The sequence below is a fragment of the Zoogloea sp. genome (assembly GCF_041911615.1).
Lineage (GTDB): Bacteria > Pseudomonadota > Gammaproteobacteria > Burkholderiales > Rhodocyclaceae > Zoogloea.
The window spans coordinates 1-113692 of sequence record NZ_JAYROR010000002.1 but is presented as its reverse complement, the minus strand read 5'-3'; the positions used below and the strand labels follow the sequence as shown (position 1 = coordinate 113692).

97 protein-coding genes, 1 pseudogene and 1 riboswitch (1 of these 99 cut by a window edge) are annotated in these 113692 nt (G+C 66.4%); of the genes and pseudogenes, 72 read left to right on the top strand and 26 right to left on the bottom strand.

Annotated features, from left to right (window positions below):
* The 3 genes from ACE3P2_RS00850 to mtnA all read right to left on the bottom strand — a co-directional run.
* On the bottom strand, positions 1–3744 hold part of the coding region annotated (locus ACE3P2_RS00850) for a response regulator (protein WP_374259791.1) (this coding region is incomplete at its 3' end). The annotated region extends 462 nt beyond the left edge of the window; 3744 of 4206 annotated nt are visible.
* Positions 3745–3757: 13 nt separating this feature from the next.
* Complete coding sequence (locus tag ACE3P2_RS00845) at positions 3758–4441, bottom strand: class II aldolase/adducin family protein (protein WP_374259788.1); 684 nt, start codon at positions 4439–4441, stop codon at positions 3758–3760.
* 20 nt (positions 4442–4461) lie between these two features.
* Positions 4462–5517: an S-methyl-5-thioribose-1-phosphate isomerase gene (gene mtnA / locus ACE3P2_RS00840; protein WP_374259785.1), complete on the bottom strand. Its 1056-nt coding sequence runs from the start codon at positions 5515–5517 to the stop codon at positions 4462–4464.
* Positions 5518–5662: 145 nt separating this feature from the next.
* On the opposite strand from mtnA, the gene ACE3P2_RS00835 reads away from it, so the two are divergent.
* The 6 genes from ACE3P2_RS00835 to ACE3P2_RS00810 are packed head-to-tail and all read left to right on the top strand — an operon-like array spanning position 5663 to position 14446.
* A complete protein-coding gene (locus tag ACE3P2_RS00835; protein ID WP_374259783.1) occupies positions 5663–6823 on the top strand; it encodes a pyridoxal phosphate-dependent aminotransferase in 1161 nt (386 codons plus the stop codon).
* A gap of 31 nt (positions 6824–6854) precedes the next feature.
* The gene (locus tag ACE3P2_RS00830) at positions 6855–7130 is read left to right on the top strand and encodes a PP0621 family protein (protein WP_374259780.1); all 276 of its coding nucleotides are present in this window, start codon (positions 6855–6857) and stop codon (positions 7128–7130) included.
* 24 nt (positions 7131–7154) lie between these two features.
* Positions 7155–8753, top strand: a complete 1599-nt coding sequence (locus ACE3P2_RS00825) for a PAS domain-containing sensor histidine kinase (RefSeq protein ID WP_374259777.1) — start codon at positions 7155–7157, stop codon at positions 8751–8753.
* Entirely contained in the window at positions 8750–10123 is a 1374-nt protein-coding gene (locus tag ACE3P2_RS00820; protein ID WP_374259775.1) for a sigma-54-dependent transcriptional regulator, read from the top strand. Before ACE3P2_RS00825 ends, ACE3P2_RS00820 begins: the two co-directional genes overlap by 4 nt.
* Positions 10123–13518, top strand: coding sequence for an ATP-binding protein (locus ACE3P2_RS00815; RefSeq protein ID WP_374259773.1), 3396 nt, complete (start codon positions 10123–10125; stop codon positions 13516–13518). Before ACE3P2_RS00820 ends, ACE3P2_RS00815 begins: the two co-directional genes overlap by 1 nt.
* Positions 13511–14446, top strand: a complete 936-nt coding sequence (locus tag ACE3P2_RS00810) for a response regulator (protein WP_374259770.1) — start codon at positions 13511–13513, stop codon at positions 14444–14446. The genes ACE3P2_RS00815 and ACE3P2_RS00810 overlap by 8 nt, the downstream gene beginning before the upstream one ends.
* Here ACE3P2_RS00810 and ACE3P2_RS00805 read toward each other — a convergent pair.
* On the bottom strand, positions 14443–17724 hold the full coding sequence (locus ACE3P2_RS00805) for an EAL domain-containing protein (protein WP_374259767.1): 3282 nt from the start codon (positions 17722–17724) through the stop codon (positions 14443–14445). The genes ACE3P2_RS00810 and ACE3P2_RS00805 overlap by 4 nt on opposite strands.
* Before the next feature lie 783 nt (positions 17725–18507).
* On the opposite strand from ACE3P2_RS00805, the gene ACE3P2_RS00800 reads away from it, so the two are divergent.
* From ACE3P2_RS00800 to ACE3P2_RS00770, 7 genes are all read left to right on the top strand, one after another.
* Positions 18508–19893 (top strand): TIGR03013 family XrtA/PEP-CTERM system glycosyltransferase, encoded by a 1386-nt coding sequence (locus tag ACE3P2_RS00800; protein ID WP_374259765.1) that lies wholly within the window; start codon positions 18508–18510, stop codon positions 19891–19893.
* Positions 19894–19985: 92 nt separating this feature from the next.
* Positions 19986–22082, top strand: coding sequence for an XrtA/PEP-CTERM system histidine kinase PrsK (gene prsK / locus ACE3P2_RS00795; protein WP_374259762.1), 2097 nt, complete (start codon positions 19986–19988; stop codon positions 22080–22082).
* Between the two features lie 4 nt (positions 22083–22086).
* The gene (gene prsR / locus ACE3P2_RS00790; protein WP_374259759.1) at positions 22087–23454 is read left to right on the top strand and encodes a PEP-CTERM-box response regulator transcription factor; all 1368 of its coding nucleotides are present in this window, start codon (positions 22087–22089) and stop codon (positions 23452–23454) included.
* A gap of 11 nt (positions 23455–23465) precedes the next feature.
* Positions 23466–26255 carry an XrtA/PEP-CTERM system TPR-repeat protein PrsT gene (gene prsT, locus ACE3P2_RS00785; RefSeq protein WP_374259756.1) on the top strand — a complete coding sequence of 930 codons (2790 nt, stop codon included), beginning with the start codon at positions 23466–23468 and terminating at the stop codon, positions 26253–26255.
* A gap of 39 nt (positions 26256–26294) precedes the next feature.
* Positions 26295–27575, top strand: a complete 1281-nt coding sequence (locus tag ACE3P2_RS00780) for a nucleotide sugar dehydrogenase (RefSeq protein WP_374259754.1) — start codon at positions 26295–26297, stop codon at positions 27573–27575.
* 35 nt (positions 27576–27610) lie between these two features.
* Entirely contained in the window at positions 27611–28507 is an 897-nt protein-coding gene (locus tag ACE3P2_RS00775; protein WP_374259752.1) for a transglycosylase SLT domain-containing protein, read from the top strand.
* 2 nt (positions 28508–28509) lie between these two features.
* A complete protein-coding gene (locus tag ACE3P2_RS00770; protein ID WP_374259749.1) occupies positions 28510–29292 on the top strand; it encodes a S1C family serine protease in 783 nt (260 codons plus the stop codon).
* Positions 29293–29379: 87 nt separating this feature from the next.
* On the opposite strand, the gene gcvP is transcribed toward ACE3P2_RS00770, so the two are convergent.
* The 3 genes from gcvP to gcvT all read right to left on the bottom strand — a co-directional run bounded on the left by gcvP (position 29380) and on the right by gcvT (position 33897).
* Positions 29380–32271 (bottom strand): aminomethyl-transferring glycine dehydrogenase, encoded by a 2892-nt coding sequence (gene gcvP / locus ACE3P2_RS00765; protein ID WP_374259746.1) that lies wholly within the window; start codon positions 32269–32271, stop codon positions 29380–29382.
* Between the two features lie 107 nt (positions 32272–32378).
* A complete protein-coding gene (gcvH, locus tag ACE3P2_RS00760) occupies positions 32379–32759 on the bottom strand; it encodes a glycine cleavage system protein GcvH (RefSeq protein ID WP_374259744.1) in 381 nt (126 codons plus the stop codon).
* A gap of 55 nt (positions 32760–32814) precedes the next feature.
* Positions 32815–33897 (bottom strand): glycine cleavage system aminomethyltransferase GcvT, encoded by a 1083-nt coding sequence (gene gcvT, locus ACE3P2_RS00755; protein ID WP_374259741.1) that lies wholly within the window; start codon positions 33895–33897, stop codon positions 32815–32817.
* 197 nt (positions 33898–34094) lie between these two features.
* A riboswitch (glycine riboswitch) is annotated at positions 34095–34186 on the bottom strand.
* Between the two features lie 54 nt (positions 34187–34240).
* Here gcvT and ACE3P2_RS00750 point away from each other — a divergent pair.
* From ACE3P2_RS00750 to ACE3P2_RS00675, 16 genes are all read left to right on the top strand, one after another.
* Positions 34241–35131 carry an alpha/beta fold hydrolase gene (locus tag ACE3P2_RS00750; RefSeq protein WP_374259738.1) on the top strand — a complete coding sequence of 297 codons (891 nt, stop codon included), beginning with the start codon at positions 34241–34243 and terminating at the stop codon, positions 35129–35131.
* Positions 35128–35967, top strand: a complete 840-nt coding sequence (locus ACE3P2_RS00745) for a 3',5'-nucleoside bisphosphate phosphatase (RefSeq protein WP_374259736.1) — start codon at positions 35128–35130, stop codon at positions 35965–35967. The genes ACE3P2_RS00750 and ACE3P2_RS00745 overlap by 4 nt, the downstream gene beginning before the upstream one ends.
* A 22-nt stretch (positions 35968–35989) precedes the next feature.
* Positions 35990–36613, top strand: coding sequence for an L-threonylcarbamoyladenylate synthase (locus tag ACE3P2_RS00740; protein ID WP_374259733.1), 624 nt, complete (start codon positions 35990–35992; stop codon positions 36611–36613).
* A gap of 74 nt (positions 36614–36687) precedes the next feature.
* Positions 36688–37347 carry a site-2 protease family protein gene (locus ACE3P2_RS00735; protein WP_374259730.1) on the top strand — a complete coding sequence of 220 codons (660 nt, stop codon included), beginning with the start codon at positions 36688–36690 and terminating at the stop codon, positions 37345–37347.
* Positions 37348–37353: 6 nt separating this feature from the next.
* Positions 37354–38556, top strand: a complete 1203-nt coding sequence (locus ACE3P2_RS00730) for a tryptophan--tRNA ligase (protein ID WP_374259728.1) — start codon at positions 37354–37356, stop codon at positions 38554–38556.
* A gap of 82 nt (positions 38557–38638) precedes the next feature.
* Positions 38639–39469, top strand: coding sequence for a ScpA family protein (locus ACE3P2_RS00725; protein WP_374259724.1), 831 nt, complete (start codon positions 38639–38641; stop codon positions 39467–39469).
* Entirely contained in the window at positions 39447–40028 is a 582-nt protein-coding gene (gene scpB / locus ACE3P2_RS00720; RefSeq protein ID WP_374259722.1) for an SMC-Scp complex subunit ScpB, read from the top strand. The genes ACE3P2_RS00725 and scpB overlap by 23 nt, the downstream gene beginning before the upstream one ends.
* Complete coding sequence (gene rluB, locus ACE3P2_RS00715) at positions 39985–41139, top strand: 23S rRNA pseudouridine(2605) synthase RluB (protein WP_374259720.1); 1155 nt, start codon at positions 39985–39987, stop codon at positions 41137–41139. The genes scpB and rluB overlap by 44 nt, the downstream gene beginning before the upstream one ends.
* A 160-nt stretch (positions 41140–41299) precedes the next feature.
* Positions 41300–41728, top strand: a complete 429-nt coding sequence (gene rimP, locus ACE3P2_RS00710) for a ribosome maturation factor RimP (RefSeq protein WP_374259717.1) — start codon at positions 41300–41302, stop codon at positions 41726–41728.
* 21 nt (positions 41729–41749) lie between these two features.
* Positions 41750–43222, top strand: a complete 1473-nt coding sequence (gene nusA, locus ACE3P2_RS00705) for a transcription termination factor NusA (RefSeq protein ID WP_374259715.1) — start codon at positions 41750–41752, stop codon at positions 43220–43222.
* A gap of 16 nt (positions 43223–43238) precedes the next feature.
* Positions 43239–46082, top strand: a complete 2844-nt coding sequence (gene infB, locus ACE3P2_RS00700; protein ID WP_374259713.1) for a translation initiation factor IF-2 — start codon at positions 43239–43241, stop codon at positions 46080–46082.
* A gap of 3 nt (positions 46083–46085) precedes the next feature.
* Positions 46086–46511 carry a 30S ribosome-binding factor RbfA gene (gene rbfA / locus ACE3P2_RS00695; protein WP_374259710.1) on the top strand — a complete coding sequence of 142 codons (426 nt, stop codon included), beginning with the start codon at positions 46086–46088 and terminating at the stop codon, positions 46509–46511.
* Positions 46512–46556: 45 nt separating this feature from the next.
* A complete protein-coding gene (gene truB, locus ACE3P2_RS00690; RefSeq protein WP_374259708.1) occupies positions 46557–47477 on the top strand; it encodes a tRNA pseudouridine(55) synthase TruB in 921 nt (306 codons plus the stop codon).
* A 74-nt stretch (positions 47478–47551) separates the two neighbouring features.
* On the top strand, positions 47552–47821 hold the full coding sequence (gene rpsO / locus ACE3P2_RS00685; RefSeq protein WP_153160264.1) for a 30S ribosomal protein S15: 270 nt from the start codon (positions 47552–47554) through the stop codon (positions 47819–47821).
* A 246-nt stretch (positions 47822–48067) separates the two neighbouring features.
* A complete protein-coding gene (gene pnp, locus ACE3P2_RS00680) occupies positions 48068–50113 on the top strand; it encodes a polyribonucleotide nucleotidyltransferase (protein ID WP_374259809.1) in 2046 nt (681 codons plus the stop codon).
* A 151-nt stretch (positions 50114–50264) separates the two neighbouring features.
* Positions 50265–50822 carry a class I SAM-dependent methyltransferase gene (locus tag ACE3P2_RS00675; protein WP_374259706.1) on the top strand — a complete coding sequence of 186 codons (558 nt, stop codon included), beginning with the start codon at positions 50265–50267 and terminating at the stop codon, positions 50820–50822.
* A 20-nt stretch (positions 50823–50842) separates the two neighbouring features.
* Here ACE3P2_RS00675 and ACE3P2_RS00670 read toward each other — a convergent pair whose 3' ends face one another.
* On the bottom strand, positions 50843–51457 hold the full coding sequence (locus ACE3P2_RS00670; RefSeq protein WP_374259704.1) for an arylesterase: 615 nt from the start codon (positions 51455–51457) through the stop codon (positions 50843–50845).
* 5 nt (positions 51458–51462) lie between these two features.
* Positions 51463–52269: an inositol monophosphatase family protein gene (locus tag ACE3P2_RS00665; protein WP_374259702.1), complete on the bottom strand. Its 807-nt coding sequence runs from the start codon at positions 52267–52269 to the stop codon at positions 51463–51465.
* 78 nt (positions 52270–52347) lie between these two features.
* Between ACE3P2_RS00665 and ACE3P2_RS00660 the strand changes: the two genes are divergently transcribed.
* The 12 genes from ACE3P2_RS00660 (at position 52348) to ACE3P2_RS00605 (ending at position 61127) form a co-directional block, all read left to right on the top strand.
* Positions 52348–53070, top strand: coding sequence for an RNA methyltransferase (locus tag ACE3P2_RS00660; RefSeq protein WP_374259700.1), 723 nt, complete (start codon positions 52348–52350; stop codon positions 53068–53070).
* A 94-nt stretch (positions 53071–53164) separates the two neighbouring features.
* On the top strand, positions 53165–53929 hold the full coding sequence (cysE, locus tag ACE3P2_RS00655) for a serine O-acetyltransferase (RefSeq protein WP_374259698.1): 765 nt from the start codon (positions 53165–53167) through the stop codon (positions 53927–53929).
* Between the two features lie 105 nt (positions 53930–54034).
* Positions 54035–54526 carry a Fe-S cluster assembly transcriptional regulator IscR gene (iscR, locus tag ACE3P2_RS00650; RefSeq protein WP_374259696.1) on the top strand — a complete coding sequence of 164 codons (492 nt, stop codon included), beginning with the start codon at positions 54035–54037 and terminating at the stop codon, positions 54524–54526.
* 17 nt (positions 54527–54543) lie between these two features.
* A complete protein-coding gene (locus ACE3P2_RS00645; RefSeq protein ID WP_374259694.1) occupies positions 54544–55692 on the top strand; it encodes a cysteine desulfurase family protein in 1149 nt (382 codons plus the stop codon).
* 46 nt (positions 55693–55738) lie between these two features.
* Entirely contained in the window at positions 55739–56947 is a 1209-nt protein-coding gene (locus ACE3P2_RS00640) for an IscS subfamily cysteine desulfurase (protein ID WP_374259807.1), read from the top strand.
* Between the two features lie 12 nt (positions 56948–56959).
* Complete coding sequence (gene iscU / locus ACE3P2_RS00635; RefSeq protein ID WP_374259692.1) at positions 56960–57343, top strand: Fe-S cluster assembly scaffold IscU; 384 nt, start codon at positions 56960–56962, stop codon at positions 57341–57343.
* Between the two features lie 13 nt (positions 57344–57356).
* Positions 57357–57680: an iron-sulfur cluster assembly protein IscA gene (gene iscA / locus ACE3P2_RS00630; RefSeq protein WP_374259690.1), complete on the top strand. Its 324-nt coding sequence runs from the start codon at positions 57357–57359 to the stop codon at positions 57678–57680.
* 13 nt (positions 57681–57693) lie between these two features.
* Positions 57694–58224, top strand: a complete 531-nt coding sequence (gene hscB / locus ACE3P2_RS00625; protein WP_374259688.1) for a Fe-S protein assembly co-chaperone HscB — start codon at positions 57694–57696, stop codon at positions 58222–58224.
* Positions 58224–60092, top strand: coding sequence for a Fe-S protein assembly chaperone HscA (hscA, locus tag ACE3P2_RS00620; RefSeq protein ID WP_374259686.1), 1869 nt, complete (start codon positions 58224–58226; stop codon positions 60090–60092). Before hscB ends, hscA begins: the two co-directional genes overlap by 1 nt.
* Positions 60093–60100: 8 nt before the next feature.
* A complete protein-coding gene (fdx, locus tag ACE3P2_RS00615) occupies positions 60101–60442 on the top strand; it encodes an ISC system 2Fe-2S type ferredoxin (protein ID WP_374259684.1) in 342 nt (113 codons plus the stop codon).
* A complete protein-coding gene (gene iscX / locus ACE3P2_RS00610) occupies positions 60442–60636 on the top strand; it encodes a Fe-S cluster assembly protein IscX (RefSeq protein ID WP_374259682.1) in 195 nt (64 codons plus the stop codon). Before fdx ends, iscX begins: the two co-directional genes overlap by 1 nt.
* A 2-nt stretch (positions 60637–60638) precedes the next feature.
* Positions 60639–61127 (top strand): glutathione peroxidase, encoded by a 489-nt coding sequence (locus tag ACE3P2_RS00605; RefSeq protein ID WP_374259805.1) that lies wholly within the window; start codon positions 60639–60641, stop codon positions 61125–61127.
* Between the two features lie 13 nt (positions 61128–61140).
* Here the strand turns inward: ACE3P2_RS00605 and ACE3P2_RS00600 are convergent, their stop codons facing one another.
* The 6 genes from ACE3P2_RS00600 to dapC form a co-directional block, all read right to left on the bottom strand.
* On the bottom strand, positions 61141–61590 hold the full coding sequence (locus ACE3P2_RS00600) for a response regulator (RefSeq protein ID WP_374259680.1): 450 nt from the start codon (positions 61588–61590) through the stop codon (positions 61141–61143).
* Between the two features lie 138 nt (positions 61591–61728).
* Positions 61729–62670: a 50S ribosomal protein L3 N(5)-glutamine methyltransferase gene (prmB, locus tag ACE3P2_RS00595; protein ID WP_374259677.1), complete on the bottom strand. Its 942-nt coding sequence runs from the start codon at positions 62668–62670 to the stop codon at positions 61729–61731.
* On the bottom strand, positions 62667–63809 hold the full coding sequence (gene dapE, locus ACE3P2_RS00590) for a succinyl-diaminopimelate desuccinylase (RefSeq protein WP_374259674.1): 1143 nt from the start codon (positions 63807–63809) through the stop codon (positions 62667–62669). The genes prmB and dapE overlap by 4 nt, the downstream gene beginning before the upstream one ends.
* Positions 63810–63897: 88 nt before the next feature.
* A complete protein-coding gene (locus ACE3P2_RS00585; RefSeq protein WP_374259671.1) occupies positions 63898–65070 on the bottom strand; it encodes a PilT/PilU family type 4a pilus ATPase in 1173 nt (390 codons plus the stop codon).
* A gap of 74 nt (positions 65071–65144) precedes the next feature.
* Complete coding sequence (dapD, locus tag ACE3P2_RS00580; RefSeq protein ID WP_374259803.1) at positions 65145–65975, bottom strand: 2,3,4,5-tetrahydropyridine-2,6-dicarboxylate N-succinyltransferase; 831 nt, start codon at positions 65973–65975, stop codon at positions 65145–65147.
* Positions 65976–66007: 32 nt separating this feature from the next.
* Positions 66008–67222, bottom strand: coding sequence for a succinyldiaminopimelate transaminase (gene dapC / locus ACE3P2_RS00575; RefSeq protein ID WP_374259669.1), 1215 nt, complete (start codon positions 67220–67222; stop codon positions 66008–66010).
* A 272-nt stretch (positions 67223–67494) separates the two neighbouring features.
* Here dapC and smc point away from each other — a divergent pair, with 272 nt between their 5' ends.
* From smc to galU, 4 genes are read left to right on the top strand one after another with little or no spacing between them, the layout of a single operon-like run.
* Positions 67495–71028, top strand: a complete 3534-nt coding sequence (gene smc, locus ACE3P2_RS00570) for a chromosome segregation protein SMC (RefSeq protein WP_374259667.1) — start codon at positions 67495–67497, stop codon at positions 71026–71028.
* 22 nt (positions 71029–71050) lie between these two features.
* Positions 71051–72139, top strand: a complete 1089-nt coding sequence (locus ACE3P2_RS00565; protein ID WP_374259665.1) for a cell division protein ZipA C-terminal FtsZ-binding domain-containing protein — start codon at positions 71051–71053, stop codon at positions 72137–72139.
* 12 nt (positions 72140–72151) lie between these two features.
* The gene (ligA, locus tag ACE3P2_RS00560; protein WP_374259663.1) at positions 72152–74251 is read left to right on the top strand and encodes an NAD-dependent DNA ligase LigA; all 2100 of its coding nucleotides are present in this window, start codon (positions 72152–72154) and stop codon (positions 74249–74251) included.
* Positions 74251–75138, top strand: a complete 888-nt coding sequence (gene galU, locus ACE3P2_RS00555; protein ID WP_374259661.1) for a UTP--glucose-1-phosphate uridylyltransferase GalU — start codon at positions 74251–74253, stop codon at positions 75136–75138. Before ligA ends, galU begins: the two co-directional genes overlap by 1 nt.
* Positions 75139–75226: 88 nt before the next feature.
* Here the strand turns inward: galU and typA are convergent, their stop codons facing one another.
* Positions 75227–77041: a translational GTPase TypA gene (typA, locus tag ACE3P2_RS00550; RefSeq protein ID WP_374259659.1), complete on the bottom strand. Its 1815-nt coding sequence runs from the start codon at positions 77039–77041 to the stop codon at positions 75227–75229.
* Between the two features lie 139 nt (positions 77042–77180).
* Between typA and ACE3P2_RS00545 the strand changes: the two genes are divergently transcribed.
* Together ACE3P2_RS00545 and def are read left to right on the top strand one after the other, a co-directional pair.
* Positions 77181–77918: an S-methyl-5'-thioinosine phosphorylase gene (locus tag ACE3P2_RS00545; RefSeq protein ID WP_374259656.1), complete on the top strand. Its 738-nt coding sequence runs from the start codon at positions 77181–77183 to the stop codon at positions 77916–77918.
* Positions 77919–77924: 6 nt separating this feature from the next.
* Positions 77925–78458: a peptide deformylase gene (gene def, locus ACE3P2_RS00540; RefSeq protein ID WP_374259654.1), complete on the top strand. Its 534-nt coding sequence runs from the start codon at positions 77925–77927 to the stop codon at positions 78456–78458.
* Positions 78459–78472: 14 nt separating this feature from the next.
* Here the strand turns inward: def and ACE3P2_RS00535 are convergent, their stop codons facing one another.
* Positions 78473–81070 carry a [protein-PII] uridylyltransferase gene (locus tag ACE3P2_RS00535; protein WP_374259652.1) on the bottom strand — a complete coding sequence of 866 codons (2598 nt, stop codon included), beginning with the start codon at positions 81068–81070 and terminating at the stop codon, positions 78473–78475.
* Between the two features lie 13 nt (positions 81071–81083).
* Positions 81084–81911, bottom strand: coding sequence for a type I methionyl aminopeptidase (map, locus tag ACE3P2_RS00530; protein WP_374259650.1), 828 nt, complete (start codon positions 81909–81911; stop codon positions 81084–81086).
* Between the two features lie 316 nt (positions 81912–82227).
* Here map and rpsB point away from each other — a divergent pair, with 316 nt between their 5' ends.
* The 17 genes from rpsB to ACE3P2_RS00445 all read left to right on the top strand — a co-directional run bounded on the left by rpsB (position 82228) and on the right by ACE3P2_RS00445 (position 97596).
* Positions 82228–82980, top strand: coding sequence for a 30S ribosomal protein S2 (gene rpsB / locus ACE3P2_RS00525; protein WP_374259647.1), 753 nt, complete (start codon positions 82228–82230; stop codon positions 82978–82980).
* Positions 82981–83055: 75 nt separating this feature from the next.
* Positions 83056–83952, top strand: a complete 897-nt coding sequence (gene tsf, locus ACE3P2_RS00520) for a translation elongation factor Ts (protein WP_374259644.1) — start codon at positions 83056–83058, stop codon at positions 83950–83952.
* A gap of 16 nt (positions 83953–83968) precedes the next feature.
* Positions 83969–84685 carry a UMP kinase gene (pyrH, locus tag ACE3P2_RS00515; RefSeq protein WP_374259641.1) on the top strand — a complete coding sequence of 239 codons (717 nt, stop codon included), beginning with the start codon at positions 83969–83971 and terminating at the stop codon, positions 84683–84685.
* Between the two features lie 10 nt (positions 84686–84695).
* Positions 84696–85253 (top strand): ribosome recycling factor, encoded by a 558-nt coding sequence (gene frr, locus ACE3P2_RS00510; RefSeq protein WP_374259638.1) that lies wholly within the window; start codon positions 84696–84698, stop codon positions 85251–85253.
* 49 nt (positions 85254–85302) lie between these two features.
* Positions 85303–86091, top strand: coding sequence for a polyprenyl diphosphate synthase (gene uppS, locus ACE3P2_RS00505; protein ID WP_374259636.1), 789 nt, complete (start codon positions 85303–85305; stop codon positions 86089–86091).
* Entirely contained in the window at positions 86084–86911 is an 828-nt protein-coding gene (locus ACE3P2_RS00500; RefSeq protein ID WP_374259800.1) for a phosphatidate cytidylyltransferase, read from the top strand. Before uppS ends, ACE3P2_RS00500 begins: the two co-directional genes overlap by 8 nt.
* A gap of 3 nt (positions 86912–86914) precedes the next feature.
* Positions 86915–88108: a 1-deoxy-D-xylulose-5-phosphate reductoisomerase gene (ispC, locus tag ACE3P2_RS00495; protein WP_374259634.1), complete on the top strand. Its 1194-nt coding sequence runs from the start codon at positions 86915–86917 to the stop codon at positions 88106–88108.
* 42 nt (positions 88109–88150) lie between these two features.
* A complete protein-coding gene (gene rseP, locus ACE3P2_RS00490; protein WP_374259631.1) occupies positions 88151–89515 on the top strand; it encodes an RIP metalloprotease RseP in 1365 nt (454 codons plus the stop codon).
* Positions 89516–89521: 6 nt separating this feature from the next.
* A complete protein-coding gene (bamA, locus tag ACE3P2_RS00485) occupies positions 89522–91810 on the top strand; it encodes an outer membrane protein assembly factor BamA (RefSeq protein WP_374259628.1) in 2289 nt (762 codons plus the stop codon).
* 34 nt (positions 91811–91844) lie between these two features.
* A complete protein-coding gene (locus ACE3P2_RS00480) occupies positions 91845–92348 on the top strand; it encodes an OmpH family outer membrane protein (RefSeq protein WP_374259625.1) in 504 nt (167 codons plus the stop codon).
* A gap of 12 nt (positions 92349–92360) precedes the next feature.
* The gene (gene lpxD, locus ACE3P2_RS00475; RefSeq protein ID WP_374259623.1) at positions 92361–93398 is read left to right on the top strand and encodes a UDP-3-O-(3-hydroxymyristoyl)glucosamine N-acyltransferase; all 1038 of its coding nucleotides are present in this window, start codon (positions 92361–92363) and stop codon (positions 93396–93398) included.
* 2 nt (positions 93399–93400) lie between these two features.
* The gene (fabZ, locus tag ACE3P2_RS00470; protein WP_374259798.1) at positions 93401–93835 is read left to right on the top strand and encodes a 3-hydroxyacyl-ACP dehydratase FabZ; all 435 of its coding nucleotides are present in this window, start codon (positions 93401–93403) and stop codon (positions 93833–93835) included.
* Positions 93832–94605, top strand: coding sequence for an acyl-ACP--UDP-N-acetylglucosamine O-acyltransferase (gene lpxA, locus ACE3P2_RS00465; RefSeq protein WP_374259620.1), 774 nt, complete (start codon positions 93832–93834; stop codon positions 94603–94605). Before fabZ ends, lpxA begins: the two co-directional genes overlap by 4 nt.
* A 3-nt stretch (positions 94606–94608) precedes the next feature.
* The gene (gene lpxB, locus ACE3P2_RS00460) at positions 94609–95757 is read left to right on the top strand and encodes a lipid-A-disaccharide synthase (RefSeq protein ID WP_374259618.1); all 1149 of its coding nucleotides are present in this window, start codon (positions 94609–94611) and stop codon (positions 95755–95757) included.
* Positions 95757–96353: a ribonuclease HII gene (gene rnhB, locus ACE3P2_RS00455; RefSeq protein ID WP_374259616.1), complete on the top strand. Its 597-nt coding sequence runs from the start codon at positions 95757–95759 to the stop codon at positions 96351–96353. Before lpxB ends, rnhB begins: the two co-directional genes overlap by 1 nt.
* Positions 96350–96805, top strand: a complete 456-nt coding sequence (locus ACE3P2_RS00450) for a CopD family protein (protein ID WP_374259613.1) — start codon at positions 96350–96352, stop codon at positions 96803–96805. Before rnhB ends, ACE3P2_RS00450 begins: the two co-directional genes overlap by 4 nt.
* A gap of 2 nt (positions 96806–96807) precedes the next feature.
* Positions 96808–97596 carry a TrmH family RNA methyltransferase gene (locus ACE3P2_RS00445; protein WP_374259611.1) on the top strand — a complete coding sequence of 263 codons (789 nt, stop codon included), beginning with the start codon at positions 96808–96810 and terminating at the stop codon, positions 97594–97596.
* Here ACE3P2_RS00445 and bioD read toward each other — a convergent pair.
* The 7 genes from bioD to ppk1 form a co-directional block, all read right to left on the bottom strand.
* Complete coding sequence (gene bioD / locus ACE3P2_RS00440; RefSeq protein WP_374259609.1) at positions 97585–98253, bottom strand: dethiobiotin synthase; 669 nt, start codon at positions 98251–98253, stop codon at positions 97585–97587. The two genes, ACE3P2_RS00445 and bioD, sit on opposite strands and share 12 nt — an antisense overlap.
* A gap of 8 nt (positions 98254–98261) precedes the next feature.
* Positions 98262–99038 carry a malonyl-ACP O-methyltransferase BioC gene (gene bioC / locus ACE3P2_RS00435; RefSeq protein ID WP_374259607.1) on the bottom strand — a complete coding sequence of 259 codons (777 nt, stop codon included), beginning with the start codon at positions 99036–99038 and terminating at the stop codon, positions 98262–98264.
* Positions 99031–99765 carry an alpha/beta fold hydrolase gene (locus ACE3P2_RS00430; protein WP_374259604.1) on the bottom strand — a complete coding sequence of 245 codons (735 nt, stop codon included), beginning with the start codon at positions 99763–99765 and terminating at the stop codon, positions 99031–99033. Before ACE3P2_RS00430 ends, bioC begins: the two co-directional genes overlap by 8 nt.
* Positions 99762–100946: an 8-amino-7-oxononanoate synthase gene (gene bioF, locus ACE3P2_RS00425; protein WP_374259601.1), complete on the bottom strand. Its 1185-nt coding sequence runs from the start codon at positions 100944–100946 to the stop codon at positions 99762–99764. The genes ACE3P2_RS00430 and bioF overlap by 4 nt, the downstream gene beginning before the upstream one ends.
* Positions 100939–102273, bottom strand: coding sequence for an adenosylmethionine--8-amino-7-oxononanoate transaminase (locus tag ACE3P2_RS00420; RefSeq protein WP_374259598.1), 1335 nt, complete (start codon positions 102271–102273; stop codon positions 100939–100941). The genes bioF and ACE3P2_RS00420 overlap by 8 nt, the downstream gene beginning before the upstream one ends.
* Before the next feature lie 85 nt (positions 102274–102358).
* Complete coding sequence (locus ACE3P2_RS00415) at positions 102359–103678, bottom strand: hypothetical protein (protein ID WP_374259595.1); 1320 nt, start codon at positions 103676–103678, stop codon at positions 102359–102361.
* A 113-nt stretch (positions 103679–103791) separates the two neighbouring features.
* Positions 103792–105879, bottom strand: coding sequence for a polyphosphate kinase 1 (gene ppk1 / locus ACE3P2_RS00410; protein ID WP_374259594.1), 2088 nt, complete (start codon positions 105877–105879; stop codon positions 103792–103794).
* 171 nt (positions 105880–106050) lie between these two features.
* On the opposite strand from ppk1, the gene ppx reads away from it, so the two are divergent.
* From ppx to ACE3P2_RS00375, 7 genes are read left to right on the top strand one after another with little or no spacing between them, the layout of a single operon-like run.
* Positions 106051–107562, top strand: a complete 1512-nt coding sequence (ppx, locus tag ACE3P2_RS00405; protein WP_374259592.1) for an exopolyphosphatase — start codon at positions 106051–106053, stop codon at positions 107560–107562.
* A gap of 10 nt (positions 107563–107572) precedes the next feature.
* Positions 107573–108694, top strand: a complete 1122-nt coding sequence (locus ACE3P2_RS00400) for an ABC transporter permease (protein ID WP_374259590.1) — start codon at positions 107573–107575, stop codon at positions 108692–108694.
* Between the two features lie 5 nt (positions 108695–108699).
* On the top strand, positions 108700–109473 hold the full coding sequence (locus tag ACE3P2_RS00395; RefSeq protein WP_374259588.1) for an ABC transporter ATP-binding protein: 774 nt from the start codon (positions 108700–108702) through the stop codon (positions 109471–109473).
* Positions 109473–110426, top strand: coding sequence for an MlaD family protein (locus ACE3P2_RS00390; RefSeq protein ID WP_374259585.1), 954 nt, complete (start codon positions 109473–109475; stop codon positions 110424–110426). Before ACE3P2_RS00395 ends, ACE3P2_RS00390 begins: the two co-directional genes overlap by 1 nt.
* 23 nt (positions 110427–110449) lie before the next feature.
* Entirely contained in the window at positions 110450–111079 is a 630-nt protein-coding gene (locus ACE3P2_RS00385) for an ABC-type transport auxiliary lipoprotein family protein (RefSeq protein ID WP_374259583.1), read from the top strand.
* A 58-nt stretch (positions 111080–111137) separates the two neighbouring features.
* Positions 111138–111938, top strand: a complete 801-nt coding sequence (locus tag ACE3P2_RS00380) for an enoyl-CoA hydratase (protein WP_374259580.1) — start codon at positions 111138–111140, stop codon at positions 111936–111938.
* Positions 111939–111970: 32 nt separating this feature from the next.
* Positions 111971–112768: a TatD family hydrolase gene (locus tag ACE3P2_RS00375; RefSeq protein ID WP_374259794.1), complete on the top strand. Its 798-nt coding sequence runs from the start codon at positions 111971–111973 to the stop codon at positions 112766–112768.
* Here ACE3P2_RS00375 and ACE3P2_RS00370 read toward each other — a convergent pair.
* Entirely contained in the window at positions 112737–113318 is a 582-nt protein-coding gene (locus ACE3P2_RS00370) for a TetR/AcrR family transcriptional regulator (protein ID WP_374259578.1), read from the bottom strand. The genes ACE3P2_RS00375 and ACE3P2_RS00370 overlap by 32 nt on opposite strands.
* A gap of 224 nt (positions 113319–113542) precedes the next feature.
* Between ACE3P2_RS00370 and ACE3P2_RS00365 the strand changes: the two are divergent.
* Positions 113543–113692: pseudogene (locus ACE3P2_RS00365) on the top strand (electron transfer flavoprotein subunit beta/FixA family protein); the annotation flags it as partial.

Below are 113692 nucleotides of genomic sequence, written 5' to 3'. Positions count from 1 at the left end.
CACCTGGGCGCCGCGCTTTTCGAGCAGGGCGCGGGCGATCTGCTGGTTGATGTCGTTGTCTTCGACGACGAGCAGGCGCAGGCCTTCAAGCTGGTGGGCGTGGTCGGGGGTAGGGGGTGGCAGTGGCGGCGCGGCGCGCATCCCGAAGGCGCCGACGATGGCGTCGAGCAGGCTCGAGGCGGTGGCGGGCTTGTGCAGGCAGCCGTCGATGCCGGCGTCCACGGCGCGGGCGACGCTCTGGTCGTCGCCATAGGCGGTGAGCAGGATGACTGCCGGCGGTGCGCTGAGGTGGCGGTTCTGCTTGATGCGGCGGGTGGCCTCGATGCCGTCCTGGAGCGGCATGCGCAGGTCCATCAGGACGAGGCCGAAGCGGTCGCCGCCGTCGGCGCGATGCACCGCGGTGATGGCTTCGGCGGCCGAGGAGACGGCTTCGGAGCGGAACGGGAAGTTGCTGAGCAGGTGCAGTAAAACCCGACGGGCCACCGGGTGGTCGTCGACGACCAGCACGCGCAGGCCGTCGAGGATGCCGGGCAGGACGCGCGGTGCGCCGTCGGCGGCGAGTTCGAAGCGGGCATCGAAGCGGAAGGCGCTGCCTTCGCCGGGTGTGCTGTCCACGTCGATGCCGCCGCCGCCCATGAGCTCGACCAGATGCCGGGCGATGGAGAGGCCGAGCCCGGTGCCGCCGAAGCGGCGCGACATGGAGGTGTCGGCCTGGGAAAAGGCTTCGAAGAGGCGGTCGCGCTGGTTGGCGCTCATGCCGATACCGGTGTCGCGGACTTCGAAGCGCAGGGTGGCGTGCTGGGCGTCGCGGGCGGCGACGCCGACCTGCAGGCGGATGTCGCCCCGGTCGGTGAACTTGGCCGCGTTGCCGAGCAGGTTGGTGAGCACCTGACCGAGCCGCAGAGGGTCGCCGACGAGGTGCTGGGGGACGTCGGGGGCGATGTCGAGGAGCAGTTCGAGGCCTTTTTCCTGGGCCCGCTGGGCGGTGAAGGTGACGACATGGTCGAGCACCTGGTCGAGCTTGAAGACGATGTGCTCGAGCTGCAGCTTGCCGGCTTCGATCTTGGAGAAGTCGAGGATGTCGTTCACCACGCCGAGCAGGGTGGTGCCGGAGGCCTGGATCTTGTCGAGGTAGTCGCGCTGGCGCTCGTCGAGCCCGCTGCCCAGGCACAGCCCGGCCAGGCCGATGATGGCGTTGAGCGGAGTGCGGATCTCGTGGCTGATGTTGGCCAGGAAGCGGGTCTTGGATTCGGCTGCTTCTTCGGCGAGGCGCTTGGCCTCGCGCAGGGTGGCGAGCGCCTGACGGTGCATCGAGAGGTCTTCGAGCACCCAGATGCAGTGGGTGATCTCGCCGCTGTGCTCGCCCTGGTTTTCGGCCAGGCCGCTGACCGAGATGCCGACCCACAGGGGGTCGCCGTCACGGCGGCGGAGCTGGCATTCGCGACGCCACACGCCGGCGGCCTTGAGGGCGTGCCATTGGTCGGCGTGGAAGTCGATGGGCTGGCCGGCGGCGTCCACGAGATCGGGCCGGGTGCCGGCCAGTTCGCCGGCGGTGTGGCCCGATTCGCGGCAGTAGCGCGGGTTGGCGTACTGGATGGCGCCGCTCGGATTGGTGATGACGAGCATGCTGGGGCTTTGCTCGACGGCCAGCGAGAGCTTGCGCAGTTCCTGCTCGGCGGCCTTGCGGCGGGTGATGTCGTAGATCCAGGCGATCAGCGCGGGGCCACCCCGGAAATCGAGCTGTTCGATGTTGACGAGGGTCCAGATGATGCTGCCGTCGGCCACCCGGAACTCGACTTCGTGGTCGCGCACGGGGTGGCCGTCGCGCAGTTGCACGAGCACCGCGTCGGCCACCGTCTGGCTGCGGAACCAGGCGTTGGCCGGGCGCCGCATGAAGTCGGCCATGTCGGTGCAGGCGAGTTCGGCGGCCCGGGTGTTGGCGAGCAGGGGCGGGTTGCCCGGGCGGTTGATGACCACCGCGATGGGGCTCGATTCCAGGATGTGGCGGCTCGCCTCGTGGGCGCGCCGGGCCTCGCGCTCGGCTTCCTTCTGGGCACTGATGTCCACCAGCACGCCGAGCAGGCCGCCGGCTTCGCCGCTGACGAGGCGAAAGGCGCTGACCCAGTACAGCGTGTCGTGCTCGGTGCCGTCGGCGAAGGGCAGGCGGAGTTCCTTGTGCAGGGTGCCGTTGGTGGCGATGGTGTGCAGGTCGGCTTCGTGGTGGGCGAGGCGCAGATCGGCGGGCAGGTAGGGAAGATCGAGGACGGTCTTGCCGACGAGGAAGCCGCGGGTCGTGCCGAAGGCTTCCTCGTAGGCGCGGTTGCAGCCCAGGTAGCGGGCATCCGGGCCCTTGTAGAAGACCGGATTGGGCAGCACGTCGAGGAGCACCTGGATGAACAGGAGCTGATCGGCCAGGGCGTTGCGGTTTTCGGCCAGCTCGCGGGTGCGGGCGACAACCTTGGCTTCGAGATCGGACTGGCTGCGGGCGAGGGCGTCGGCGGCGTCGCGCAGGTGGCGGCGCATGGTTTCCTGGGAGGCGGCGAGTTCGGCCAGCTCGCGCCACGGAGTGACGACCGGTGGGGCGGCGTCGAGGTCGAGCCGGCCGATGCGCTCGCTGTGGGCGATGAGGGCGGCGAAGCCGCTGTCGAGGCAGCGTCCGAGGCGGCGGGCGATGAAGGCCGAGACGCCGAGGCTGAGGCCGATCAGCAGGAGCAGCACCGGGGCGACTTCCTGCAGGCGGGCGGGGATGAAGTCGTTTTCGCGGGCGAAGCCGCCGATCCACCACTGCTGGTTGCCCAGTTGCAGGGGGGCGAACTGGGCCAGCCAGGCTTCGCCTTCGTTCTCGTAGGCCAGGGTTTCGCTGCCGCCGTGGCCGGCGACGAGCCAGCGCGCGTAGCCGCGGGTGAGGTAATTGACGTCGATCTGGCCGGCGGGGCGCAGCAGGGCCTCGCGGCGGTCGGCGAGGTTGGCGAAGCGGGGGAAGCGCGGCAGGGCGACGACCTCGCCGCTGTCGGTCAGCACCACGCTGCCCCCCCGCTCGCCGACCGGGGTTTCGAGGGTGAGGCGCGACAGTTCGGCGAGCTGAACGTCGCAGGCGACGAGCCAGTTGCCCCCGTTGGCGGTGGCGTGGTGACTGAAGGCGGTGATGCCGGCGTCGCCGCTGGGCAGCCGTTCGGGCGGGCGCCAGCCGACGCTGGCGTCGTTGGCGGGTAGGGCGCGGGCGGCGTCGAGCCAGGTGGCGGTGGGTGGGGCGGGGCGGGTGTCGGCCTTGTCGGCGATGGGCTTGCCGTCGAGGCTCCAGCGCTGCCAGCCGCTGGCCGGCGCGGCGCGGCGCGGGTCGGTGAGGCGGGTGCGCCAGCCGTCGGTTTCGCGCTGCACGGTGAGCAGGCGACCGTCCGGGGCGACCAGGTGGATGGCGACGATCGGGCTGTCGCCGGCGAGCAGCGGCACCAGCATGGCGCTCGCGCCGGGCACGTCATCGAGGCGCAGGCGTCCCCCTGCGGCCCAGCCGCCGATCGTACGCAGGCGGGTTTCGACGCGCCGGATGCTGCGTTCGGCCTCGAAATGAACCTGGCTGACGGCGAGGTCGAGACGGCCGCGGGCGAGGGCCTGGGTGGCGGGGGTGACGATCAGGAACTGGATGGCCGCGCCGATCAGCAGCAGGCTGACCAGGAACACCGCGAGCATCCGCCACAGCAGGCTGCGGACGACGCGGGGGCGAGCGGGAGGCGGCGGGGCGGACATCGGTGGCAGGGGCTCAGGCGGGCTCGGCGTCGGCGGGCGGCGGCGGGGGCGCACTGGGCTGGGGTTGGCCGTAGGTTTCGAACAGGGCAAGCACTTCGTCCATCTCGGCGGCCGAGAGGATGCTCGGGCTGCCGATCTGGCAGGCGCGCCAGTAGTGTTCGCAGAGGGTTTCGAACTCGAGGGCGAGGGCCAGGGTCTGGCGCAGGTCGCGCCCGAGGGCGAGCATCCCGTGGTTGGCGAGCAGGCAGGCGCGGCGTTCGTCGAGGGCGGCGATGGCGCCGTCGGACAGCGCCTGGGTGCCGAACAGGGCGTAGGGCGCGCAGCGGATGTCGGTGCCGCCGAAGCGCGCGATCATGTAGTGGAACGCGGGAATTGCGCGGCGATGGCAGGCGATGGCGGTGGCGAAGGGCGAATGGGCGTGGAGCACCGCGCCGGCTTCGGGGCGCGCGGCGTAGATGTCGCGGTGGATGCGCCATTCGGACGAGGGGGCGAAGGCCCCCTGCCAGCTGCCGTCCATCGCCACCAGCGTCATGTCGTCGGCGGCGAGCTCGTCGTAGGCGCGGCCGGTGGGGGTGATCAGGAAGCCGCGGGCGCAGCGCACGCTGGCATTGCCGGCGGTGCCGGCGTTGAGCCCGCTGGCGACCATCTCGCGGGCGGTGGCGAGGAGGCCGGCGCGCAGCACGTTCTCGTTCATCATCGGGAGGCTCCTGGAGCGGTTCAGCGGTGGGCGACGGCGGCGAGGCTGTCGGCGGGATACACGCCGAACTCGCAGATTATGCCATTCAGGAGTTTTGCGGGGGTCACGTCGAAAGCGGGGTTGCAGGCGGGGGTTGCGTCGGCGGCGATGCGCAGGCGGGCCGCCCTGCCGTCGTCGGCGAGGCCGTGGAGGAGGCGCACTTCGTCGCCGCTGCGCGCTTCGATGGGGATGGCGCGCCCGTCGGGGCAGCCGAAGTCGATCGTCGAGCGGGGCGCGGCGATGTAGAAGGGGACGCCGTGGGCGTGGGCGGCGAGGGCCTTGAGATAGGTGCCGACCTTGTTGGCGGTGTCGCCGTTGGCGGCGATGCGGTCGGCGCCGGTGATGACGGCGTCGACGCGGCCTTCGGCGAGCAGCCAGCCGGCAGCGTTGTCGGCGATCAGGGTATGGGGAATGCCGGCGCGGGCGAGTTCCCATTCGGTGAGCAGGCCCTGGTTGCGCGGGCGCGTTTCGCTGACGAAGACGTGCAGGTCGATGCCGGCGGCGTGGGCGGCGTAGATCGGGGCGAGGGCGGTGCCGTGGCCGCAGGTGGCGAGCCAGCCGGCGTTGCAGTGGGTCATGAGCTGCAGGGCCCCGCGCCTGGCGTCGGCCAGCGCGGCGAGCAATGGCAGGCCGTGCCGGCCGATGGCGGCGTTGGCGGCGGCGTCACCGGCACGGATCGCTTCGGCGGCGGCCCACGCGGCGGCTGGCCGCAGGGCGGCGGGCAGGGGGCGCAGGGCGTCCTGCATGCGGTCGAGCGCCCAGTGCAGGTTGACCGCGGTGGGGCGGGTGGCGCGCAGCACGGCGTCGGCATGGGTCAGGGCGTCGTCGCGGGCGTCGGCCTGCATGGCGAGGGCGATGCCGAAGGCGGCGGTGGCGCCGATCAGGGGCGCACCGCGGACCTGCATGTCGCGGATCGCCACGGCGGCGTCGTCAAGGCCGCTGAGGCTGACGAAGGTTTCCTGCCAGGGCAGGCGGGTCTGGTCGAGAATGACGACGCGATCGCCGTCCCGGCGTAGGGTAGGGCAGGTGTCGGACACGGTGGAGAGCGCGGGGTGAGCGCGCGCAAAAGGGCGAAGCTGCGATTGTAACGAGATGCAACCGCCGTGGCGGGCCGCAACTGGCCGCCGCCGGCCGCATCTGCCAGAATCGCCCGGCCCAAGCCCGTTCCGGAGTGATGCTTCCATGCCGCGTTTTCCTGCTGCCGTCGTTTCCCGCCTGCCCGACGTGGGCACCACGATCTTCACCGTCATGTCGCGCCTGGCCCAGGCGTGCGGGGCGATCAACCTGTCGCAGGGTTTCCCGGATTTCAACGCCGAGGACGTGCTGTTCGAGCGGGTCGCCCACTGGATGCGCGCCGGCCACAACCAGTACGCGCCGATGGCCGGCGAGCCGGCGCTGCGGGTGGCGATCGCGGCCAAGGTGTGGCAGCTGTATGGTTGCGACTACGATCCGGAGCACGAGATCACCGTGACCGCCGGCGCGACCCAGGCCTTGTTCACCGCGGTGGCGGCGCTGGTGCATCCGGGCGACGAGGTGATCGTCTTCGAGCCGGTCTACGATTCCTACGTGCCGGCCATCGAACTGGCCGGCGGGGTGGTGCGGCGGGCGCGGCTGTCGGCGCCGGATTACCGGCCCGACTGGCAGGCGGTGCGCGCGCTGGTGACGCCGAAGACGCGCATGATCATGATCAACACGCCGCACAACCCGAGCGGCACGGTGTGGACCGCCGCCGACCTGCAGGCGCTGGCCGAGATCACCCGCGGCACCGACATCGTGGTCGTGGCCGACGAGGTGTATGAGCACATCGTCTTCGACGGTGCCCGCCACGAGAGTGTCGCCCGCTACCCGGCGCTGGCCGAGCGCAGCGTGGTGGTGTCGAGTTTCGGCAAGACCTACCACGTGACGGGCTGGAAGGTGGGCTACGTGCTGGCGCCGCGCGAGCTGATGGCCGAATTCCGCAAGGTTCATCAGTTCAACGTGTTCACCGTCAATTCCCCGGTGCAGCTGGCGCTGGCCGACTACATGGTGGAGGCATCGCGGCATCTCGGGCTGGCGGCTTTCTACCAAGCCAAGCGCGACGCGTTCCGGGCCGGCCTCGGGGGCACCCGCTTCGAGCTGCTGCCGTGCACCGGCACGTATTTCCAGACCGTGCGCTACGGCGCCATCTCGGATGCGCCGGACACCGAGTTCGTGCAGTGGCTGACCCGCGAGGTGGGCGTCGCGGCGATTCCCCTCTCGGCTTTCTTCGGCGACGGGCGCGACGAGAAGGTGATCCGTTTCTGCTTCGCGAAGCGCGACGACACGCTGGCCGCGGCGTTCGAGCGGCTGCAGCGCTTCTGCTAAACTGGCCCGCTAAACGCTGGAGTCTGCCGTCGTGCGAAACCTCATCCTGTTCGTCCTGTTCCTCATCGGCCTTTACTACGTCCGGCGCGCGCTGCGGCGGCCGGGTGGCGACGCGGGCCCCGCGGCGGGCGACGACATCGGCGGCGCCGGACGCGCATCGCGGACGCCTCCGCCGCCGCGCGTCGAGGTCGAGCAGATGGTGGCCTGCGCGCACTGCGGCCTGCACGTGCCCGAGAGCGAAGGTGTGCGGGGCGACGGCGCGTTCTTCTGTTCCGACGCCCATCGTCGTCTCGGCGTGCGCCGCTGACCGCCGCGCAGTGGAGCCGGCCGCGTGACTTCCGATTTTCCGCTGCTCCGCGCGCCAGGCTTGCCCGACGAATTCAGTCGGGCCCGGCCACTGCGCTACCTCAATGTCTTCCGGCTGATCCTCGCCAGCCTGTTCCTGGTTGCCGGGCGCGAGCTCAACCTGGGCAGCGATTCGCCGTCGATCTTCACCGCGGTGTCCTTCGCCTACGTGGCGGCCGTGCTGATCCTCGGCTTTCCCGACGCCGCCAAGGTCGTCGGCGAGGCCCGTCTGGTCACCTTGCAGGTGATGGTGGACATCACCCTGCTCACGCTCATCATGTGGGCCAGCGGCGGCTATCGCAGCGGCATCCCGATGCTGATCCTGATCGCCCTGGCCGGCGCCGGCCTGATCGGGCAGGGCCGGATGGTGCTGTTTTATGCCGCCTACGCGACCCTGGCGGTGTTGCTCGAGAACATGTTCCGTCTGCTGTCGGGGCGCGTCACCGTCGATTTCTTCACCGTCGGGGTGACCTGCATCGGCTTCTTCGCGGTGGCCCAGGTGGCGCGTCTGCTGGCGCTGCGGGCCATCGCCAACGAGAACCTGGCGCGTCAGCGCGGGGTCGATCTGGCGAGTCAGCTGCGTCTGAATCGCCAGATCATCCAGGACATGCAGGACGGCGTGCTGGTGGTGGGCGAGGGCGGCGTGCTGCGTCAGTTCAACCCCCAGGCGGTGAGCCTGCTCGGCACCGAACTGCGCGAAGGCGGCACCCTGCGCGAACTGGCGCCGGCCCTCGAGCGCGAGCTGCGCCGCCGTGCCGAGCAGGGCGATTCGGCCCACAGCCTGCGCGCCGACGCCAGCGGCAAGATGCTGCTGGCGCGCTTCCTGCCCGCCGGGGAAGCCAACGAGACGTTGGTCTACCTGGAAGACTTCGACCGCATCCACCGCCAGATCCAGCAGGTCAAGCTGGCCGCGCTGGGGCGGCTCACCGCCAGCATCGCCCACGAGATCCGCAACCCGCTGGCCTCGGTTTACCAGGCCGCCGAGCTGCTGCGCGAGGAAAAGCGCGGCGAGATGCAGGCGCGGCTGATCCGCATCATCGGCAACAACGCCCAGCGCATCGACCGCCTGGTGGCCGACGTGCTGGCCCTGGGCCGGCGCGACGAGGCCTTGCCCGAGGCCTTGCCGCTGGCCGAGTTCGTCGACGAGTTCCTCGACGAGCTTGGCGTGGCCGAAGGCGGTGCGCGGGGCGTGGTCGTGAGTCACGTGCCGGCGGGGCTCGAGATGGCGATGGACCGCGCCCATCTGCGGCAGATCCTGTGGAATCTGGTGGCGAACGCGCGGCGCCATTGCAGCGGTGCGCCGGGTGCGGTACAAATCGGCGCCGCGCTGCAGGATGACGGACGCGTCGCGCTCGAAGTCGCCGACGACGGCCCGGGCATTCCGGAAAACCTGCGGGCACAGGTCTTCGAACCTTTCTTCACCACCCATTCCAAGGGGACCGGTCTCGGGCTGTACATCTCCCGCGAACTGGCCGAGGCCAACGGCGCCGTGCTCGAACTGTGCGCCCCGGCCGTGGCCGACCCGACGGGCGCCCCCGCCCTCACCGGCGCCCGTTTCCGCATCACCGGACGCGTCAAACCATGAACCACACCGAAAGACGAGCCCGCTCCAGCGGTCCCGATGTGCTCATCGTCGATGACGAGGACGACATCCGCGAGCTGCTCGAACTGAGCCTGCTGCGTCTCGGCCTCGCCAGCGATGGCGCCGCCACCCTCGCCGAGGCCCGCGCGCTGCTCGCCGAGCGGCGCTATCGCCTGTGCCTCACCGACATGCGCCTGCCCGACGGCGACGGCCTCGAACTGGTCAAATACATCGCCGAGAACGTGCGCGACCTGCCGGTGGCGGTGATCACCGCGTTCGGCAGCATGGACAACGCCGTCACCGCGCTCAAGGCCGGCGCTTTCGACTATCTCTCCAAACCGGTGTCGATCGACCAGCTGCGGGCCCTCGTCAAATCGGTCTTTTCGGTGCAGGCCAAGGACGACGAGGCGCGCAAGAAGGACACCTCGAGCCTCACCGGCAGTTCGGCGGCGATCCTGCAGGTGCGCTCGCTGATCGAGAAGCTCGCCAAGAGCCAGGCGCCGGTGTTCATCTCGGGGGAGTCGGGCAGCGGCAAGGAGCGCGCGGCGCGGATGATCCACCAGCTCGGCCCGCGCGCCGGCGCGCCCTTCGTGGCGGTCAACTGCGGCGCGATTCCCGAGAACCTGATGGAGAGCGAATTCTTCGGCGCCAAAAAGGGGGCTTTTACCGGCGCGGACGTGGATCGGGAGGGCTTCTTCCAGGCCGCCCACGGCGGCACGCTGTTCCTCGACGAGGTGGGCGATCTGCCGTTGCCGATGCAGGTCAAGCTGCTGCGGGCGATCCAGGAGAAGAAATTCCGCCGCCTCGGCGACACCGTCGAGACCGCGGTGGACGTGCGCATTCTCAGCGCCACCCACCAGAACCTCAAGGCGATGGTGGAGGCGGCGCGTTTCCGCCAGGACTTGTTCTACCGCCTCAACGTCATCGAGCTGCGCATGCCTTCGCTGCGCGAACGGGCCGAGGACATCCCCCAGCTGGCCGAGATCCTGCTCGCCCGCCTCGCCGAGGCGTCGGGGCTGCCGCTGGCACGGCTCAGCGATGCGGCGGTGGCGGCGCTCAAGGCCTACGCCTTCCCCGGCAACGTGCGCGAGCTGGAGAACATCCTCGAACGTGCCCTGGCCCTGTCGTCGGGTAGCGTCATCGAAGCCGAGGACCTGCTCATCGACCCCGCCGACATGGGCGAGGTGACGCCCGCCGCGCCGGCGACCCCGGGTGGGGCCGACCTGCAGGAATACCTCGATCAGGTGGAGCGCCACGTGATCGAGGAAGCCCTCGAAAAATCCGGCGGCAACCGCACCGCCGCCGCGCGGGCGCTGGGCGTGACCTTCCGTTCGCTGCGCTATCGCCTCGAACGTCTGGGCATCAAGGAGTGATGGAAGGCGAGCCAGAGGCCGTCCAGCGGGTCGTCAAGATCCGCCGCGACTACAACACCTGGGTCGCGCGGGAGACGATCGAGGACTACGCGCTGCGCTTCACCCCGCGCAGCTTCCGGCGCTGGTCCGAGCTGCAGGTGGCCAACACCGCGTTCGGGGTGGCCTCCTTTCTGGTGCTCGAAGCCGTCGGCGCCACGCTGCTGGTCGATTACGGCTTTCTCAACGCGCTCCTGGCGATCCTCGCGGCGGGGCTCATCATCTTTCTCGCCGGACTGCCGATCAGCGTCTATGCCGCGCGCCACGGCGTGGACATGGATCTGCTCACCCGTGGCGCGGGTTTCGGCTACATCGGCTCGACGCTCACGTCGCTGATCTACGCCTCGTTCACCTTCATCTTCTTCGCCCTCGAGGCGGCGATCATGGCCTACGCGCTGGAACTGGCCTTCGACATTCCGCCGGCCTGGGGTTACCTGCTGTGCGCCCTGGTGGTGATCCCGCTGGTCACCCACGGCGTCACCGCGATCACCCGCCTGCAGGCGCTGACGCTCCCCCTGTGGCTGGTGATGCTGGTGGTGCCCTACCTGTTCGTGTTCGGCGAGCGGCCGGACATCCTTGGCGGTCTGGCGGACTATGGTGGCGAGCGGGGCGTCGGTGCCGGTTTCAATCTGCATGCCTTCGGTGCGGCGCTCACCGTCGGCATCGCCCTCATCACCCAGATGGGCGAGCAGGCCGACTACCTTCGCTTCATGCCCGAGAAGACCGCCACCACCGCCCGACGCTGGTGGGTTGCGGTGCTGGTGGGCGGTCCGGGGTGGGTGCTGCTGGGCGTGGTCAAGATGCTCGGTGGGGCGCTGCTGGCTTACCTGGCGATCAGCAACGCGGTGCCGGCGGCGCGGGCGGTGGACCCCAACCAGATGTACCTGGCGGCCTACGAGTACGTCTTTCCGCATCTGCGCTGGGCGGTGGCGGCGACGGCGCTGTTCGTGGTCGTCTCGCAGCTCAAGATCAACGTGACCAACGCCTACGCGGGCTCGCTGGCGTGGTCGAACTTTTTCGCGCGGCTCACCCACAGCCATCCGGGGCGGGTTGTGTGGGTGGTGTTCAATACCGTGATCGCGCTGATGCTGATGGAGCTGGACGTGTTTCAGGCCATCGGCAAGGTGCTGGGCTTGTATGCCAACGTGGCCATCGCCTGGATGATGGCGGTGGTGGCCGATCTGGTCGTCAACAAGCCGCTGGGCCTGTCGCCACCGGGCATCGAGTTCAAGCGGGCGCATCTGTACGACATCAACCCGGTCGGCGTGGGGGCGATGGGCATCGCGTCCGGGGTGTCGGTGGCGGCTTGGGCGGGGGCGTTCGGGGCGGGGCCGCAGGCGTTCTCGGCGTTGATCGCGCTGGTGACGGCGTTTGTGGCCGCTCCGCTGATCGCCTGGGCGACTGGCGGGCGCTACTACCTGGCGCGTCAGCCCGAGGCCGCGCCCGGCAACAGCCATACCTGCGTGATCTGCGAGCGCACGTACGAAGCCGACGATCTGGCGCGCTGCCCGGCCTACCAGGGCGCGATCTGCTCCCTGTGCTGCTCCCTCGACGCCCGCTGCAACGATCTCTGCAAACCCCAGGCGCGGCTGTCGTCCCAGTGGGCGGCGGCGATGCGCCGGGTGTTGCCGCGGGCGGCCTGGCCGTACCTCGAAACCGGCCTGGGGCACTACCTGCTGCTGATGGCGGTGGTGGCGCCCGCGCTCGGGCTGCTGATGTGGCTGCTCCATCAGCAGGGCGTCACGCTGCTGGGCGAGCGGGCGGCCGATCTCGCGCCGGCGCTCCGGCTGGCCTTCATCAAGGGTTACTTTGCGTTGTTGCTGGCCAGCGGCCTCGCGCTGTGGTGGCTGGTGCTGACCCACAAGAGCCGCCAGGTGGCACAGGAGGAGTCGAACCGCCAGACCAGCCTGCTGATGCGCGAGATCGAATCCCACCGCCGCACCGACGAGCAGCTGCAGCGCGCCAAGCAGGCTGCGGAGCTGGCCAACCAGGCCAAGAGCCGCTACATCACGGCGATCAGCCACGAACTGCGCACGCCGCTCAACAGCATCCTCGGCTACGCCCAGATCCTCGACGGCGACGATGCGATCCCGCCCAACCGGCGTCAGGCCGTGAACATCATCCGCCGCAGCGGCGACCATCTGCTGTCGGTGATCGAAGGCACCCTCGACATCGCCCGCATCGAGGGTGGCAAGCTGGCGCTCGACGTGAAACCGCTGGATTTTCGCGATTTCATGCAGCAGATCGTCGCCATGTTCGAGGTGCAGGCCCGCAACAAGGGGCTGAGTTTCCGCTACGAGCCGAAGGGCGAGATGCCCGCGGTGATCCGCGCCGACGCCAAGCGGGTGCGCCAGATCCTCATCAACCTGCTGGGCAACGCGGTGAAGTTCACCGCCCGGGGCAGCATCTGCCTGCGCGTCGCCTACCGGATGGAAATGGCCACCTTCGAAGTGGCGGACAGCGGCCCAGGCATCGGCCAGGCGGAGCTCGAGCGCATCTTCGACCCGTTCTCCCGCGGCAGCGCCGCCCAGGGCGCCAGCGGCGCCGGGCTGGGCCTGACGATCAGCCGGATGTTCGCCGACGTGATGGGCGGCGAACTCACTGCCACCAGTGCGCCGGGGGTCGGCAGCACCTTCCGGGTGCGGCTGTTCCTGCCCCAGGTGCATGGCGAGCGGGCGGGCGCCGACCTGCCGCGCAAGAACCGTGTCGGCTATGCCGGCGACCGCCGTCGCATCCTGGTGGTGGACAACGAGCGGGTGGACCGGGAGTTCCTCATCAACCTGCTCGAACCGCTCGGCTTCTCGCTGGCCCAGGCGGCGTCGGGGCTGGAATGCCTGCGCGTGCTGCCGCGCTTCAAGCCCGATCTGGTCTTCATGGACCTGGCGATGCCGGGGATCGACGGTTGGGAGACCATCCGCCGCATCCGTGCCGGTGCCGCTTCGGCCGACATGGCCGGGGTGCCGGTGGCGATCATCTCGGCCAACGCCTACGAGCGCGGCCTGCACGGAGACGACAACGCGCTGGGCGTCGCGCAACGGGATTTCATCCTCAAGCCGGTGCAGGTGACCGAGCTGCTCGACTGGATCGGCCAGCGCCTCGGCCTCGAATGGCTGGAGCGTCCGCTCCCGCCGCCGGCGCCGACGCTGCCCGCCGGCGTCGTCTATCCGCCCGCCGCGCTGCTGGCGCCGCTGGCCGAGCAGCTTGAACTGGGCTACGTGAAGGGTATCCTGCGCCGGCTCGACGAGATCGAGGCGGCGGACCCGGCCTACGCCCCCTTCGTCGCCGAACTGCGCGGCCACGCCCGCAATTTCCGCCTCGACGCCATTGCGCCCCTGTTGGACAAAGCTCGCCATGCCTGATTTCGACCGGCTCAACGCCGATCTCGTGCTGATCGTGGATGACATCCCCGAGAACCTGTCGCTGCTCCACGACGCCCTCGACGAGGCCGGCTACACCGTGCTCGTCGCCACCAACGGCGAGACGGCCCTGCAGCGTGCCCAGCACAGCGTGCCCGACGTGATCCTGCTCGATGCGGTGATGCCGGGCATGGACGGCTTCGAAGTGGCGCGGCGGCTGAAGGCGGACTTCGCGACCCGGCACATCCCGATCGTCTTCATGACCGGCCTCACCGAGACCGAGCACGTGGTGGCTGCGTTCGATGCCGGCGGCGCCGACTACGTCACCAAGCCGATCCGCCCGCAGGAAGTGCTGGCACGCATCGCCGCCCACATGCAGAGCGCCCGCCTGATGCGCCAGGCGCGCAGCGCGCTCGACGCCTTCGGCCAGGCGACGCTGGCGGTGCACCCGGAAACCGGCCGGCTGGTGTGGCAGACGCCGCTGGCGCGCAAGCTGCTGGCGGATTACTTCGGCAGCGCGTCGGACGATGCGCCGCCGGCCGTGATGGCGTGGATCGCCGAGTCGAGCCGGGCACGTCGCGAGGGGCGCGCGTTTCCGCCGCTCACCCGGAGCCAGGGGGCGCGCCGGCTGGTATTCACGCTGCACGAGCGGGCCGGCGAGGACGAATGGCTGCTGGCCCTGCGGGAGGAGTCGGACGCGGCGGCGATCGATGCCCTGCAGGCCGCTTTCCGCCTGACCACCCGCGAGGCGGAGGTGCTCTACTGGGTCATCAAGGGCAAGACCAGCCCCGACATCGGCGAGATTCTCGGTTCCAGCCCGCGCACCGTGAACAAGCACCTGGAGCACGTCTTCGCCAAGCTGGGCGTCGAAAACCGTACTGCCGCCGCGTCGCTGGCGATGGCGCGGATTCGCATGGCGGGCGAGGCCTAGCGGGCGGCCCCGTCCTGCAGCAGACGGGTGAGCGCGGCGGCCGGCAGCGGACGGGCGAACAGGAAGCCCTGCATCACGTGGCACTGGCGCGCGAGCAGGAAGTCGCGCTGGGCCTCGGTCTCGACCCCTTCGGCGATCACCGCCAGGCCCAGATCGCGGGCGATGGAGAGGGTGGCGGCGGCAATGGCGGCGTCCTCGGCATCGCCGGGCAGGTCGCGTACGAAGGAGCGGTCGATCTTGAGATGGGTGAGTGGCAGGCGCTTGAGGTAGGCGAGGCTGGAATAGCCGGTGCCGAAATCGTCCAGCGCGAGGCCGATGCCCATCGCGCGCAGGGTCGCGAGCTGGGCCTCGATCTCGGGCGTGGGCTGCATCAGGGCGCTCTCGGTGAGTTCGAGTTCGAGGCGGTCGGGCAGGGCGCCACTGTCGGCGATGACCTGCCGGACGCGTTCGAGGAAGCCGGCCTTGCGGAACTGCAGTGCCGAGATATTTACCGCGACCACGGGCACCGGCAGGCCGGCGGTGTGCCAGGCGACCTGCTGGCGGCAGGCTTCCTGCAGGACCCAGTCGCCGATGGCGTGGATGATGCCGGTCTCCTCGGCGAGGGGAATGAACTCGTTGGGGGGCACGCGTCCGCTCTCCGGATGGTTCCAGCGCACCAGCGCCTCGACCCCCACCAGACGCTCGCCCGGCATCTCCCACTGAGGCTGATATTCGAGCACCAGTTCGTTGCGTTCCAGTGCCCGGCGCAGGGCGTTTTCGAGCTTCAGCCGGGCGTAGGCGCGGCTGTTCATGTCAGGCGTGAAGTAGCGGAAATCGTTGCGCCCCTCGCTCTTGGCCTCGTACATGGCGGTGTCGGCGTGCTTGAGTAGGGTGTCGATGTCGGCGCCGTTGCCGGGGTAGAGGGCGATGCCGATGCTGGTGGAGGTGACGAGATCCTGGCCGTCGATGGAGAACGGTGCGGTGAGGCTGGCGATCAGCTTGCGGGCGACGGTCGCGGCGTCGTCGGGGCGGGTGAGCTGGGGCAGCAGCACCACGAACTCGTCGCCGCCGAGGCGGGCGAGCACGTCCTCGTCGCGCAGGGTGGCGCTCAGGCGCTTGGCGACGGCCGATAGCAGGCGATCGCCCACCGGGTGGCCGAGGGTGTCGTTGATCGTCTTGAAGTTGTCCAGATCGAGGAACAGCACGCCCAGCCGCAGCTGGTTGCGCCGCGCGAAGGCGAGGGCCTGCTCGGCGCGGTTGGCCCACAGGCTGCGGTTGGGCAGCCCGGTGAGCACGTCGTAGTGGGCGAGGTACTGGATGTGGGCTTCGGCGGCGCGACTGGCGCTGACGTCCTGGACGGTGCCGCGCAGCAGGGGCGCGCGACGGGCGCCGCGGGTGGCCTCGATGGTGAAGTGGAGGATGCGCTCCTGACCGTCGGTAGAGGCGAGGCGCACGTCCAGTTCGGCACCGGACTGGCCGTTGGAGACGCGTCGCAGGGCGTCGTCGAGGGTGGCGCGATCGTCCGGGTGGGTGGCGGCGATCAGCGCGTCGAGACTGCTGTCCTGCATCGGCGGGGTGCCGAGGATGCGATACAGCTCCGCCGACCAGTGGCAGCGCCCGGTATCGGTTTCCGCCTCCCAGCAGCCGAGGCGGGCGATGCGTTCGGCGTGCGTGAGGATGGCCTGCTGGGCACTGAGGCGCTGGCTCGCTTCGGCGAGTTCGGCGGTGCGTCGATCGACGAGCTCTTCGACACGCCGCGCGCGGCCGGTGGTGGCGAGCAGGAAGGCCCCAAGCAGGCCAGTGCACACCAGGCCGACGGCGATCAGGGTAAAGGCTTCCCAGCCCCGGTGCAGGGGCGCGTAGCCCGGGTCGGCCACGAAGCTGAGGCGCCACGTCTGGCCGGCGAAGTCGAAAGTCTCCTGGAAGGGCTGCAGGCCGCCTTCGCGCCGGCTGCCGGCCCTCGGGCAGGCGTCGAGTCCGGCCAACCGCTTGCCGGCGGCGTCTTGGGGGGTGATTTCCTCGAGACAGTAGCCGATGCCGGCGATGGCGTTGGGTTGAAGGATGCCGAGAATGGCGTCCTCGATGCGCATCGCGATGAACACCAGCCCGGCGGGATGGCCTGCGCTGTTCTGGATGCGCTGGTAGATCACCACCCCGAGCTTGTGCTCGGTTTCCTGGGTGAGCTCGAAGGCGCGCGTGGCGGCGGCCTTGCCGTCGGCCAGCGTCCGCGGGATGACCTCGGCGGAGTGGCTGATCGACAGCACGTTCACCCCCAGCGCCCGGCGATTGCGCTCGGTCGGCGAGACGTAGCGGATCACGTAATACTCGGGCCGTGGCGCGAGCGGAACCAGACGGTTGTCGGCGTCGCGGTCGACCACCCGGAAATTGCGGCTGGCCGGATCGGCGCGGACGTGCTGCTCGAAACTCGCCAGCTGGGATGCGCCGACTCGCGGAATCCAGCCGATGCCCTGGACGCCGCTGAAGCGCGATTGCCAGGTGGCGGAGAAGGCTTCGAAGCCGGCGTGGTCTAGCTGCGGCGCGGCGATCATGACCCGTTCGGTGGCCTGGAGCACGTCGAGATAATCCGCGAAACGGGTCCGCACGAGGCTGGCAAGGTGGCCGGAATCGCGCTCGAAACGCGATTGCAGGCGCTGCTGTTCCCACTTGGCGACCTGGGTCTCGAGCCCGGCAAGGAGGATCAGCGCGAGGCACAGCGGCAGCGCGATGGTGAGTCGGCGGGGTGCCCAGTCGCTGCGCGGCGTACCGATGAAGACGAACGTGAGCGGCGTCGCAATGAGAATCCCGAGGGCGTCGCCAGCCCACCAGTTCCACCAGCTGAACGCGACCTCGCCCGGAGGAAGCTTGGCGAACAGGACAAGCAGCGCGACACCGTTGGTGGCGCCGATCAGGCAACTCAGCGGGGCGGCGGCGAACAGCAGGCGCACGATGGCGTCGGCGGAATCGAGGCTGCTCGGAAAGCGGATCCAGCGGCGCGCCATCAGGGCGCCGGCCATCGCCTGCACAAGCACGCCAATGCTGACGCCGATCGGCAGGAACCACGGCCAGTCGGGCAGCACCGAGTGGGTCGCCGCGTAGAAATTGGTGGCCAGCGATCCGACCAAAACCGCCGGCCAGATGCGGGCGCCGTAGATGAGCGTCGCCGCGAGGGCGATCCCGGCGGCTGGAAACAGTGGCGCGACGTAGCCCGGCGGGATCGCGATGTGCAGCGACAGAATGCCGCACAGCGCATAGGCGATGGCGATTCCAAACTGGGGGCGCAGGCTGTGCAGGGAGCGCATCGGGCGGTGGTCGGAAGCGGTGGCAGGAGGCGAAAGAGCGTGAATCATTGTAACCGGCCCGCAGGAGCCCGGAAGGGCCTTTCCGTGAGGAGGTCGCTCGGCGAAAAAGCGGCTGGGATCACCGTATTCATGCTGCAATGCGGTAGTATCGCGATGCCATGCAAACGGCGTCGTCGCGGAGCGCTCGCAGGGCCGTGAGCGGCCAGTCTGGCAGGCGTCCGGGGGCGCCGTGATGCGGGGTGGCTGGATCGGAGGAGCGGAGCCGTGAAAGTGCTTGCCTTCGTCTGTCCGTGAAGGGCGTGGTGCGAGCTCCCGGATCGAATTTGAACAATTGTGGCGGTGATGTTTTTGCCCGATTTGGGCTTCTACGCCGTTATAATATTGAGTGCTAACACGCTGCAACGACGGGTTTGTGCGGGTGTTGAATCACGCTCCAGGCGTGGCGCGCCGCGCGAACGGTTTTGGTGCATTCCATCGGCGTTTGTTTTTGTGATTTTCTGCAAAAAAACGGCCGCATGGTTTTTAGGAATTCGTGTCGGGGCTTCCGATGTAAATTCCCTTGTGACGAGCATCACGGGCGTCGAAGTGCATTGGCGCTATCGTTCGTTTGCGCGGGTTTTCACGCATTTTGCAAGTTTGCGTGCACTGTCGGCAGGGTGCCGCCCGACCTGAGTTCGGGGTGTTGCGCGCGGTTTTCTGTGGGTTGCGCTGTAGTTTGGCGCGCTTGTTGGATTGATCACATTTGCATGGGCGACCGTTTTTCAAGGGCGGTCGAGGCTCAGAATGCTCAAACTATTCAATCACTACGTACCGTCGAGCACGATCATGCGGCTGGTCTTCGACGCCATGCTGCTGTTCGTGGCGGTCGTCGTCGCATTCGTGCTGCAGGCGCGCGTCAATGGCGCCCTGATCATGTCGGTGATTCCGTCGGCGTTCGCCTTCGCCGTGGCCATGATGATCATGAACGGTGCGCTCGGTCTCTACCGCGCGGGCTTCGGTTCCGGCTTTCGCGAGGTCCTGATGCGCGTCGGCATGTCCATCGCGCTGAGCGTTCCCGTGGCTTACGGTATATTTCGGGTCCTTCCTTGGGGCGAGTTCGCTCATGAGGCTCTCGAACTGAACGTTATCGCCCTCCTTGGCTTCGTGGTCGCCGTGCGCGGTTTCACGGCCCGCCGGACGGGGGCAGGGGTTTTCGTGAAACGCATCATGGTCATCGGGACGGGGTCCGACGCCGCGGCAGTCGAGCACGCGCTGACCCATCCCGCCAACTCCAGTCTGCAGGTGGTGGGTTTCTATCCGGCAGCGTCGAGCGACGAGGTTCGCGTCGACCCGAAGCAGATCATCCACTTCGACGGCAGCCTGCTGGCAGCGGCCAATCACCTGCGCGTCAATGAAATCATCGTCGCGGTCAAGGAGCGCCGGGGCGGGGCGATCCCGCTGCGCGAGTTGCTCGACTGCAAGATGGCCGGGATCAAGGTGCTCGATCTGTCGAGCTTTTTCGAGCGTGTCCGCGGTCAGGTCCGGATCGATTCCCTGCGGGCCAGCTGGCTGATCTACGGCGAAGGTTTCCGTCAGGGCTGGGGGCGTACCCTGGTCAAGCGCGTGTTCGATATCGTCGCCTCGCTGCTGCTGCTGGTGCTGGCAGCGCCGGTGATGGTGCTGGCGGCACTGCTGATCGTGCTCGAAGACGGCGCGCCGGTGTTTTACCGCCAGGAGCGGGTCGGTCTGGGTGGCCGGCTTTTCAAGGTGACCAAGTTCCGCAGCATGCGCCGCGACGCCGAGCGTGACGGCAAGCCCCGCTGGGCCACCGCCAACGACGACCGCGTGACGCGCATCGGGCGCTTCATCCGCAAGGTGCGGATCGACGAGCTGCCGCAGCTATTCAACGTGCTCAAGGGCGACATGAGCCTCGTCGGGCCGCGCCCCGAGCGTCCCTTCTTCGTCGATCAGCTGACCCGCGACATTCCGTTTTATGCGGTCCGCCACTGCGTCAAGCCGGGCGTCACCGGCTGGGCCCAGGTTCGCTACCAGTACGGTTCGTCGGTGGACGATGCGATCAACAAACTGCAGTACGATCTGTACTACGTCAAGAATCACACGCTTTTCCTCGATACCGTGGTGCTCTTCGAGACCGTTCGCGTGGTGCTGACGGGTGATGGCGCGCACTGATCGGGCACGTTAAGCGCGCTCCCGGCTTGAGGGAGGCGGTCCGCATGTCAGACGCTCCCTCTGCGGGAGCGTCTGTTTTTTGTTGAGGCTCGATGGAATCCATCCTCTCCCAGGTTTCGGCGTGGAGTTACGCCTTTGCGGCGTTGCTGCACGGTTTGTTCGGGCTGTATCTCGGCGTGGCCTGGCGCAAGGGCCGGCAAGGGGTGTTTCTGATTGCCGCGGTGGTGTCGAGCGCCCTGTGGGCGGCGGCCAACTGGGTTTTCTCCACCTCGGGTTGGGTCTGGATGTTCCAGCTCGGCAATCTGCTCGACGTGCTGCGCATGGCGGCATGGTTCGGGTTCCTGGTCACGATGCTGTCGCGATCGGCGAACGGCGATCCGGACAGTGGCTTGCCGGCCTGGCCCAAACCGGGCGTGTGGGCGGTGATGACCCTCGGTGCGCTCGGGGTGGTGTGCTTCACGCTAGGCATTCCGCTTTACGGTACGCCGCTGCGGACCTGGGCCGCGGCCTCGCTGATGACCTCGGTGTTTGGCCTGGTGCTCCTCGAGCTGTTCTACCGGGCGGTGACCGAGCGCTCCCGCTGGGGCGTCAAGCCACTGGCGTTGGCGCTGGGCGGGCTGTTTGCGTTCGACGTCTATCTGTATTCCGAGATGTTGCTGTTCAGCCGAATCCACCCGGTGATCTGGGGGGTGCGGGGCTTCGCCCATACGCTGGCGCTGCCTCTGGTTGCGGTGTCCGCCTCGCGCAATCCGGAATGGACGTTCCGGATCTCGGTTTCGCGGCATGTGGTCTTTCACTCCACGGCGCTGGCGGGTTCGGGGCTCTATCTCTTGATCATCGCCGCCGCCGGCTATTACATGCGCTATTTCGGCGGCGAGTGGGGCGAAGCGTTGCAGCTTGCGCTGCTCTTCGGGGGCGTGTTGTTCCTCGGCGTGATCTTCTTTTCCGGAGCTTTCAGGGCGCGCCTGAAGGTTTTTCTGGCCAAGCACTTCTTTGCCTACCGCTACGACTATCGCACCGAGTGGCTGGGGGTGACGCAGGCGCTGTCGGTGGCGGGTGACGGCCTGAGCCTCGGGGAGTCGGTGGTCAAGGCGCTCGCCGATCTGGTCGAAAGCCCTGGCGGCGGCGTCTGGCTGCGGGATGCCAATGGCGGGTTCAGTCAGCAGGCGCGACTCAATATGCCCCATTACGGGTTGCAGGAATCCGACGACTCCGCGTTTGCCCGCTTCATGCTCGAGAAGGAATGGGTCTTCAATCTTCAGGAGCTACGCAGCAGCGTCTCAGACGGCACCAAGCCGCCGCTGCCCGAGTGGGCGGCGGAACTGGCCGACATGTGGTTGATCGTGCCGCTGATCTCGTCGGGCGTGCTGGTGGGTTTCGTGGTGTTGCTGACGCCGCGCACGCCGGTCGATGTGAATTGGGAGGTGCTCGATCTGCTCAAGATGGCGGGGCGTCAGGCGGCGAGCTACTTCGCGCGGATGCAGGCCACCGAAGCCCTGCTGGAGGCGCGCAAGTTCGATGCGTTCAACCGGATGTCGGCTTTCGTCGTGCACGACCTGAAAAATCTCGTCGCACAGATGTCGCTGATGCTGCGAAATGCCGAGCGCCACAAGGATAATCCCGAGTTCCAGGCCGACATGCTCGATACCGTCCGGCACGTCGAGGAGCGGATGCGCGGGCTGATGACCCAGCTGATGGAAAAGACGCCGATCAACCAGCGCAAGCCGGTCATGCTGAAGGCGCTGCTCGAGCACATCGTCCAGTCGAAACGGATGTTCCACCCCGCTCCGAAGTTGGTCGAGGGGGCGCCGGAAGTGGCGGTTTTCGCGCATTCCGAACGACTTGAACGTATCCTTGGGCATATCGTGCAAAATGCCCTAGACGCTACTTTGGAGCATGGTAGTGTGTCAGTGGAGCTATCCCAGGAGCGTAATCAGGCCTGCGTCACGGTCCGGGATACCGGGTCGGGCATGTCGCCTGCATTCATTCGGGACCAGCTTTTCAAGCCGTTCCAGACAACCAAGGCGAGCGGGATGGGGATTGGCGCCTATGAGGCGCATCAATATGTTCAGGAACTCGGCGGCAGCCTGACGGTGCACAGCGAAGTGGGCGTAGGCACCCGCTTCGAGATCAGGCTCCCCATCGCCCCGAACGCCCAGAATGCCGGTAACACAGCGGTAGCAGAATAGGGATATGAGTGATAAACGCAGGACCTTGCTGATCGTCGAGGACGATCCGGCGCTGCAGAAGCAGATGCGCTGGGCCTTCGATCAGTACGAGACGGTAGTGGCCAACAATCGCGAGGAGGCGATCGCGCAATTGCGGCGCCACGAGCCCGCGGTGGTGACGATGGACCTCGGTTTGCCGCCGGCCCCCGACGATGTGACCGAAGGTTTCAGGCTGCTCGGCGAGATCCTCGCGCTGGCGCCCGATACCAAGGTGGTGGTGCTCACCGGTCAGCACGACCGGGAGAACGCCGTGCGTGCCGTCGGCATGGGGGCCTACGATTTCTTCGCCAAGCCTTTCGAGCCCGAGCTGCTGGCGCTCACCCTCGACCGGGCACTGCGCCTGTACGATCTGCAGCAGGACAACCGCCGGCTGAAGATCCAGCAGGGCAGCGCGTTGTCCGGTCTCATCACGCGGGACGCCGGAATGCTCAAGGTGTGCCGCCTGATCGAACGGGTGGCGTCGGCCAACGTCACGGCGATGCTGCTCGGCGAGAGCGGCACCGGCAAGGAAGTGCTGGCCCGCGGCCTCCACGAGTTGTCGCCCCGCCGCAACGAGCGTTTCGTGGCGATCAACTGTGCGGCGATCCCCGAAAATCTCCTCGAGTCCGAACTGTTCGGTTACGAGAAGGGGGCCTTCACCGGCGCCGTCAAGCAAACCTTGGGCAAGATCGAGGTGGCCAACAAGGGCACCCTGTTCCTCGACGAAATCGGCGATCTGCCGATGCCGCTGCAGGCCAAGCTGCTGCGTTTCCTGCAGGAGCGGGTGATCGAGCGCATCGGCGGCCGGGAGGAAATCCCGGTGGACGTCCGCATCGTCTGCGCCACCCACCAGGACGTGAAGGGCCTGATCCAGGCCGGACGCTTCCGTGAGGATCTGTACTACCGGCTGGCCGAGATCGTGGTGGATATCCCCGCGCTGCGCGACCGCGACGGTGACGCGGTGCTGCTGGCGCACGCCTTCGTCCAGCGCTTCGCCAGCGAGCACGGGCGGGGTGCGATGAGCCTCACCGACGATGCGGTCCAGAGTATCGAATCCCATCGCTGGCCGGGTAACATCCGCGAACTCGAGAACGCCATCAAACGCGCGGTCATCATGGCCGACGGCAACTGCATCACCGCCGAAGACGTCGGCCTCGACGTCAATCCCGACGAGGAGCTCGAAGCGCTCAACCTGCGCGTCGTCCGCGAGGAGGCCGAGCGCCGCGCCGTGGTGCGGGTGATGGCACGGGTCAACGGCAACGTCGCCCGCGCGGCCGAGGTGCTCGGCATCAGCCGCCCCACGCTTTACGATTTGATGAACCGCTTCGGAATCAAGAAAGAAACTTCAACGTGATCGAAGGAACCATGCAGATGCGTGTCCAAAAACAACGTCGCACGATGCGGAATGCGGCTGTCAGCACTCTTTGTGCCTTGCTCCTGGCGGCCTGTGGTGCCAGCCCGGAATCCATGGTCACGTCCGCCAAGGAATACATCCAGAAGAACGATCGCAGTGCGGCGTCGATCCAGCTCAAGAATGCCCTGCAGAAGAACGCCAACCTGGGCGAAGCCCGCTACCTTCTGGGCAAGATCTACTTCGATCAAGGCGATTATGCGAGCGCCGAGAAGGAACTGAGCCGCGCCCTGGAGGCCGGCTTCGCCCCCGACGACGTGGTGCCCTTGCTGGCCAAGGCCCTCCTGGCGACCGGTCAGGGCGACAAGATCGCCTCCGATCTCGCCAGTCGCCGCCTGGAAAAGCCGGAAAGCCGCGCCGAACTGCTGAGCCTGCAAGGCGCCAATCTGGTGAGCAAGGGCAAGCTCGACGAGGCCCGCGACGCCTTCAACGCCGCCCTGCGCGAATCGCCCGGATATGCCCCGGCTCGCGTCGGGCAGGCCCGCATGCGTGCCATCGGTCGCGACTTCGACGGTGCGCTGGCGGATGTCGATGCCGTGCTGAAGGACGCGCCGACGCTGCCGGAAGCGAACTCCCTGCGCGGCGATCTGCTGCTGGCGATGGGCAAGCTGCCGGAAGCCGCCGCCGCCTACGAGGCCGTCATCGCGGCCCGGCCGACCGACGTCGCCGCCCACCAGAACCTGATCTCGCTGTTGCTGCGCGAGAACAAGCTCGATGCGGCACAGGCGAAGGTGACCGAGATGCGCAAGGCCCTCGGCGGTCACCCGCTGGCGGTCTACCTCCAGGCCTACGTGAACGTGCGCAACGGCAAGAACAACGAAGCCTATGACGGCATTCAGCAGGTGCTGCGCGTGGCGCCGGACTACATTCCGGCGCTGATGCTGGCCTCGGCCCTGCAGATGCAGCGCCAGGATTACGTCCAGGCCCAGGAAAACATCAAGAAGGTGCTCGAGCGCGCGCCCAATCTGCCGGCAGCCCGCCGCCTGCTGGTGACCAGCTACATCGGTACCCGCGAGCCGGCCCGCGCCCTGGAGGCCCTGCAGCCGTTGCTGAAGGAGCGCGTCGAGGACGTGGCGGTGCTCAACCTCGCGGGCCAGGTGTACGCGATGAACGGCGATTTCACCCGTTCCGAGCAATATTTCGAACGCGCGACTGCAGCCGATCCGAAGAACGCCCAGCTGCGCACCCGCCTCGGCGTGTCGCGTCTGGTGGGCGGCGAGGCCGAGCAGGCCTTCCACGATCTCGAAGCTGCGTCGGCCCTCGATGCCGACAACGTTCAGGCCGACATCACCCTGATCATGGCGCACCTGCGCCGTAACGAGATTGCCAAGGCCATCGCGGCGGTTCAGACGCTCGAGAAGAAGAAGCCGAACGACCCCGTCACCTACAACATGAAGGGTGGCGTCCTGCTTGCCAGCAAGGACAACGCCGGTGCCCGCAAGGCCTTCGAGAAGGCGCTGGAAGTGCGTCCGGACTTCATGCCCGCGGTGAGCAACCTCGCGCGCCTCGACATCGCCGACAAGAAGATCGACGATGCCCGCAAGCGCTTCGAGACCTTCATCAAGGCCAACCCGAAGGTGGCCCAGGGCTACATGCAGTACGCCGAATTCATGGCGATGACCGGCGGTCAGAACAAGGACATCCAGGCCCTGCTCGAAAAAGGTCTCGCCGCGGTGCCGACCTCGATGCCGCTGCGTTCCGGTCTGGTAGGCATGCTCATCCAGGGCGGCGATCCGAAGCGTGCCCTGCTGCTTGCCCAGGAAGCCCAGGCCGCCTCCCCGGACGATCCCACCTCGCTCGAGCTGCTCGCCCGCGCGCAGGTTGCCGCCGGCGAAACCCAGCAGGCGCTCACCACCTTCGGCAAGCTCAGCTCCCGTCTGCCCAATTCGCCCGCGCCGCTGGTGGCGATGGCCGACCTGCAGGTGGCCGCCAAGGATCTGGCGAGCGCCGAGCAGACCCTGCGCAAGGCGCTGGCGGTCAAGCCGGATGCCGTCGAGGCCCAGCAGCGGCTGATCTCCATCCTGCTCAACAACAAGCGCGGCGATGCCGCGATCAGCATCGCCAAGGAAGTCCAGAAGCAGCGCAAGGATGCGGCGGTCGGCTACGTGCTCGAAGGCGAAGTGCTGTCCGCGACGGGCAAGCCCGCCGATGCCGTCGGCCCGTACACCGAAGCCTTCCGCCTCGACAAGAGCGCCCAGTCGCTCATCCGTCTGCACTCCGCGCGACTCGCCGCCGGGCAGTCGGCCGAGGCGGCCAAGCTCGTGGCCGATTGGGTGAAGGACGATCCGAAGGATCTCGTCGTCCGCACCTACCTGGCCGAGCGCAGCCTCGCCGATCATAAGTACGATTCGGCGATCCAGCAGTATCGCCAGATGCTGGAAATGGCGCCCAAGAACCCGATGCTGCTCAACAACCTGGCCTGGGCGCTCGGCAAGGTCAATGACAAGAGTGCGATCAGCGTTGCCGAACAGGCCGTCTCCCTGGCGCCGAACAGCCCGGTGGTGCTCGATACGCTCGGCATGCTGTATGTCGATAACGGGAACATGCCGAAGGCCATCGAGAACCTCAAGAAAGCGGTCAGCCTCGGGCCTAAGCTGCCGCAGCTCCGCCTCAATCTCGCCACCGTCCTGATCAAGAGCGGCGACAAGGACGGTGCCCGCAAGGAACTCGACGAAGCCTTGAAGATCGTCCCGGAAAAGACGCCCCTGCGCGCCGAGATCGACAAGCTTCGCGCAACGCTCTGAGCCAGAATTTTTTTAGTATTGCAATCAGGAACGAGTGAAATGACCACCATCGCAGTAATCGGCCTCGGCTACGTAGGCCTGCCCCTCGCCGTTGAATTCGGCAAGAAGGTGAAGACCGTCGGTTTCGACCTCCATCAGGAGAAGGTCGACGCCTACGCCCGCCACGTGGACCCCACCGGCGAAGTTGCCACCGAAGACCTCAAGGCCGCCGTGCACCTCACCTGCAGCACCGACCCGAAGGTCATCGCCGAAGCCGACTTCATCATCGTCGCCGTGCCCACTCCGGTCGATGAGGCGCACCAGCCGGACTTCACTCCGCTGGTCAAGTCCAGCGAGAGCGTCGGCAAATACATGAAGAAGGGTGCGATCGTCGTCTACGAATCCACCGTGTATCCCGGCGCCACCGAAGAAGTGTGCATCCCCATCCTCGAGAAATTCTCGGGCATGAAGTGGAAGCAGGACTTCAACGTCGGCTACTCCCCCGAGCGGATCAACCCGGGCGACAAGGAACGCACCGTCACCAAGATCATGAAGGTCGTCTCCGGTGACACGCCGGAAACCCTCAAGATCGTCGCCGACACCTACGCCTCGGTGATCACCGCCGGCGTCTACCCGGCCAGCTCGATCAAGGTGGCCGAAGCCGCCAAGGTCATCGAGAACACCCAGCGCGACCTCAACATCGCCCTGATGAACGAGCTGTCGGTCATCTTCCACAAGATCGGCATCGACACCCTCGAAGTGCTCAAGGCCGCCGGCACCAAGTGGAACTTCCTGCCCTTCCGTCCGGGCCTGGTGGGTGGCCACTGCATCGGCGTCGATCCGTACTACCTCACCCACAAGGCCGACATGCTGGGCTACCACCCGCAGGTCATCCTGGCGGGCCGTCGCATCAACGACAGCATGGGCAAGTACGTGGCCGAAGAGACCGTCAAGGCGATGATCCAGAACGGCCACAACATCAAGGGCGCGGACGTGATCGTGCTGGGCCTGACCTTCAAGGAAAACTGCCCGGACCTGCGCAACAGCAAGGTGATCGACGTGATCCGCGAGCTGCAGAGCTACGGCGTGAATGTTCACGTGCACGACCCGGTGGCCGAATCGGCCGAAGCCGAGCACGAATACGGCGTCAGCCTGACCGCGTGGGACGCGCTGCCGAAGGCCGCGGCGATGGTGGCGGCGGTGGCCCACAAGGAATACGCCGATCTGGGCATCGGCGCGCTGTGCGAGAAGCTGGTGACCGGCGGCGTGTTCGCCGACGTGAAGAGCTTCTACGACCCGGCCGCCCTGGCGGCGGCGGGGGCGAAGGTCTGGCGGCTGTAAGCCGGGGGCGGTATATCATGGCGCGCATGAGAAGAATGCTCTCCGTGGCCCTGCTGGGCGTGTGCCTGGCAGGGGGCGCGCGTGCCGTGAGCGCCGCCGAGCCCACATCCGCCGTCACCAACGATGCCCGACAGATCGTCGAGCAGGCGGTGGCGTTCGAGCATGGCGAAGGGGTGCCCCGCGATCCCGAGCGGGCTGCCGAGCTTTACTGCGAGGCGGTTCGCGCCGGCAATGCCGAGGCGATGTACAGCCTCGGCTGGATGTATGCCAACGGCCGTGGCGTGCCGCGTGACGACGGGGTGGCTGCCACCTTGTTCGAGATGGCGCTGTTCAAGGGGCACAGCGGCGCCGAGAAGGCGCGGCGCATGGCCGGCGACTACACGGGCGTGGTGCCGGAATGCCTCAAGGCCCATTCGGTGGAATGGGCGTTCTCGATCCGCGACAACTGGGATTCGCAGAAGTACCTCGCCTCGCTGCCCGAGCGCAAGAAGAAGGTCGTCGAGCTGATCACCACGCTCGCGCCGCGCTTCTCGATCGAGCCGCGTCTGGCCCTGGCGATCGCCACGACCGAATCCAATTTCGATGCCAGCGCGACCTCGCCCAAGAACGCGATGGGCGTGATGCAGCTGATCCCCGAAACGGCCAGCCGTTTCAACGTGAAGGACAGCTTCGATCCCGTCGAAAACATCAAGGGCGGGCTGGCTTATCTGCGCTGGTTGCTGGCCTACTATCGCGGCAACGTGGCACTGGCGGTGGCCGGCTACAATGCCGGCGAGGGGGCGGTGGATCGCTACAAGGGCGTGCCGCCGTACAAGGAAACCCAGAACTACGTGCGACGCATCCTCGAGTTCTTTCCGCGCACCGAGCATCCGTTCGACGCGCGGCTCGTGAACGCATCGCCTGCACTGCAGGCGCTGAAGAGCGTCAACTGACGATGACGACTTCGTTGCGGACCCGGCTTGTTCAGTGTGTCGTGGCCGGCGGGCTGGCGCTCGTCGCGGTCTTCGCGATGCCGGCACATGCCGATTTCCAGGATAACGTGGCGGTGGTCAAGCGTTCGGTGGTGGCTGTGGGAACGCTGTCGCCGACGCGCAATCCACGTTTCCGTTTTCTGGGCACGGGTTTCGTGGCGGGTAACGGCAATCAGGTGGTCACCAACGCCCATGTGGCGGCGGCGGTGCCGGAGGGCGCTGGCAACGACGAGAAGCTGGTGATCGTGACGCCGGGCACGGGGCGCGTTCTGGCTCGACCGGTGACCAAGGAGGCGGTCGATCTCGACCACGATCTGGTGGTGCTCCGCTTCGAGGGGCCGCCGATGCCCGCCTTGCCCCTTGGCGATTCCAGTGCCGTGCGGGACGGGCAGGATGTTGCGCTGACCGGGTTTCCGCTCGGTGGCAGCATTGGTCTCACGCCGGTGACGCACAAGGGCATCGTGTCGGCGATCACGCCGGTGGGACAACCGCTGGAGTCGGCACGGCAGCTCGACAGTGGTGTGGTCCGGCGCCTGTCGGCCGGTGGTTACTCGGTGCTTCAGCTCGACATCGTGTCCTATCCCGGCAACAGCGGTAGCCCGTTGTTCGACGCCAATACCGGTCAGGTGCTGGGCGTGCTTAACATGGTGTTCATCAAGAGCACTAAGGAAAGCGCGATCACGTCGCCGTCGGGCATCTCGTACGCGATTCCCGTCTCGTTCGTGAAATCCTTGTTGTCGCCCTGACATCCCGATTCGCGTTATGTAATGCCATGAAAAAAGCCCGGGGTCGTCGCCGACCGCCGGGCTTTATCACGTCAGCGCGGAGCGCGATCAGGCCAGCTCGTCCGTTGGCACACAGGCGCAGAACAGGTTGCGGTCGCCATAGACGTCGTCGATGCGGTTCACACTCGGCCAGAACTTGTTGTCGGCCACCCACGGCAGCGGGAAGACGGCATCGCTGCGGGAGTAGGGGCGATCCCAGTCGCCGAGGAAGTCGGCCTGGGTGTGTGGTGCGTTCTTCAGCGGGTTGTTATCGGCGGGCAGGCGGCCTTCCTCAATGGCGCGGATTTCACCGCGGATCGCCACCATCGCGTCGATGAAGCGGTCGAGTTCGCCTTTGTCTTCGGATTCGGTGGGCTCGACCATGATCGTGCCGGCCACCGGGAATGACATGGTCGGGGCGTGGAAGCCGTAGTCCATCAGGCGCTTGGCGATGTCCACCTCGGAGATGCCGGTGGCGGCCTTGATCGGGCGGATGTCGAGGATGCACTCGTGGGCGACGCGACCCTGGCTTCCGGTGTAGAGCACCGGGTAGTGGGCGGCGAGCTGGCTGGCCACGTAGTTGGCGTTGAGGATTGCGACTTCGGTGGCGGCCTTCATGCCACGGCTGCCCATCATGGTGATGTACATCCAGGAGATCGGCAGGATGCTGGCCGAACCAAACTGGGCGGCCGACACCGCGCCCTGGCCGGCGTTGGGGCGATCTTCGCTGCCGGTGGCGGCAACCACGTGGTCGGCCATGAACGGGGCGAGGTGGGCCTTTAGGCCGATCGGGCCCATGCCCGGGCCGCCGCCGCCGTGGGGGATGCAGAAGGTCTTGTGGAGGTTCATGTGGCTCACGTCGGCGCCGATGGTGGCGGGCGAGGTGAGGCCGACCTGGGCGTTCATGTTGGCACCGTCCATGTAAACCTGGCCGCCGTGTTGGTGAACGATGGCGCAAATCTCGCGGATCGCTTCCTCGAACACGCCGTGGGTGGACGGGTAGGTGATCATCAGCGCGGCGAGCTTGTCGGCGTGCTGCTCGGCCTTGGCCTTGAGGTCGGCGACGTCCACGTTGCCGTTGTCATCGCAATTGACCACCACCACGTCCATGCCGCACATCTGGGCGGTGGCCGGGTTGGTGCCGTGGGCCGACTTGGGGATCAGGCAGACGTTGCGGTGATGGTCGCCGCGGGCGGCGTGGTAGCGGCGGATCGCCACCAGGCCGGCGTATTCGCCCTGGGCGCCGGAGTTGGGCTGCATGCAGATGGCGTCGAAGCCGGTGATCTCGCGCAGCTGGGCGGCGAGGCCGTCGATCATCTCGCGGTAGCCGGTGGTTTGATCCAGCGGGGCGAACGGGTGGATGTCGGCGAACTCGGGCCAGGTGACGGGGATCATCTCGCTGGTGGCGTTGAGCTTCATGGTGCACGAGCCCAGGGAGATCATCGAGTGGTCCAGCGCCAGGTCGCGGTTCTGCAGGCGCTTGAGGTAGCGCAGCATCTCGTGCTCGGTGTGGTGGGTGTTGAACACCGGGTGGGCGAGGATGGCGTCGTCGCGCAGCAGCTCGGCCGGCAGGTTGCCGCCGCGGGCGGCAACGGTCGCGTCGAGGGCGGCGACATCGGCCTTGGCGCCGAAGGCGGCGAGCAGCGCGGCGACGTCGTCGCGGGTGGTCTTTTCGTCGAGGGCGACGCCCAGGGCGTGGCCGTCGATGGGGCGCAGGTTGAAGCCGGCAGCCTGGGCGGCGGTGTAGATCTCGGCGGAGCGGGCGCCGGTTTCCACCTGGATGGTGTCGAAGAAGCTGGTGGCGGCGAGCTTGAAGCCGGCCTGGACCAGGCCCTCGGCCAGCGTCGCGGCGAGGCGGTGGATGCGCGCGGCAATGGTACGCAGGCCTTCGGGACCGTGCCACACGGCGTACATGCCGGCCATGTTGGCCAGCAGCACCTGGGACGTACAGATGTTGGAGTTGGCTTTCTCGCGGCGGATGTGCTGCTCACGGGTCTGCAGGGTCATGCGCAGCGCGGTCTTGCCGCGGGCGTCCTTGGAGACGCCGATGATGCGGCCCGGCATCGAGCGGACGTGGCTTTCGCGCGTGGCGAAGAAGGCCGCGTGTGGGCCGCCGAAACCGAGCGGCACGCCGAAGCGCTGGGCCGAGCCCAGGGCGATGTCGGCGCCCAGCGCGCCCGGCGACTTGAGGAGCACCAGCGCCAGCAGATCGGAAGCGACGGCGACCACGGCGCCCTTGGCCTTGAGGTCGGCGATCGGGCCGGCGATGTCGGCGACGGCGCCGTTTTCGGCCGGGTACTGGAGCAGCGCGCCGAATACGTCGTGGTGGGCGGCATCAAAGGCGGGGCCGACGATCAGCTCGAAGCCGAAGTAGTCGGCGCGGGTGCGCACCACGTCGAGGGTCTGCGGGAACACGCCTTCATCGACGAAGAAGGCCTGGCTCTTGACCTTGGCGACGCGACGGGCCATGGCCATGGCTTCGGCGGCGGCGGTGGCTTCGTCGAGCAGCGAGGCGTTGGCGAGCTCGAGCCCGGTGAGGTCGATGACCATCTGCTGGAAGTTCAGCAGGGCTTCGAGGCGGCCCTGGGCGATCTCGGCCTGGTAGGGGGTGTAGGCGGTGTACCAGCCCGGGTTTTCCATCACGTTGCGCAGGATGACCTTGGGCGTGATGGTGTCGTAGTAGCCCATGCCGATGAGGGACTTCTTCAGCACGTTCTTGCCGGCGATGGCCTTCAGGCGAGCCAGGGCCACGTGCTCGGGCGTCGGTTCGCCCAGGGCGAGCGGGGCGGGCAGGCGGATGCCGGCCGGCACGGTCTGGTCGATCAGGGTGTCGAGGGTGTCGACACCGACGGCGGCGAGCATCGCCGGCAGCTCGTTGGCGCAGGGGCCCAGGTGGCGGCGGATGAAGTCGTCGCCCTGTTCGAGCGTGGCGAGCGGGGCGGAGAGAAGCGTCTTCGACATGGGTAGAACTCGGGTTGGGTTACGGCAAGGACGAGCGGGCAAGGGCGAGCGGTGGCGGCTCACTGGGGGCGCGCCGCAGTGGCACGCCCCGGTCGGGCGACGGGAGGTCAGCCGATGGCGGCTTCGTAGCCGGCGGCGTCGAGGAGGGCGTCCACGTCGGCGGCGTTGGCCGGTTTGATCTTGAACAGCCAGGCGGCGTAGGCGTCGGCATTGACGGATTCGGGCGCGTCCACGGCGTCCTGGTTGTTGGCGATGATCTCGCCGGCCACCGGGGCGTAGATGTCGGAGGCGGCCTTGACCGACTCGATCACGGCGATGGCTTCTTCCTTGGCGACGACGCGGCCGGTGTCCGGCAGTTCGAGGAAGACCACGTCGCCGAGGGCTTCCTGGGCGTGGTCGGTGATGCCGACGGTGAGGGTGCCGTCGGCTTCAACGCGAACCCATTCGTGGGAGGCGGTGTAACGCAGATCGGCCGGGAGCGTGCTCATGGAAATGTCCTTTTTGGAATCAGAATGGTTGAAAAGCGCAGGAATGCGGGAGGGGTCAGATTAGGGGTTTGCCGTTACGGACGAAAGAGGCTTTAACCACCCGCGCCTTGAGGCGCTTGCCGCGGATATCCACTTCCACGCTGTCGCCCGGCGCCACGCCCAGGGGCAGGCGAGCCATGGCGATGGCCTTTTCGAGGCTCGGCGAGAAGGTGCCGCTGGTGGTCTCGCCTTCGCCCTGGGCGGTGAAGACGGTCTGGTGGGCGCGCAGCACGCCCTTGTCCTCGAGCACCAGGCCGAGCACCTGCTTGCTGGCGGGCTTGGCCTGCAAGGCGGCCTTGCCGATGAAGTCGCGGTCGGCGTCCTTGAAATCGACGGTCCAGGCGAGGCCGGCGTTGAGCGGCGAGACGCTCTCGTCCATGTCGTTGCCGTAGAGGGCCATGCCAGCTTCGAGACGCAGGGTGTCGCGGGCGCCGAGGCCGCAGGGCTTGACGCCCGCGGCGATGAGGGCGTCCCAGGTGGCGGCGGCCTGATCGGCCGGCAGGGTGAGCTCGAAGCCGTCTTCGCCGGTGTAGCCGGTGCGGGCGATGAAGAAATCGCCGAAGGCGGCGGCCTGGAAGAGTTTGAGGCCGGCGGAGGCGGCTTCGGCGCCGGGGATGGCGGCCCACGTTTTGGCGCGGGCGTTCGGGCCCTGGACGGCGATCATCGCCAGATCACGGCGCGGGGTGAGTGTGGCGGCGAAGGCGCCAGCTACGAGCTGTTGCTGCATCCATGCCACGTCCTTGTCGGCGGTGCCGGCATTGACGACGATGCGGTATTCGGTGTCGCAGAGGTAATAGACGATCAGGTCGTCGATCACGCCGCCTTCCGGGTTCAGCATGCAGCTATAGAGCGCCTTGCCCGGCTCGCTGAGCTTGGCCACGTCGTTGGCGATCAGGCGGCGCAGGAAGGCCTTGGCGCCGGCGCCAGCGAGATCCAGCGCGAGCATGTGGGAGACGTCGAACATGCCGGCATCGCGGCGGACGGCATGGTGCTCCTCGATCTGCGAGCCGTAGTTCACCGGCATGTCCCAGCCGGCGAAATCCACCATGCGGGCGCCGGCGGCGACGTGGGTGGCGTGAAGAGGGGTGCGCTGGGTCATCGTGATCTCCGGAGGGGCAATCGTTACAGTGTAGAAAAGCAAAGGGGCCGACGCGATTCGGAAATCGCATCGGCCCCATCTGTCCTTTGTACCTGAGAGATTGCAGCGGCGATCGGCGCCGGCTGCGTGCCCCTTCGGTGGATGCGACCGGCCGTGGCAGGGCACGGAAACGGGCGGCATCGCTCTCCAGATTGTTGATTCGTCGGCGGTCCTTTTGCCTGAGCGGTTCCGGGGGTTGCGCCTTCGGCGGCTCGCCAGCAACGGGCGAACGCTCTCCCACACGACGGCGCGCACCTTACCACCGGGGCGTGGCGTAGGGCAAGGGTCTGCTAAACTTCGATAAATGACCCTCGTCCGACGTCCGTCCCGCAGCCGCTTTCTCGATGTTCGCGGTCTGCGTTATCACCTCCGCGAATGGGGTGATGCCCGCGCGCCCACGCTGTTCCTGCTCCATGGCTGGATGGACGTGTCGGCCTCGTTCCAGTTTCTGGTCGATGAGCTGCAGGCTGACTGGCATGTGATCGCCCCCGATTGGCGGGGGTTCGGTCGGACCGACTGGGCGGGCACCGACGCTTACTGGTTTCCCGACTACCTGGCCGACCTCGACGCGATCCTGCGCGCTTGCGCGCCCGACGGTGCGGTGACGCTGATCGGCCACAGCATGGGCGGCAACGTGGCCTGCCATTACGCCGGCGTGCGTCCCGCGCGGGTTGCCCGGTTGATTGCGCTCGACGCCTTCGGGCTGGCCGACAGCGAACCGGCCCAGTCGCCGACGCGGCTCGAAAAGTGGCTCGACGAGCTGGCGCGGCCGGTGAGCTTTCGCGCCTATCCGGACGCCGCGGCGCTGGCGGCCCGGCTGCGCGAGCAGAATCCCCGTTTGTCGGTCGAGAAGGCCAGCTATCTCGCTGCGCACCTGGGCGAGCCGGACGGGCAGGGCGGCATCCGGCTGGCGGGCGATCCGGCCCATCGGCGCGTCAATGCCGTGCTGTATCGCCGTGCCGAGGCGTTGGCGGCGTGGAGGCGGGTCACGGCGCCGACCCTGTGGATCGAGCCCGCCGAACCCGAGCTGCGCCGCCGTCTGGGCGTGAGCGACGCCGACCATGCCGAGGCGCGTGCCGCATTCGGTAATTTCCGCGAGGTCGGGGTCGTCGACAGCGGACACAACCTGCACCACGACCAGCCGCGCATCGTTGCCGGGATCATCGAGGAATTCTTGCTGTCCACACGATCATGAACGCTGCCAACCCCGATCTGCACTGCCACTCCACCGCGTCCGACGGCACCCTCGCGCCCGCCGAAGTGGTGCGTCGTGCCCACGCCAACGGCGTCGATCTGCTGGCGCTCACCGATCACGACGAACTCCTCGGCCTGCCCGAGGCGGCGCGCACGGCCGACGAACTCGGATTGCGTTTCGTTCCGGGGGTCGAGGTGTCGGTCTCGTGGCTCGACCAGACCCTGCACATCGTCGGGCTCGACATCGATCCCGCCAATCCCGCCTTGATTGACGGGCTGCGCCGGGTGCGCGAGGGGCGCGACGGACGCGCGGCGCGGATTGCCGCCGAGCTCGACCGCATCGGCATTCACGGTGCCCTCGAAGGTGCGCTGCGCTACGCGGGCAACCCGGCGTTGATCAGCCGTGCGCATTTCGCACGCTTTCTCGTCGAGGTGGGCGTGGCGAAGAACGTCCACGACGTCTTCCTCAACTATCTCGCGCGGGGCAAGCCGGGCTACGTCGAACACGTCTGGGCGACGCTGGAGGACGCGATCCGCTGGATCAAGGGCGCCGGCGGGCTGGCGGTGATCGCTCATCCGGGGCGCTATCGTCTGTCCCACGTCGAAATGGACATCCTGTTTGACAAGTTCCGCGAACTCGGTGGCGACGCCGTCGAGGTATCCTGCGGGGCCCACGACGGCGGGCAGGTGCTGGCGTTTGCGCGCATGGCCCGCAAGTTTGACCTGCTCGCCTCGCGGGCGTCGGATTTCCATGGCCCCGAGGACAGCCCGATCGACCTCGGCCGCGCGCCGCCGCTGCCGCCCGACCTCACGCCGGTGTGGTCGCGCCTTACCTGAATCGCTTCACCACTTCTGAATCATGGCCCAGTTCTTTTCGCTCCACCCAGAACAACCGCAGGTGCGCCTGGTCAAGCAGGCCGCCGAGATCATGCGTGGCGGCGGCCTCGTCGCCTTTCCCACCGATTCCGCTTACGCCCTGGGCGGTCACACCGGCGATAACCCGCTGCTGGCCCGCATCCGGCGCATTCGCGGCGTGGACGAGCGCCACTTGTTCACGCTGATCTGCCGCGACCTGTCCGACATCGCCACCTTCGCCCGCGTGGATAACGCCCAGTACCGCTTGCTGAAGGCCACCACGCCGGGGCCCTACACCTTTATCCTCGAAGGCACCAAGGAGCTCCCGCGGCGCGTGCTGCACCCCAAGCGCAAGACCATCGGCCTGCGCATCCCCGATCATCCGGTGGTGTCGGCGCTGCTGGCCGAACTCGGTGAGCCGATCCTCAGTTCGACGCTGCTGCTGCCCGACGAGGCGCATCCGCTCACCGACGCCGACGAAATTCGCGCCCGCCTCGAAAAGGAGGTGGATCTGATCATCGAAGCCGGGCCGTGCCGCGGTGAAGCAACCACCGTCATCGACCTCACCAGCGGATCGCCGGAACTCGTACGGGAAGGGCGGGGCAGCCTCGCCCCCTTCGGCCTGTGAACCGCGCGCAGTCTGCACGCCCCGGGCCTGCCGGCGAGGTCTGCTAGAATCGCGGCCCCGCACGGACCTTTCCCATGCAAGAATTCATCGTCACCCTGACCATCTGGGCGCTGCCCGTGCTGTTCGCCATCACCTTGCACGAGGCAGCCCACGGCTATGCCGCGCGGCATTTCGGCGATCACACGGCGGAACTCGCCGGTCGCATCAGTCTCAACCCATTGCGCCACATCGACCCGGTCGGCACGATCCTCGTTCCCGGGCTGATCCTCCTCACCAGCTCGCTGGCCGGCGTCGGGGCGATGCTCTTCGGCTGGGCCAAGCCGGTACCGGTCAACTTCGGGCGCCTGCGCCATCCCAAGGCCGACATGCTGTGGGTGGCCGCCGCCGGACCTTTCGCCAACTTCGTGATGGCCATCGGCTGGGCGTTGCTGTTCAGCCTCGCCGCGTCGATGCCCGACAACGCCTACGCCTTGCCGCTCGCGAAGATGGCGGACGCCGGCATCCAGATCAACGCGGTGCTGCTGTTCCTCAACCTCGTGCCGCTGCCGCCGCTCGACGGTGGGCGCATCGCGGTGAGCCTGCTGCCCGCCGGGCTGGCCTACAAGTTCGCCCAGATCGAGCCGTATGGCTTTCCAATCCTGCTGTTCCTGCTCGTTACCGGTATCCTTGGCGACATTCTCGGGCCGCTGGTGGCCCTTTTCCGTTTTGCTCTTGCAACCGTTTTTGGACTTTGACATCCCATGTTCGCTGAACGCGTCCTCTCCGGCATGCGCCCCACCGGGCGGCTCCACCTCGGCCACTACCACGGCGTCCTGAAAAACTGGGTCAAGCTCCAGGCCGAGTACCCCTGCCTGTTCTTCGCCGCCGACTGGCACGCGCTGACCACCGACTACGACAACCCCAAGGGCATCGAAGGCAGCGTGTGGGAGATGATCGTCGACTGGCTGGCCGCTGGCGTCGATCCGTCGCAGGCCACCATCTTCATCCAGTCCCGCGTGCCCGAGCATGCCGAGCTGCACCTGCTGATGTCGATGATGACGCCCCAGGGCTGGCTCGAGCGCGTGCCCACCTACAAGGATCAGCAGGAAAAGCTCTCCCACAAGGATCTGACCACCTACGGCTTCCTGGGCTATCCGCTGCTGATGAGCGCTGACATCCTGATCTATCGGGCCGACAAGGTGCCGGTGGGCGAGGATCAGCTGCCCCACGTGGAGTTCACTCGCGAGCTGGCCCGCCGCTTCAATCATATGTACGGCCGCGAGCCGGGCTTCGAGGAAAAGGCCAAGGAAGCCATCAAGAAGCTCGGCAGCAAGCGCGCCAAGCTCTACGAGGAGTTCCGCACCCGCTTCCAGCAGAACGGTGACGAAGAGGGCCTCGCCCTCGGCAAGGCGCTGCTCGAAGAAGCCCAGAGCCTGTCGCTGGGCGATCGCGAGCGCCTCTACGGCTACCTCGAAGGCAGTGGCAAGATGATTCTGGTCGAGCCCGGTGCGCTGCTCACCGATGCTTCCCGGATGCCGGGCCTGGACGGCCAGAAGATGTCCAAGTCCTACGGCAACACCATCTTCCTGCGCGAGGAAGCCGATTCGGTGGGCAAGAAGATCCGCACCATGCAGACCGATCCGGCCCGCGTGCGGCGCACCGATCCGGGCAATCCCGAGAAGTGCCCGGTGTGGCAGTTCCATGTCATCTACTCCGACGATAAAACCCGCGACTGGGTGAAGCAGGGCTGCACCAGCGCCGGCATCGGCTGCATCGAGTGCAAGCAACCGGTCATCGACGCCGTGCTCAAGGAGCAGGACGTCATGCGCGAGCGCGCCCAGCCTTATCTCGACGATCCGAGCCTGGTCCGCAGCATCGTCGCCGACGGTTGCGACAAGGCGCGCAAGCTCGCCCAGGAAACCATGCGCGAAGTCCGCGACGCGATGGGGCTGAGCTACAGCTGATGAAGCGTCCGGCGCCCGCGGGCGGATTCTTGCCTTGGTGGCGCGGGATGTGCGTGATAGCCTGCGCGGCGGGTGACCGGCGATGAGTGCCGTCCTCGACCTCGCTCCGCCGGCTGAGCCGCTGGAGGCGATCGTCGGCCGGATGTACGGCCAGCCGATCTTCGATCTGCCGAAGGATCTGTACATCCCGCCCGATGCGCTGGAAGTGATCCTCGACGCCTTCGAGGGGCCGCTCGACCTGTTGCTCTACCTGATCCGCAAGGCGAACATCAACGTCCTCGACATTCCGATGGTGCCGCTCACCGCGCAGTACCTCGAATACGTGGAGGCGATGCGCCGGCACAACCTGGAGCTGGCGGCCGATTACCTGCTGATGGCGGCGACGCTGCTGGAGATCAAGTCGCGCATGTTGCTGCCGCGTCCGCCCCGTGCCGACGAGACCGAGGAGCTGGACCCGCGCGCTGAACTGGTGCGCCGCCTGCTGGAGTACGAACAGGTGAAGATGGCCGCGGCGCGGCTCGATGCGCTGCCACGGGTCGAGCGGGATTTCGAGTGGGTCGGGGTCTTCGTCGCCGAGAAGGTGGTCGAGCGGCTTCCCGCCGTGAGCCTGCATGATCTGCAACTGGCGTGGCTGAAGATCGCCCGCCAGAGTCGCCTGAAGCGGCATCACACGATCCAGCGGGAGGAGCTGTCGGTGCGTGAGCACATGACGCTGATCCTGCGAAAACTCAGGGACGACGCCTTCGTGGTGTTCGAGTCGCTGTTCGATCCCGATCTGGGCGTGCCCAGCCTGGTGGTGAGCTTTCTCGCCACCCTCGAGCTGGTCAAGGAGCGTCTGGTGGTCGTGACCCAGAACGAGGCCTTTGCGCCGATTTACGTGAAGCGTGCCGATGGTGCAGCCGGAAACGACTGAAGAATTCAAGCGGGTGCTGGAAACCGCATTGCTGGCGGCGCCGTCGCCGCTGGCGGTGGGGGCGCTGCGTCGGCTTTTCGAGATCGATCCGGGGCCCGATCTGGTGCGCCGGCTGCTCGCCGAGCTCGCCGAAGACTGGCAGGGCAGGGGTGTCGAGCTGGTTCAGACGGCCGGCGGCTGGCGCTTCCAGACGCGGCTCGAATATCAGGTTTATCTCGATCGCCTGAAGGAGGAGCGGCCGCCGAAGTATTCCCGCGCGGTGCTCGAAACCCTCGCGATCATCGCCTATCGGCAGCCGGTGACCCGCGGTGACATCGAGGACATCCGTGGCGTGGTGGTCTCCACTAACGTCCTTAAGACGCTTGAATCCCGAGGCTGGGTGGACGTGGTCGGCTACCGGGATACGCCCGGTCGGCCGGGACTCTACGCCACGACCCGAAAATTCCTGGAGGACCTCGGCCTGCGCAGTCTGACCGAGTTGCCTCCGCTTACTGAAATCGAAAGGATCATGGATCTTGTCGACCTCCCAAAAACCGAAGAACAAGCCGTTCAGGGCTAAGACCGGCAAGCCGGCTGGCAGCACCGGCACGCCCCACGGCCAGGGGGCGGCCCCGGGCGGCCGACGTGGTCGTGGCCGCACTGAGAACGAAGGCACCCGCGCATCGCGCCCCGAGCGTCAGCTGGAAGGTCAGCGCCAACCCAAGAGCAATGCCTCGGCGATCGGTTTGTCCGATCTCGGTGGCGGACGCGGTAACTGGCGCGCGCGCCGGCAGGGCCCTGCGGGCTTTGGCGGGGGCGACGACGGCTATCCGCTGGTGAGCACCGAATTGCCGCCGGCTGCCGAGGGCGAGCGGCGCCGCAAGCCCCAGGATGCCACCTACACCGAACCCCAGCGTCTCCACAAAGTGCTGGCTGCCGCTGGCATCGGCTCGCGCCGGGAGATCGAGGAATGGATCGTCGCGGGGCGCATCTCGGTCAATGGCGAGCCGGCGGATGTCGGGCAGAAGGTGGGGCCGGGGGATCGGGTGCGGGTCAATGGCAAGCTCATGCCGCTGCGCTTCGCGCCGCGCATCCCGCGCGTCATCCTCTATCACAAGCCGGAAGGCGAAATCGTCTCCCGGGACGATCCGGAGGGGCGTCCGACGGTGTTCGACCGCCTGCCGAACCTGCGCAAGGGGCGTTGGATCGCCGTCGGGCGGCTCGACTTCAATACCTCGGGCCTGCTTCTTTTCGTCAATGATGGCGACCTGGCCAACAAGCTGATGCATCCGCGCTACGAACTCGATCGAGAATACGCGGTGCGCATTCTCGGTGAACTCGACGAAGCCCAGCGGGGCGCGTTGCTGGCGGGTATCGAGCTGGAAGACGGACCCGCCAAGTTCAACACCCTGCTCGACGCGGGTGGGGAGGGGGTCAACCGCTGGTATCGGGTGACGCTGTCGGAAGGCCGCAATCGAGAGGTGCGCCGGATGTTCGAGGCGCTTGGCCTCACCGTGAGCCGTCTGATGCGCGTGCGCTACGGGCCGGTGGTGCTGCCGTCACGCCTCAAGCGCGGCATGTGGGAGGACATGGCGGTCGAGGAGGTCTGCAAGCTCGCGGGTCTGCCTAAGCCTGTCGATGTGCCCGGAAAGGGGCGCCGTCCGGTACGCCAGCCCCGTCGGCAGGGCTAGGTTCCCGCATTGTCTGCAGGGTGAAAATTGCGCCCGCCTCGGCGGGCTGTTATACTTGATCTGTTTTATCGGTTCGAAAGGACCGACATCCGGTCGAATTCAACAGGGATGGGCGTTTCGCCCATTTTTTATTTGTGGTTTGGGAAGTGTGGGCAAGGGCATGGATTTGCTGAAATTGATCGAGCAGACCGCGGAAGGCCTCGGCTACGAGCTGGTCGACTTCGAGACGTCGCCTCGTGGGCGGCTGATGCGGGTGTTCATCGATTCGCCGAATGGCATCACGGTTGACGATTGCGCCACCGTGAGTAATCAGCTGACGCGGATTTTCGAAGTCGAGAACGTCGATTACGACCGACTCGAAGTCTCGTCGCCCGGCCTGGATCGCGCGCTCAAGAAGCCGTCGGATTTCGAGCGTTTTGCGGGTCAGGACGTCCAGGTCCGTCTGACCATGCCGATCGCCAATCAACGCAATTTTGCCGGAGTGCTGCAGGGCCTGAAGGAAGGCGTGGTCACTCTGGAAACGGAAAAGGGGTCGATGGAGATCCCGTTTGACGATATCGAAAAGGCCCGCCTGGTGCCCAGGTTTTAAGGAATTTGGAGGTTTGCAGGTATGAGCCGCGAAATTTTGCTGTTGGTCGATGCGTTGGCCCGCGAGAAGAACGTGTCCAAGGAGATCGTCTTTTCGGCGCTTGAGTCCGCGCTGGCCCAGGCCACCAAGAAGCGCATCAACGACGACGCCGATGTGCGCGTCGCCATCGACCGGGAAACCGGCGATTACGAATCCTTCCGTCGCTGGCAGGTGCTACCCGATCAGGACGTCGAGAACGACGAGGCCCAGATGGGGCTGATCGATGCCCGCGAGGAATATCCCGACATCCAGGTCGGCGACTACGTTGAAGAAGGGCTCGAACCGATCGATTTCGGTCGGATCGGTGCCCAGGCCGCCAAGCAGGTGATCCTGCAGAAAGTCCGTGACGCCGAGCGCGAGCAGATCCTCAATGACTTCCTGGAGCGCAAGGAATACATCATCTCCGGCAGCATCAAGCGCATGGAGCGGGGCAATGCGATCATCGAGGTCGGTCGTCTCGAGGCGGTGCTGCCGCGCGATCAGATGATTCCGAAGGAAAACCTGCGCGTCGGCGACCGGGTCAAGGCTTACCTGCTGCGCATCGATCGCGGTGCCCGCGGTCCGCAGCTGATCCTGTCGCGCACTGCGCCGGAATTCGTCATGCGCCTGTTTGAACTCGAAGTGCCGGAGATCGACGACGGCCTGCTCGAGATCAAGGCCTGTGCCCGCGATCCCGGTCTGCGCGCCAAGATCGGTGTGAAGTCCAATGACCCACGCATCGATCCGATCGGCACCTGCGTCGGTCTGCGCGGCTCTCGCGTCACCGCGGTGCGCAACGAGATCGGTGGCGAGAACATCGACATCGTGCTGTGGTCGCCCGAGCCGGCCCAGTTCGTCATCGGCGCCCTGCAGCCGGCCGAGGTGTCGTCGATCGTAGTCGACGAGGAAGCCCACGCGATGGACGTGGTGGTGGACGAGAACAACCTGGCGATCGCCATCGGCCGTAACGGCCAGAACGTCAAGCTGGCCTCCGAGCTCACCGGCTGGACCATCAACCTGATGACCGAAGCGGAGTCGGAGCGCAAGTCCGAAGCCGAACACAGCACGGTGCGTCAGCTGTTCATCTCCAGGCTGGATGTGGACGAGGAAGTGGCCGACATCCTGATCGACGAGGGTTTCTCGTCGCTCGAGGAAATCGCCTACGTGCCGCTGGCGGAAATGTTGGAAATCGAATCCTTCGACGAAGAAACGGTAAACGAGCTGCGCAACCGCGCCCGCAACGTGCTCCTTACCGAAGCCATCGTGACCGAAGAACAACTGGAAAACGTCACCGAGGACCTCTTGGGCCTCGAAGGCATGGACAAGCCCCTGGCCGCCAAACTGGCTCAGGGCGGCGTGCATACCCGCGACGAACTGGCTGATCTCGCGGTTGATGAACTGATGGAAATGTCGGGGCTGGACGAAGAGCGGGCCAAGAATTTGATCACCAAGGCGCGCGCGCACTGGTTCGAGTAATACCCGGAGGTTCAAGATGGGACAGATGACCGTTACACAATTTGCCGGCGAGCTGAAGATGCCGGCCTCCGTGTTGCTCGAGCAGTTGCAGAAGGCCGGCGTTGACAAGGTGCGTGAGTCCGACCTGCTTTCCGAGCAGGACAAGACCCGCCTCCTCGATTTCCTGCGCCGCGCCCATGGCGATACGGCCGCTAAGTCGAAGATCACGCTGACGCGTAAGCAGACTAGCGAGATTCGCGCCACGGACGCCACTGGCCGTGCCCGCACGGTGCAGGTCGAGGTGCGCAAGAAGCGCACCTTCGTCAAACGCGACGACTCCGCGACGCCCGAGCTGGTGCCCGCAGCCGCGTCCGAAGTGCTGGACGTGCCCGTCGAGGCCCCGGTCGAAGTGGCCGCCGCACCCGAAGTGCAGGTCGAAGCGGTTGTCGAGGCGCCCGTCGTTGCACCCGAACCGGTGGTCGTGCCGGAACCGGTCGTCGAGGCGACTCCGGCCCCGGCACCCGAACCCGAACCGGAGCCTGTTCCCGAACCCGAGCCAGCACCCGCGGCCGTCGAGGTCAAGCCGGAACCCAAGCCCGAGCCGGCACCTGAGCCCGCTCCGGTGGCGTCCGCGCCCAAGGCCGAAGCGCGTCCTGCTGCGCCGGTACGTCGTGTCGTGGCGGGTTCGATCCTGAGCGCCGAAGAAAAGGCTACGCGAGAGCGCGAGGCGCAGCGTCATGCCGAGCTGCTTGCCCGCCAGGCGGCCGACCTGAAGGAAAAGCAGGAGCGCGAAGCCCGTGCCCGTGCTGCCATGTTGCAGCGTGCCGAAGAGGAAAAGCAGCGTCTCGCCGCAGCCGAGAAGGTCAAGACCGAGGCTGAGGCCGCACCCAAGACGGGGACGCTGCACAAGCCCGCCAAGACCGAAGACAAGGGTGGCCGCAAGGATGTCAAGAAAGTCGTCGGCAAGGATACCGCGGCCGACAACGCCAAGCGTCGCGGCGGCATCAAGACTCGCGGCGACACCACCGGCGGTGCTGGTGGCTGGCGTGGAGGCGGTCGCGGCGGTGGTCGCAACGGCGGTCGTCAGCAGGATACTCCGGCCTTCATCGCCCCGACCGAGCCGATCGTGCGTGAAGTGCACGTGCCGGAAACCATCTCCGTCGCCGATCTGGCCCACAAGATGTCCGTCAAGGCCATTGAGGTCATCAAGACGCTGATGAAGATGGGCTCCATGGTGACGATCAACCAGGTGCTCGATCAGGACACCGCGATGATCGTCGTCGAGGAAATGGGCCACAAGGCGCTCGCCGCCAAGCTGGACGATCCGGATGCCTTCCTCGAGGAAAACGTCGAGCACAAGGATGTGCCGCTGGAGCCGCGTGCGCCGGTCGTCACGGTCATGGGTCACGTCGACCACGGCAAGACTTCGCTGTTGGACTATATCCGTCGCGCCAAGGTTGCTGCCGGCGAAGCGGGTGGCATCACCCAGCACATCGGCGCGTACCACGTGGAAACGGAGCGTGGCATGGTGACCTTCCTGGACACCCCGGGTCACGAGGCATTTACCGCCATGCGTGCCCGCGGCGCCAAGGCGACCGACTTGGTCGTGCTGGTGGTTGCAGCCGACGACGGCGTCATGCCTCAGACCAAGGAAGCCATCCACCACGCCAAGGCGGCCGAAGTGCCCCTGATCGTGGCGGTGAACAAGATCGACAAGCCGGGCGCCAACCCCGAGCGTGTTCGCCAGGAACTGATCGCCGAGGGTGTCGTGCCTGAAGCCTACGGTGGCGACACGATGTTCATCGAAGTGTCCGCCAAGACCGGCCAGGGCATCGATGACCTGCTCGAAGGCATCCTGCTGCAGGCAGAAGTGCTCGAGCTGACCGCGCCCCGTGAAAGCATGGCAAAGGGGCTGATCATCGAAGCGCGTCTCGACAAGGGGCGTGGTCCGGTTGCGACCCTGCTGGTGCAGTCCGGCACGCTCAAGCGTGGCGACGTGGTGCTGGCCGGTGCGACCTTCGGTCGCGTCCGGGCGATGCTCGACGAGAACGGCAAGCCCATCGAGGAGGCGGGTCCGTCGATTCCGGTCGAGATCCTCGGTCTGGCCGACGTGCCGGGCGCCGGCGACGAGGTCGTGGCCCTGGCCGACGAGCGCAAGGCGCGTGAAATTGCCCTGTTCCGTCAGGGCAAGTTCCGCGACGTGAAGCTCGCCAAGCAGCAGGCCGCCAAGCTGGAAAGCATGTTCGAGCAGATGGGCGAGGGCGAGGTGAAGACCCTGCCGTTGATCATCAAGGCGGACGTGCAGGGTTCGCAAGAAGCGCTGGCGCATTCGCTCGTCAAGCTCTCCAACGACGAGGTGCGCGTGCAGGTCATTCACGGTGGCGTCGGCGCGATCAGCGAATCGGACGTCAACCTGGCGCAAGCGTCCGGCGCGGTCATCATTGGCTTTAACATCCGTGCCGATGCCAATGCCCGCAAGCTGGCCGAGACCTTCGGCGTGGATATCCGTTACTACAACATCATCTACGACGCCGTCGATGAGGTGAAGAGCGCGCTGTCCGGCATGCTCGCGCCCGAGAAGCGCGAACAGGTGCTCGGCATGGTGGAGGTCCGTCAGGTGTTCACCATTTCCAAGGTGGGGACGATTGCCGGCTGCTACGTGCTCGAAGGTCTGGTCAAGCGCAATGCGCTGGTCCGCGTCCTGCGCAATCACGTGGTCATTCACTCGGGCGAACTCGAATCGCTCAAGCGCTTCAAGGACGACGTCAAGGAAGTCAAGTTCGGCTACGAGTGCGGCCTGCAGGTCAAGAACTTCAACGATCTGGTCGAAGGCGACCAGCTCGAAGTGTTCGAGATCCAGGAAGTCGCGCGGACGTTGTAAATCATGCCGAAGGAGTTTTCCCGTGGCCAGCGCGTGGCGGAGCAAATCCGCCGCGAACTGGCCGAACTGATCCGGCTCGAGTTGAAGGACCCGCGCGTCGGTTTCGTCACGTTGACCGATGTCGAGCTCACTCCCGACTACGCCCATGCGAAGGTGTTCTTCACCTCAATGAAGGGTCAGGAGGGGCTCGAGGAAATCCAACGGGGTCTGCGTCGTGCCAGCAGCTTCTTGCGTCGTGAATTGGGGCGTCGGGTGCGCATCCATACGCTGCCCGAGTTGCATTTCGTCTACGACCCGTCGGTGGAAACCGGCAATCGGATCTCGGCCCTGATCGACAAGGCGGTCGAGTCCGACCGGCACTATGCCGAAGAGGCGGGTGACGACGATGCGTCCGAAGCGCGTACCTCGTCCCCGGGCGAATCCCGTTGATCCCTCGGACGCCGCGTTTGCGGCGTCCTTCCAGGAAATTCCCGTTTGGCCAAGCCTCCCCAGCGTCGCAACCCCCCGCGCCGCGCCGTCAGTGGCGTGCTGTTTCTCGACAAGCCGGTGGGTATCAGCTCCAATAATGCGCTGCAGAAGGCGCGCTGGCTGCTGAACGCCGCCAAGGGCGGCCACACCGGTACCCTTGATCCTATGGCGAGTGGTCTGCTGCCGCTGACCTTCGGCGAGGCGACCAAGTTTTCCCAGACGCTGCTCGATGCCGACAAGGCCTACGATGCGACCGTCCTGCTCGGTGTCACCACCACGACCGCGGATGCCGAAGGCGAGGTGCTTGCGCGCTGCCCTGTTGACGCGAGTGACGAAGCCATCGAGGCGGCCGTTGCTCGCTTGAGGGGCGACATCGAACAGGTGCCACCGATGTATTCGGCGCTCAAGCATCACGGCAAGGCTTTGTACGAGTATGCCCGCGAGGGCGTAGAGATTCCCCGCGAGCCGCGTCGCGTCACGATCCACAGCCTTGAATGCCTGGGCCGGGAGGGCGACAGCCTTCAGATCCGCGTGGCGTGCAGCAAAGGAACCTACGTTCGGACGCTGGCGTCCGATCTGGGCGCCATGCTCGGGTGCGGTGCGCATCTGACGGCTTTGCGCCGCACCCGCATCGGACCCTTCGATCTCGCGGGTACGGTGACGCTCGGGGATTTCGAGGCGATGGAGGCTGAAGCGCGCGATGCCTGTCTGGCGCCGGTCGAGGCCTTGCTGGCCCATCTGCCCACATGCGGTCTGGATGCCGAGCAGGCGCGTGCTTTTACTCATGGGCAGTCTGCCCAGGGGGTTGGCGGGGACGCGGGCTCGCTGTTCCGGGTGTACGAAGGCGAGCGTTTTCTTGGCGTCGGCAGTGCCGACGGGCAGGCGAAACTGGTGCCGATTCGCCTGATGGCGACCGGCAATCAATGAAATGTCTTGAGCAATCCCGCGCGGGATTGATATAATCGCGCGCTTCGCAAGGCTATAACTAACCGAGTTAAACAATGGCAATCTCCACTGAACAAAAAGCGCAAATCGTTGGTGACTACCAGCGCGCCAAGGGCGACACCGGTTCTCCGGAAGTGCAAGTCGCTCTGCTTACCGCCCGCATCAACGATCTGACCGGCCACTTTAAGGCTAACGTCAAGGACCACCACTCCCGCCGCGGCCTCCTGATGATGGTCAGCCAGCGTCGCAAGCTCCTCGACTACCTGAAGCGCAAGAATGTCGACAGCTACCGTGAGCTGATCAGCCGCCTTGGCCTGCGCAAGTAAGCGGATAGAAGTAGCTGCATTACCGAACGTGACGACCCTGCGATTCGCGCAGGTTTGATCATGGGCACAGCCGGTGTAAGTCCGCGTGGCTTCGCCGGCTTTGTCGCATCTGTGCGCCAGAGAAAAAGGCGCTTTTACCTCGGCTACGCGTGCGGTTGTGGTTTGCCGCCTGCCGATTGAATGAAAGGACATCCCTTGCCTACCGCAATCAAGAAGAGTTTTACCTACGGCTCCCACACCGTCACCATGGAAACCGGCGAGATCGCCCGTCAGGCCCATGGCGCCGTGCTCGTCTCGATGGACGACACCGTGGTGCTAGCGACCGTGGTGGCCGCCAAGAATGCCAAGCCGGGCCAGGATTTCTTCCCGCTCACCGTCGATTACGTCGAGAAGTTCTACGCCGCGGGCCGCATCCCGGGCGGCTTCTTCAAGCGTGAGGGTCGTCCGACTGAAAAGGAAACCCTCACTTCCCGCCTGATCGACCGCCCGATCCGCCCGCTCTTCCCGGACGGTTTCTACAACGAAGTCCAGGTCATCGTCCAGGCCGTCTCCCTGAACCCGGAAGTCGACGCCGACATTCCGGCGATGATCGGCGCTTCCGCCGCGCTGGCGATTGCCGGCATTCCGTTCGCGGGCCCGATCGGTGCCTGTCGCGTCGGCTACGACAACGGCGCGTACATCCTCAACCCGACGGCCACCCAGCTGCAGACCAGCAAGATGAATCTGGTCGTCGCCGGCACCGAAACCGCGGTGCTGATGGTCGAGTCGGAAGCCCTCGAGCTGCCGGAAGACGTGATGCTGGGCGGCGTGGTGTTCGGCCACACCCAGATGCAGGCCGCGATCACCGCGATCAACGAACTGGTCGACCTGGCCGGCAAGCCCGAATGGGAATGGCAGGCACCCGCCAAGGACGAGGCCCTGATCGCCCGCGTGACCGAACTGGCCGCGGCCAAGATCGAGGAAGCCTTCCGCATCACCGCCAAGCAGGCGCGCTCGCAGCAGTTGTCGGCCATTGGCGACGAAGTGCATGCGGCCCTGGTGGCCGAAGGTCGCGAGTACGACAACAACACCGTGAACAACATCATCTTCGATCTGGAATCGAAGGTCGTGCGTGGTCGCATCCTTTCCGGCGAGCCGCGCATCGACGGCCGTGATACCCGCACCGTCCGCCCGATCGACATCCGTGTCGGCGTGCTGCCGCGCACCCACGGTTCTGCGCTGTTCACCCGTGGCGAGACCCAGGCCCTGGTGGTGACCACCCTCGGCACCGGCCGCGACGAGCAGATCATCGACGCGGTTGCCGGCGAATACCGCGAGCGCTTCATGCTGCACTACAACTTCCCGCCGTTCTCGACCGGCGAGTGCGGTCGTTTCGGCTCGCCGAAGCGCCGCGAGATTGGTCATGGTCGTCTTGCCAAGCGTGCGCTGGCTGGCGTGCTGCCGAGCAAGGAAGATTTCAGCTACACCGTCCGTGTGGTGTCCGAGATCACCGAGTCCAACGGTTCCAGCTCGATGGCATCGGTCTGTGGCGGCTCCCTGGCTATGATGGACGCGGGTGTTCCGCTGTCCGCGCCGGTAGCGGGCATTGCGATGGGCCTGATCAAGGACGGCGGCCGTTTTGCGGTGCTGACCGACATTCTGGGCGACGAAGATCACCTGGGCGACATGGACTTCAAGGTGGCGGGCACCGAGACGGGTGTGACCGCGCTGCAGATGGACATTAAGATCCTCGGTATCACCAAGGAGATCATGCAGGTTGCCCTGGCTCAGGCCAAGGAAGGTCGCATGCACATCCTGGGCCTGATGAAGGAGGCCCTTGGCGGCGCCCGTGGTGAAGTGTCCAACTTCGCGCCGCGCATGATCACCCTGAAGATCAACCCCGAGAAGATTCGCGACGTGATCGGCAAGGGCGGTGCGGTGATCCGTGGCCTGCAGGAGGAAACCGGCACCATCATCGAGATCACCGACGACGGCAACGTGACGATCTCGTCCGTCAGCGCCGAGGGTGCTCAGGTTGCCAAGAAGCGCATCGAGGAGATTACCGCTGAGGTGGAAGTGGGCAAGGTCTACGAAGGCCCGGTCGTTCGCATTCTCGATTTCGGCGCGATCATCAACATCCTGCCGGGTCGCGATGGCCTGCTGCACGTTTCCCAGATCGCCAACGAGCGCGTCAATGCCGTGTCCGACTACCTCAAGGAAGGTCAGGTCGTGCGCGTCAAGGTGCTCGAGACCGACGAGAAGGGTCGTGTGCGTCTGTCGATGAAGGCGCTGCTGAACGAAAAGGCCGAGTAATCTCGACTCGATCGTTTGCAAAATCGGGCGCTGCGGCGCCCGATTTTGTTTTGGGCGACGGTTTGTGAAGAGATGAGCGGGAACTGCCGCGACGGCCGTTCATCTGACAGAATGGTGACAAACGAATTTCGATCCGGGAGGTCGATTGCCCATGCTGCGCCACACTGGTTCCTTGACCCCCTCGCCGTGGGTGACCCGTTTTGCTCCGCTGATCGCTGCTGGCGGCGAAGTGCTGGATTTTGCGTGCGGAAGTGGCCGTCATGCCCGCTGGCTGGCAAGCCGTGGCTTCCGTGTCGAGGCGGTGGATCGGGATGCGGTCGCGCTCGAGCTGCTGGTCGGCGTGCCGCATCTGTCCACTCGTGAAGCCGATCTGGAGGAGGGGGCGTGGCCTTATGCGGGGCGCCACTTCGATGCGATCGTCGTGACCAATTATCTCTTTCGACCCCGCCTGCCCCTGTTACTGACCGCGCTCAATCACGGGGGTGTGTTGATCTACGAGACCTTCATGGTCGGAAATGAACGTTTCGGCAAGCCGAGTAATCCGGATTTTCTGCTGCGTTCGCACGAGCTGTTCGAGCGGGTGGCCGATGCGTGCACCGTGCTGGCCTACGAGCAGGGCGAGGTGTCCGATCCGAAGCCGGCCGTGATCCAGCGCATCTGCGCAGTCAAGGGGCATAACCCGTCCTTGCGGCTTCCGCTCGCGAACTGACGTCGCGCGTGAGCGGCGGGTCAGCGCAGCAGCGGTTTGAGTTCGCGCCAGATCGAGTCGAGGATCAGCGGCTGGGCATCCGCGATAGGATGGATGCCGTCGGCCTGGAAGTAGCTGCGCTTGTCGGCGAAGCCTTCCATCATGAAAGGCACGAGGCGTAGCTTGTTGGCACGTGCGAGATCGCGGTAAGTCTTCTCGAAGCGCCGGGTGTAGTCGGGGCCATAGTTGGGCGGCATCCGCATGCCAACGAGGAGCACCTTGGCGCCGGCCTCGCGGCTGGCGTCGATCATGGCCTGGAGGTTGTCGTTCATCGCTGGCACCGGCAGACCGCGCAGGCCATCGTTGGCGCCAAGCTCGATGATGACGAGGCTCGGGTGGTGAAGCTGCAGGGCGGCGGGCAGACGGGCCCGTCCTCCCGCGGTGGTCTCGCCGCTGATGCTGGCATTGACCACCTTGTGGGGAAGCTTGGCATCGGCGATGCGTTTTTCGAGCAGCGCCGGCCAGGCCTGGTGGGGACGCAGGCCATAGCCTGCAGAGAGGCTGTCGCCCCACACCAGCACCGTTCCGGCAAAAACCGAAGGCGTGACGAGCAGCAGGCCGATCAGCGCGGTGCGGAGGAGGGCGATGGCGCGCATCGGAATCAGGCCGGGATTTTGTCGGCGCAGTGGCCTTGGACGATCTGCATGAGCTGCGGAAAGACCTTGGGCGTGGCGGCGACGATGTTGCCGGTGGTGAGATAGGCCGACTCGCCGGCGAGATCGCTCACCAGGCCGCCGGCTTCGCTGATCAGGAGGCTGCCGGCCGCCATGTCCCACGGGGACAGGCCGAACTCCCAGAATCCGTCGAGACGACCGGCGGCGACGTAGGCCAGATCGAGCGACGCGGCGCCGGGGCGGCGCAGGCCGGCGGTCTTCTGGGTGAGTTCTTTAAAGATGCCGAGGTAGGTGTCCACATTGCCGAACTGGCGATACGGGAAGCCGGTGCCGACCAGTGCGTCCTGCAGGCGGAGGCGCTTCGAGACGCGGATGCGACGATCGTTGAGAAAGGCGCCGGCCCCTTTCGAAGCGGTGAACATCTCGTTGCGGTTCGGGTCATAGACCACCGCCTGCTCGACCACGCCGCGGCGGGCGAGGGCGATGGAGATCGCGTACTGGGGAAAACCGTGGATGAAATTGGTGGTGCCGTCGAGCGGATCGATGATCCACTGGTATTCGGTATCGGCCTCCGGGCCGGTCTCGCCGGACTCTTCTGCTAAAATGGCGTGGCTCGGATAGGCATCGCGAAGCACCTGGATGATGGCTTCTTCGGCCGCTCGGTCGACTTCCGTGACGAAGTCGTTGGGCGACTTGGATTCAACGCGCAGGAGTTCCACGTCGTTGGACGCCCGGTTGATGACGTTGGCGGCGCGGCGCGCGGCCTTGATGGCAATGTTCAGAGTGGGATGCATGGGTGTCTGGCAAGGTGTGCCGGCCCGGGCATGAATCGCCCACAGGTCGACACTAATTCGGAAACCCCACATTTTAATATGAACCACGATGGCGCGCTTGAGCGCGTGCGTGTTGTCCTTTCCCGTACGAGTCATCCCGGCAATATCGGTGCTGCGGCCAGGGCCATGAAGACCATGGGCCTGTCGCAGTTGGTGCTCGTGAGTCCCCACGCCTTTCCCGATCCCGTCGCGACCACGCGGGCCGCCGGTGCCGACGACATCCTGGCCAACGCGCGGGTGGTGGGCAGCCTATCCGAGGCGCTCGAGGGCACGGTCTTCGCTGCGGCGCTCACCGCCCGGCGCCGCGAGTTGTCCGTGCCGATGAAATGGGCGCGGGAGGCCGCCGGCGATCTGTTGGGGCGCGCGGCCTTCGGCGATGTGGCGCTGGTCTTCGGCAACGAGACCGTCGGCTTGTCGAACGAGGACGTGGCGCTCTGCCACATGCCGGTGAAGATTCCGGTCAGCGAGACGTATTCGTCGCTCAACCTGGGCGCGGCGGTGCAGGTGCTGTGCTACGAGTTGCGCATGGCGGCCCTCGATCCGTCCGCGGCGCCGGCCGTCGAGTTCGAGCCGGCCACCTTCGAGCAGATCGAAGGTTTTTTCAGCCATCTCGATCGGGCGATCACAGCCAGCGGCTTCTTCGATCCCAGCAACTCCAAGCGCTTGTGGCCGCGCCTGCGCCGGCTGTTCGGACGAATCCGGCTCGAGAAGGACGAAATCAACATACTTCGTGGCATGTTGAGCGCCTTCGAGAAGAGGTAGACTAAAATAGTCGGAAATTAAAATCACGTCGCCGTTCCGGCTCTCCCGGTCGGCGCCGCGGAAAACAGCGCGAATCATTTCGGAGTTTGATTTCATGTTCAGTCGTCTGCGCGAGGATGTCGCCAATGTCCTCGAACGCGATCCGGCCGCCCGTTCCCGCTGGGAAGTGCTGACCTGTTACCCGGGGATGCACGCCCTGTGGCTGCATCGTCTTGCCCATGTGGCGTGGACGAACGGATTTCGCTGGGTCGGGCGCTTCACGAGCCATGTGGGACGAATGCTCACCGGCATCGAGATCCATCCCGGTGCCACGATTGGCCGGCGCGTGTTCATCGACCACGGAATGGGCGTGGTGATCGGGGAAACGGCCGAGGTGGGCGACGATTGCACGATCTACCAGGGTGTGACGCTCGGCGGCACTTCGCTTTATCGCGGCACCAAGCGCCATCCGACGCTCGGCCGTGGCGTGGTGATCGGGGCCGGCGCCAAGGTGCTCGGTGGCTTCGAGGTGGGCGACGGCGCCAAGGTCGGTTCCAACGCGGTGGTGGTCAAGCCGGTGCCGGCGGGGGCTACCGCGGTGGGCAATCCGGCGCGGATCATCGAGGCGGGCAAGGACGAGGCTGCCCGCGCCCGGGAGGCGAAGGCCGAGCAGATGGGCTTCACCGCCTACGGCGTCACCCGCGACATGGACGATCCCGTTTCCAAGGCGCTGCACGGCTTGCTCGATCACGCGGTCGAGACCGACCGGCGCATCCGTGTGCTGCTCGATAAATTGACCGAGGCGGGCATCTGCGTCGATGCGGCCGCCAAGTCCGAGGACGCTTTCGATCCGCAAGGGTTGGGCAGGATGGTCGATTGACGGGCTTGCGCGGAGTGCGGCAGGAAAATAGTTGATCGTTTTTGTCGGGTTTGGTAATCTTGACTGAAACATTCAACTATTTTCCGCCTGCCCCCAGGAGCCCAAATGAGACTGACTACCAAAGGTCGTTTTGCCGTGACGGCAATGATTGATCTGGCGCTGCGCTGCAGCGACGGTCCGGTGACGCTGGCGGGCATTGCGGATCGGCAAAAGATCTCCCTCTCCTATCTCGAGCAGTTGTTCGGCAAGCTGCGGCGTTTCGAGCTGGTCAGCAGCGTGCGGGGCCCCGGCGGCGGTTATGCGCTGGCCCGCGACATGGCGGCGATCACCGTGGCGGACATCATCGCCGCGGTGGACGAGCCACTCGACGCCACGTCCTGTGGCGGCAAGGAAAACTGCAAGGACGAGCACCGCTGCATGACGCACGAGCTGTGGACCAACCTGAATCGCCGCATGTACGAATACCTGCATTCGGTGACCCTGGCCAATCTCGTCGAGCAGCAGCGGGCCAAGGCCGCTCAGGTCTCGGTGCTCCACGACGGCCGTCCGGCGAGCGGCTGCAGCAAAGGCAGCGGCGCCTTGCCGGCAACTGCCTGAGGCGCCGGGAGCGCACGATGTTCACCCCGGTCTACCTCGACCACAACGCCACCACGCCGCTCGATCCGGCGGTGCGAGAGGCCATGCTGCCGTGGCTCGGCGTGCGCTTCGGCAACGCCTCGAGCCGGCACGAATACGGCCGGGCGGCGCGCAAGGCGATCGACGAGGCGCGCGCCCAGGTGGCGGCCGCGGTGGGTGCGCATCCTACCGAGGTGATCTTCACCAGCGGCGGTTCGGAGGCAAACAACCTGTTCATCAAGGGCGCCGCCGCGCTGCTCAAGCCTGGTTGCATCGCGGTCAGTGCCATCGAGCATCCGTGCGTGCGCGAGCCGGCGCGGCAACTGGTGCGGCAGGGCTGGCAGCTCGACGAAATCGCGGTGGATGGGAGCGGGCGCGTTGATGCGTCGGCTTTCGAGGCGGTGCTGGCGAAGCGGCCCAGGCTGGTGTCGACGATGCTCGCCAACAACGAGACCGGCGTGCTTCAGGACGTGCCGGCACTGGCCGCCGCAGTACGGGCGCAGGGTGGCTGGATGCACTGCGACGCCGTGCAGGCGCTCGGCAAGATGAAAGTGGATTTTCGCGCCCTCGGCGTGCATGGGCTGACCGTGTCGTCCCACAAGATTCAGGGGCCGCTCGGCGCCGGTGCGCTGGTGGTGGATAAGCGGGTCGAACTCGCGCCGCTGGTGGCGGGCGGTGGGCAAGAGCGCAATCTGCGTTCCGGCACCGAAAACGTGATGGCGATTGTCGGTTTCGGCAAGGCCTGCGAGCTGGCGACCCGCGATCTCGACGCGCGCTCGGCGCATTTGGCGGTGCTGCAGGGCCGGTGTGAGGCCGGTCTCGCGCAACTCGGTGCGCGGATTTTTTCTGCGGACGCGCCGCGGCTCGCCAACACCGTTTTCTTTGCCATCGAAGGAATCGACGGCGAGACGCTGGTGGGCAAGCTGGATCGTGCCGGATTTGCGGTGGCGAGTGGCTCGGCCTGTTCCAGCGCCAATCCGGAGCCGTCCCACACGCTCGTGGCGATGGGCGTCGAGGCGGGGCTGGCCCGCTCGGCGGTGCGGGTGAGCTTCGGCGTCGGTAACACCACGCAGGACGTGGACGGATTTTTGAAGGCGCTCGGCGAAAACCTCGCCAGCCTCCGAACGCTGACCGCGATGGCGGTCTAAGTTTCTGAACGGCTTAAATTTTTGCAGTACGGAGAAGATGAAGATGATCAAGTTTCCGATCTACCTCGATTACTCGGCCACCACGCCGGTGGATCCCCGCGTCGCGGAGAAGATGATCCCCTACCTGACCGAGCTGTTCGGCAACCCCGCTTCCCGCAGCCACGCCTACGGCTGGACGGCGGAGAAGGCCGTCGAGGAGGCCCGTGAGGAAGTCGCCGCGTTGGTGGGCGCCGATCCGAAGGAAATCATCTGGACCTCCGGCGCCACCGAGTCCAACAACCTGGCGATCAAGGGGGCCGCGCACTTCTACGCCGGCAAGGGCAAGCACCTCATCACCGTGAAGACCGAGCACAAGGCCGTGCTCGACACCGTGCGTGAGCTGGAGCGTCAGGGCTTCGAAGCCACCTACCTCGATGTCAAGGAAGACGGCTTGATCGACCTGGATGCGCTGAAGGCGGCGATCCGCCCGGATACCACCGTGATCTCGGTGATGTTCGTGAATAACGAGATCGGTGTGGTCCAGCCGATCGCCGAGATCGGCGAGCTGTGCCGCGAGAAGGGCATCGTCTTTCACGTGGATGCGGCGCAGGCCACCGGCAAGGTCGAGATCGATCTCGCGAAGCTGAAGGTCGACCTGATGTCGTTCTCGGCCCACAAGACTTATGGCCCGAAAGGTATCGGCGCACTGTACGTACGTCGCAAGCCCCGCATCCGCCTCGAGGCGCAGATGCACGGCGGCGGTCACGAACGTGGCCTGCGCTCCGGCACCCTGGCCACGCACCAGATCGTCGGCATGGGCGAGGCGTTCCGCCTGGCCCGCCTCGAGATGGCCGAAGAGAACAAGCGTATCGGTGCCTTGCGCGATCGCCTGCTCAAGGGCCTCACCGCCATCGAGCAGAGCTTCGTGAATGGCGACATGACCCACCGCGTGCCCCACAACCTGAACATCAGCTTCGCCTACGTCGAAGGCGAGTCGCTGATCATGGCGATCAAGGACGTGGCGGTGTCGAGCGGCTCGGCCTGCACCTCGGCGAGCCTGGAGCCGTCGTACGTGTTGCGCGCCCTGGGCCGCAACGACGAGCTGGCGCACAGTTCCATCCGCTTCACCATCGGCCGCTTCACGACGGACGAGGAAATCGACTATACAATCGACTTGCTGCAGCGCAAGGTCGGAAAGCTCCGCGAACTGTCGCCCCTGTGGGACATGTTCAAGGAAGGCATCGACCTCGATACGGTGCAGTGGGCAGCGCACTGACAGGAGAGCAAAATGGCATACAGTGAAAAGGTCCTGGACCACTACGAAAATCCCCGCAACGTCGGCGCCTTCGGCAAGGAAGAAGACGGGGTGGGCACCGGTATGGTCGGCGCGCCGGCCTGCGGCGACGTGATGAAGCTGCAGATCAAGGTCGGCAAGGACGGCGTCATCGAGGACGCCAAGTTCAAGACCTACGGCTGCGGCTCGGCGATCGCTTCCAGTTCGCTCGTCACCGAATGGGTGAAGGGCAAGACGCTCGATCAGGCGCTGGACATCAAGAACACCGCGATTGCCGAAGAGCTGGCCCTGCCGCCGGTCAAGATTCACTGCTCGATCCTGGCCGAGGACGCCATCAAGGCGGCTGTCGAGGACTACAAGAAGAAGCACAACGGCTGAAAGGAACGCGATCATGGCAGTAACCCTGTCCGACAAGGCTGCAAAGCACATCGATAACTTCATTGCCAAGCGTGGCAAGGGGGTCGGCATTCGTCTTGGCGTTCGCACGTCGGGTTGTTCCGGGATGGCCTACAAGCTCGAGTTTGCCGACGAGGTGCTGCCGGAGGACGTGGTCTTCGAGAGTCACGGCCTGAAGGTGCTGATCGATCCCAAGAGCCTGCCCTACATGGACGGGACCGAGTTGGACTTCGTGCGTGAGGGGCTGAACGAGGGTTTCAAGTTCAACAATCCGAACGTCAAGGATCAGTGCGGCTGCGGCGAGAGCTTCACCGTCTGAGCATGGCTGTCAGATGCTCGACCTGAAGCAGGATTACTTCGCCTTGTTCGGCCTGGTGCCGGCGTTCGACATCGACGTGGAGCGGCTGGAGCAGGCTTACCTGGACATCCAGGGCAGGGTTCACCCAGACCGCTTCGCCCACGCCACCGACACCGAGAAGCGGCAGTCGATGCAGTGGGCGACCCACGCCAACGAGGCCTTCCGGACCCTCAAGAACCCGTTGACGCGCGGGCATTACCTGCTTGAATTGCGCGGCGTCGATCCGGCCTTTGACACCAACACCGCCATGTCCGCCGAGTTCCTGATGGAACAGATGGAATGGCGCGAGGCGCTCGGTGAGGCGAAGGACGCCGCCGACGAGGATGTGCTCGACGACCTCTCCCGCCGCATCCGCCAGAGCACCCGTGAGCTGGTCGGCCGGCTGGGCGAGCAGCTCGACGTCAGCAACGATCTCGAAGGCGCGGCGGATACCGTGCGGCGCCTCAAGTTCCTCGAAAAGCTGCAACACGAAATCAACGACGCCTTGACGGCGCTGGAATCCTGATGGCTCTGCTGCAAATTTCCGAACCGGGCATGTCCACCGCGCCGCACCAGCATCGGCTGGCGGTGGGCATCGATCTCGGGACGACCAATTCCCTGGTGGCGACGGTGCGCAACGGCGTGCCTCAATGTCTTCAGGATGAGGACGGCAAGATGCTGCTGCCGTCCGTCGTGCACTATCTGCCGGACGGCCAGATCGTCGTCGGGCGCAAGGCGATGGCGACTCAGGCGGTCGATCCGCGCAACACCATCGTCTCGGTCAAGCGTTTCATGGGGCGCGGCCTCAAGGACGTGGCCCACGTGGAGACGATGCCCTACGATTTCGTCGACACCGCCGGCATGGTCCGTCTGCGTACGGTGCAGGGCGTCAAGAGCCCCGTCGAGATCTCCGCCGAGATTCTGAAGGCGCTGCGCGTGCGCGCCGAGCGCAGCTTGGGCGGCGAGCTGACCGGTGCGGTCATCACCGTGCCGGCATATTTCGACGACGCCCAGCGTCAGGCGACCAAGGACGCCGCGCGCCTGGCCGGCCTCAACGTGCTGCGTCTGCTCAACGAGCCCACCGCGGCGGCGATCGCCTACGGCCTCGAAAACGCCGCCGAGGGCGTCTACGCGGTGTACGACCTGGGTGGGGGGACCTTCGACATCTCGATCCTGCGCCTGTCGCGCGGGGTGTTCGAGGTGGTGGCCACCAGCGGCGACGCCGCCCTCGGTGGCGACGACTTCGATCACCGTCTGTTCTGCTGGATTCTCGACAACGCCGGCATCTCGCTGCCGTCCGACCGCGACGCCCGCCGCCTGCTAATGAAGGCCCGCGAGGTCAAGGAGCGCCTGACCCTGGACGAGTCGGTACCGGTCCGCATGACGCTGGACAGCGGCGACGAGGTGGATCTCGTCGTGGCGCGCCAGGTTTTCGTGGACATCACCCGCCCGCTGGTGGACAAGACCCTGCGTCCGCTCCGCAAGGCGCTGCGCGATGCCAACCTCGACCCCGCCGACGTCAAGGGTGTGGTGATGGTTGGCGGCGCCACGCGGATGCCCCACGTCCAGAAGGCCGTCGGCGAGTTTTTCGGCCAGACGCCGCTGACCAACCTCGACCCGGATACCGTCGTGGCGGTCGGTGCGGCGATGCAGGCCAACGTGCTCGCCGGCAACCGGACCAGCGACGACGAGTGGCTGCTCCTCGACGTGATTCCGCTCTCCCTCGGCATCGAGACGATGGGCGGGCTGGTCGAGAAGATCATTCCCCGCAACTCGACGATCCCGACCGCCCGCGCCCAGGATTTCACCACCTTCAAGGACGGCCAGACGGCCATGTCCTTCCATGTGGTGCAGGGCGAGCGCGAGCTCGTGGCCGACTGCCGTTCGCTGGCGCGTTTCGAACTGCGTGGCATTCCCCCGATGGTTGCCGGCGCGGCGCGCATCCGCGTCACGTTCCAGGTAGATGCCGACGGCCTGCTGTCGGTTACCGCGCGGGAGCAGACCACCGGCGTCGAGGCCAGCGTCGCGGTCAAGCCATCGTATGGGCTGGCCGACGACGAGATCGCCGACATGCTCAAGGCGGGTTTCGAGCACGCCCAGTTCGACATGGAACTGCGCGGGCTGAAGGAGCAGCAGGTCGAGGCGTCCCGCGTGATCGAGGCTACCGAGAAGGCCCTTGCCAGCGACGGCAATCTGCTCGACGCCGGCGAGCGTGCCGCGCTCGACGCCGCCATCGCTGCGCTGCGCACCGCTGCGGCCGGCGACGACGTTCGCGCCATCAAGCTCCAGCTGGAAGCCTTCAACCGCGCCTCGAACGAGTTCGCGTCCCGCCGCATGGACAAGAGCATTCGCGAGGCGCTGGCCGGCCACAAGATCGACGAACTGCGGATTTGAACCGAAACATGACTACCTTGATTGTGCTCCCCCACGTGGAGCTGTGCCCCGAAGGCGCCGTGCTCGAGGCCGAGCCCGGCCAGACGATCTGCGACACCTTGCTCGCCAACGGCATCGAGATCGAGCATGCCTGCGAGAAATCCTGTGCCTGCACCACCTGCCACGTCGTCGTGCGCGACGGTTTCAACAGCCTCGAGCCGGCCGAGGAGCTCGAGGAAGACCTACTCGACAAGGCCTGGGGCCTGGAGCCCACTTCGCGGCTTTCGTGTCAGGCGGTGGTGGGTTCCACGCCGCTCACCGTCGAGATTCCCAAGTACTCGATCAACATGGCCCGGGAGGGCAAGCACTGATGAAATGGACCGAGGTTCAGGAAATCGCCATCCAGCTGTCGGAAACCCGTCCCGACGTGAATCCGGAAAAGGTCAACTTTGTTGACCTGATGAGCTGGGTGATGGCGCTACCCGAGTTCGACGACGATCCGAAGCACTGCGGTGAGCGCATCCTCGAAGCCATCCAGCAGGCCTGGATCGACGAGGTGGCGTGAGCGTGACGGCGCCGGAGGGGATCCACGCCTTCACGGTGCGGGGCATCGGCGGCGAGACGATTCGTCTGGCGGACTTCGCCGGGCGGGTCGTGCTGATCGTGAATACCGCCAGCCGTTGCGGCTTTACGCCGCAATACGCTGGCCTGCAGGCGCTCCACGAGACCTACGGCAGCCGCGGGCTGGTCGTCATCGGCTGTCCGTGCAACCAATTTGGCGCACAGGAGCCCGAGGGAGAGGCAATCATCGCGGGTTTTTGCACCCGCAACTACGGCGTGAATTTCCTGCTCACCGAAAAGGTGGTTGTGAACGGGGCCACCGCCCATCCCTTGTTCCGGTATCTGCGTGAAGCCGTGCCCGGCGTGCTGGGCACCACGGCAATCAAGTGGAACTTCACCAAGTTTCTGGTGGACAAGACCGGCATTCCAGTCGGGCGCTATGCCCCGACGACATCGCCCGCCGAGCTGGCGAGCGACATCGAGGCCCTCCTGTAGCCGACGCCCCGATTCAACGGGCCGTCGGATCGGATGGTTCGTTCAGCGACAGCCAGTACAGCCCGAGCTGGCCCACGGCCTGCAGGAAACGCTCGAAATCCACCGGCTTGCGGATGTAGCTGTTGGCACCGAGCCGGTAGGCTTCGAAGATGTCCTGGTGTTCCTTCGAGGTGGTCAGGACGACCACCGGGAGGAGGGCCGTGCGTTCGTCGGCGCGGATCCGACGCAGTACCTCGAGCCCGTCGATGCGCGGCAGTTTGAGGTCGAGCAGGACAAAGGCCGGCATCACCGAGCCGTCGCGGGATGAGTACTGGCCGGTACAGAAAAGATAGTCCAGCGCTTCCACGCCGTCCCGTGCGACGACGACCTGATTCGCAATCTTGTTCTTGCTGAATGCCCGGAGCGTGAGAGCCTCGTCGTCGGGGTTGTCCTCAACGAGGAGGATGGGGCGATCGGTCGCCATAACTACTCCTTGACCTTTTTTATGGTTTTGCCTGGTTTTATTGTTTATGTCGGGGAAAAGGCGTTTTCCCCTCAGGCAAGATCATAAATACGGCAGCTAGGTAGCAGGGTTGACCGAATTCTCAAAGATGCCCCGTTTTTACAACAATTGACCGGCCTCGAGGATAAATACCTTATCGTCGCCGCTGGGAGCCGATACCCATGTAGGCGAGAGGGTCGGGAAAGCCGCGTCGACAATGGCGCGGTTGTGTCCGACCTCGATGGCAATGAGGCCGTCGGGCTGGAGGAAACGGGGGGCGTCGGCAAGGAGCTTGCGCACCAGATCGAGCCCGTCCTCGCCGGAGCCGAGGGCCAGACCCGGTTCGTGCAGATATTCCGCGGGCAGCGTTTCCATGGCCTCGCGGGTGACGTAGGGCGGGTTGCTGAGGATGAAGTCGAAACGCTGTGCCGGCACCGCCGAGAAGCCGTCGGACTTGATCAGGGTGATGCGATCCTCGAGGCCATAGGCGGCGATGTTGGCGGCCGCCACGTCGAGGGCGTCCTGGGAGATATCGACGGCGGTGATGTGGGCGTTGGGGAAGGCGTGGGCCATCAGGATGGCGAGGCAGCCGGAGCCGGTGCACATGTCCATGGCGGCGGTGACGTCTTCCGCGTCCTGGATCCACGGGGAGAAGCCGTTTTCGAGCAGCTCGGCAAAGTAGGAGCGGGGGATGATGACCCGCGGATCCACTTCGAAGCGGAAATCCCCGAGCCAGGCTTCGCCGGTGATGTAGGCGGCAGGGAGCTTGTCCACGGCGCGTTTTTCGATCACTTCGAAGATGGCTTCCCGTTCGTCGCCGGGGATGCAGGCGTCGAGGAAGGGCTCCAGCCGGTCGAGCGGCAGGGCGAGGCTGTGGAGCACCAGATAGACGGCTTCGTCGTAGGCGTCCTGCAGGCCGTGGCCGAAGAAACAGCCGGCCCGGTTGAAGCGGGTGACGGCGTAGCGCAGCCAGTCGCGCACGGTGACGAGTTCGGCCAGGGGGCCGTGCTCGTGTTCGTGGTCGTGCTCGTCGTCGAGGTGGTCGTCGTGGTGGTCGTTCATGCCTTTTCCGATCGGGTCAGCAGGTTTTCGAGGGTGCGGCGGTAGATGCCCGAGAGCGGCTCGATGGCGTCCAGCGCAATGCATTCGTTGAGCTTGTGGATGGTGGCGTTGACCGGGCCGAATTCGACGACCTGCGGGCAGATGTCGGCGATGAAGCGGCCGTCGGAGGTGCCGCCGGTGGTGGATAGCTCGGGGCTGATGCCCAGCGTGCCGCGGATGGCGTCTTCCATCGCGCTGACGAGGCTGCCGCGCGGCGTGAGGAAGGGCTTGCCGCCGAGGGTCCAGGCGAGGTCGTAGTCGAGGCCGTGGCGGTCGAGGATGGCGTGCACGCGGGCCTTGAGCTGGTCGGCGGTGTGCACCGTCGCGAAGCGGAAGTTGAACAGCACTTCGAGGGTGCCCGGAATCACGTTGGTGGCGCCGGTGCCGGCCTTGATGTTGGACATCTGCCAGGAGGTGGGCGGGAAGTACTCGTTGCCTTCGTCCCAGGTTTCGGCGGCGAGCTCGGTGAGCGCTGGCGCGGCGAGGTGGATGGGGTTCTTGGCCAGGTGCGGGTAGGCGATGTGGCCCTGCACGCCCTTGACGGTGAGCTTGCCCGACAGGCTGCCACGGCGGCCGTTCTTGATGGTGTCGCCCAGCGTGGCGGTGGAGGTGGGTTCGCCCACGATGCAGAAGTCGAGGGCTTCGCCGCGGGCGCGCAGGGTCTCGACGACGAGCGTGGTGCCGTGGGTGGCGTCGCCCTCCTCGTCGGAAGTGAGGAGCAGGGCGATGGAACCGGCGTGGTCCGGATGGGCGGCGACGAAGGCTTCGATGCCGGTGACGAAGGCGGCCAGGGACGCCTTCATGTCGGCGGCGCCGCGGCCGAAGAGCAGGCCGTCGCGCTCGGTGGGCTCGAAGGGATGGGAGGTCCAGGCGTCCAGCGGGCCGGTGGGGACGACGTCGGTGTGGCCGGCGAAGACGACCAGCGGACGGGCGGTGCCGCGGCGGGCCCACAGGTTGCTAACGCCGCCGCCGTCGATGCGCTCGCAGACGAAGCCGAGGGGGGCCAGACGGCTGGCGATGAGATCGAGGCAGCCTGCGTCTTCGGGGGTGACGGACGGGCGGGCGATGAGGTCGCGGGTGAGGTCGAGCGTGGGGTTCATGCGTTGTCTTTTTTGAGCGATGGGGCGGGCAATGCGCCCGCCGTCGCCCCGGGGCGGGGCGGACGCACGGCGGGGCGGGGGGGTGGGCTCAGTCGTCGTCGAGTTCGAGGGTGAATTCGCGGAAGGAGGAGCCGTCCGGCTGGGTGCTTTCGAAGTCGATGGCTGACTGGCCGCGGCTGGCCTTCTCGCTGCCGTTGCTGCCGAACTGGGCGTTGTTGATGAGCCACGACAGGTTGGTGGGCGAATCGGAGTTGGTCAGCGCTTCCTCGAGGGTGATGACCTTGTCTTTGTAGAGGCGGAACAGGTCCTGTTCGAACGTGCGCGAACCTTGAGCGAGGCTCTGCTCCATGGCTTCGCGGATCGCGGAGATTTCGCTGCGCTCGATGAGTTCGGCAACCTGGCGCGAGTTGAGCAGGATCTCGACGGCGGGGATGCGGCCGCCGTCGGGCTTTTTGACGAGGCGCTGGGAGGCGATGCACTTGAGCGTCGCGGCGAGGTCGAGGGCCAGCAGCGCCCGACCGTCCATCGGGAAGAAGCTGAAGATGCGGTTGAGCGCGTGGTAGGCGTTGTTGGCGTGCAGCGTAGCCAGGCACAGGTGGCCGGTCTGGGAATACGACAGGGCGGCCTGCATGGTCTCGCGGTCGCGGATCTCGCCGATCAGGATGCAGTCGGGCGCCTGGCGCATGGCGTTCTTCAGGGCGCTGTGCCAGTCGGCGGTGTCCTGGCCGATCTCGCGCTGATTGACCACCGACATCTTGTGCTTGAAGAGGTACTCGATGGGGTCTTCGATGGTCAGGATGTGGCCGGAGCGGTTCTCGTTGCGGTGGTCGATCATCGAGGCGATGGTCGTCGACTTGCCGGAGCCGGTGGCTCCCACGACGAGGATCAGCCCGCGCTTTTCCATGATGACTTCGGAGAGCACCGGCGGCAGGCCAAGGCTTTCAAGGCGCGGAATGTCGCCGGAAATATAGCGTACGACAATGGCGACGCTGTTGCGTTGCCAGAAGACGTTGACGCGGAAATTGCCCATGTCGCGCCGGCCGAAGGAGAGGTTCATCTCCCGCGTGCGCTCGAAGCGCTCGACCTGCTCGGGCGACATCATTTCGTAGGCCATGCGGTGGACCATCGTCGGGTCCATGGCCTGCTGATTGATGGGCAGCGTGTTGCCGTCGATCTTGATGTGGATCGGGGTGCCGACGGTAATGAAGATGTCCGAGGCTTTCTTCTCGGCCATCAGGGCGAATAGCTTGTCGATGATCATCGGGCAGTTCCGGACGGCAACAGGTGCGCCTCGGGGCCGCCTCAGCGCTAACTGAGGGCGGCCCGGAAGCGGGGTCAGTCGCGCAGCAGTTCGTTGATGCTGGTCTTGGCGCGGGTTTGCGCGTCGACCTTCTTGACGATCACGGCGCAGTACAGGCTGTACTTGCCGTCGGCGGAGGGCAGGTTGCCGCTCACCACGACGGAGCCGGCGGGTACGCGGCCGTAGATGACTTCGCCGGTGGCGCGGTCGTAGATCTTGGTGCTCTGGCCGATGTAGACGCCCATCGAGATCACGCAGTTGTCTTCGACGATGACGCCTTCGACCACTTCGGAGCGAGCGCCGATGAAGCAGTTGTCGCCGATGATGGTCGGATTGGCCTGCAGCGGCTCGAGGACGCCACCGATGCCGACGCCGCCGGACAGGTGCACGTTCTTGCCGATCTGGGCACAGGAGCCGACGGTGGCCCAGGTGTCGACCATCGTGCCTTCGCCGACGTAGGCGCCGATGTTCACGTAGGACGGCATCAGCACCACGCCCTTGCCGATGAAGCTGCCCTTGCGGGCGACGGCGTTGGGCACCACGCGGAAACCGCCGGCCTGGAAGTCGGCGTCGGTGTAGTTGTCGAACTTGGTCGGCACCTTGTCGAAATAGCGGGCTTCACCGCCGGAGATGCTCTTGTTGTCGTGGGTGCGGAAATACAGCAGCACGGCCTTCTTGATCCACTGGTGGGTGACCCACTCGCCGTTGATCTTTTCGGCGACGCGCAGCTTGCCCTGGTCGAGCTCGTCGATCACGTGCTCGATGGCGCGCAACTGCTCGCTCGACACGCTGGTGGCGGACAGGTCGGCGCGGCGCTCCCACAGGTCTTCGATGATGGAGGCAAAGGGATTTTCGTGGTGGGGCATGATGTGCAGATGATTGGGGTTGAGGTTGTGGGTCATGACTGCTCGGAAAGTTGTTGGGCGAAGGCGACGATGCGCTGGGCCGCCTCGACGCACTCTGCCAGGTCCGCAACGAGCGCGATGCGCACGAAGCCGGCGCCGGGGTTGGTGCCGTGGGCTTCGCGGGCAAGAAAGCTGCCGGGCAGAACCGTCACATTATATTCAGCCTGCAGCCGGCGGGCGAACTCGGTGTCGGACAGGCCGAGGCGGGTAACGTTCGCCCACAGGTAGAAGCCGGCGTCGGGCAGCGCCACGTCGAGGCAGGCCTCGAGCATCGGCGTGATAACGGCGAATTTCTCGCGATATTGACGACGGTTCTCGGCGACGTGGGCCTCGTCGTTCCAGGCGGCGGCGGAGGCGGCCTGCACCGACGGGCTCATGGCGCAGCCGTGGTAGGTGCGGTAGAGCAGGAAGCGCTTCAGGATCGCGGCATCGCCGGCGACGAAGCCGGAGCGCATGCCCGGCACGTTGGAGCGCTTCGAGAGGCTGGAGAACATGACCACATTGCGGAAGTCGGTGCGGCCGAGGCGATGGGCGGCCTCGAGCCCGCCGATCGGAAGCTGGGCGTCGTCGAAGTAGATTTCGGAATAGCACTCGTCGGCGGCGATCACGAAGCCGTAGCGGTCGGACAGTTCGAAGAGCTTCTTCCATTCGTCGAGGCTCAGCACCTTGCCGGTGGGGTTGCCGGGTGAGCAGACGAAGACCAGCTGGACGCGCTGCCAGACGGATTCGGGGACACCGTCGAAGTCGGAGGCGAAGCGGTCGGCCGGCAGGTTGTTGACGAAGTAAGGCTGGGCGCCGGCCAGGTAGGCCGCGCCTTCGTAGATCTGGTAGAACGGGTTGGGGCTGAGCACCAGGGCGTCGGGGCGGCTGCCGTCGATGACGCACTGGGCGAAGGCGAAGAGCGCCTCGCGGGAGCCATTCACCGGCAGCACCTGGGTGGCGGCGTCAACCTTGGGCAGCCCGTAGCGGCGTTCCAGCCAGCCGGCGATGGACTGGCGCAGGGCGTCGGAACCCTGGGTGGTCGGGTAATTGGCGAGGCCGCCGAGGTTGTCCACCAGAGCCTGCTTGATGAAGGCCGGGGTGGCGTGCTGGGGCTCGCCGATGGACAGGCGAATTGCCGAATAGCCGGCGGGCGGCGCGATGCCTTCGAAGAGCGCGCGCAGTTTTTCGAAGGGGTAAGGGTGGAGATCCTGGAGGTGCGGGTTCACGTTCGGGGGGTTTCCTGTATTCGTCCTGGATGTTGCCCGGCGAGGGCCGTTTGGGTCGGGGCGCGCGCCCGCTTCGGCGCGTCGAATCGATCAGCGTCGGCGAGGGTGGAACAAGCCCCTGGCCTGAACTGGGTCCAGTGTTATTATAGCGTCCGCCGCTTATGCGGCAGTGCAGCATGGCGGTTGCGGGGCAGGCGTTTTCGCCGTGTCCCGCGTGGGTTCGTCATGGTGTCTGCCGTCGGTAATTTCCGTTTTTCGCCAGCATTTTCCAAATGCGTCTCGCCAAACTCAAGCTCGCCGGATTCAAGACCTTCGTCGACCCGACGACCGTGCTGACGCCCGGCAATCTGGTCGGCGTGGTGGGGCCGAACGGTTGCGGCAAATCGAACATCATCGACGCCGTGCGCTGGGTGCTGGGCGAGTCGCGGGCGTCGGCGCTGCGCGGCGGCTCGATGCTGGACGTGATCTTCAACGGTTCGACCACCCGCAAGCCGGTGTCGCGGGCCAGCGTCGAGCTGGTCTTCGACAATGCCGAAGGGCGCGCGGCCGGGCAGTGGAAGCCCTACGCAGAAGTGGCGGTGAAGCGCGTGCTCGACCGCAGCGGCGAGTCCACGTATTTCATCAACGGCATGCAGGTTCGCCGCAAGGACGTGATCGACCTGTTCCTCGGAACCGGCCTCGGGCCGCGGGCCTACGCGATCATCGAGCAGGGCATGATCTCGCGGATCATCGAGGCCAAGCCGGAGGAGGTGCGGGGTTTCCTGGAAGAGGCCGCCGGCGTGACCAAGTATCGCGAGCGGCGCAAAGAGACCGAGGGACGCCTGTCGGATGCCCGGGACAACCTGGCCCGCCTCGAGGACATTCGCAACGAGCTTGGGCAGCAGCTCGGCAAGCTGGAGCAGCAGGCCGCCGTCGCCGAGCGCTACCGTCAGCTCAACGCCAGCCTGGCGGAACGTCAGAACCTGCTGTGGCTCCTGAAGCGCAACGAGGCGCGGGCCGAGCGGTCACGCCTCGCCGACGAGCTGGCCGACGCAACGCGCCGCATCGAGGCCGACTCGGCGCGTTTGCTTGAGCTGGAGAGCCAGCTCGAGACCGCCCGCGAAGCCCAGTTCGCGGCCAACGAGGGCGTGCAGCAGGCCCAGGGCGCGCTGTTTTCGGTGAGTTCCGAGCTCACCCGCCTGGAGGGTGAGCTGGCGCGCCTGCGGGACAGCCGGCGCATCCTCGAGAGCCGTCTGGCCCAGCTCGAACGGGATGACGCCCAGTGGCGCGCGCAGCTCGAGAATCTCGGTGCCGACAGCGAGCGCTGGCAGGGCCTGCTGGAAAACGCCGCGCTGCGGGCCGAGCAGGCCGAGGCGCGCCACGCGGAGGTGGGCGAGCGCCTGCCCGAGGCGGAGGAGGCGCTGCAGAGCGCCGACGCCACCGCCGCCGCGATTCGTCGCGAGCTCAATCAGGCCGAACAGCAGATTCGCGTCGAGGAGGCTCACCGGGTCAGCAGCGAACGCACCCTCGACACCCTCGGTCAGCGCCGCGCGCGCCTGCAGCAGGAGCAGTCCGCGGTGCAGGCCCCCGACCTGCGCCTGCTGGCCGAACGCGAGGCCGCGCTGGCCGAGCTCGACGACACCCTGGCCCGGCGTCAGGCCGACATCGCCGATGCCCAGGCCCAGCTGCCGGCGGCCCAGCTCGCCCTCAAGCAGGCGCTCGAAACCGAACGCCAGGCCCAGCGCCACGCCACCGAACTGCGGGCGCGTCGCGAGGCGCTGGTGCAGTTGCAGAACAAGGTGCAGGTCCAGGGCCAGCTAGGCGATTGGCTCAAGCGTCACAAGCTCGACGCCCTCAAGCCGCTGTGGCAGCGCATTCGCGTGGAGGCGGGCTGGGAGCTGGCGCTCGAGGCCGTGCTGCGCGAGCGTCTCGCCGCCTTGCCGGCGGCAGACGGGCGCGCCGCGCTGGCCGCTTTGGGCGACCGGGTGCCCGGCGCCTTTGCCTTCATGCTCGAAGGGGCGGGCGGCGAGGACGGCGCGGGCGATGGCCCCGCGGCGCCCGCCGGCACGGTGCCGCTGCGCGACAAGATCGGCGCCGACGATGCGCTGGCGGACGTGCTGTCGGTGTGGTTGCGCGGGGTGTTCGTCGCCGACGATCTGGGCGGCTGGATCGAGCGCCGCGCCACCCTGGCGGCGGGCGTCACGCTGGTCGCGCGGAACGGGCTGCTGCTCGGCCGCCATGCGCTGATCCACTACGCGCCGGATTCGCGCACCCACGGCGTCATCGAACGTCAGCGCGAGATCGACCAGCTCGCCGCGGAAGTCGAGTCCGCGCAGGATGAGGCGGCGATGGCGCGCGAATCGGTGGGCGAGGGCGAGGCCCTGGCGAGCCGCCTGCAGGAGGCGCTGGCCAGCCTGCGTCGGGATGCCCAGGCCTTGCAGGCCCGCGTTCATGCCGAGCAGGTCGAGGTACTCAAGCTCAACCAGGCGCAGGTGCGCTACGAGGAGCGCTGTGGTCAGATCGACCGCGATCTGGGCGAGATCGAGCACGCCGAGCAGGCCGAACGCGATCGCCTGATGCGCGCCGAAACCGAACTCGAACGCAGTCGCGAACTGGCCGAGCTGCAGCGTGGCCGGCTCGATGCCGCCGAGGCCGTCCGCCGCGAGCGTGAGAGCAGCCTGCGCGAGACGCGCGCCCTCGAGTCGGCGCTGGCCCGCGAATTGCAGGAGGCCCGCCATGCCGAGCGCGAGTGCGCCAGCAAGCTCGACGACATCGCCCGCAACCGCGCGCTGGCCGGCGAGCAGCTCGAACGCATCGCCGAGGAGCTGACGGAGCGGCGCGAATCGTTGATGGAGATCGACGAAGCCTCGGTGGAGACCGCGTTGCAGGATGCGGTGGCGCAGCGCGCCGCGCGGGAGACCGCGCTGGCGGCGAGCCGCAATACGCTGGAGGGCGCCAACGGTCTGCTGCGCGGGCTGGAGGAGGATCGCCAGCGCACCGAGCACGCCGCGGCGCCCCAGCGGGACCGGGTCGCGGATCTTCGCCTGCGCGTGCAGGCCGCCGAAATGGCGGAGGCCCAGCATGCCGCCCGCCTCGACGAGGCTCAGGCCGACGAAGCCGCGTTGGCGCCGCTGCTGGTGCCAGAGCTGAAGGAGGGCTCGCTGCAGCGCGAGGTCGGGCGCCTCGGTCGCGAGATCGCCGAGCTGGGGCCGGTGAATCTGGCGGCGCTCGATGAGCTGAAAGCCGCTTCGGAGCGGAAGAATTACCTCGACGTGCAGACCGAAGACCTGCTAAGCGCCATCGAAACCCTCGAAGATGCGATCCGCCGGATCGATCGCGAGACGCGAGAGCAGCTTCAGGAGACGTACAATACTGTTAATCACCATTTCGGGAACCTGTTCCCGATGCTCTTCGGAGGCGGTGAGGCGCGGCTGGTGCTCACCGGCGACGAGATCCTCGATGCGGGTATCTCGATCGTCGCCCAGCCGCCCGGCAAGAAGAACAGTTCCATCCAGCTTCTTTCGGGGGGCGAGAAGGCGCTGACGGCGATTGCGCTGGTGTTCTCGATGTTCCAGCTCAACCCGGCGCCGTTCTGCATGCTGGATGAAGTGGATGCGCCGCTCGACGATTCGAACACCGAGCGCTATTGCCAGATGGTCAAGCGCATGTCGTCGCAGACCCAGTTCGTGTTCATCAGTCACAGCAAGATCACGATGGAGATCGCGCAGCAGCTGGTGGGGGTCACGATGCAGGAGCAAGGTGTGTCGCGGGTGGTTGAAGTGGATATTGAAGAAGCGTTGCGGCTGGCCGAGACGGTTGCGGCCTGACGCGGGGAAACAAGGGAATTCGATGGCAATCAGTGAATTGCAGATGGGTCTGATCGGTGCCGGCGGCGTTGTCGTGGTCGGTATCTTTGCGTTCAACAAGTGGCAGGAGCGCAAGCACCGCAAGGAGACGGATGCGCTCGCCAGCCTGGAGCCCCTCGGCGAGGATTCGCCGGGCCGCGCGTCGGTGGATCGCCTCGAGCCGGTGATCGGCGGCGAGGCGCCGGTCCGGTCCCAGCCGACGGCCCAGGAGGTCAAGGACGCCAGCGCCCGCCGCGTGCCGCCGCTGCTGCCCCCCGAACTCGACGAGCGGGCCGACTGGGTGGTGCGCATCGAAGCCATCGAGCCGGTGGTGGGCGGTCGCCTCTGGCAGGCCGCCGCCCAGCAGTTCGACGGCGTCGCCAAGCCGCTGCGCTGGTTCGGCTTCTCGGATTCCAGCAATCGCTGGGATCTGCTCACCGCGAATAGTGCCGGTACTTACCACTGGGTGTGCGCCGCGCTGCAACTGGTGGATCGCCGCGGTGCGGCGTCGGAGGCCGATCTGGCCTGGCTCGGCGCCGGGCTGCAGCGCATGTGCGACCTGTTCATGGCGATCCCGTCGCTGCCGGCCTCGGGCGAGGCACTCGGGCGCGCGGCCGAGCTCGATCGCCTGTGTGCCGGCGTGGACATCCAGATCGGCGTCAACGTGGTGGCGCGCGACCAAGGCTTCGCCGGCACCAAGCTGCGTGGCCTGGCGGAAGCCGCGGGCCTCGAATTGCTCGGCGACGGGTGCTTTCACGCCCGCGACGAAGCCGGCGTGAGCCAGTTCGTGCTGTCCAACCTCGAGCCGGCGTTGTTCGTCGCCGAAGACATGCGCGGCCTGGTCACCAAGGGTGTCACCCTGACCCTCGACGTACCCCGCGTGGCCGACGGCGTGCGGGTTTTCGAGCGCATGATGGCCTTTGCCCAGCAGCTGGCCGATGCGCTCGGCGGTGCGGTGGTGGACGACAACCGCTCGCCGTTCGGCGACAAGGCCGTGGGGCTGATTCGCGCCCAGATCGAGCAGTTCCAGGGGCAGATGTCCGAGCAGGGCATCGCGCCGGGCTCGCCGCTGGCGCTGCGCCTGTTCTCCTGAGCGGGCTGTCGCATGGCAGCAAGTTCCGATATCCGCGTGCGGGTCGATGCCCTGCGCGCGGAGCTAGCGCGGCACGACCACGCCTATTACGTCCTCAATGCGCCCAGCGTCCCGGACGCCGAGTACGACCGCCTGTTCCGCGAACTCCAGTCGCTGGAAGCCGATCATCCCGAACTCGTCACGCCCGATTCGCCCACCCAGCGGGTCAGCGGCGCGCCTTCGCCCGAGCTCGCCGCCGTGCATCACGCGGTGCCGATGCTGTCGATCCGCACTGAAACCGATACCACCGAGCAGGGCGCGATGGCCTTCGATGCCCGCGTGCGCCGTGCCTTGGGGCTCGACGACGACGCGCCGCCGGTGGGTTACGCCGCCGAGCTGAAGTTCGACGGTCTGGCGATCAGCCTGCGCTACGAAGCCGGCCTGCTGGTGCTGGCGGCGACCCGTGGCGACGGTAATACCGGCGAGGATGTCACCCGCAACGTGCGAACCCTGCGCCAGATTCCGCTGCGGCTCGTCGGCGAGGCGCCGCCGGTGCTGGAGGTGCGCGGTGAGATCTACATGCGCCGCGACGATTTCGCGCGCCTCAACGCAGCGCAGGAAGCCGCTGGCCAGAAGCTGTTCGTCAATCCGCGCAACGCCGCGGCCGGCAGCCTGCGCCAGCTCGACCCGAACATCACCGCTCAGCGCCCGCTGTCCTTCTTCGCTTACGGGCTGGGCGAGGTGCAGGGCTGGGCGATGCCCGACAGCCACAGCGGCATCCTCGATGCGCTGGCGGCGTTCGGGCTGCCGGTATGCGCCCATCGCACGCGAGTCGAGGGCCCCGCGGGCCTGGCACGTTTTCATGCCGACATGGCGGGGCTGCGTGAGACGCTGCCGTTTGACATCGACGGCGTGGTGTACAAGGTCGATGCCATCGCGCGGCAGCTCGAACTGGGCTTCGTGTCCCGCGAGCCCCGCTGGGCGGTTGCCCACAAGTATCCGGCCCAGGAGGTCGCGACGCGGCTGCTCGGCATCGACGTGCAGGTGGGACGCACGGGGGCGATCACGCCGGTGGCGCGGCTCGAACCGGTTTTCGTCGGCGGTGTGACGGTCACCAACGCGACGCTGCACAACCAGGGCGAGATCGACCGCAAGGATGTGCGGATCGGCGACTGGGTGGTGGTGCGCCGGGCTGGCGACGTGATCCCCGAGGTGGTCGGCCCCATCCTCGAGCGCCGCGAAGGCGAGCCGCCGCGCTTCGACTTGCTGGCTGCCATCGACCACCAGTGCCCTGAGTGCGGTTCCCACGTGGTTCGCGGCGAGGATGAAGCCGTCGCGCGATGCACCGGCGGACTGTTCTGTCCGGCCCAGTGCAAGCAGGCGCTGCGGCATTTTGCCAGCCGTCGGGCGGTGGATATCGACGGGCTCGGCGAGCAGATCGTCAATCAGCTCGTTGCCGCCGGCATCGTCAGGACGCCGGCCGATCTCTTCGACGCCACGCGAGTGAATGCCACGTTGCTGGCGGGGCTTGAGCGCATGGGCGAAAAGTCCGCCGCCAACCTGGTGGCGGCCATCGACAAGAGTCGCGACACGACGCTGGCGCGTTTCATCTTCGCGCTGGGCATCCGCAATGTCGGCGAGACCACCGCCAAGGATCTGGCGCGGCATTTCGGCAAGCTGGACAACCTGCTTGCCGCCGACGAGGCTGCGCTGTTGCAGGTGCCCGATGTGGGGCCGATCGTGGCGAAATCGATCATCGCGTTTCTTGACGAGGCCCATAACCGCGAGGTGATCGAGCGGCTGCGCGCGGCGATGCGCTGGGCGGAATCCGAACCCGCTGCCCGCCCCGCCGAGGGTGTGCTGGCCGGCAAGACCTTCGTGCTCACCGGTACGCTGCCCACGCTGCGGCGCGACGAAGCCGCGGCGATGATCGAGGCCGTGGGGGGCAAAGTGGCCGGTTCGGTGTCGAAGAAGACCGATTACGTGGTCGCGGGCAGCGATGCCGGCAGCAAGCTCGACAAGGCGCAGCAGCTCGGTGTGACGGTTCTTGACGAGGAAGGTTTGCGCAGTCTGCTGCGCTCGGTGGATACTCCGCCCGCCGATGGCCAGGCTGAACTGTTTGGAGACAATTGATGAAGAAAGTTACGAAGGCGGTCTTTCCTGTTGCGGGTCTGGGTAGCCGTTTCCTGCCGGCGACCAAGGCGAGCCCGAAGGAGATGATGCCGATCGTCGACAAGCCGCTGATCCAGTACGCGGTCGAGGAGGCCGTGGCGGCCGGCGTGACTGACCTGGTGTTCATCACCGGTCGCTCGAAGCGCGCCATCGAGGATCATTTCGACAAGGCTTACGAACTCGAGACCGAACTCGAGATGCGCGGCAAGGCCGAGCTGCTGAAGATCGTCCGCGACACCGTGCCGTCTCACGTCAATTGCATCTACATCCGTCAGCCCGAGGCGCTGGGGCTGGGCCACGCGGTGCTGTGCGCCGCGCCAGTGGTGGGCGACGAGCCTTTTGCGGTGCTGCTGGCCGACGATCTGCTGGACGGGCAGGAGGAGCTGCCGGTGATGCGCCAGATGGTCGATGTCTACAACTACAACCGTTGTTCCGTGCTCGGCGTGATGAACGTCAGCCGGGAGCAGACCAAACAGTACGGGATCGTCAGCACCGAGCGCGATACCGGCGAGATCCAGCGCGTGACCGGTATCGTCGAGAAGCCGAAGCCCGAGGAGGCACCGTCCACCCAGGCGGTGATCGGGCGTTACATCCTCACTGGCCGCATTTTCGAGCACCTGCGCCAGTTGAAGCCGGGGGCAGGGGGCGAGTTGCAGCTCACCGATGCGATCGCTTCGCTACTCCAGGAAGAAGCGGTGCTGGCTTACCAGTTCAAGGGCGTGCGTTACGACTGCGGTTCCAAGCTGGGCTACCTGCAGGCCACCGTCGAGCTGGGGCTGAAGCACCCGGAGGTCGGCACCGAGTTCGCGGCCTTCCTGGCGAGCCGGGGAAGCGCGACGGCGGAGTGAGCCGTTCGCGAGCATGAAAAAAGCGGCCATCTGGCCGCTTTTTTCATGCTGCTAACCGCCGGCGCTCCCCGGCGGGTTCTGCATCTACTTACGCCTCGTCGCGCGCCGCGCGCTTGCGGTCGTGCTCCTTCAGGAAGCGCTTGCGCAGACGAATGTTCTTCGGGGTGATCTCGACGATTTCGTCGTCCGCGATGAATTCGATGGCGGATTCGAGGGTCAGCTGGATCGGGTTGATCAGGCGCACGGCTTCGTCGGTGCCCGAGGCGCGCACGTTGGTCAGCTGCTTGCCCTTGATCGGGTTCACCACCAGATCGTTGTCGCGGGTGTGGATGCCGATGATCATGCCTTCGTACAGCGCATCGCCCGGGCTCACGAACATGCGGCCGCGATCCTGCAGGTTCCACAGGGCGTAGGCCACGGCTTCGCCGTCGTTCTGGGAGATCAGCACGCCGTTGCGACGCTCGCTCATGGCGCCGGCCATCGGGCTGTAGTCGTCGAACACGTGGCTGGCGAGGCCGGTACCGCGGGTCATGGTCAGGAACTCGCCCTGGAAGCCGATCAGGCCGCGGGCCGGGATGCGGTATTCGAGACGCACGCGGCCCTTGCCGTCCGGCGCCATGTCCTGCAGCTCGCCGCGGCGGCGGCCGAGTTCTTCCATCACACCGCCCTGATGCTCTTCTTCCACGTCGACGGTGAGCATTTCATAGGGTTCGCACTTGACGCCATCGATATCCTTGAACACCACGCGCGGGCGACCGACGGCCAGCTCGTAGCCTTCACGGCGCATGTTCTCGAGGAGGATGGTGAGGTGCAGCTCGCCGCGACCCGAGACTTCGAAGGTGTCGGAGTCGCTGGTGAAGTTGACGCGTAGGGCGACGTTCTTCAGGAGCTCCTTCTCGAGGCGCTCGCGGATCTGGCGACTGGTGACGAACTTGCCTTCACGGCCGGCCAGCGGGGAGCTGTTGACCATGAAGTTCATGGTGAGGGTCGGCTCGTCCACGGCGATGGGGGTCATGCCGTCGAGGCATTCCGGATCGCACAGGGTCACGCCGATGTTGACCTGCTGAATGCCGGCCACCAGCACGATGTCGCCGGCTTCGGCGGATTCGGCGGGGGAGCGCTCCAGGCCCTTGAAGGTCAGGATCTGGCTGACCTTGCCCTTGCCGCGGTTTTCGTCGCCGTACATGACCACGACTTCCTGATTGGGCTTGATGCGGCCGCGCTTGATGCGACCGATGCCGATCTGACCCATGTAGGTGGAGTAGTCGAGCGAGCAGACCTGCATCTGCAGCGGGCCTTCAGCGTCCACCTCGGGGGCCGGCACGTGCTTGAGGATGGCTTCGAACAGGGGGCGCATGTCCTTGCGCTCGTCTTCGAGGTTTTCCATCGCGAAGCCATTGAGGCCGGATGCGTAGATGATCGGGAAGTCGAGCTGCTCGTCGGTGGCGCCGAGCTTGTCGAACAGATCGAAGGTGTGGTTGATGACCCAGTCGGGACGGGCGCCCGGACGGTCGATCTTGTTGATGACGACGATGGGCTTGAGGCCGAGGGCCAGGGCCTTGCGGGTCACGAAGCGGGTCTGGGGCATCGGGCCTTCGACCGAGTCCACCAGCAGCAGCACGCTGTCCACCATCGAGAGCACGCGCTCGACCTCACCGCCGAAGTCGGCGTGGCCCGGGGTGTCGACGATGTTGATGTGGGTGTCGCCGTACTGGATCGCGCAGTTCTTCGAGAGGATCGTGATGCCCCGTTCCTTTTCGATGTCGTTGCTGTCCATCACCCGTTCGGTGACCTGCTGGTTTTCACGGAAGGTGCCGGACTGGCGCAGGAGTTGGTCGACGAGGGTGGTCTTGCCGTGGTCGACGTGGGCGATGATTGCAATGTTGCGGATGGCGCGGGACATTTGGGATCGGATACCGAAGTACTTGTAAACGCAAAATTTTAGCATGATTTTGCGCGTTGCAGCATCGGCGGCGGGGGCTGGCGTGACGGGGCCGCGTGCTAAGATTCGCGCCCGATTCGGTTTTCGAGGAGTAGCCGGCATGCTGGCGATTATTGGCGGTAGCGGCCTGACCCAACTGGCCAACCTGAGCGTGATTCGCCGCGAGGTGGTGCGCACGCCCTACGGCGAGCCGTCCGGCGCGCTGACTTTCGGGCAGCTGTGCGCCCAGCCGGTGGTGTTCCTGGCGCGTCACGGCTACGGCCACACGATTCCGCCCCATCGCGTCAATTACCAGGCCAACTTGTGGGCCCTGCGCGAGGCGGGCGTCGATGCGATCATCTCGGTGGCCTCGGTAGGCGGCATCCGCGCCGATCTGTGCCCGGGTTCGCTGGTGCTGCCCGACCAGATCATCGACTACACCTGGGGCCGCAAGAGCACGTTCCACGAGAGTTCCGATGAGCCGGTGGTTCATATCGATTTCACCCAGCCCTACGACGAGACGGTGCGCGCGCGCATCCTGGCGGCAGCGCAACGGGCGGGACAGCCCATTGTCGATGGCGGCGTGTATGCGGCGACGCAGGGGCCCCGTCTCGAAACGGCGGCCGAGATCAACCGCCTGGAGCGCGACGGGGCCGACGTGGTCGGCATGACCGGCATGCCCGAGGCGGCGCTGGCCCGCGAACTCGGCATTCCTTACGCGGCGATCAACGTGGTGGCCAATTTCGCGGCCGGGCGGGGCGACAGCACCGCGCAGATCTGCTTCGACACCATCGATACGGTGCTGCGCGAGGCGATGGGGCGTGTGCGCAACGTGCTCGACCACCTCTGCGAAAGCTGAACGGTCATGATTCGCGACGTACTGCGCATGGGGGATGCGCGTCTGCTGCGGCGGGCGCGGCCGGTGGAGGCTTTCGGAACGTCGGAGCTGGCGGCGTTGATTGCCGACATGCGCGACACGATGGCGCACTTGTCTGGGGCAGGGCTGGCGGCGCCGCAGATCGGCGTCGACCTGCGCGTCGTGATCTTCGGGGGCGGGGCGAGTCCGCGTTATCCCGATGCGTCGGCGGTGCCCGATACGGTGCTGATCAATCCGCAGCTTACTCCGCTGTCGGATGACGAGGAGGGGGGCTGGGAGGGCTGCCTGTCGGTTCCCGGGCTGCGCGGTTGGGTGCCTCGCTGGGCATCGCTGCGCTACACCGGCTTCGACGCGTCGGGGGCGCCGATCGACCGTCTGGCGACCGGCTTTCACGCGCGGGTGGTGCAGCACGAGTGCGATCACCTCGACGGCATCCTCTACCCGATGCGGGTGCGGGATTTTTCCCGCTTCGGCTATACCGAGGTGCTGTTTCCGGACGGAGCAGTGGCCGGCGACGACTGAGCCGGCCGGCGGATTCAGATCGTCAGTTTCTCGAGCAGGTCGGCCTCGATGCGCAGGATGCCCGCGTCCTGGGTGAGGTCGGGCCCGCTGATCAAGAAGGTGTCCTCGATGCGCTCGCCGAGGGTTGCGATCTTTGCGGTGTGCAGGTCGATGCCGTGCTGGGCGAGGGTTTCGGCGACGTCGAAGAGCAGGCCGGGGCGGTCGGCGGCGGTGACCGACATGATGAAGTGCTGCCCGCGTTCGTCCGGGTGGATGGTGACTTCCGGCGTGATCGGGAAGTGCTTGACCTCGCGGGAGACGCGTCCGCTGGCGGGTTGATCCACGGGGGCGTCGGGGTGGCGCAGGCGCTCGGTGAGATCATGCTCGAGCAGGGCGATCACGTCGCGATAGTGGATTTCCTGGCCCGGATCGAGCAGCAGGAAGCTGTCGAGGGCGTAGCCGTGGCGAGTGGTGTGGATCTTGGCGTCGGCGATCGAGAATCCGAGCCGCGCGAAGAAGCCGCACAGGCGCACGAAGATGTCCTTCTGATCGCGGGCATAGACCATCACCTGCAGCCCTTCGCCGCCGTGGCTGGGGCGGGCCTTGACGACGGGTTCGTCGGACTCGATGCGGTAGTAGAGCATGCGCGCGTGCCAGGCGATTTCTTCGGCGTCGTGGCGCATGAAATAAACGGTGTCGAGCTGGGCCCAGAGTTTGTCCTCGGTGCCGGGGCGCAGGCCGTAATAGCGCAGCAGGTTGCGCGCATCTTCCTGGCGGACCGGCGTGCCCAGCGCCTGCTGGGGCGTGGCGCCGCGCAGCAGGCGTTGGGTCGCGAAGAACAGGTCCTCGAGCAGCTTGCCTTTCCAGCCGTTCCAGACCTTCGGGCTGGTGCCGCGGATGTCGGCGTGGGTGAGGATGTAGAGGGCGGTGAGCCGGCGTTCGTTCTTCACCAGATCGCCGAAGCGGCGGATCACGTCGAGATCGGACATGTCCTGCTTCTGGGCGACGTTGGACATCGACAGGTGGTGCTGGACGAGCCATTCGACCAGCGCCGTGTCGGTTTCGTCGAGGCCGTGCGCGGTGCAGAAATCCCGCGCGTCCTTCATGCCGAGCTTGGAATGGTCGCCACCGCGGCCCTTGGCGATGTCGTGGAACAGCGCGGCGATGTAGATCAGCCAGGGTTTCTCGAAGCTGGTGGCGAGGCGGGTGAGCAGCGGATATTCGTGGGCGTGCTCGGCGACCATGAAGCGTCGCACGTTGCGCAGCACCTGCATGATGTGCTGGTCGACGGTATAGACGTGGAACAGGTCGTGTTGCATCTGCCCGACGATGCGCCGCCAGGCGGGCAGGTAGAAGCTGAGGATGCCGTACTGGTTCATGCGCCGCATCTCGTGCACGACGCCGCGCTTTTGCTGGAGCAGCCGCAGGAACAGTGCCCGGTTGGCCGGGTCGTGACGGAATTCGGCGTTGATCAGCTTGCGGCCGCGCCACAGGGCACGCAGGGTGCGGGCGGTCATGCCCTTGAGTTCGGAGCGTTGCTGGAGGATGAGGAAGCACTCGAGCAGGGCGCTGGGATGGCGGTCGAAGACGCCTTCGTCGCGCACGTCGAGCAGTTCGCGCACGCACTGGAAGCGTTCGTTGATGTTGATCGCCACCGGGTAGCGGTTGGGGAAGAACTCGGCGCCGAAGTTCTGCAGCAGGATGGTGTTGAGCTGGGTGACCTTTTTCGCCGTGCGGTAGTACTCCTGCATGAAGACTTCCGAGGCGCGGCGGTGCTCGTTGGCCTCGAAGCCGAACTTGCGGGCGAGCTTTTCCTGGTGATCGAAGAGCAGTCGGTCTTCGCGCCGGTTGGCGATGTGGTGCAGACGGATGCGCACGTGCTGCAGGAAGCGTTCCAGTTCGCGCAGTTCGGTTGCTTCCTCGCTGGTCACCAGCCCGTGCTGGGCGAGATCGCGCCAGTGGGTACCGAAACCCGCGGCACGGCTGATCCAGCCGATGAGTTGCAGGTCGCGCAGGCCGCCGGGGCTTTCCTTGCAGTTGGGCTCGAGGGAGTAGGGCGTTTCGTTGTGGCGGGTGTAGCGCTGCTCCTGCTCGAGCCGCTTGGCCTTGAAGAACTGCCCGATGCTGAGCTGCTCGTGCAGCCGGGCGGTGAATTCGCCGAACAGCCGGGCGTTGCCGCCGATCAGCCGGGCTTCGAGCAGATTGGTCATCACCGTGACGTCGAGGCCCGCTTCCTCGATGCATTCGTCGACGGTGCGCACGCTGTGGCCGATGTCGAGGCCGATATCCCAGATCAGTCCGATCATCTGGGTGAGGCGCTCGGAAAGGTCGGCGTCGGGCGTCTCGTCGAGCAGGAACAGCAGATCCACATCCGAACAGGGAAACAGCTCTTCGCGCCCGTAGCCACCCACCGCCACCAGCGCCGCCGAGGCGGGGAGCTGGAAATCCGCCCAGATGTCGAGCAGCACGCCGTCCACCAGGTGGGACCGCCCCTTGAGGATCGGGTCGGTCAGCGGCCGGGCTTCGTAGGCGGCACGGAGCGCCTCGCTACCGGCTTTGAGGCGGGACTTGTAGCGACCGATGCGTTCGCGGGTGAGTTCGGGGGACAGGACGGCGGGCGCGGTGTCGGACATCTTGGGTCGAGAGTCAGGGCTGAATGTGGGCCGCGAACGGGGCGACGATCTCCGGGCGGGCGGGACTGCCGGCCGACAGGGTGAGCACCTCGACGCCGGTTTCGGTGACGAGCACCATGTGTTCCCATTGGGCCGACAGGCTGCGGTCGCGGGTGACGATGGTCCAGCCATCGGGCAGTTCGGAGATGGCCGCCTTGCCGGCGTTGATCATCGGCTCGATGGTAAAGATCATGCCGGGTTTGAGCTCGATGCCGGTGCCGGCCTTGCCGTAGTGCAGCACCTGCGGATCCTCGTGGAAGTTGGCTCCGATCCCGTGACCGCAGAATTCGCGCACCACCGAGAAGCCGTTGCCCTCGGCGTGCTTCTGGATCGCCGCGCCGATGTCGCCCAGATGGGCGCCGGGCTTGACCTGGGCGATGCCCAGCCACATGCACTCGTAAGTGATCTGGCACAGGCGCTTGGCGCGGATCGAGGTTTCGCCGACGATGAACATCCGGCTGGTGTCGCCGTGATAGCCGTCTTTGATGACGGTGATATCCAGATTGACGATGTCGCCCTTCTTGAGAATCACCTTGTCGCTGGGAACGCCGTGGCAGACCTGATGATTGACCGACGTGCAGATCGACTTCGGATAGGGCGTGTAGCCCGGTGGGGCGTAATTGAGCGGGGCGGGAATGCAGCCCTGCACATCGACCATATATTCATGGCAGAGCCGGTCGATTTCTGCCGTGCTGGTGCCGGCCTTCACGAAGGGCGTGATGTAATCGAGGACTTCGGAGCCGAGGCGGCCCGCGATACGCATTTTTTCGATTTCTTCCGGCGTTTTTATGGTGACGCTCATGAGGCTTGATCTGCTGGGGGATTTTGAATCGGGTAGGCTAGCTCAAGCGGCCGTTTCGGGCAATCCGCGCGGCTGGGGGCAGGTGGGTGCTCGAATGCCGGTCTTGAGGGAAATGCTGGGAAGCTGCTACAATCTATGGCTTGTCTGGCAATGGTGCCAGGCAAAATACACACGTCCGGCCCATTGGGGTCCGGCAGGCGTCACCGGTGATTCGTCGGTTACGAGTCGATTGGTGATGTTTGCGGCGTAGCGTGGCCTCGCAGTGGCGGGGCCGGCAGGTCGGGCGGCGGTCAAACCTCAGTACTGGAGTTCAGCAATGTCTGTCACCATGCGTCAAATGCTCGAAGCGGGCGTCCACTTCGGCCATCAAACCCGTTTCTGGAACCCGAAGATGGCGCCGTTCATCTTTGGTCAGCGCAACAAGATTCACATCGTCAACCTCGAAAAGACCCTCGTCAAGTACAACGAGGCCATGGACTTCGTGCGCAAGCTGGCTGCCAATCGCGGCACCATCCTGTTTGTCGGCACCAAGCGCCAGGCCCGCGAAATCGTGGCTGAAGAGGCCCGTCGCGCCGGTATGCCTTATGTTGATGAGCGCTGGCTGGGTGGCATGCTCACCAACTTCAAGACCGTCAAGGTTTCCATCAAGCGCCTGAAGGACATGGAAGCCATGGTCGAAGACGGCTCCGTCGAGCGCCTGTCCAAGAAGGAAGCGCTGATGGCTTCCCGTGAGCTCGAGAAGCTCCAGAAGAGCCTGGGCGGCATCAAGGATCTGGGTGGTCTGCCGGATGCACTGTTCGTCATCGACGTCGGCTACCACAAGATCGCCATCACCGAAGCCAACAAGCTGGGTATCCCGGTCGTGGCCGTGGTCGATACCAATCACTCGCCCGAAGGCGTGGATTTCGTGATTCCGGGTAACGACGATTCGTCCCGCGCGATCCGCCTTTACGCCCGTGGCGTTGCCGATGCGGTGCTGGAAGGCAAGAATCACGTGATTCAGGAAATCGTTGCTGCCGGCTCCGACGAATTCGTCGAAGTTGAAGACGGCGCCGAAGAGCAGGCCTGATTCGAAAGCGGGCGCCTAGGGCGCCCGCTTTGCAAATAACACCGAATTCATTCAAAACTTTATCTAGGAGCAAGCATGGCGGAAATTACCGCGAGCATGGTCAAGGAGCTGCGCGAAAAGACCGATGCGCCCATGATGGAATGCAAGAAGGCCCTGTCCGAAGCCGCTGGCGACATGGCCAAGGCCGAAGAGATCCTGCGTGTCAAGCTGGGTAACAAGGCCTCCAAGGCTGCAGCCCGCGTCACCGCCGAAGGCATCGTCGGCATCTATATCTCCGCCGACGCCAAGCTCGGCGCGATGGTTGAAGTGAACTGCGAAACCGACTTCGTGGCCAAGAACGACGACTTCCTGGCGCTGGTCAAGAACGTCGCCGAGCTGGTCGCAACCAAGAACCCGGCCGACGTGGAAGCGCTGTCCGCTCTTGAGCTCAACGGTCAGACCGTTGAGGAAGTCCGCAAGGCGCTGGTCGGCAAGATTGGCGAAAACATGTCGATCCGTCGCTTCGTTCGCACCGAGGCCAAGGGTGCCGTGGCCAGCTACGTCCACGGCGGCGCCAAGATCGGCGTGCTGGTCGACCTGGTTGGCGGCGACGAAGCCCTGGCCAAGGATATCGCGATGCACATCGCCGCTTCCAAGCCGAAGGCCCTCGACGCTTCCGGCGTTCCGGCCGAACTGCTGGACGTCGAGCGTCGCATCGCCATCGAGAAGGCTCGCGAAGCCGGCAAGCCGGAAGCCATGCTCGAGAAGATTGCCGAAGGCACTGTCCAGAAGTACCTGAAGGACGTGACCCTGCTCGATCAGGTCTTCGTGAAGGCCGAAGACGGCAAGCAGACCATCGCCCAGCTGCTGAAGGCGAAGGGTGCGTCCGTGGCCGGTTTCACCCTGTACATCGTCGGTGAGGGCATCGAGAAGAAGGTGACCGACTTCGCCGCCGAAGTGGCCGCGCAGGCTGCTGCGGCTGCCCAGAAGTAAGAAGGGTGGTCAGACGATGAGCCAGCCCGCCTACAAACGCATTCTCCTCAAGCTCTCGGGCGAAGCCCTGATGGGCGACGACGCCTACGGCATCAACCAGGAGGTTGTCTCCGGTATCGTTCGCGATGTGGTCGAAGTGACCCGTCTGGGGGTCGAGATCGGGATCGTGATTGGTGGCGGTAACATCTTTCGTGGAATGGCGGGGGCTGCGTCCGGCATGGATCGCGCCACGGCCGACTACATGGGGATGCTGGCCACCGTCATGAACGCGATGGCGCTCGCGGACGCGTTCCGCGCCGCGGGCGTCAATGCGCGGGTCCAGTCGGCCCTGCGCATCGATCAGGTTGTCGAGCCCTACATCCGTGGCAAGGCGATCCGCTACCTCGAGGAAGGGCGTGTCGTCATCTTCGGTGCCGGTACCGGCAATCCGTTCTTCACTACCGACACCGCAGCGGCCCTGCGCGGCTCCGAGATCGGCGCCGACATCGTGCTGAAGGCGACCAAGGTCGATGGCATCTACACCGCCGATCCGAAGAAGGACCCGTCCGCGACCCGCTTCCAGCGGATTTCGTTCGACGAGGCCATTGCCCGCAATCTCGCGGTGATGGACGCGACAGCGTTTGCCCTGTGTCGCGACCAGCGTCTCCCGATCAACGTGTTCAGTCTGTTCAAGAGTGGCGCGCTCAAACGCGTCGTGATGGGCGAGGACGAAGGTACGCTGGTTTATTGCTGAGGTTGAATCGATGATCCCGGAACTCAAGAAGACTACCGAATCCAAGATGCAGAAGACCATCGAGGCGCTCAAGCTCGATCTCGCCAAGGTGAGAACCGGCCGCGCTCACACCGGTCTTCTGGATCATGTCATGGTCGATTACTACGGCAGTCCCGTGCCGGTCAATCAGGTGGCCAACGTCACCCTGATCGACGCCCGGACGATCGGCGTTCAGCCGTGGGAAAAGCCGATGATCGCAAAGGTCGAAAAGGCCATCCGCGACTCCGACCTCGGTCTGAATCCCGCATCGCAGGGTGATGTGATTCGCGTTCCGATGCCGCCGCTCACCGAAGAGCGTCGCCGTGACCTGATCAAGGTCATCAAGCACGAAGGCGAAGGTGCCAAGGTCGCCGTTCGCAATCTGCGTCGCGATGCCAACGGTTCGCTGAAGGACGCCGTCAAGGCCAAGACCATCTCCGAAGACGACGAGCGTCGTGCCCAGGACGACATCCAGAAGCTGACCGACAAGGCCGTCGTCGAAATCGACAAGCTTCTCGCACAGAAAGAACAGGAACTGATGCAGATTTGATCTTCGGATCGAATCTGACTTCTGCTCCTCGTCCCAGGCGGAGATAACCATGGTGCGCTTGCCGTTCACCAGCTCGACCCGGAGCGTGCCCGAAGCTGCGCAGGTTCCGCGGCACATCGCGATCATCATGGACGGCAACGGCCGTTGGGCGCGCAAGCGTCTGATGCCGCGCGTTGCCGGACACGCCAAGGGCGTGGATTCCTTGCGCGAGGTCATCCGCACCTGCCTCGATCGGGGCGTGGAATTTCTGACCGTTTTCGCATTCAGTTCCGAGAACTGGCGTCGGCCGCAGGACGAAGTGTCTTTCCTGATGCAGTTGTTCGTGAAGTCGCTGAAGGCGGAGATCGAGCGTATCCACCGCAACAACATCCGTCTGCGCGTCGTTGGGGATCTCGGTCGTTTCGATCAAGGCCTCGTCGATCTGATTCGCGATGGCGAAGCGCTCACGGCGGGCAATACCAAGATGAACCTGACGATCTGCGCCAACTACGGTGGGCGTTGGGACATCATGCAGGCCGTCGAGAAGATGATGGCCGCCGCGCCCGGTCGCACCGACGGTTTCTCCGAGGACGATCTGGCGTCGCATCTGGCCCTCAGCTTCAGTCCCGAGCCGGATCTTTTCATTCGCACCGGCGGCGAGAAGCGCATCAGCAATTTCATGCTCTGGCAACTTGCATACTCGGAGCTGTATTTTACCGACAAGCTGTGGCCCGAGTTTGGCGAGGCCGAACTCGATCAGGCCATTGCGTCTTATCAGGGCCGCGAGCGGCGTTTCGGCCGTACCAGCGAGCAGGTGACCGGCGGCGCCGCTGGTGCTGCCGACTCCGGCCATGCTTAAAACGCGGGTCATCACCGCGCTCTTCCTTCTCGCGGGCCTCCTCGGCGCGGTTTTTTTCCTGCCAGCGCTTGGCTGGCTGGCCTTCGTTTCCATCGTGTGCGCGCTGGCCGCCGCGGAGTGGGGCGGCATGGTCGGCTTTTCGGCCGGCCCTCGCCGGGCGTATGCAGCGTTGCTGGGGCTGCTGTGTCTGGCGTGCGGCATGGTTGCCGGGCTTCATCGCGACGATACCGTTGCGCCGTTCGGACTGGTTCCGCTATATGGCGCCAGTGCCTTGTTCTGGATCGCCTGTGTGCCTTTCTGGCTGCGCAAGCGCTGGGTAATGCCCGGAAATCGCACTGCTGCCCTAGTCGGGCTGGTCCTGCTGGTGCCGCCGAGTCTGGCGATGGCCCATTTGCGCCTGCCGAGTCCCTGGCTTCTGCTGGGCGTCATGGCGGCGGTCTGGATGGCCGATATCGCCGCGTATTTCACCGGGCGCGCCTTCGGCAAGCGCAAGCTGGCACCGAACATCAGTCCGGGCAAGAGCTGGGAAGGGGCCTACGGCGCGTTGGTCGGTGTGGTGATCTACGGATTGATCTGCATCGGTTCTGTTGGGCATGGATTGCTCGACGGTCCGCGCGGGCCGATCGCTGTGCTGGCGCTGGCGGTGTTCACTGCGGTCAGTATCATCGGCGATCTCTTCGAGTCGATGCTCAAGCGGCAGGCAGGCATCAAGGATAGCGGCACCCTGCTGCCCGGACACGGCGGAATTCTCGACCGCATCGATAGTCTGACCTCCACCCTGCCGCTGGCCGGTCTGGTAGCCCTCTGGTTGGCCCGATAAGTCATGTCTCAGTTCAAGCAATTCATCACCGTTCTCGGTGCGACCGGTTCGATTGGTGTCAGCACGCTCGATGTGGTTGCCCGTCATCCACAGCGTTACGGCGTTTTTGCGCTGACCGCGCATCGTCAGGTGGACAAGCTCTTCGCGCAGTGCCTGCAGCACCGGCCGGCCTATGCCGTCGTCGATCGGCCCGACGATGCCCTGCGCCTGCAGGGGCAACTGGATGCGGCCGGATGCTGTACGGAGGTGCTGTCCGGTGCGGCGTCTCTTGTTGCGGTGGCGTCCGCGCCGGAGGTCGACATGGTGATGGCTGCCATCGTGGGTGCTGCCGGCCTGGTACCGACCCTGGCGGCTGCGCGTAGCGGCAAGCGCATCCTGCTGGCCAACAAGGAAGCGCTGGTCATGTCGGGCGCACTGTTCATGCAGGAGGTCGCTGCCAATGGCGCCACCCTGCTGCCGATCGACAGTGAACATAACGCGATCTTCCAGGCACTGCCGAGCGGTTTTACCCAAGGCGTGGATGGTGTCGAAGTGACGCGCATCCTGCTGACTGCGTCGGGTGGTCCGTTCCGGCGCAAGCCGCTTGCCGAGCTGGCTGCGGTGACGCCGGAAATGGCCTGTGCTCACCCCAACTGGGTGATGGGCCGGAAGATTTCGGTCGATTCGGCAACCATGATGAACAAAGGCCTGGAGGTCATCGAGGCGCACTGGTTGTTCGGTGCGCCGGCGGAGCGGATCGAAGTGGTGATACATCCCGAGAGCGTCATCCACTCGATGGTGGCCTATGTCGATGGTTCCGTGCTGGCGCAACTTGGCAATCCCGACATGCGCACGCCGATCGCGCATGCCATGGCCTACCCCGAGCGGGTTGATGCCGGCGTGAAGCCCCTCGACCTGTTTGCGGTGGGACAGCTCAATTTCGAACGGCCCGATCTCGAGCGCTTCCCGTGTCTGGCCCTTGCTTATCGGGCACTGGAGGCTGGTGGTATCGCCCCGGCAGTGCTGAATGCCGCGAACGAGGTGGCGGTGGAGAGTTTCCTGGCGGGTGGTCTGGGCTTCGATCGCATTGCTGCGGTGATTGCCGCCACCCTGGACAGCGTGCCGCAGCAGGCTGCGGATTCGCTTGAGGCGGTGCTGGCGGCGGACGCTCAAGCGCGCGAACTGGCGGCCGGTTTCGTCCGTCAATCCTGTCGGTAACGTCGATGCGCAAGGCGTTTTCGCGCACTCAGCGGGGGTGAGATGAGTCTGCTGGATTACGTCCTGCCCTTTCTGCTCGCGCTGGGCATCCTCATCGTCGTTCACGAGTTTGGTCACTATCTGGTCGCGCGCCTGTGCGGCGTGAAGGTGCTCCGTTTCTCGCTGGGGTTCGGCAAGCCGTTATGGGTGCGTCGTTTCGGCACCGATCAGACCGAATGGGCGCTGTCGGCGTTTCCGCTGGGCGGTTACGTGAAGATGCTCGACGAGCGCGAGGCGCCGGTGGCGGCGAACGAGCAGCATCGCGCCTTCAATCGCCAGACCGTGTGGCGGCGCATCGCGATCGTCGTGGCTGGTCCGCTGGCCAATTTCGTACTTGCGATCGGCTTGTACTGGGGGCTGTATTCGACGGGCGTCGAGGAATTGCGGCCGCGTCTCGCCGAGCCGGTGGCGGAGAGTCAGGGGGCGCACGCCGGTTTCCAGGCTGGGGAACTCGTGCGCTCCATCGACGGGCGGCCTGTCGAAACCTGGCAGGATTTCAGGTGGCGCCTGCTTAACGACGCACTTGAACATCGGACCGTGACCGTCGAGACCATCAACGCGCGCGACGAGATCGTCTTCCGGACGCTGGATCTGGCGGCGGTTGACGTGGATCAGGCGCAGAACGACGTGGCGGCGCAGGTGGGGCTGCAGTTGTTCCGTCCCAAGCTGCCGGCGGTGCTCGGTCAGCTGGCGCCCGACGGTGCCGCGCAGGCCGCGGGGCTCGCGAGCGGCGACCGTATCGTGCGCATAGGCGCACGGCAGATCGACTCCTGGAGCGATCTGGTCGCCACGGTGCGGGATGCTGCCGGCCAGCGCCTCGAAGTGGAAGCGTTGCGTGGCGATCGGGTGATCGTCGTCCACCTCGTGCCCAAGGCCGTCGAAGAAAGGGGCCAGCAGATCGGTCGCATCGGCGTGGCGATGGCGAACGCCGACGCCCAGCGCGACCTGATGTTCGTCACGGTGCGCTATGGCGTGCTTGATGCGCTGGCCAAGGGCGCTGCGCAGACCTGGGACACCGCCGCGATGAGTCTGAGCGTGCTGGGACGGATGATCGTCGGCGAGGTGTCGGTCAAGAATCTCAGCGGGCCGGTGACGATCGCTGATTTTGCGGGGCAATCCGCCCGGATGGGATGGGCGCATTACGTCAAGTTCCTGGCGCTCATCAGCATCAGCCTGGGCGTCCTCAATCTGCTGCCGGTGCCAGTGCTCGACGGTGGGCACTTGCTGTATTATGTGATCGAGATCATCAAGGGCGGCCCGGTTTCCGAGCGGATCATGGAAATCGGTCAGCAGATTGGAATGGCTCTGCTGGCGGCGCTAATGGCTTTTGCCTTCTACAACGACATCAACCGCCTTGTTGCTAGCTGAAATCGGATGAAATCCAAGTTCCTCCCCGGGGTGATCGCTGCGCTTTTCGCTGCCTCGCCCGCCTTGGCCTTTGAGCCATTCGTCGTCAAAGATATTCGCGTTGAAGGGATCCAGCGGACCGAAGCCGGGACCGTGTTCAGCTACCTTCCAGTGAAGGTCGGTGAATCGTTCTCTGAAGAAAAGGCTTCCCAAGCGATCAAGTCGCTGTTTGCCACCGGTTTCTTCAAGGACGTGCGGATCGAGGTCGAGAACGACGTGATCATCGTTCTCGTCGACGAGCGGCCCGCCATCTCCCAGATCGATTTCGTCGGCATCAAGGAGTTCGAGAAGGAGCCGCTCAAGAAGGGTCTCAAGGACGTGGGGCTGGCTGAGTCGCGCATCCTCGACCGTGCCGTTCTCGAGCGCGCCGAGCAGGAGCTCAAACGCCAGTATCTTTCGAAGGGCCTCTACGGGGTCCAGATCACCACCACGGTTACGCCGCTCGAGCGGAACCGGGTTGGCGTCAATTTCAACGTCGTCGAAGGCGAGGCGGCAAAGATTCGCCAGATCAGCATCATCGGCAACAAGGTGTTCAAGGAAAAGGACCTGGTTGACCTGTTCTCCCTGACCACGCCGGGCTGGTTCACCTGGCTGTCCAAGACCGATCAGTATTCCAAGCAGAAGCTCTCGGCCGATATCGAAGCCTTGCGTTCGTTCTACTTGAATCGAGGTTACCTCGATTTCAGCATCGATTCGACCCAGGTGTCGATCACGCCCGACAAGAAAGATATCTACATCACCCTCAGCGTGACCGAGGGCGAGAAGTACACGATTTCCGACGTGAAGCTGGCTGGCAACATGGTGGTGCCCGAGTCCGAGCTGCAGAAGCTTGTCGCGCTGAAGGCTGGCGACACATTCGTGCGGGACAGTGTGACGGCGACGACCAAAGCGATCACCGAGCGGCTCGGCAACGAGGGTTACGCCTTCGCCAACGTAAACGCTGCGCCCGAAGTGGACAAGGTGAAGCGCCAGGTGGCTTTTACCTTCTTCGTTGATCCGGGACGGCGCGTGTATGTGCGCAAGATCAATTTTGCCGGCAACGCACGGACGCGTGACGAGGTCATTCGGCGCGAGATTCGCCAGATGGAAGGTGCGTGGTACGACGGCGCGGCGATCAACCGCTCCAAGAAGCGTCTCGACCGCCTCGGGTATTTCGAGGACGTTGCCATCGAGACGCCGGCAGTGCCGGGCTCGACCGATCAGGTGGATGCCAATTTCACCGTCAAGGAGCGTGCGACCGGCAATCTGATGCTCGGTGCGGGCTTCTCGAGCGCGGAAAAGGTGATCCTGTCGGGCTCGATCGCCCAGCAGAATCTCTTCGGTACCGGTAATGCCATGACCCTTCAGGTCAATACGGGCCGGATCAACAAGACGGTGGCGCTGTCGTTCACCAACCCATACTGGACCATTGACGGCATCAGCATGGGCTGGGACATTTATCAGCGCAACGTCGATCCGACCTCGCTATCGGTGGCGACCTACAAATCGTCGTCGATCGGCGCTGGCCTGCGTTTCGGCTACCCGATCGCGGAAGACGACCGTATCAACTTTGGTCTCGCCGTCGATCAGACCACGATCAAGGTCTACGACACCAGTCCTGCGCCATATGTGAACTTCGTGAACACCTTTGGCGACACCGCCCGCAGTCTGGTCGCGACCGCCGGCTGGGCGCGGGACAAGCGGGATAGTTTCCTGTACCCGACGTCGGGCATCTATCAGCGTGCCTCGGTCGAGGTGGCCACGCCGGTGCTCGACATGCGCTATGTGCGCGGCAGCTACCAGCATCAATACTGGATTCCGTTCGGTGGCGGCTATGCGCTGATGCTCAACGGCGATATCGGCTACGCCCATGGCTACGACGGCAAGGAGCTGCCGTTCTACAAGAACTTTTACGCCGGCGGTATCGGTTCGGTGCGCGGCTACCAGCAAAGTACGCTGGGTCCGCGTTATACCGACAGCAACGGCTACGTCCGGGCGCTCGGCGGTAACCGTCGGGCGGTGGCGAACGTGGAGTATTATTTCCCGATGCCTGGCGGCAAGGACAAATCCATGCGCCTGTCGGTCTTTGCCGACGCCGGTTATGTGTGGGGCGTGGATGACAAGGTGAGTGCAGCCGATTTGCGTTACAGTACCGGATTGGCGTTCAGCTGGAGTTCTCCGGTTGGCCCGCTCAAGTTCAGTCTCGGTCAGGCCCTCAAGAAGCAAGAGGGCGACAAGACGCAAAAATTCCAGTTCCAGTTGGGCACGGTTTTCTGATTGCAGCCGTATCGGGTGCAGATGGAGGTTTGAGGTGAAAGGTATCGGTCTATCCACGCTGGCGGCGATTCTGCTTGCCACGTTCGCGCAGACGGCGGCTGCCGAGGTCAAGGTCGGGTTCGTCAATTCCGATCGGGTCATGAAGGAGGCGCCGCCCGCCAAGAAGGCCCAGCAGAAGCTCGAGAAGGAATTCGAGAAGCGCGATCAGGATCTGCAGCGTATCGCCAAGCAGCTGCAGGGCATGCAGGAAGCGCTTGAGAAGAACGGCATGACGATGGCCGAGGGCGACCGGCGCAACAAGGAGCGCGAGTTCAACGAGCTGAATCGCGATTTCCAGCGCAAGCAGCGGGAGTTCCGCGAGGACTTGAACCAGCGTCGCAACGAGGAGCTGGCGAGCGTGCTTGATCGTGCCAACAAGACTATCAAGCAGATCGCCGAGGCCGAGAAGTACGACATCATCTTCCAGGAAGCCGTTTACGCGAGTCCCCGCATCGACATCACCGACAAGGTGATCAAGGCGCTGACCGAAGCCAAGTAAGCGTTCGCGTCGATGGACTTCACCCTAGGCGAGCTGGTCGCCCGGTTGGGCGGTGAACTGGTCGGCGATCCGGCCATCCGGGTCAGGCAGATTGCGTCGCTCGAGGCGGCGGGGGAAGGCGATGTCGCCTTCCTGTCCAATCCCAGATTGAGCGCTGCATTGCAGACGAGCGCTGCGTCGGCCTTCATTCTGTCGCCCAAGGCGGCAGCGCTCACGGAGCGAGCGCGCATTCTGACGCCGGATCCGTATCTCTATTTCGCGCGGGTGGCGCAGTTGTTCAACCCGCCAAAGGCGCACGCACCGGGTATCCACCCGTCCGCCGTGGTGGCTTCGTCCGTGCCAGCGTCGGTGTCGATTGGTGCCAACGCGGTGGTTGGTGAGGGGTGCGACATCGGTGAGGGCTGCGTCATTGGCCCGGGTTGCCTGCTGGGTGATCGGATTGCCTTGGGCGCCGGGTCGCTGCTGCATGCCGGAGTGAAGATTTACGACGACTGCATCGTCGGTGCGCGGGCCATCCTGCATTCGGGGGCTGTCATCGGCGCCGACGGGCTGGGCTTTGCCCGCGATGGGGACAAGCACTGGGTCAAGATTCCGCAGATCGGCCGGGTCATTCTCGGTGACGACGTGGAGATTGGTGCCAACACCACGGTCGATCGCGGCGCGTTGGACGATACCGTGATCGGCAGTGGCGTGAAGCTCGACAACCTGATCCACGTTGCCCACAACTGTCGCGTCGGCGACGATACGATCATGGCTGCGATGGCTGGCCTGGCCGGCAGCACCACGGTCGGCAAAAGGGTCATGGTGGGCGGCAAGGCGGGCTTTTCCGGGCATCTCGAAGTGGCGGACGACGTCACCGTCTCGGCCGACACCAACGTCACCAAGACCATCGACAAGGCGGGCGTCTACACATCGATGGTGCCGCTGCAGTCCCATGCGGACTGGGTCAAGAATTTTTCCCATCTGCGTCGCCTCGACGCGATGGCGGAGCGGCTGCGCGAGCTCGAGAAGAAGCTCGCGAGCACCGAATCACGGGAAAAGGAATCATGAGCATCATCGACATCAACGAAATCAAGAAATACATTCCCCACCGCTACCCGTTCCTGCTGGTGGACCGCATCCTCGAACTCGAAGAGGGCAAGCGTGTCGTCGGCCTGAAGAACGTCACGGTGAACGAGCCGTTCTTCCCCGGTCACTTTCCTCACAGCCCGGTGATGCCCGGCGTGCTGATCATCGAGGCGTTGGCGCAGGCTGCTGCCGTCCTGGCCTTCAAGACCGAGGGTACGGTGCCCGACGAGGATGCGATGGTGTATTTCGCGTCGGTTGATAACGTGCGCTTCAAGCGTCCGGTGGTGCCTGGCGATCAGCTGATCCTGGAGGCGGAGATCGTCCGCACCATCCGTAACATCTGGAAATTCAAAGGCGTCGCCAAGGTCGCTGGCGAAGTGGCCACCGAAGCCGAATTCATGTGCGCGATCAAGCGATGACGATCCACCCGAGTGCCATCGTTCATCCTGGTGCGCGCCTTGCCGAAGGTGTGCAGGTCGGCGCCTATTCGATCATCGGCGAGCACGTCGAGATCGGTGAGGGCACGGTGATCGGCCCGCATGTCGTCGTCGAGGGGCACACCCGAATCGGCCGGGACAACCGCATCTTCCAGTTCTGCTCGATTGGTTCGGAGCCCCAGGACAAGAAATACGCCGCCGAGCCGACGCGGCTGGAGATCGGCGACCGCAACACGATTCGCGAGTTTTGCAGTTTCAGCACCGGCACGGTGCAGGACGGCGGCCTGACCCGCGTCGGCAACGACAACTGGATCATGGCCTATGTGCATGTGGCGCACGACTGCAGTGTCGGCCACAACACGATCTTCGCCAACAACGCGACGCTCGCCGGTCACGTCACGGTTGGCGACTGGGCGATCCTTGGCGGCTTCACCGGCGTGCACCAGTTCGTGCGTGTCGGTGCTCACAGTTTCTGCGGTGTCGGCACCGTCCTGCTGCAGGATCTGCCGCCTTTCGTCACCGTGTCGGGCAATCCCGCTTCCCCCCACGGCATCAACAGCGAGGGGCTCAAGCGCCGCGGGTTCAGTGCCGAAGGCATCGCCGCAATCAAGCGGGCCTACAAGACGCTGTACCGGAGCGGTCTGTCGCTCGATGAGGCGCGTCGCCAGATTGCCGAAGCAGCCGAGGCGGCGCCCGAGTTGCAACAGTTCTCCGACTTCATCGCCGACTCCGGGCGTGGCCTCGTTCGCTGATCCATGGTTGTTCGCATCGCCATGGTGGCTGGCGAGGCGTCCAGCGACCTCCTCGCCAGCCACCTGATCCGGGCGCTCAAGCGCCACCTCCCCGATGTCGAGTTCTTCGGCATCGGCGGCCCCAAGATGCAGGCCGAAGGCTTCAAGGCTTGGTGGCCGGCCGAAAAGCTCGCGGTTCACGGTTACGTGGATGCGCTCAAGCATTATCGTGAGTTGTCCGGCATCCGCAGCACCTTGCTCAAGCGCTTGCTTGCCGATCGGCCTGCCGCATTCATCGGCGTCGATGCGCCCGATTTCAGTCTGTGGTTGGAGCGGCGCCTGAAGGACAAGGGCGTCCCGGCGATTCATTTCGTCAGCCCTTCGATCTGGGCCTGGCGGCGGGGGCGTCTCAAGGGCATTGCGCGCTCGGTGAGCCACATGTTGTGCCTGTTTCCGTTCGAGCCGGAGCTGTACCGTGCTGCTGGCGTGCCGGTCAGCTATGTCGGCCATCCACTTGCCGACGTCTTCCCGCTCGTGCCCGACCGCGCCGGTGCGCGCGAAATGCTGCAGATCAGCGGCGAAGGTCCGGTGTTCGCCTTCCTGCCCGGCAGCCGGCAATCCGAGCTGCGCAATCTCGCCGACACTTACATTGCAACCGCAGCGCTGCTTCACGAGCGTCACCCGGAAGCGCGTTTCCTGGTGCCCCTGGCAACCCGCGAGACGCGCCAGTTGTTCGAGGAAGCGCTGCGCCGACATGCCAATCTCGATCTGCCGATTCGCATCCTGTTCGGGCACGCCAACGACGCAATGATCGCCGCCGACGTGGTGCTGGTGGCAAGTGGGACCGCCACGCTCGAGGCCGCACTGCTCAAGCGGCCGATGGTCATCACCTACAAGATCGGCAAGTGGTCGTATCGCCTCATGAAGCGGATGGCGTACCTGCCGTGGGTCGGGCTGCCCAACGTGCTGGCGAACCGCGAAGTAGTGCCCGAGGTGCTGCAGGATGCCGCCACGCCGCAGGCCCTGGCCGACGCGCTCGATGGCTGGTTGACCGACAAGACCCGCGCCGACGCCCTTGAAAAGATATTCACCGACATGCATCTGCAGCTTCGTCAGGACACGGCCACCAAGGCTGCAGCGGCGATCCTGCCCTATCTTCGCGGGTCGCGCTGATGGAACTGGTGTGTGGCGTCGACGAGGCGGGGCGTGGCCCGCTCTGTGGTCCGGTGATGGCGGCGGCGGTGATCCTCGATCCCGCCCGGCCCATTGCCGGATTGGCCGATTCCAAGAAGCTGAGTGAGAAGCGCCGTGATGCGCTGGCCGTCGAGATCCGCGACAAGGCCTTGGCCTGGTGCGTCGCCGAGGCCAGCGTTGCCGAAATCGATCGTCTCAATATCCTCCACGCCTCGATGCTCGCGATGCAGCGGGCGGTGGCCGGGCTGGCCCGGGTGCCGACGCGGGTGCTGGTCGATGGCAACCGTTGCCCACACCTCGACCTGCCTTGCGAAGCGGTGGTGAAGGGCGACGCGCTGGTGGCCGAAATCTCCGCCGCGTCGATTCTCGCCAAGACTGCCCGCGACGCGCGCTTGCGCGAACTCGACGTTCGCTATCCGCAGTACGGCCTCGCGGCTCACAAGGGCTACCCGACGGCTGCCCACCTGGCGGCGCTGCGCGCCCACGGCGCCTGCGAGATCTACCGTACGAGCTTCGGGCCGGTGCGCGACGTGATCGCCAACCCCCCCCTGTGGACCGACGAGGATTGCCGATGAAACTTCATCACCTGTTGCTGTGTGTGCATCTGCTCGGCGTGATCGTGTGGGTCGGCGGAATGAGTTTTGCCCATCTGTGCCTGCGTCCGGCCGCGCTCGCGCTGGCGCCGGCCGAGCGGCTGAGTCTGTGGCAGCGGGTTTTCGCGCGCTTTTTCCCGATCGTCTGGGTGGCCATCGCGGCGATCGTCGGGTCGGGATTCGCGATGCTGCTCGAAGTGGGTTTCGCTCAGGCGCCCCGGTCGTGGCACGCGATGGCCGCCATCGGGCTGGTGATGGCGGCGATCTTCGCCAGCATCTGGTTCGGCCCGTGGCGTGCGCTGCAGCGGGCGGTGACCGCCGAGAGCTGGGCCCAGGGTGCCAAGGCGCTCGGCGAGATTCGTCAGCGGGTCGGTCTGAATCTGGCGCTCGGTGCGCTGACGGTGCTGTTGGCCACCCTCGGCCTGGCTTTCTGAGCATGAAGCAGATCAGTTCCCGCGACAATCCGACGGTCAAGCACCTGCACGCCCTCGCCACTTCGGCGCGGACGCGCAGGTCGAGCGGCGAGACGCTCCTCGACGGTGCCCATCTGCTGGGTGTGGCGCTGGCGCGTGGTGTGCGACCGAGCCGTGTGGTGGTGAGCGAGAGTGGGCGTATGCAGCCCGAGATCGCGAGTCTGCTGGCCGCCTGTCCAACTGAAATCTGCCTCGAATTGCCCGATCGTCTGTTTGCCCACGTGAGCCCGGTGGATGCGCCGAGCGGCGTGCTGGCGCTGCTTCCGGTGCCGCCGGCGCCGGCGCCGATGGCGCTGGATGCCGACTGCGTGGTGCTCGACGCGGTCCAGGACCCGGGCAACCTGGGCACGATCCTGCGCACGGCGGCGGCGGTGGGCGTGGCGGACGTGCTCCTCACGCCGGGCTGCGCGCAGGCGTGGTCGCCGCGGGTGCTGCGGGCGGCGATGGGGGCCCACTTCGGCTTGCGCCTCCACGAAGGCGTCGAGGCGGCGTCGGCCCTGGCCGGTTACGGCGGGGCGATCCTCGCGGCCGATCTGCGCGAGGCAGTCGAGCTCTACGACCTCGACCTGCGCGGGCCGGTGGCCTGGCTGATGGGGTCCGAAGGGCAGGGGCTGTCGCCCGCGGTGGCGGCCCTGGCGACGCGGCGAGTGGTGATTCCGATGCCGGGCGGCATGGAGTCGCTCAATGTGGGGGTGGCTGCTGGCGTCTGCCTGTTCGAGCAGCTTCGCCAGCGACGGCCGTCAGTCCGGTAGGCGGACGTCGGCCGCAGCCGCGGCGGCATTGCCGTCGGGCTGGAAGCGCACCACCCCGAGCAGCGGCGCGGGCACCCGCGCCACCAGGGCGTCGAGATTCTGCTCGAAGCGCAGCATGGACGGATCGACCTGATTGGCGATCCAGCCGACGAGCTGCAGCCCGCGGGCGGCAACCGCTTCGGCGGTGAGCAGGGCATGATTGATGCAGCCGAGGCGCATCCCGACCACCAGAATCACCGGCAGACCGAGGTCGCGGGCCAGGTCGGCGCTGTCGTAGTCGTCGCCGAGGGGCACGCGAAAGCCGCCCACACCTTCCACCAGTACCACGTCGGCCTGGCTGCGCAGCGCCGCGAAGGCATCGAGGATCTTGTGCGGATCGATGCGGATGTCCTCCTCGGCGGCGGCGATGTGCGGTGCAATCGGGCTGGCGAGGCAGTAGGGGTTGAGCAGGGCGAGGCCCGGATCGAAGCTGCCGGCGGCGCGGATGCGGGCAGCGTCCTCATTGATGAATTCTGCATTCACCATTTCGGCGCCGGCCGCGATGGGCTTCATGCCGACGGCGCGGTGGCCGCGGGCGCGGGCGGCGTGGAGGAGGGTGCAGGTGACAAAGGTCTTGCCGATCTCGGTATCGGTGCCAGTGATGAAGAAGGCGCTCATTTCGGTTTTCAGGTCTTTTCGGCGATGAGCCAGAGGGTGTCGTAGGACGCAGGCAGGCCGTTGGCGCCCCGGTGGGCTTCGTAGGCGGTGGCGAGGCGGCCCCAGGCGGATTTGGTCAGGGGGGTCCGTCGGGCCGCGCCGGTCTGGTGGGCGCCGAGGGTCTTGATGTCGCCGAGCAGGGTGCGCAGGTCGGGTGCCCAGGCGCGCAGGGTGTCGCGTTCGCGGGCGACGATGCGCAGGCCGGCCGATTCGGCGGCGGCGGCAATGGTGTCGGGGGATTCGAAGCGCAGCACGTGATCGTCGTCGTCTACCTGGCGGAAGGCGTCGCGCAGTTCGCCCAGTGTGCCGGGGCCGAGGGTGGCGAGCCATAGCTGGCCGCCGGGGGCGAGGGCACGGGCGAGCTCGGGCAGGGCGTGACGGGGATTGCACCACTGCAGGGCGTAGCTGGACCACAGAGCGTCGAGGCTGGCGGTGGCGAAGGGCAGGTGTTCGAGGTCGGCGCAGACCGGCTGGGCGAGGCCCGGCGGGTGGCGGCGCAGCATCGCTGGCGCGAAGTCGAGGGCCAGCAGGGTTGCAGCGGGAAAGGCGTGGGCGAGGCCCGGCAGGGCATAGCCGGTGCCGCAGCCGGCGTCGAGAATGCGCTGGGGCGCGTGGGCGTGGGCGGTGGCGAGGCTCAGCAGCCGGTCGCAGGCGGCGCGCTGAACGCGTGCGACGGCGTCGTAGCGGTCGGCGGCCTTGTCGAAGGCGGCGCGCACGGCGCGCTTGGGGGCGGGTGCGTCAGTCACGGATGAAGCTTTCGAGCAGCGTGGCGCAGTCGGCCGGGCGCGACAGGAAGGGCGCGTGGCCGCTGTGCTGGAAGACGGTGAGGCGGCCGTCGGGCAGGGTGTCGGCCAGCCATTCGGCGGCGGCGACGGGCATCAGGGTGTCGGCGCTGCCGTGGAGCACCCGGGTCGGCTGGCGGATGCCGGCGACGAGGGCGCGCTGATCGGTGTCGGCGAGCAGGCGCAGGCCGCAGGCGAGGGCGGGCTGGTGCGCCGCGTCGGCGGGCGTGAGTGCGGTGCCGAGGGCGGCGACGACGTCGCGGCGGGCGCTGTCGCCGAGGGCCTGCAGCGCGACGAAGCGTTTTTGCACGGCGGCGGGGTCGAGGTCGAACTGCCGGCGGAATTCGCCGAGGGTGTCGGCCGGCATCGCGCAGGGCCAGTCGTCGGCCTGGACGAAGCGCGGGCTGGCGCCGATCAGCACGAGTCGGGCGATGGCATCGGGTGCGCGGGCGGCCAGATGGAGGGCAAGCTGCGCGCCGAGGGACCAGCCGACAACGGTGGCGCCGTCGGGGATGTGGGGGCGCAGGGCGTCGGCCCAGTCGGCGAGGCTGTCGCCCGCCGGCGCGGCGCTGCCGTGGCCGGGGAGATCAAGCGGGACGACCGGGAGGGCGGGGTCGAGCCGGGCGCGCAGTGGCGCCCACACGGCCGACGATAGCCCCCAGCCGTGCAGCAGGACCAGCGGGGTGCTCATCGGGACGTCGCTTCCAGGCGGTTGAGGGTGGCGACGAGGCGGTCCACCTGATCGACGGTGTGGGCGGCCGACAGGGTGATGCGCAGCCGCGCGGCGCCCTTGGGTACGGTGGGCGGACGGATTGCCGGCACCCACAGGCCTTCGGCGTCGAGGGCGCGGGAGACGGCGAGGGTTTCGTGGTTGTCGCCGATCACCACCGGCTGGATCGGCGTGTCGGACGGCAGGCGCTGCCAGCGGGTGAGATGCAGACCGGCCTTGAAGCGTTCGATGAGCGCGCCGAGGTGGGTGCGGCGGTCGTCGCAGTGTTCGATGAGGTCGAGCGCGGTGAGCAGGGTGTGGGCGAGCAGCGGCGGTGCGCCGGTGGTGAAGATGTAGCTGCGGCAGGTGCTGAGCAGCCACTGGATCACGTCGCGCTGTCCGGCGACGAAGGCACCCGCAACGCCGGCGGCCTTGCCGAGGGTGCCCATGTAGAGGAGACGGGGCGACGCGAGCCCGAAATGGGCCAGGCTGCCCCGCCCTTGCGGGCCGAGCACACCGAAGCCGTGGGCGTCGTCCACCAGCAGCCAGGCCTGGTGGGCCTCGGCGAGGGCGAGGAGTTCGGGAAGCGGGGCGATGTCGCCGTCCATGCTGAAGACGGCGTCGGTGACGATGAGTTTGCGCGGGGCCGTCGAGGCGGCGAGGCGGGCCTCGAGGGCGGCCAGATCGCAGTGGGGGTAGCGGATGAGCTCGGCGCGGGAGAGCAGGGCGCCATCCACCAGCGACGCGTGGTTGACCTTGTCGGCGAAGATGGCGTCGCCACGGCCGACGAGGGCCGGCATGACGCCGATGTTGGCCATGTAGCCGGTACAGAAGTAGAGCGCGTCGTCCATGCCGACGAAGGCGGCGAGGCGGGCCTCCAGTGCGTCATGGGCGGCGTAATGGCCGCTGACCAGGTGCGAGGCGCCCGAGCCGACGCCCCAGCGCCGGGTGCCGGCGATGGCGGCGTCGGCGAGGGCGGGCTCGGCGGCGAGGCCGAGGTAGTCGTTGGCGCAGAAGGCGACGAGCGGCTCTGGCCGGTCGGCCAGGCGGGTGTCGGGGGCGCAGGCGGTGGTGACGACGCGGCGGCGTCGGCGCAGCCCGGCCGTGTCGAGGTCGGCGAGGCGGGTGCGCAGTTCGTGGAGCGGGTCGGGACGATCAGCCAAGCGCAACCTCCAGGGCTTCGGCACAGCGGCCGGCGAGGTGCGCGATTTCGGCGTCGGACAGGATGTACGGCGGCATGGTGTAAACGGTTTGTCCGATCGGCCGCAGGAGGAGTTCCCGTTCGAGGGCCGCGGTGAAGAAGCGGCGGGCGAAGCCGGCAGGGGCGTCGGCCACGTCGAACGCGAGGATCATGCCGCGCTGGCGCAGGTGACGCACGGCCGGGTGGGCGCCGACGGTGGCCTGGAAAGCCGCGCCGAGACGTTCGGCCTTGGTGCGGTTGACGGCGAGCACGTCGTCCTGCTCGAAGATGTCGAGCGTTGCCAGCGCGGCGCGGCAGGCCAGCGGGTTGCCGGTGTAGCTGTGGGAATGCAGGAACCCGCGGGCGGTGTCGTCGTCGTAGAAGGCGGCGAAAATGTCGTCGGTGGACAGGACGATGGACAGCGGCAGGTAGCCGCCGGAAATGCCCTTGGAAAGACAGATGAAATCCGGCCAGATGCCGGCCTGCTCGCAGGCGAAGAAGGTGCCGGTGCGACCGCAGCCGACGGCGATCTCGTCGGCCACCAGATGCACCCGGTGGCGGGTGCAGATCTCGCGGGCGAGGCGCAGGTATTCCGGGTCGTACATCACCATGCCGGAGGCGCACTGGATGAGCGGCTCGACGATCAGCGCGGCGGTTTCATGGGCGTGTGCGGCGAGGTGGGCGTCGAGGGCGGCGGCGGCGCGGCGGGCGACGTCAGCGGCGGTTTCGCCGGGTGCGGCATTGCGGGCGTCGGGGCTGGGCACGCAGGTGCCGGGGCGCACCAGCGGGGCGTAGGCATCGCGGAAGATGGCCACATCCGTGACGGCCAGGGCGCCGACGGTTTCGCCGTGATAGCTGCCGGCCAGGCTGACGAAGCGGTTCTTGCCGGGCTCGCCGTGGTTGCGCCAGTAGTGGGCGCTCATCTTGAGGGCGATCTCGGTGGCCGAGGCGCCGTCGGAGGCGTAGAAGGCGTGGCCCAGATGATGGCCGGTGAGGGCGGCGAGGCGCTCGGAGAGTTCGACCACCGGCTCGTGGGTGAAGCCGGCGAGCATCACGTGCTCGAGCTGGTCGAGCTGGGCCTTGAGGGCGGCGCCGATGCGCGGGTTGGCGTGGCCGAACAGGTTGACCCACCAGGAGCTGATGCCGTCCAGGTAGCGGCGGCCGTCCATGTCGTAGAGCCAGGCACCCTGCCCGCGTTTGACCGGCACCAGTGGCAGGTGCTCGTGGTGCTTCATCTGGGTGCACGGGTGCCAGACGGCGGCGAGGGAGCGGCCGAGGAGTTCGGCGTTCGAGGGGGCGGAGGGTGACATGGGGCGGCTTCAGAAGGACGAAGTGGAGCAGGCCCGCAGGCGCTGCTCCACTTTTTGCTGCGGTTGCGGTGCTGTGTCGGCGGGATCAGTAAGCGTAGCCGCTGCTGCCGCCGACGCCGACGGACGTGTAGGTGGCGTTGCCGCGGGTGACGCTGTACATGGTCTGGGCCGGCGCGGTGTTGGTCGCGGGCGGAGCCCAGCTGGTCAGGCTGTCGGCGAAGAAGATCGCGCCGCCGCCGCCGACGGCGGTGAAGCGGCCGTCGTAGGAGCCGGCCACGGCGTACAGCGGGGTGCTGCCGAGGTCGGCCTGCTGGGTCCAGGTGGTGCCGTCGCTGCTGGTGACGAGGGCGCCGCCGGTGGCACCGGTGCCCACCGCGGCGAGGGTGTAGGGCGACGAGCCGCTGACGCTGACGCCGCGCAGGTCGACGCAACCGGGCAGGCTGGCGGCGACGGTGGTCCAGGTGGTGGCATCGGTGCTGGTGAGGATCTTGCAGCCGGCGCCGACGGCGACCCACAGGCCGGAGGGCGAGTAGGCGACGCCGTAGAGGTTGGGTGTGCCGGCCGGGATACTACCGGCAGGGCTCCAGCTCTGGCCGTCGGTGGAGGTGAGGATGCGGCCGTTGTCGCCGACGGCGACGACGGTGCCGCCGTTGCTGGCGAGCGCGTTGAGCCCGTCGGTGCGGGCGTCCGAGGCGCTGCCGGCGCTCCAGCTGTCGGCGGTGGTGGCGTACCAGGCCTTGCCGGCGGTGCCGACGGCGATGTACTTGCCCAGCGTGTAGATGACCGCGTTGAGCTGGCCGCCGAGGGTGGCCTTGGCTTCCCAGGTCAGCGGGTCGGTGCTGGGGTAGGCGTCGGTGCTGCGGAACACGATGCCGCCGTCGCCGACCGCGAGGTAGCGGGCGGAGTTGTCGCTGCTGTCGGTACCAAGGGTGACGCCGCGCAGGGTGGGGGCGCCGGCGAAGCTGCCACCGGTCTTCCAGGCGTTGCCCGACGGCCGAGGGGTGACGGACAGGACGGCGGTGAGCGGCCCGCCGTCGCCGCCGTCGTTACGGCCGTTGACGGCGAAGTAGTAGGGGGTGCCGTTGGTGAGGCCGGTCGCGATGTACGGCGAGCCGATGCCCTTGTCGTTACCGTATCCGACCTTGCTCACCGCGCCGGTGAGTTTGCTCCATTCCTTGACGCTGGCGAAGCTCACGCTCGGCGCGTAGAAGAGCCAGTACTGAACGCCACCTTCCGCCGTCCATGAAACGGTGGCCTGGCCGTCGCCTTCGACGACCCGGAAGTTTGCCGGTGCGCCAGCGGAACTGCCGCCACCGCCACCGCAGGCGGAGACGAGGGCTGCGGCGAGCAGGCTGGCAACGGCGCCGGACGCGGCGCGGGAGAGGCGGAAGCGGGACGGAAGCATGGGAGTGGCCATCGATGAACGGATCGAGCCGGGATTCTACAACAGCATCGCGCTCTGGCCGCCCCTCCGTGCGCCGGGCCGTACGAGGAGGGGCGCCGCCGCCGCACGGGCACTCAGCTGCCGCTGTAGCCGGTGAGTTCCTTCAGCAGGATTTCCTGGGCGGCTCGGCGGGTGGTGCGGGGATTCTTGCGGCGATAGTGGTTTTCGGCATCGAGTTCCCAGGCCTGGCAGTTGTCGCCGAGGTAGGGACGCAGGCCTTCCTTCATTACACGCCGTTTCACTTTCGGGTCGAGGATCGGGAAGCCGACCTCGATGCGCTTGAAGAAGTTGCGCTCCATCCAGTCGGCGCTGGAGAGGTAGAGCTTTTCGGCACCGTCGGCGAGGAAGTAGAAGATGCGGTGGTGCTCGAGGAAGCGGCCGACGACCGAGCGCACGCGGATGTTCTCGGACAGGCCCGGCACGCCCGGTTTGAGGGCGCACACGCTGCGGGCGATGATGTCGATCTCGACGCCGGCCTGGGAGGCTTCATAGAGCGCCTCGATGGTTTCCGGTTCGAGCAGGGCATTGACCTTGACGATGATGCGCCCCTTGCGTCCGGCACGGGCGATCTCGGCCTCGTCGCGAATCGCGGCGACGACGTTGGGCTGCAGCGTGAAGGGCGCCTGCCACAGGTGCTTGAGCTTGCCGGCCTGACCCAGTCCGGTGAGCTGCTTGAACACTTCGGCCACATCGGTGCCGATCTCGTCGTTGGCGGTGAGCAGGCCGAAGTCGGTGTAGAAGCGGGTCGTGCGGGGGTGGTAGTTGCCGGTGCCGAGGTGGGCGTAGCGGCGCAGGACGCCGTTCTCGCGGCGCACCAGGAGCAGCATCTTGGCGTGGGTCTTGTAGCCGAACACGCCGTACACCACATGGGCGCCGACTTCCTCGAGACGGGCGGCCCAGCTGATGTTGGCTTCCTCGTCGAAGCGCGCCATCAGCTCCAGCACCACGGTGACTTCCTTGCCCTTCTGGGCTGCGCGGACGAGGTGTTCCATCAGCACGGAATCGGTGCCGGTGCGGTACACCGTCATCTTCACCGACACCACGTCCGGATCGTCGGCGGCGGCCTTGAGCAGTTCGATGACCGGCTCGAAGCTCTGGAACGGGTGGTGCAGCAGGATGTCGTTGCGGCGGATCGCGGCGAAGATGTTCTCGCGCTTGTCGAGCCCCTTGGGGCGGGCCGGTTGGTAGGGGCGATATTTGAGGTCGGGTCGGTCGACCCAGTCGGGTACCTGGTTGAGGCGCACCGGGTTGACCATGCCGGGCACGCGATAGACGTCGGCGGCGTCGAGCCCGAACTGCTTCATCAGGAAGGTGGCCATCGCCTCGGAGCAGTTGTCGGCCAGTTCCAGGCGCACGGCGTCGCCGAAGTGGCGCTGCTGCAGTTCGCCCTTGAGGGTGGCGCGCAGATCCTTCACTTCCTCTTCGTCGACGAACATGTCTGAATTGCGGGTCACGCGGAACTGGTAGCAGCCCAGCACCGTCATGCCCTCGAAGAGCTCGCCCACGTGGGCGTGGAGCAGCGAGGACAGGAACACGAAACCGTGCTCGACGCCGGTAAGGGCCTTCGGTACGCGGATGACGCGCGGCAGCGCGCGCGGCGCCTGGACGATGGCGGCGCCGGAGTTGCGCCCGAAGGCGTCGCGGCCTTCCAGTTCGACGGCGAAGTTGAGGCTCTTGTTGAGCACCCGCGGGAAGGGATGGGCCGGGTCGAGCCCGATCGGGGTGAGCACCGGCATCACCTCGCGCAGGAAATAGTCGCGCGCCCACAGGTGCTGGGCGTCGGTCCAGACGCTGCGGCGCAGGAACACGATGCCTTCTTCGGCCAGGGCCGGCAGCAGCGTGTTGTTGAGCAGGGCGTACTGCTCGTCGATGAGGCTGTGCACCTCCTGGCTGATGCGCGCGTGGAGCAGGGCTGGGGTGAGGCCGTCGGTGGTCAGCGCGAGGCTGCCCAGGCGCAGTTGCTCCTTGACGCCGGCGACGCGCACCTCGAAGAATTCGTCGAGGTTGCTCGACACGATGCACAGGAAGCGCAGCCGCTCGAGCAGCGGCACCGCCGGGTCGGCCGCCTGGGCCAGCACGCGGCGCTGGAACTGCAGCAAGGAGAGCTCGCGGTTGATGAAGTGGTCGCTGCTGAACTGGCGGTCGGTGGCGGGGCGATGCATGGGCTCTCCTGTCGAATCTTCCAATGTAATGCGAAGTATGTGAAGTTTCTGTTACAGATAAATGAAGTTCGATGTCCCGAGTGCCCGGGTCGAGCGCGGCAGTGGAAGCGGCGGCCGCGGGTGCTAGAATTTCGGGCTTCCGCGCTGCGAGGCGCAGTTTCTGCCTGATTCATGAATCGTGAATTGATCGCCGCCATCGACCTGGGTTCCAACAGTTTCCGCCTGCAGATCGGGCGGATCGTGAATGACCAGATCTATCCCCTCGATGGCATCAAGGAGGCGGTGCGGCTTGCCGCCGGCCTGTCCCCCGACCGCATGCTCGACGCCGCCGCGCAGTTTCGCGGCATCAGCGCGCTGCGCTGTTTCAACGAGCGCATCCGCGACTATCCGCCCGAGGCGGTCCGCGCGGTGGCTACCAACACGCTGCGGGTGGCCAAGAACGCGCCGCACTTCCTGATCCAGGCCGAAGCGGCCCTCGGTTTTCCGATCGAGGTCATCGCCGGCCGTGAGGAGGCTCGCCTGATCTACGTCGGCGTCGCCCACACCTTGCCCAATCCCCACAAGCAGCAGCTGGTGGTGGATATCGGCGGCGGCTCCACGGAATTCGTCATCGGCAAGAGCTTCAAGCCGATCGCTCTCGAATCGCTGTACATGGGTTGTGTCAGCTACTCGCTGAAGTTTTTCCCGGACGGGCGGATCGACAAACGCGGGATGCGCGACGCCGAGCTCACCGCCCAGAAGGAAATCCAGACCATCTCCCACGCCTATCGCGAGATCGGCTGGGATGAGGCGGTCGGCTCCAGTGGATCGGCCAAGGCGCTGGTCGACATCCTCGAACTCAACGGCCTGTCGGACGGCGGCATCACCCGTAGCGGCCTCGAGCGTCTGCGCACCCTGATGCTCAAGGCGGGCAGCGTCGACAATCTGCAGCTCGAAGGCCTCCGCCCGGATCGCCTGCCGGTGCTCACCGGCGGTTTCGCGATCATGTGGGCGGTGTTCCAGGAGTTCGGCCTTGAGCGGATGACGTTCTCGGAGGGCGCGCTGCGCCTGGGTGTGCTCTACGACCTGCTCGGACGCTACCACCACCACGATTTGCGCGACGCCACGGTGTCCGCCTTCGTCGAGCGCTACGGCGTCGATCTCGCCCACGCCCGCCAGGTCACCGAAACCGCCCGGGCCTTCCTGCTGCAGCTCGACCCGTCCGCCGCCGACGAGGAGAACATGGACCGGCGCTTCCTCGAATGGGCGGCGATGCTTCACGAGGTCGGCGTCTCGGTGGCCCATTCGAGCTACCACAAGCACAGCGCCTACATCCTGGGCAACGCCGACATGCCGGGCTTCTCGCGGATGGACCAGGGGCGCCTCGCGCGCATGGTGCTGGCCCACCGTGGCAAGCTGTCGCGCGTCGGCTCGCTCGGTCCGGACAGCCCCGAGTGGCGCCTGATCCTGTGCCTGCGCCTGTCGGCGGTGGTGCATCGGGCCCGCGACGGCCGCGGTGTGCCGCCCCTGCGCCTGAAGCGCGAAGGCCGCGGTTACGTGGCCGTGGCCGACGGCGAATGGCTGCGCGATCTGCCGCTCACCGCGTCGGTGCTCGACGAGGAGGAGCGCCAGTGGCAGGCCATCGGTCTGCCGCTCAAGGTGCGGGTCGAGCGCGCGGCCTCCCGCAGCCCGGCGGCGTCCTGACCGTCCGACGATGGCGCCGGACGCCCGACCGCAGCCGGCGCTGTGCCACGACGGCGCGACGGCCACGCTCTCGGGCGACTGGACCCTGCGCAGCCTGAGTCCGGTCCTGGCGGCGCTGCGTCGTCAGCTCGCCGACGTGCCCGACTCCGCGGCGTGGGATCTGTCCGCCGTCACCCGTCTCGACAGTTTCGGCGCGCTGCTGCTGTGGCGTCGCTGGGGCCGTCGGCGTCCGGTCGCGCTGCGGCTGCCGCCCGCCCTGGAATCCATCTTCCAGCGCCTGGCCGCGTTGGGGGATGCCAGCGTTCCCGCCGAAGCGCCGTACCGCTTCCTGGACGCCACCGCCCACCTGGGCGGGTTGCTGATCGGCTTCGGCCGGCATTTCGTCGCCTTCGTGGCCCTGGTCGGGCAACTGCTCCTCGATCTGGTCTACCTGTTTCGCGGCCGCGGGCGCTGGCCGTGGCTGGAGATGTCGGCCAACTTCTTCAAGGTGGGCGTCAAGGCGATGCCGGTGACCGGCCTGGTGGGTTTCCTGATCGGGGTGGTGATGTCTTACCTGTCGGCGCTGCAGCTGCGCGCCTTCGGGGCCGACGTGTTCATCGTCAATATTCTTGGCCTGGGCATCGTCCGGGAGCTTGGGCCGGTGCTGGTGTCGGTGCTGGTGGCGGGCCGCTCGGGCTCGGCGATGACCGCCCAGCTCGGGGTGATGCGCGTCACCGAGGAAGTGGACGCCCTCACCACGATGGGCATCTCGCGCTACGTGCGCCTGGTGCTGCCCAAGGTGGTGGCGCTGACCCTGGCGATGCCCCTGCTCACCTTGTGGGGCTCGGCGGTGGCGATCTTCGGCGGCATGGTGTCGGCCAACCTCCAGCTCGACATGAGCTACGACTACTTCCTCAATGCGCTGCCCAAGGCGGTTCCGCTGGCCAACGTCGTGCTCGGGCTGGCAAAGGGCGCGGTGTTCGGCCTGATGATCGCGCTGGTGGCCTGCCATTTCGGGCTGCGCGTCAAGCCCAACACCGAGAGCCTGTCCGCCAACACCACGGCGTCGGTGGTCACGTCGATCACCGTGGTGATCCTGGTGGATGCGGTGTTCGCGGTTGCCACCCGCGGCATCGGCCTGCCTTACCGCTGAACGCCATGAGCCATCCCGTCGAACTCAAGGGGCTGTCGACCCGCTTCGGCAACACCTGGGTCCACCGCCGCATCGACCTGGTGGTGCCGGCGGGCGAGGTGGTGGCGCTGGTCGGCGGGTCGGGCAGCGGCAAGACCACGCTGCTGCGCCAGATGGTGGGCCTCCTGCAGCCCGCCGAGGGCGAGGTGCGCCTGTTCGACGAACCCTTGTTCGCCGGCAGCCGTGCCGAGCAGCAGGCGCGGCGGCGACGTTTTGGCATGTTGTTCCAGCATGGGGCGCTGTTCTCGGCGCTCAACGTGTTCGCCAACGTGGCCTTTCCGCTGCGCGAATTCGGGCTCGACGACGACGAATTGGTCAACGATCTTGTCCTTTTGAAGCTGGCGATGGTCGAGCTCGGCCCCGAGGTGGCGCTGCGCATGCCGGCGGAGCTCTCCGGCGGGATGGTCAAGCGCGTCGCGCTGGCGCGCGCGCTGGCCCTCGAACCCGAGCTGCTGCTCCTCGACGAGCCCACCGCCGGCCTCGACCCGGATCGCAGCGCCGGCTTCGTGCGGCTGATCCGCGCGCTGCACAAGGCGCTCGGGCTCACGGTGATCCTCGTCACCCACGACCTGGACACCCTGGCCGCGCTGGCCACCCGCGTCGCCGTGCTGTCCGAAGGGCGTATACTGGCCTATGGACCCCTCGACGAGATCATGACGGTGCAGGACCCCTTCATCGAACGCTTCTTCCACAGCGAGCGCAGCCAAGCCGCGCTGGCCCGCGGGCGGGCGGAGCGCTGATGGAAAGCCGTTCCCACGCCATTGCCGCGGGTCTGTTCGCGATCGTCCTGGGCATCGGTCTGGTGATCGTCTTGTGGTGGTTTTCCGATCGTCGCGAGACCACCCGCGACGTGGTGCTGGTGAGCGCAGGCAGCGTCAATGGCCTCAATCCCCAGGCCACGGTGCGCTACCGCGGCATCATCGCCGGCAAGGTCGCCGGCATCGACCTCGACCCCGCCGATCCACGCAACCTGCTGGTCACGGCGCGCATCCGTGCCGATCTGCCGGTCACCCGCGGCACCCGCGCGCGTCTGGCCAGCCAGGGGGTGACGGGCCTGGCCTTCATCGCCCTCGACGACGCCGGCGACGATCCCACGCCGCTGCTCGGGGAGGGCGGTGGCCCACCGCGGCTGCGCCTGGCTCCGGGCCTGGTGGACGAGGCAGCCGATGCTTCGGTGCAGACCTTGAAACAGGTCCGCGAACTCAGCGCCCGCCTCACCGCGCTCGCCTCGCCCGACAACCTCGCGCGCATCGAGCGCACGCTGACGAATCTCGAATCTTCCAGCCGTGGCCTCGACCGCACGCTCAAGGAGGCGCCGCAGACCCTCGCCGCGGTGCGCCAGATCGCCAGCCCGGACAATCTCGCGCGGATTCGCCGTTCCCTCGACAACGTCGAGCGCCTGAGCGCCGAAGCGGTGCCGCTGGCCCGCGACGGCCGCAACCTCGTTGCCCGCCTGCAGAGCGTCGGCGAAAAGATCGACAGCCTCGCCGGCACCACCGGCGAGGGGCTCGCCACCAGCACGTTGCCGCGTCTCAACGTGCTGCTGCAGGAGCTCACCACCACCTCGCGCCAGCTTTCCGACCTACTCGACGAGATCGACGACTCCCCGCAACTCCTGCTCCTCGGCCGCCGCAAGCCGCCGCCCGGACCCGGCGAAGCCGGCTTCGGTGCGACGCCCGGCGCGGCCCACTGAGGCGCTTCAACCGGAATCCGGCGATGCTGCGCACGCTCTTCATCCGACTTAGCCCGGCGCTGCTCGCGGTGCCGTTGCTGCTGGCCTGCAACAGCGTGCCCAAGGCCGCGCCCGGCTACGCGGTGCACGATTTCGGGCCCCTCGACGGCCCGCCGCCGCGGGTACTGGGTTTCGCGCTGCGCAGCACCGAGGTCGTGCCCGCGCCGTGGCTTGCCTCGACGGCGATGAGCTACCGGCTCCTGTACGGGCAGCCGACGCGCCGCCAGGTCTTCGTCGAAAGCCGCTGGGCCGCCCAGCCCGCGCAGCTCGTCGAACTGGCGGTCAAGCGTGCGATGCGCAACGCCGAAACGGCCACGCCCATCACGGGTTGCCGGCTGCGTATCGACCTCGACGAGTTCGCCCAGGTCTTCACGTCCGAGGCGGCCAGCGAAGGTGTGCTCGAGGCCAGGGCGCACCTGCTCGCGCCGCGCAGCGACCAGCTCATCGCCTCGCGCAGCTTCAGCATCGCCCGGCCGGCGCCGTCGGCCAACGCGGTCGGCGGGGTGGCCGCGTTACGGGCGGGCGTATTCGAATTGAACCGCGAACTGCTCGACTGGCTCGAAGCCCTCGACGCAGACGCGGCCAGCCGGCTGCGGGCCCGCTGCAGCGCCTGAACCATTCCACGACCGGCAGGAGAAAGTGCCGGCGCTTTCACAACCAGGAGGAGAACCCATGAACGCTGTCGTTCAACCCAACACCGAACCCATGCTGCTGCGCGAGGACGCCGATGGCGTCGCCACCCTCACGTTGAACCGTCCCGGCCAGTTCAATGCCCTGTCCCAGGCCATGCTCGAGGCCCTGCTTTCCGAACTGCAGGCGATCGCCGCCGACAAGTCGGTGCGCGTCGTCGTGCTGGCGGGCGCCGGCAAGGCCTTCTGTGCCGGCCACGACCTCAAGGAAATGCGCGGCAACCACACCAAGGCTTTCCAGCAGGCGCTGTTCCGCCTGTGCGGCAAGGTGATGATGCAGATCGTCGCGATGCCCCAGCCCGTCATCGCCCGCATCCACGGCATTGCCACCGCGGCCGGCTGCCAGTTGGTGTCGATGTGCGATCTGGCGGTGGCGTCGGACGTGGCCCGCTTTGCGGTGTCGGGCATCAACGTCGGGCTGTTCTGCGCCACGCCGAGCGTCGGCCTGTCGCGCAACATGGGCCGCAAGCAGGCGTTCGAGATGCTGGTCACCGGCGATTTCATCGACGCCGCCGAGGCGCGTCAGCGCGGGCTGGTCAATCGCGTCGTGCCGCTCGAATCGCTCGACGACGAGGTGGCGAAGCTCGCCGCGTCGATTTGCGCCAAGTCGCCGGTGGCGATCGCGATGGGCAAGCAGATGTTCTACAGCCAGCTCGAGATGGGCCTCGACGCCGCCTACCAGCAGGCCGCAGAAGTCATGGCCTGCAACATGATGTGCGACGACGCAGCCGAAGGCATCGACGCCTTCATGGCCAAGCGCAAACCGGTGTGGACCGGCAAGTAAGCCTCGGGCATGGCACACCGCCCTGGCCGGCCGTGCTGATCGACACCCACTGTCACCTCGACGCCGCCGAGTTCGACCCCGATCGCGAGGCCGTACTGGCGGCGGCGCGGGAGGCAGGGGTCGGCGGCTTCCTGGTGCCGGCGGTGGAGGTCGGTAATTTCGATGCGGTTGCCGCGCTGTCCGCCCGGCATCCCGATTGCCGTCACGCCTACGGCATCCATCCGATGTACGTGCGGCGTGCCGAGGAGGGCGACCTGGACATCCTGCGGGAGCGTCTGGCCGAGGGGGCTGCGGTGGCGGTGGGCGAGATCGGCCTAGACGGTTTCGTGGCCGATGGCGATCTGCCCCGGCAGCGCCTTTACTTCGAGGCCCAGTTGCGGCTGGCGCGAAGCTTCGATCTGCCCGTCGTGCTGCACATTCGCCGCGCCCAGGACGAGATTCTCAAGTTCCTGCGCCGTCTGCCGGTGCGCGGCGGTATCGCCCACGCCTTCAACGGCAGCCGTCAGCAGGCCGAGACGTTCATCAAGCTGGGTTTCAAGCTCGGCTTCGGCGGCGCGATGACCTACGAAGGTTCGCGACGCATACGCGAGCTGGCGGCGAGTCTGCCGCTCGAATCGATCGTGCTCGAGACCGACGCGCCGGACATTCCCCCGACGTGGGGCGCGGGGCAACGCAACGCGCCGGACAATCTGCCTCGCTTCGCCGAGGTGCTGGCGGGGTTGCGTGGCATGCCGGTGGAAGAACTGATCGCCGCGACCGGCGCCAATGCGCGCGTCGCGATTCCCGGCCTGGCGTCGCTCAGGCCGGTGGCACCTTGCTGCGGGCGATGATGTGGCGGATGTCGGCCTTCATGTCGGAGAGCCGGGCATCGAAACTGTCGCAGTTCATCATCGAGATGCCGAACACGTAGGCGTAGAGCAGCACGCTGCGCGTGGAGGCCTCGTGCATCGGCAGGCCGCAGGCCAGGAACAAGTCGCGGGCGCAGGTGAGGCGGGCGTTGTCGACCTCCTCGACGATGCGTTCGGCCGCAGGATCGCGTCGGGCCCAGTCGCGCATTGCCAGCTCGATGCGGATGCCTTTGTTGCTGCGGCTGGTGCTGTAGATGTCGATGACATGGAAAAGCTGATCCTCGGCATGACCCGGCTCGAGCCGCGTCTGCTTGATGATGTCGCGGATGCGCCCGCTCTTCCAGGTCTCGAGGACGGCGTCGAGAAGATCCTGGCGATCCTTGAAATGCCAGTAGAAACTGCCCTTGGTGACGTGCAGCCGTCTGGCCAGCGTCTCCACGCGAACGCCGCCCAGCCCTTCGTCGGCGAGGGTGTCGAGGGCAGCCTGGATCCAGGCTTCGCGGTCGAGCTGGGCGCGGGGTGTCTTTTCCATACGCAGTAGTATTGACGCTTATGTGTCCATACGCTACCGTACGGAAAGTGACAAGGCAAGGCTTGCTGTGAGAAGCTGCTTGTCCTTGCTCCATGTGGAGCGGATAGGCGCCGCGGCGATGCCGGATTGTCTGAAGAGAGGTTTGCCGATGTGCAGGGCGGGAACTCGCCCGCCGTCGCAGTGCCGAAATGGTGGAGAACTTCAAAAATGGAAGGAGCGCTGCATTGAAGATTCTGGTACCCGTTAAACGCGTGGTCGACTACAACGTGAAGGTCCGCGTGAAGAGCGACGGTTCGGGCGTGGACATCGCCAACGTCAAGATGTCGATGAACCCCTTCGACGAGATCGCGGTGGAAGAAGCGGTGCGCCTGAAG

What these genes read in the sequence shown, in the direction of transcription:
- ACE3P2_RS00740 (WP_374259733.1), top strand. Translation starts at nt 35,990, where the DNA reads ATGGCCCAGTTCTTTTCGCTCCACCCAGAACAACCGCAGGTGCGCCTG.
- ACE3P2_RS00600 (WP_374259680.1), bottom strand. Translation starts at nt 61,590, where the DNA reads ATGGCGACCGATCGCCCCATCCTCCTCGTTGAGGACAACCCCGACGAC.
- ACE3P2_RS00565 (WP_374259665.1), top strand. Translation starts at nt 71,051, where the DNA reads ATGGCAATCAGTGAATTGCAGATGGGTCTGATCGGTGCCGGCGGCGTT.
- ACE3P2_RS00660 (WP_374259700.1), top strand. Translation starts at nt 52,348, where the DNA reads ATGAACCACGATGGCGCGCTTGAGCGCGTGCGTGTTGTCCTTTCCCGT.
- lpxA (WP_374259620.1), top strand. Translation starts at nt 93,832, where the DNA reads ATGACGATCCACCCGAGTGCCATCGTTCATCCTGGTGCGCGCCTTGCC.
- typA (WP_374259659.1), bottom strand. Translation starts at nt 77,041, where the DNA reads ATGTCCCGCGCCATCCGCAACATTGCAATCATCGCCCACGTCGACCAC.
- dapE (WP_374259674.1), bottom strand. Translation starts at nt 63,809, where the DNA reads ATGAACCCCACGCTCGACCTCACCCGCGACCTCATCGCCCGCCCGTCC.
- ACE3P2_RS00845 (WP_374259788.1), bottom strand. Translation starts at nt 4,441, where the DNA reads ATGATGAACGAGAACGTGCTGCGCGCCGGCCTCCTCGCCACCGCCCGC.
- ACE3P2_RS00770 (WP_374259749.1), top strand. Translation starts at nt 28,510, where the DNA reads ATGACGACTTCGTTGCGGACCCGGCTTGTTCAGTGTGTCGTGGCCGGC.
- smc (WP_374259667.1), top strand. Translation starts at nt 67,495, where the DNA reads ATGCGTCTCGCCAAACTCAAGCTCGCCGGATTCAAGACCTTCGTCGAC.
- iscX (WP_374259682.1), top strand. Translation starts at nt 60,442, where the DNA reads ATGAAATGGACCGAGGTTCAGGAAATCGCCATCCAGCTGTCGGAAACC.
- ligA (WP_374259663.1), top strand. Translation starts at nt 72,152, where the DNA reads ATGGCAGCAAGTTCCGATATCCGCGTGCGGGTCGATGCCCTGCGCGCG.
- ppx (WP_374259592.1), top strand. Translation starts at nt 106,051, where the DNA reads ATGAATCGTGAATTGATCGCCGCCATCGACCTGGGTTCCAACAGTTTC.
- ACE3P2_RS00430 (WP_374259604.1), bottom strand. Translation starts at nt 99,765, where the DNA reads ATGAGCACCCCGCTGGTCCTGCTGCACGGCTGGGGGCTATCGTCGGCC.
- cysE (WP_374259698.1), top strand. Translation starts at nt 53,165, where the DNA reads ATGTTCAGTCGTCTGCGCGAGGATGTCGCCAATGTCCTCGAACGCGAT.
- pnp (WP_374259809.1), top strand. Translation starts at nt 48,068, where the DNA reads ATGGAAACCGGCGAGATCGCCCGTCAGGCCCATGGCGCCGTGCTCGTC.
- iscU (WP_374259692.1), top strand. Translation starts at nt 56,960, where the DNA reads ATGGCATACAGTGAAAAGGTCCTGGACCACTACGAAAATCCCCGCAAC.
- tsf (WP_374259644.1), top strand. Translation starts at nt 83,056, where the DNA reads ATGGCGGAAATTACCGCGAGCATGGTCAAGGAGCTGCGCGAAAAGACC.
- ACE3P2_RS00545 (WP_374259656.1), top strand. Translation starts at nt 77,181, where the DNA reads ATGCTGGCGATTATTGGCGGTAGCGGCCTGACCCAACTGGCCAACCTG.
- def (WP_374259654.1), top strand. Translation starts at nt 77,925, where the DNA reads ATGATTCGCGACGTACTGCGCATGGGGGATGCGCGTCTGCTGCGGCGG.
- ACE3P2_RS00535 (WP_374259652.1), bottom strand. Translation starts at nt 81,070, where the DNA reads ATGTCCGACACCGCGCCCGCCGTCCTGTCCCCCGAACTCACCCGCGAA.
- bioD (WP_374259609.1), bottom strand. Translation starts at nt 98,253, where the DNA reads ATGAGCGCCTTCTTCATCACTGGCACCGATACCGAGATCGGCAAGACC.
- hscA (WP_374259686.1), top strand. Translation starts at nt 58,224, where the DNA reads ATGGCTCTGCTGCAAATTTCCGAACCGGGCATGTCCACCGCGCCGCAC.
- ACE3P2_RS00725 (WP_374259724.1), top strand. Translation starts at nt 38,639, where the DNA reads ATGAGTGCCGTCCTCGACCTCGCTCCGCCGGCTGAGCCGCTGGAGGCG.
- ACE3P2_RS00420 (WP_374259598.1), bottom strand. Translation starts at nt 102,273, where the DNA reads ATGTCACCCTCCGCCCCCTCGAACGCCGAACTCCTCGGCCGCTCCCTC.
- ACE3P2_RS00730 (WP_374259728.1), top strand. Translation starts at nt 37,354, where the DNA reads ATGTTCGCTGAACGCGTCCTCTCCGGCATGCGCCCCACCGGGCGGCTC.
- ACE3P2_RS00780 (WP_374259754.1), top strand. Translation starts at nt 26,295, where the DNA reads ATGACCACCATCGCAGTAATCGGCCTCGGCTACGTAGGCCTGCCCCTC.
- ACE3P2_RS00400 (WP_374259590.1), top strand. Translation starts at nt 107,573, where the DNA reads ATGGCGCCGGACGCCCGACCGCAGCCGGCGCTGTGCCACGACGGCGCG.
- rbfA (WP_374259710.1), top strand. Translation starts at nt 46,086, where the DNA reads ATGCCGAAGGAGTTTTCCCGTGGCCAGCGCGTGGCGGAGCAAATCCGC.
- uppS (WP_374259636.1), top strand. Translation starts at nt 85,303, where the DNA reads ATGGTGCGCTTGCCGTTCACCAGCTCGACCCGGAGCGTGCCCGAAGCT.
- ispC (WP_374259634.1), top strand. Translation starts at nt 86,915, where the DNA reads ATGTCTCAGTTCAAGCAATTCATCACCGTTCTCGGTGCGACCGGTTCG.
- iscA (WP_374259690.1), top strand. Translation starts at nt 57,357, where the DNA reads ATGGCAGTAACCCTGTCCGACAAGGCTGCAAAGCACATCGATAACTTC.
- ACE3P2_RS00380 (WP_374259580.1), top strand. Translation starts at nt 111,138, where the DNA reads ATGAACGCTGTCGTTCAACCCAACACCGAACCCATGCTGCTGCGCGAG.
- gcvT (WP_374259741.1), bottom strand. Translation starts at nt 33,897, where the DNA reads ATGACCCAGCGCACCCCTCTTCACGCCACCCACGTCGCCGCCGGCGCC.
- scpB (WP_374259722.1), top strand. Translation starts at nt 39,447, where the DNA reads ATGGTGCAGCCGGAAACGACTGAAGAATTCAAGCGGGTGCTGGAAACC.
- bamA (WP_374259628.1), top strand. Translation starts at nt 89,522, where the DNA reads ATGAAATCCAAGTTCCTCCCCGGGGTGATCGCTGCGCTTTTCGCTGCC.
- ACE3P2_RS00675 (WP_374259706.1), top strand. Translation starts at nt 50,265, where the DNA reads ATGCTGCGCCACACTGGTTCCTTGACCCCCTCGCCGTGGGTGACCCGT.
- pyrH (WP_374259641.1), top strand. Translation starts at nt 83,969, where the DNA reads ATGAGCCAGCCCGCCTACAAACGCATTCTCCTCAAGCTCTCGGGCGAA.
- ACE3P2_RS00750 (WP_374259738.1), top strand. Translation starts at nt 34,241, where the DNA reads ATGACCCTCGTCCGACGTCCGTCCCGCAGCCGCTTTCTCGATGTTCGC.
- rpsB (WP_374259647.1), top strand. Translation starts at nt 82,228, where the DNA reads ATGTCTGTCACCATGCGTCAAATGCTCGAAGCGGGCGTCCACTTCGGC.
- prmB (WP_374259677.1), bottom strand. Translation starts at nt 62,670, where the DNA reads ATGAACGACCACCACGACGACCACCTCGACGACGAGCACGACCACGAA.
- ACE3P2_RS00735 (WP_374259730.1), top strand. Translation starts at nt 36,688, where the DNA reads ATGCAAGAATTCATCGTCACCCTGACCATCTGGGCGCTGCCCGTGCTG.
- ACE3P2_RS00670 (WP_374259704.1), bottom strand. Translation starts at nt 51,457, where the DNA reads ATGCGCGCCATCGCCCTCCTCCGCACCGCGCTGATCGGCCTGCTGCTC.
- ACE3P2_RS00585 (WP_374259671.1), bottom strand. Translation starts at nt 65,070, where the DNA reads ATGATCATCGACAAGCTATTCGCCCTGATGGCCGAGAAGAAAGCCTCG.
- gcvH (WP_374259744.1), bottom strand. Translation starts at nt 32,759, where the DNA reads ATGAGCACGCTCCCGGCCGATCTGCGTTACACCGCCTCCCACGAATGG.
- prsR (WP_374259759.1), top strand. Translation starts at nt 22,087, where the DNA reads ATGAGTGATAAACGCAGGACCTTGCTGATCGTCGAGGACGATCCGGCG.
- prsT (WP_374259756.1), top strand. Translation starts at nt 23,466, where the DNA reads ATGCAGATGCGTGTCCAAAAACAACGTCGCACGATGCGGAATGCGGCT.
- nusA (WP_374259715.1), top strand. Translation starts at nt 41,750, where the DNA reads ATGAGCCGCGAAATTTTGCTGTTGGTCGATGCGTTGGCCCGCGAGAAG.
- ACE3P2_RS00500 (WP_374259800.1), top strand. Translation starts at nt 86,084, where the DNA reads ATGCTTAAAACGCGGGTCATCACCGCGCTCTTCCTTCTCGCGGGCCTC.
- lpxB (WP_374259618.1), top strand. Translation starts at nt 94,609, where the DNA reads ATGGTTGTTCGCATCGCCATGGTGGCTGGCGAGGCGTCCAGCGACCTC.
- ACE3P2_RS00815 (WP_374259773.1), top strand. Translation starts at nt 10,123, where the DNA reads ATGGAAGGCGAGCCAGAGGCCGTCCAGCGGGTCGTCAAGATCCGCCGC.
- prsK (WP_374259762.1), top strand. Translation starts at nt 19,986, where the DNA reads ATGGAATCCATCCTCTCCCAGGTTTCGGCGTGGAGTTACGCCTTTGCG.
- ACE3P2_RS00800 (WP_374259765.1), top strand. Translation starts at nt 18,508, where the DNA reads ATGCTCAAACTATTCAATCACTACGTACCGTCGAGCACGATCATGCGG.
- iscR (WP_374259696.1), top strand. Translation starts at nt 54,035, where the DNA reads ATGAGACTGACTACCAAAGGTCGTTTTGCCGTGACGGCAATGATTGAT.
- ACE3P2_RS00835 (WP_374259783.1), top strand. Translation starts at nt 5,663, where the DNA reads ATGCCGCGTTTTCCTGCTGCCGTCGTTTCCCGCCTGCCCGACGTGGGC.
- infB (WP_374259713.1), top strand. Translation starts at nt 43,239, where the DNA reads ATGGGACAGATGACCGTTACACAATTTGCCGGCGAGCTGAAGATGCCG.
- ACE3P2_RS00370 (WP_374259578.1), bottom strand. Translation starts at nt 113,318, where the DNA reads ATGGAAAAGACACCCCGCGCCCAGCTCGACCGCGAAGCCTGGATCCAG.
- ACE3P2_RS00745 (WP_374259736.1), top strand. Translation starts at nt 35,128, where the DNA reads ATGAACGCTGCCAACCCCGATCTGCACTGCCACTCCACCGCGTCCGAC.
- rnhB (WP_374259616.1), top strand. Translation starts at nt 95,757, where the DNA reads ATGGAACTGGTGTGTGGCGTCGACGAGGCGGGGCGTGGCCCGCTCTGT.
- ACE3P2_RS00805 (WP_374259767.1), bottom strand. Translation starts at nt 17,724, where the DNA reads ATGCGCTCCCTGCACAGCCTGCGCCCCCAGTTTGGAATCGCCATCGCC.
- dapD (WP_374259803.1), bottom strand. Translation starts at nt 65,975, where the DNA reads ATGCCCCACCACGAAAATCCCTTTGCCTCCATCATCGAAGACCTGTGG.
- ACE3P2_RS00385 (WP_374259583.1), top strand. Translation starts at nt 110,450, where the DNA reads ATGCTGCGCACGCTCTTCATCCGACTTAGCCCGGCGCTGCTCGCGGTG.
- ACE3P2_RS00820 (WP_374259775.1), top strand. Translation starts at nt 8,750, where the DNA reads ATGAACCACACCGAAAGACGAGCCCGCTCCAGCGGTCCCGATGTGCTC.
- gcvP (WP_374259746.1), bottom strand. Translation starts at nt 32,271, where the DNA reads ATGTCGAAGACGCTTCTCTCCGCCCCGCTCGCCACGCTCGAACAGGGC.
- rseP (WP_374259631.1), top strand. Translation starts at nt 88,151, where the DNA reads ATGAGTCTGCTGGATTACGTCCTGCCCTTTCTGCTCGCGCTGGGCATC.
- lpxD (WP_374259623.1), top strand. Translation starts at nt 92,361, where the DNA reads ATGGACTTCACCCTAGGCGAGCTGGTCGCCCGGTTGGGCGGTGAACTG.
- ppk1 (WP_374259594.1), bottom strand. Translation starts at nt 105,879, where the DNA reads ATGCATCGCCCCGCCACCGACCGCCAGTTCAGCAGCGACCACTTCATC.
- ACE3P2_RS00775 (WP_374259752.1), top strand. Translation starts at nt 27,611, where the DNA reads ATGCTCTCCGTGGCCCTGCTGGGCGTGTGCCTGGCAGGGGGCGCGCGT.
- ACE3P2_RS00395 (WP_374259588.1), top strand. Translation starts at nt 108,700, where the DNA reads ATGAGCCATCCCGTCGAACTCAAGGGGCTGTCGACCCGCTTCGGCAAC.
- ACE3P2_RS00810 (WP_374259770.1), top strand. Translation starts at nt 13,511, where the DNA reads ATGCCTGATTTCGACCGGCTCAACGCCGATCTCGTGCTGATCGTGGAT.
- ACE3P2_RS00450 (WP_374259613.1), top strand. Translation starts at nt 96,350, where the DNA reads ATGAAACTTCATCACCTGTTGCTGTGTGTGCATCTGCTCGGCGTGATC.
- ACE3P2_RS00645 (WP_374259694.1), top strand. Translation starts at nt 54,544, where the DNA reads ATGTTCACCCCGGTCTACCTCGACCACAACGCCACCACGCCGCTCGAT.
- frr (WP_374259638.1), top strand. Translation starts at nt 84,696, where the DNA reads ATGATCCCGGAACTCAAGAAGACTACCGAATCCAAGATGCAGAAGACC.
- fdx (WP_374259684.1), top strand. Translation starts at nt 60,101, where the DNA reads ATGACTACCTTGATTGTGCTCCCCCACGTGGAGCTGTGCCCCGAAGGC.
- ACE3P2_RS00445 (WP_374259611.1), top strand. Translation starts at nt 96,808, where the DNA reads ATGAAGCAGATCAGTTCCCGCGACAATCCGACGGTCAAGCACCTGCAC.
- ACE3P2_RS00390 (WP_374259585.1), top strand. Translation starts at nt 109,473, where the DNA reads ATGGAAAGCCGTTCCCACGCCATTGCCGCGGGTCTGTTCGCGATCGTC.
- hscB (WP_374259688.1), top strand. Translation starts at nt 57,694, where the DNA reads ATGCTCGACCTGAAGCAGGATTACTTCGCCTTGTTCGGCCTGGTGCCG.
- ACE3P2_RS00415 (WP_374259595.1), bottom strand. Translation starts at nt 103,678, where the DNA reads ATGCTTCCGTCCCGCTTCCGCCTCTCCCGCGCCGCGTCCGGCGCCGTT.
- rimP (WP_374259717.1), top strand. Translation starts at nt 41,300, where the DNA reads ATGGATTTGCTGAAATTGATCGAGCAGACCGCGGAAGGCCTCGGCTAC.
- rpsO (WP_153160264.1), top strand. Translation starts at nt 47,552, where the DNA reads ATGGCAATCTCCACTGAACAAAAAGCGCAAATCGTTGGTGACTACCAG.
- ACE3P2_RS00665 (WP_374259702.1), bottom strand. Translation starts at nt 52,269, where the DNA reads ATGCATCCCACTCTGAACATTGCCATCAAGGCCGCGCGCCGCGCCGCC.
- map (WP_374259650.1), bottom strand. Translation starts at nt 81,911, where the DNA reads ATGAGCGTCACCATAAAAACGCCGGAAGAAATCGAAAAAATGCGTATC.
- galU (WP_374259661.1), top strand. Translation starts at nt 74,251, where the DNA reads ATGAAGAAAGTTACGAAGGCGGTCTTTCCTGTTGCGGGTCTGGGTAGC.